General features: G+C 64.4%; 103 protein-coding genes and 2 tRNA genes (2 of these 105 cut by a window edge). 56 read left to right on the top strand and 49 right to left on the bottom strand.

What is annotated here, in order from left to right:
- The 3 genes in view from gltB to KK137_RS14020 are tightly spaced (at most 24 nt apart) and all read left to right on the top strand, a layout consistent with a single transcriptional unit that may run on beyond the window.
- Nucleotides 1-4,040: the 3' portion of a glutamate synthase large subunit gene (gene gltB, locus KK137_RS14030; RefSeq protein WP_214537160.1), read on the top strand. It extends 619 nt beyond the left edge of the window; only the last 4,040 of its 4,659 coding nucleotides appear in the window; its start codon lies off the left edge, out of view; the stop codon is at nt 4,038-4,040.
- A 12-nt stretch (nt 4,041-4,052) separates the two neighbouring features.
- Nucleotides 4,053-5,489 (top strand): glutamate synthase subunit beta, encoded by a 1,437-nt coding sequence (locus tag KK137_RS14025; RefSeq protein WP_214537159.1) that lies wholly within the window; start codon nt 4,053-4,055, stop codon nt 5,487-5,489.
- A gap of 24 nt (nt 5,490-5,513) precedes the next feature.
- Nucleotides 5,514-5,876 carry a GFA family protein gene (locus tag KK137_RS14020; protein ID WP_214537158.1) on the top strand — a complete coding sequence of 121 codons (363 nt, stop codon included), beginning with the start codon at nt 5,514-5,516 and terminating at the stop codon, nt 5,874-5,876.
- Nucleotides 5,877-5,886: 10 nt separating this feature from the next.
- On the opposite strand, the gene KK137_RS16675 is transcribed toward KK137_RS14020, so the two are convergent.
- The gene (locus tag KK137_RS16675; protein WP_214537157.1) at nt 5,887-6,330 is read right to left on the bottom strand and encodes a MarR family winged helix-turn-helix transcriptional regulator; all 444 of its coding nucleotides are present in this window, start codon (nt 6,328-6,330) and stop codon (nt 5,887-5,889) included.
- 65 nt (nt 6,331-6,395) lie between these two features.
- Here KK137_RS16675 and KK137_RS14010 point away from each other — a divergent pair, with 65 nt between their 5' ends.
- The gene (locus KK137_RS14010; RefSeq protein ID WP_214537156.1) at nt 6,396-7,313 is read left to right on the top strand and encodes a TauD/TfdA dioxygenase family protein; all 918 of its coding nucleotides are present in this window, start codon (nt 6,396-6,398) and stop codon (nt 7,311-7,313) included.
- Between the two features lie 28 nt (nt 7,314-7,341).
- Here KK137_RS14010 and ung read toward each other — a convergent pair whose 3' ends face one another.
- The gene (ung, locus tag KK137_RS14005; protein ID WP_214537155.1) at nt 7,342-8,019 is read right to left on the bottom strand and encodes a uracil-DNA glycosylase; all 678 of its coding nucleotides are present in this window, start codon (nt 8,017-8,019) and stop codon (nt 7,342-7,344) included.
- Between the two features lie 80 nt (nt 8,020-8,099).
- Here ung and KK137_RS14000 point away from each other — a divergent pair, with 80 nt between their 5' ends.
- From KK137_RS14000 to KK137_RS13990, 3 genes are read left to right on the top strand one after another with little or no spacing between them, the layout of a single operon-like run.
- Nucleotides 8,100-8,717, top strand: a complete 618-nt coding sequence (locus KK137_RS14000) for a ribonuclease D (RefSeq protein WP_214537154.1) — start codon at nt 8,100-8,102, stop codon at nt 8,715-8,717.
- Nucleotides 8,718-8,759: 42 nt separating this feature from the next.
- Nucleotides 8,760-9,404, top strand: coding sequence for an LPS export ABC transporter periplasmic protein LptC (locus KK137_RS13995; RefSeq protein ID WP_214537153.1), 645 nt, complete (start codon nt 8,760-8,762; stop codon nt 9,402-9,404).
- Between the two features lie 43 nt (nt 9,405-9,447).
- A complete protein-coding gene (locus KK137_RS13990; protein ID WP_214537152.1) occupies nt 9,448-9,996 on the top strand; it encodes an LptA/OstA family protein in 549 nt (182 codons plus the stop codon).
- 158 nt (nt 9,997-10,154) lie between these two features.
- On the opposite strand, the gene KK137_RS13985 is transcribed toward KK137_RS13990, so the two are convergent.
- The gene (locus tag KK137_RS13985; protein WP_214537151.1) at nt 10,155-10,385 is read right to left on the bottom strand and encodes a hypothetical protein; all 231 of its coding nucleotides are present in this window, start codon (nt 10,383-10,385) and stop codon (nt 10,155-10,157) included.
- 218 nt (nt 10,386-10,603) lie between these two features.
- Between KK137_RS13985 and thrS the strand changes: the two genes are divergently transcribed.
- Complete coding sequence (thrS, locus tag KK137_RS13980; protein ID WP_420829328.1) at nt 10,604-12,589, top strand: threonine--tRNA ligase; 1,986 nt, start codon at nt 10,604-10,606, stop codon at nt 12,587-12,589.
- A 26-nt stretch (nt 12,590-12,615) separates the two neighbouring features.
- On the top strand, nt 12,616-13,026 hold the full coding sequence (locus KK137_RS13975) for an acetyltransferase (RefSeq protein ID WP_338028088.1): 411 nt from the start codon (nt 12,616-12,618) through the stop codon (nt 13,024-13,026).
- 13 nt (nt 13,027-13,039) lie between these two features.
- Here KK137_RS13975 and KK137_RS16780 read toward each other — a convergent pair whose 3' ends face one another.
- From KK137_RS16780 to KK137_RS13965, 3 genes are read right to left on the bottom strand one after another with little or no spacing between them, the layout of a single operon-like run.
- Complete coding sequence (locus tag KK137_RS16780) at nt 13,040-13,162, bottom strand: hypothetical protein (RefSeq protein WP_275950708.1); 123 nt, start codon at nt 13,160-13,162, stop codon at nt 13,040-13,042.
- Between the two features lie 35 nt (nt 13,163-13,197).
- Nucleotides 13,198-14,181: an agmatine deiminase family protein gene (locus KK137_RS13970; protein WP_214537148.1), complete on the bottom strand. Its 984-nt coding sequence runs from the start codon at nt 14,179-14,181 to the stop codon at nt 13,198-13,200.
- Between the two features lie 4 nt (nt 14,182-14,185).
- Nucleotides 14,186-15,853, bottom strand: coding sequence for a M28 family peptidase (locus tag KK137_RS13965; RefSeq protein ID WP_214537147.1), 1,668 nt, complete (start codon nt 15,851-15,853; stop codon nt 14,186-14,188).
- 101 nt (nt 15,854-15,954) lie between these two features.
- On the opposite strand from KK137_RS13965, the gene glnE reads away from it, so the two are divergent.
- The 4 genes from glnE to KK137_RS13945 all read left to right on the top strand — a co-directional run bounded on the left by glnE (nt 15,955) and on the right by KK137_RS13945 (nt 20,704).
- The gene (glnE, locus tag KK137_RS13960) at nt 15,955-18,624 is read left to right on the top strand and encodes a bifunctional [glutamate--ammonia ligase]-adenylyl-L-tyrosine phosphorylase/[glutamate--ammonia-ligase] adenylyltransferase (RefSeq protein WP_214537146.1); all 2,670 of its coding nucleotides are present in this window, start codon (nt 15,955-15,957) and stop codon (nt 18,622-18,624) included.
- Nucleotides 18,621-19,094, top strand: a complete 474-nt coding sequence (locus KK137_RS13955) for a peroxiredoxin (RefSeq protein ID WP_214537145.1) — start codon at nt 18,621-18,623, stop codon at nt 19,092-19,094. Before glnE ends, KK137_RS13955 begins: the two co-directional genes overlap by 4 nt.
- A complete protein-coding gene (locus KK137_RS13950; RefSeq protein ID WP_214537144.1) occupies nt 19,091-19,879 on the top strand; it encodes a ferritin-like domain-containing protein in 789 nt (262 codons plus the stop codon). The genes KK137_RS13955 and KK137_RS13950 overlap by 4 nt, the downstream gene beginning before the upstream one ends.
- A gap of 180 nt (nt 19,880-20,059) precedes the next feature.
- Nucleotides 20,060-20,704 (top strand): M23 family metallopeptidase, encoded by a 645-nt coding sequence (locus tag KK137_RS13945; protein ID WP_250893860.1) that lies wholly within the window; start codon nt 20,060-20,062, stop codon nt 20,702-20,704.
- A 301-nt stretch (nt 20,705-21,005) separates the two neighbouring features.
- Here the strand turns inward: KK137_RS13945 and KK137_RS13940 are convergent, their stop codons facing one another.
- The gene (locus KK137_RS13940) at nt 21,006-21,881 is read right to left on the bottom strand and encodes a UTP--glucose-1-phosphate uridylyltransferase (protein ID WP_214537142.1); all 876 of its coding nucleotides are present in this window, start codon (nt 21,879-21,881) and stop codon (nt 21,006-21,008) included.
- 139 nt (nt 21,882-22,020) lie between these two features.
- Between KK137_RS13940 and KK137_RS13935 the strand changes: the two genes are divergently transcribed.
- Nucleotides 22,021-22,263, top strand: a complete 243-nt coding sequence (locus tag KK137_RS13935; RefSeq protein ID WP_214537141.1) for a hypothetical protein — start codon at nt 22,021-22,023, stop codon at nt 22,261-22,263.
- On the opposite strand, the gene KK137_RS13930 is transcribed toward KK137_RS13935, so the two are convergent.
- The 3 genes from KK137_RS13930 to KK137_RS13920 all read right to left on the bottom strand — a co-directional run bounded on the left by KK137_RS13930 (nt 22,257) and on the right by KK137_RS13920 (nt 24,112).
- The gene (locus KK137_RS13930) at nt 22,257-22,511 is read right to left on the bottom strand and encodes a ribbon-helix-helix domain-containing protein (RefSeq protein WP_214537140.1); all 255 of its coding nucleotides are present in this window, start codon (nt 22,509-22,511) and stop codon (nt 22,257-22,259) included. The genes KK137_RS13935 and KK137_RS13930 overlap by 7 nt on opposite strands.
- Before the next feature lie 4 nt (nt 22,512-22,515).
- Nucleotides 22,516-23,238, bottom strand: a complete 723-nt coding sequence (gene phbB, locus KK137_RS13925; RefSeq protein ID WP_214537139.1) for an acetoacetyl-CoA reductase — start codon at nt 23,236-23,238, stop codon at nt 22,516-22,518.
- Nucleotides 23,239-23,347: 109 nt separating this feature from the next.
- Nucleotides 23,348-24,112: a hypothetical protein gene (locus KK137_RS13920; RefSeq protein ID WP_214537138.1), complete on the bottom strand. Its 765-nt coding sequence runs from the start codon at nt 24,110-24,112 to the stop codon at nt 23,348-23,350.
- Nucleotides 24,113-24,537: 425 nt separating this feature from the next.
- On the opposite strand from KK137_RS13920, the gene KK137_RS13915 reads away from it, so the two are divergent.
- From KK137_RS13915 to KK137_RS13875, 9 genes are all read left to right on the top strand, one after another.
- Nucleotides 24,538-24,936, top strand: coding sequence for a DUF3576 domain-containing protein (locus KK137_RS13915; protein ID WP_250893978.1), 399 nt, complete (start codon nt 24,538-24,540; stop codon nt 24,934-24,936).
- A 35-nt stretch (nt 24,937-24,971) separates the two neighbouring features.
- Nucleotides 24,972-27,497 carry a leucine--tRNA ligase gene (gene leuS, locus KK137_RS13910; protein ID WP_214537136.1) on the top strand — a complete coding sequence of 842 codons (2,526 nt, stop codon included), beginning with the start codon at nt 24,972-24,974 and terminating at the stop codon, nt 27,495-27,497.
- The gene (gene lptE, locus KK137_RS13905; RefSeq protein WP_214537135.1) at nt 27,494-27,997 is read left to right on the top strand and encodes an LPS assembly lipoprotein LptE; all 504 of its coding nucleotides are present in this window, start codon (nt 27,494-27,496) and stop codon (nt 27,995-27,997) included. The genes leuS and lptE overlap by 4 nt, the downstream gene beginning before the upstream one ends.
- On the top strand, nt 27,994-29,040 hold the full coding sequence (gene holA, locus KK137_RS13900; RefSeq protein WP_214537134.1) for a DNA polymerase III subunit delta: 1,047 nt from the start codon (nt 27,994-27,996) through the stop codon (nt 29,038-29,040). The genes lptE and holA overlap by 4 nt, the downstream gene beginning before the upstream one ends.
- A gap of 52 nt (nt 29,041-29,092) precedes the next feature.
- The gene (locus KK137_RS13895; protein ID WP_214537133.1) at nt 29,093-29,824 is read left to right on the top strand and encodes an alpha/beta hydrolase; all 732 of its coding nucleotides are present in this window, start codon (nt 29,093-29,095) and stop codon (nt 29,822-29,824) included.
- A gap of 10 nt (nt 29,825-29,834) precedes the next feature.
- Nucleotides 29,835-30,671 (top strand): tetratricopeptide repeat protein, encoded by an 837-nt coding sequence (locus KK137_RS13890; protein WP_214537132.1) that lies wholly within the window; start codon nt 29,835-29,837, stop codon nt 30,669-30,671.
- A complete protein-coding gene (locus KK137_RS13885; protein ID WP_214537131.1) occupies nt 30,668-31,651 on the top strand; it encodes an LLM class flavin-dependent oxidoreductase in 984 nt (327 codons plus the stop codon). The genes KK137_RS13890 and KK137_RS13885 overlap by 4 nt, the downstream gene beginning before the upstream one ends.
- 90 nt (nt 31,652-31,741) lie before the next feature.
- Nucleotides 31,742-36,454 (top strand): NAD-glutamate dehydrogenase, encoded by a 4,713-nt coding sequence (locus tag KK137_RS13880; RefSeq protein WP_214537130.1) that lies wholly within the window; start codon nt 31,742-31,744, stop codon nt 36,452-36,454.
- 3 nt (nt 36,455-36,457) lie between these two features.
- Complete coding sequence (locus KK137_RS13875) at nt 36,458-37,681, top strand: NAD(P)/FAD-dependent oxidoreductase (RefSeq protein ID WP_214537129.1); 1,224 nt, start codon at nt 36,458-36,460, stop codon at nt 37,679-37,681.
- Here the strand turns inward: KK137_RS13875 and queG are convergent.
- Nucleotides 37,665-38,738, bottom strand: coding sequence for a tRNA epoxyqueuosine(34) reductase QueG (gene queG, locus KK137_RS13870; protein WP_214537128.1), 1,074 nt, complete (start codon nt 38,736-38,738; stop codon nt 37,665-37,667). The genes KK137_RS13875 and queG overlap by 17 nt on opposite strands.
- A gap of 59 nt (nt 38,739-38,797) precedes the next feature.
- Between queG and KK137_RS13865 the strand changes: the two genes are divergently transcribed.
- Genes KK137_RS13865 through msrB form a run of 3 tightly spaced genes read left to right on the top strand, consistent with a single transcriptional unit; the run spans nt 38,798 to nt 41,556 of the window.
- Nucleotides 38,798-39,769 (top strand): ABC transporter ATP-binding protein, encoded by a 972-nt coding sequence (locus tag KK137_RS13865; protein WP_338028087.1) that lies wholly within the window; start codon nt 38,798-38,800, stop codon nt 39,767-39,769.
- The gene (locus KK137_RS13860; RefSeq protein WP_214537126.1) at nt 39,766-41,058 is read left to right on the top strand and encodes an ABC transporter permease; all 1,293 of its coding nucleotides are present in this window, start codon (nt 39,766-39,768) and stop codon (nt 41,056-41,058) included. Before KK137_RS13865 ends, KK137_RS13860 begins: the two co-directional genes overlap by 4 nt.
- 9 nt (nt 41,059-41,067) lie before the next feature.
- Complete coding sequence (gene msrB / locus KK137_RS13855) at nt 41,068-41,556, top strand: peptide-methionine (R)-S-oxide reductase MsrB (RefSeq protein ID WP_214537125.1); 489 nt, start codon at nt 41,068-41,070, stop codon at nt 41,554-41,556.
- Here msrB and KK137_RS13850 read toward each other — a convergent pair.
- The 9 genes from KK137_RS13850 to KK137_RS13810 all read right to left on the bottom strand — a co-directional run bounded on the left by KK137_RS13850 (nt 41,553) and on the right by KK137_RS13810 (nt 50,490).
- The gene (locus tag KK137_RS13850) at nt 41,553-43,286 is read right to left on the bottom strand and encodes a hypothetical protein (RefSeq protein WP_214537124.1); all 1,734 of its coding nucleotides are present in this window, start codon (nt 43,284-43,286) and stop codon (nt 41,553-41,555) included. The two genes, msrB and KK137_RS13850, sit on opposite strands and share 4 nt — an antisense overlap.
- 24 nt (nt 43,287-43,310) lie before the next feature.
- On the bottom strand, nt 43,311-43,727 hold the full coding sequence (locus KK137_RS13845; protein WP_214537123.1) for a GtrA family protein: 417 nt from the start codon (nt 43,725-43,727) through the stop codon (nt 43,311-43,313).
- 8 nt (nt 43,728-43,735) lie between these two features.
- The gene (locus KK137_RS13840) at nt 43,736-45,328 is read right to left on the bottom strand and encodes an NAD(P)/FAD-dependent oxidoreductase (protein ID WP_214537122.1); all 1,593 of its coding nucleotides are present in this window, start codon (nt 45,326-45,328) and stop codon (nt 43,736-43,738) included.
- Nucleotides 45,329-45,417: 89 nt separating this feature from the next.
- Entirely contained in the window at nt 45,418-46,056 is a 639-nt protein-coding gene (locus KK137_RS13835; protein ID WP_214537121.1) for a PilZ domain-containing protein, read from the bottom strand.
- A gap of 283 nt (nt 46,057-46,339) precedes the next feature.
- Nucleotides 46,340-46,424: transfer RNA gene (locus KK137_RS13830), tRNA-Leu, on the bottom strand.
- A 34-nt stretch (nt 46,425-46,458) separates the two neighbouring features.
- Nucleotides 46,459-47,580, bottom strand: a complete 1,122-nt coding sequence (locus KK137_RS13825) for a cobalamin-independent methionine synthase II family protein (protein WP_214537120.1) — start codon at nt 47,578-47,580, stop codon at nt 46,459-46,461.
- On the bottom strand, nt 47,577-48,614 hold the full coding sequence (locus KK137_RS13820) for a uroporphyrinogen decarboxylase family protein (RefSeq protein WP_214537119.1): 1,038 nt from the start codon (nt 48,612-48,614) through the stop codon (nt 47,577-47,579). Before KK137_RS13820 ends, KK137_RS13825 begins: the two co-directional genes overlap by 4 nt.
- Nucleotides 48,615-48,720: 106 nt before the next feature.
- The gene (locus tag KK137_RS13815; RefSeq protein WP_214537118.1) at nt 48,721-49,263 is read right to left on the bottom strand and encodes a VOC family protein; all 543 of its coding nucleotides are present in this window, start codon (nt 49,261-49,263) and stop codon (nt 48,721-48,723) included.
- Nucleotides 49,264-49,365: 102 nt separating this feature from the next.
- Nucleotides 49,366-50,490 carry a CaiB/BaiF CoA transferase family protein gene (locus KK137_RS13810; RefSeq protein WP_214537117.1) on the bottom strand — a complete coding sequence of 375 codons (1,125 nt, stop codon included), beginning with the start codon at nt 50,488-50,490 and terminating at the stop codon, nt 49,366-49,368.
- 67 nt (nt 50,491-50,557) lie between these two features.
- On the opposite strand from KK137_RS13810, the gene KK137_RS13805 reads away from it, so the two are divergent.
- The 6 genes from KK137_RS13805 to KK137_RS13780 all read left to right on the top strand — a co-directional run bounded on the left by KK137_RS13805 (nt 50,558) and on the right by KK137_RS13780 (nt 56,893).
- The gene (locus tag KK137_RS13805) at nt 50,558-51,349 is read left to right on the top strand and encodes a citryl-CoA lyase (RefSeq protein WP_214537116.1); all 792 of its coding nucleotides are present in this window, start codon (nt 50,558-50,560) and stop codon (nt 51,347-51,349) included.
- A 94-nt stretch (nt 51,350-51,443) separates the two neighbouring features.
- A complete protein-coding gene (locus tag KK137_RS13800) occupies nt 51,444-53,117 on the top strand; it encodes a GMC family oxidoreductase (RefSeq protein ID WP_214537115.1) in 1,674 nt (557 codons plus the stop codon).
- 9 nt (nt 53,118-53,126) lie between these two features.
- Complete coding sequence (locus tag KK137_RS13795; RefSeq protein ID WP_214537114.1) at nt 53,127-54,020, top strand: MBL fold metallo-hydrolase; 894 nt, start codon at nt 53,127-53,129, stop codon at nt 54,018-54,020.
- On the top strand, nt 54,017-55,198 hold the full coding sequence (locus KK137_RS16845) for a cytochrome P450 (protein WP_214537113.1): 1,182 nt from the start codon (nt 54,017-54,019) through the stop codon (nt 55,196-55,198). Before KK137_RS13795 ends, KK137_RS16845 begins: the two co-directional genes overlap by 4 nt.
- Nucleotides 55,199-55,205: 7 nt before the next feature.
- On the top strand, nt 55,206-56,015 hold the full coding sequence (locus KK137_RS13785; RefSeq protein WP_214537112.1) for an N-acyl homoserine lactonase family protein: 810 nt from the start codon (nt 55,206-55,208) through the stop codon (nt 56,013-56,015).
- Nucleotides 56,012-56,893, top strand: a complete 882-nt coding sequence (locus KK137_RS13780; protein WP_214537111.1) for an NAD(P)-dependent oxidoreductase — start codon at nt 56,012-56,014, stop codon at nt 56,891-56,893. The genes KK137_RS13785 and KK137_RS13780 overlap by 4 nt, the downstream gene beginning before the upstream one ends.
- A 57-nt stretch (nt 56,894-56,950) precedes the next feature.
- Here KK137_RS13780 and KK137_RS13775 read toward each other — a convergent pair whose 3' ends face one another.
- From KK137_RS13775 to KK137_RS13730, 10 genes are all read right to left on the bottom strand, one after another.
- On the bottom strand, nt 56,951-58,507 hold the full coding sequence (locus KK137_RS13775) for a PAS domain-containing sensor histidine kinase (RefSeq protein WP_214537110.1): 1,557 nt from the start codon (nt 58,505-58,507) through the stop codon (nt 56,951-56,953).
- A gap of 140 nt (nt 58,508-58,647) precedes the next feature.
- Nucleotides 58,648-59,439: an SDR family NAD(P)-dependent oxidoreductase gene (locus KK137_RS13770; RefSeq protein WP_214537109.1), complete on the bottom strand. Its 792-nt coding sequence runs from the start codon at nt 59,437-59,439 to the stop codon at nt 58,648-58,650.
- 162 nt (nt 59,440-59,601) lie between these two features.
- The gene (locus KK137_RS13765) at nt 59,602-59,811 is read right to left on the bottom strand and encodes a hypothetical protein (protein ID WP_214537108.1); all 210 of its coding nucleotides are present in this window, start codon (nt 59,809-59,811) and stop codon (nt 59,602-59,604) included.
- Entirely contained in the window at nt 59,808-61,385 is a 1,578-nt protein-coding gene (locus KK137_RS13760; RefSeq protein WP_214537107.1) for a phytoene desaturase family protein, read from the bottom strand. Before KK137_RS13760 ends, KK137_RS13765 begins: the two co-directional genes overlap by 4 nt.
- Before the next feature lie 9 nt (nt 61,386-61,394).
- A complete protein-coding gene (locus tag KK137_RS13755; RefSeq protein WP_214537106.1) occupies nt 61,395-62,540 on the bottom strand; it encodes a serine hydrolase domain-containing protein in 1,146 nt (381 codons plus the stop codon).
- 139 nt (nt 62,541-62,679) lie between these two features.
- Entirely contained in the window at nt 62,680-63,435 is a 756-nt protein-coding gene (locus KK137_RS13750) for an SDR family NAD(P)-dependent oxidoreductase (protein ID WP_214537105.1), read from the bottom strand.
- Between the two features lie 3 nt (nt 63,436-63,438).
- The gene (locus KK137_RS13745) at nt 63,439-63,852 is read right to left on the bottom strand and encodes a nuclear transport factor 2 family protein (protein WP_214537104.1); all 414 of its coding nucleotides are present in this window, start codon (nt 63,850-63,852) and stop codon (nt 63,439-63,441) included.
- Nucleotides 63,849-64,325 carry a nuclear transport factor 2 family protein gene (locus KK137_RS13740; protein WP_214537103.1) on the bottom strand — a complete coding sequence of 159 codons (477 nt, stop codon included), beginning with the start codon at nt 64,323-64,325 and terminating at the stop codon, nt 63,849-63,851. Before KK137_RS13740 ends, KK137_RS13745 begins: the two co-directional genes overlap by 4 nt.
- A complete protein-coding gene (locus KK137_RS13735; RefSeq protein ID WP_214537102.1) occupies nt 64,325-64,723 on the bottom strand; it encodes a carboxymuconolactone decarboxylase family protein in 399 nt (132 codons plus the stop codon). The genes KK137_RS13740 and KK137_RS13735 overlap by 1 nt, the downstream gene beginning before the upstream one ends.
- A 13-nt stretch (nt 64,724-64,736) precedes the next feature.
- Nucleotides 64,737-65,966 (bottom strand): serine hydrolase domain-containing protein, encoded by a 1,230-nt coding sequence (locus KK137_RS13730; RefSeq protein WP_214537101.1) that lies wholly within the window; start codon nt 65,964-65,966, stop codon nt 64,737-64,739.
- A gap of 48 nt (nt 65,967-66,014) precedes the next feature.
- Between KK137_RS13730 and KK137_RS13725 the strand changes: the two genes are divergently transcribed.
- The gene (locus KK137_RS13725; protein ID WP_338028086.1) at nt 66,015-67,262 is read left to right on the top strand and encodes an FAD-dependent oxidoreductase; all 1,248 of its coding nucleotides are present in this window, start codon (nt 66,015-66,017) and stop codon (nt 67,260-67,262) included.
- A gap of 26 nt (nt 67,263-67,288) precedes the next feature.
- Here the strand turns inward: KK137_RS13725 and KK137_RS13720 are convergent, their stop codons facing one another.
- On the bottom strand, nt 67,289-68,104 hold the full coding sequence (locus KK137_RS13720) for a CmcJ/NvfI family oxidoreductase (protein ID WP_214537099.1): 816 nt from the start codon (nt 68,102-68,104) through the stop codon (nt 67,289-67,291).
- Between the two features lie 93 nt (nt 68,105-68,197).
- Here KK137_RS13720 and KK137_RS13715 point away from each other — a divergent pair, with 93 nt between their 5' ends.
- Complete coding sequence (locus KK137_RS13715; RefSeq protein WP_214537098.1) at nt 68,198-69,508, top strand: MFS transporter; 1,311 nt, start codon at nt 68,198-68,200, stop codon at nt 69,506-69,508.
- 4 nt (nt 69,509-69,512) lie between these two features.
- Here KK137_RS13715 and KK137_RS13710 read toward each other — a convergent pair whose 3' ends face one another.
- The 4 genes from KK137_RS13710 to KK137_RS13695 form a co-directional block, all read right to left on the bottom strand.
- Nucleotides 69,513-69,941 carry a DUF6636 domain-containing protein gene (locus KK137_RS13710; protein WP_214537097.1) on the bottom strand — a complete coding sequence of 143 codons (429 nt, stop codon included), beginning with the start codon at nt 69,939-69,941 and terminating at the stop codon, nt 69,513-69,515.
- Nucleotides 69,942-69,971: 30 nt separating this feature from the next.
- Complete coding sequence (locus KK137_RS13705; protein ID WP_214537096.1) at nt 69,972-70,760, bottom strand: alpha/beta fold hydrolase; 789 nt, start codon at nt 70,758-70,760, stop codon at nt 69,972-69,974.
- Nucleotides 70,761-70,827: 67 nt separating this feature from the next.
- Entirely contained in the window at nt 70,828-72,036 is a 1,209-nt protein-coding gene (locus tag KK137_RS13700; protein WP_214537095.1) for an FAD-dependent oxidoreductase, read from the bottom strand.
- Entirely contained in the window at nt 72,033-73,283 is a 1,251-nt protein-coding gene (locus tag KK137_RS13695) for an MFS transporter (protein ID WP_214537094.1), read from the bottom strand. The genes KK137_RS13700 and KK137_RS13695 overlap by 4 nt, the downstream gene beginning before the upstream one ends.
- A 379-nt stretch (nt 73,284-73,662) precedes the next feature.
- On the opposite strand from KK137_RS13695, the gene KK137_RS13690 reads away from it, so the two are divergent.
- Nucleotides 73,663-76,257, top strand: a complete 2,595-nt coding sequence (locus tag KK137_RS13690) for a TonB-dependent receptor (protein WP_214537093.1) — start codon at nt 73,663-73,665, stop codon at nt 76,255-76,257.
- Between the two features lie 135 nt (nt 76,258-76,392).
- On the opposite strand, the gene KK137_RS13685 is transcribed toward KK137_RS13690, so the two are convergent.
- Nucleotides 76,393-76,674: an integration host factor subunit beta gene (locus tag KK137_RS13685; protein ID WP_055924420.1), complete on the bottom strand. Its 282-nt coding sequence runs from the start codon at nt 76,672-76,674 to the stop codon at nt 76,393-76,395.
- 177 nt (nt 76,675-76,851) lie between these two features.
- Entirely contained in the window at nt 76,852-77,190 is a 339-nt protein-coding gene (locus KK137_RS13680; RefSeq protein WP_214537092.1) for a GntR family transcriptional regulator, read from the bottom strand.
- A 132-nt stretch (nt 77,191-77,322) separates the two neighbouring features.
- On the opposite strand from KK137_RS13680, the gene KK137_RS13675 reads away from it, so the two are divergent.
- Complete coding sequence (locus tag KK137_RS13675) at nt 77,323-79,098, top strand: peptide MFS transporter (protein WP_214537091.1); 1,776 nt, start codon at nt 77,323-77,325, stop codon at nt 79,096-79,098.
- A 43-nt stretch (nt 79,099-79,141) separates the two neighbouring features.
- Here KK137_RS13675 and dxs read toward each other — a convergent pair whose 3' ends face one another.
- The 6 genes from dxs to rpe form a co-directional block, all read right to left on the bottom strand.
- The gene (gene dxs / locus KK137_RS13670) at nt 79,142-81,064 is read right to left on the bottom strand and encodes a 1-deoxy-D-xylulose-5-phosphate synthase (RefSeq protein ID WP_214537090.1); all 1,923 of its coding nucleotides are present in this window, start codon (nt 81,062-81,064) and stop codon (nt 79,142-79,144) included.
- Between the two features lie 123 nt (nt 81,065-81,187).
- The gene (locus KK137_RS13665) at nt 81,188-81,649 is read right to left on the bottom strand and encodes a Fur family transcriptional regulator (protein WP_214537089.1); all 462 of its coding nucleotides are present in this window, start codon (nt 81,647-81,649) and stop codon (nt 81,188-81,190) included.
- A gap of 35 nt (nt 81,650-81,684) precedes the next feature.
- Nucleotides 81,685-82,347 (bottom strand): peptide-methionine (S)-S-oxide reductase MsrA, encoded by a 663-nt coding sequence (msrA, locus tag KK137_RS13660; protein ID WP_214537088.1) that lies wholly within the window; start codon nt 82,345-82,347, stop codon nt 81,685-81,687.
- Nucleotides 82,348-82,584: 237 nt separating this feature from the next.
- The gene (gene purH, locus KK137_RS13655) at nt 82,585-84,174 is read right to left on the bottom strand and encodes a bifunctional phosphoribosylaminoimidazolecarboxamide formyltransferase/IMP cyclohydrolase (protein WP_214537087.1); all 1,590 of its coding nucleotides are present in this window, start codon (nt 84,172-84,174) and stop codon (nt 82,585-82,587) included.
- A 60-nt stretch (nt 84,175-84,234) separates the two neighbouring features.
- Complete coding sequence (locus tag KK137_RS13650; RefSeq protein WP_214537534.1) at nt 84,235-86,058, bottom strand: heparinase II/III family protein; 1,824 nt, start codon at nt 86,056-86,058, stop codon at nt 84,235-84,237.
- 68 nt (nt 86,059-86,126) lie between these two features.
- Nucleotides 86,127-86,789 (bottom strand): ribulose-phosphate 3-epimerase, encoded by a 663-nt coding sequence (rpe, locus tag KK137_RS13645; protein WP_214537086.1) that lies wholly within the window; start codon nt 86,787-86,789, stop codon nt 86,127-86,129.
- A 353-nt stretch (nt 86,790-87,142) separates the two neighbouring features.
- Here rpe and KK137_RS13640 point away from each other — a divergent pair, with 353 nt between their 5' ends.
- A complete protein-coding gene (locus KK137_RS13640; RefSeq protein ID WP_214537085.1) occupies nt 87,143-87,655 on the top strand; it encodes a DUF2141 domain-containing protein in 513 nt (170 codons plus the stop codon).
- A gap of 8 nt (nt 87,656-87,663) precedes the next feature.
- Here the strand turns inward: KK137_RS13640 and KK137_RS13635 are convergent, their stop codons facing one another.
- Entirely contained in the window at nt 87,664-88,572 is a 909-nt protein-coding gene (locus tag KK137_RS13635; RefSeq protein WP_214537084.1) for a hypothetical protein, read from the bottom strand.
- On the bottom strand, nt 88,569-89,594 hold the full coding sequence (locus tag KK137_RS13630) for a diacylglycerol/lipid kinase family protein (RefSeq protein WP_214537083.1): 1,026 nt from the start codon (nt 89,592-89,594) through the stop codon (nt 88,569-88,571). The genes KK137_RS13635 and KK137_RS13630 overlap by 4 nt, the downstream gene beginning before the upstream one ends.
- A 206-nt stretch (nt 89,595-89,800) precedes the next feature.
- On the opposite strand from KK137_RS13630, the gene KK137_RS13625 reads away from it, so the two are divergent.
- Both KK137_RS13625 and KK137_RS13620 read left to right on the top strand, forming a co-directional pair.
- Nucleotides 89,801-91,009: a M20 metallopeptidase family protein gene (locus KK137_RS13625; protein WP_214537082.1), complete on the top strand. Its 1,209-nt coding sequence runs from the start codon at nt 89,801-89,803 to the stop codon at nt 91,007-91,009.
- Nucleotides 91,010-91,091: 82 nt separating this feature from the next.
- Nucleotides 91,092-91,168 (top strand) — tRNA-Arg (locus tag KK137_RS13620).
- Here the strand turns inward: KK137_RS13620 and KK137_RS13615 are convergent.
- Together KK137_RS13615 and KK137_RS13610 are read right to left on the bottom strand one after the other, a co-directional pair.
- Nucleotides 91,139-91,315 (bottom strand): hypothetical protein, encoded by a 177-nt coding sequence (locus tag KK137_RS13615; RefSeq protein WP_214537081.1) that lies wholly within the window; start codon nt 91,313-91,315, stop codon nt 91,139-91,141. The two genes, KK137_RS13620 and KK137_RS13615, sit on opposite strands and share 30 nt — an antisense overlap.
- A gap of 149 nt (nt 91,316-91,464) precedes the next feature.
- On the bottom strand, nt 91,465-92,100 hold the full coding sequence (locus tag KK137_RS13610; protein ID WP_420829327.1) for a helix-turn-helix domain-containing protein: 636 nt from the start codon (nt 92,098-92,100) through the stop codon (nt 91,465-91,467).
- Nucleotides 92,101-92,220: 120 nt separating this feature from the next.
- On the opposite strand from KK137_RS13610, the gene KK137_RS13605 reads away from it, so the two are divergent.
- From KK137_RS13605 to KK137_RS13560, 10 genes are all read left to right on the top strand, one after another.
- The gene (locus KK137_RS13605; RefSeq protein ID WP_214537080.1) at nt 92,221-94,206 is read left to right on the top strand and encodes a serine hydrolase domain-containing protein; all 1,986 of its coding nucleotides are present in this window, start codon (nt 92,221-92,223) and stop codon (nt 94,204-94,206) included.
- A 3-nt stretch (nt 94,207-94,209) separates the two neighbouring features.
- The gene (locus tag KK137_RS13600; protein WP_214537079.1) at nt 94,210-95,220 is read left to right on the top strand and encodes a dipeptide epimerase; all 1,011 of its coding nucleotides are present in this window, start codon (nt 94,210-94,212) and stop codon (nt 95,218-95,220) included.
- Between the two features lie 128 nt (nt 95,221-95,348).
- Nucleotides 95,349-97,580 carry a TonB-dependent receptor gene (locus KK137_RS13595; RefSeq protein WP_214537078.1) on the top strand — a complete coding sequence of 744 codons (2,232 nt, stop codon included), beginning with the start codon at nt 95,349-95,351 and terminating at the stop codon, nt 97,578-97,580.
- A complete protein-coding gene (locus KK137_RS13590) occupies nt 97,577-98,638 on the top strand; it encodes an N-acetyltransferase DgcN family protein (protein ID WP_250893858.1) in 1,062 nt (353 codons plus the stop codon). The genes KK137_RS13595 and KK137_RS13590 overlap by 4 nt, the downstream gene beginning before the upstream one ends.
- A gap of 1 nt (nt 98,639) precedes the next feature.
- The gene (locus KK137_RS13585; RefSeq protein ID WP_214537077.1) at nt 98,640-99,782 is read left to right on the top strand and encodes a YkvI family membrane protein; all 1,143 of its coding nucleotides are present in this window, start codon (nt 98,640-98,642) and stop codon (nt 99,780-99,782) included.
- Nucleotides 99,763-101,355: a serine hydrolase gene (locus tag KK137_RS13580; protein ID WP_214537076.1), complete on the top strand. Its 1,593-nt coding sequence runs from the start codon at nt 99,763-99,765 to the stop codon at nt 101,353-101,355. Before KK137_RS13585 ends, KK137_RS13580 begins: the two co-directional genes overlap by 20 nt.
- Nucleotides 101,352-102,548 carry a dipeptidase gene (locus KK137_RS13575; protein ID WP_214537075.1) on the top strand — a complete coding sequence of 399 codons (1,197 nt, stop codon included), beginning with the start codon at nt 101,352-101,354 and terminating at the stop codon, nt 102,546-102,548. The genes KK137_RS13580 and KK137_RS13575 overlap by 4 nt, the downstream gene beginning before the upstream one ends.
- Before the next feature lie 15 nt (nt 102,549-102,563).
- Entirely contained in the window at nt 102,564-103,031 is a 468-nt protein-coding gene (locus KK137_RS13570; protein ID WP_214537074.1) for an Lrp/AsnC family transcriptional regulator, read from the top strand.
- 150 nt (nt 103,032-103,181) lie between these two features.
- Nucleotides 103,182-104,243, top strand: coding sequence for a Glu/Leu/Phe/Val family dehydrogenase (locus tag KK137_RS13565; RefSeq protein ID WP_214537073.1), 1,062 nt, complete (start codon nt 103,182-103,184; stop codon nt 104,241-104,243).
- On the top strand, nt 104,240-104,473 hold the full coding sequence (locus KK137_RS13560; protein ID WP_214537072.1) for a hypothetical protein: 234 nt from the start codon (nt 104,240-104,242) through the stop codon (nt 104,471-104,473). The genes KK137_RS13565 and KK137_RS13560 overlap by 4 nt, the downstream gene beginning before the upstream one ends.
- A 96-nt stretch (nt 104,474-104,569) precedes the next feature.
- Here KK137_RS13560 and KK137_RS13555 read toward each other — a convergent pair whose 3' ends face one another.
- Nucleotides 104,570-105,019 (bottom strand): hypothetical protein, encoded by a 450-nt coding sequence (locus tag KK137_RS13555; protein WP_214537071.1) that lies wholly within the window; start codon nt 105,017-105,019, stop codon nt 104,570-104,572.
- 527 nt (nt 105,020-105,546) lie between these two features.
- Here KK137_RS13555 and KK137_RS13550 point away from each other — a divergent pair.
- From KK137_RS13550 to KK137_RS13535, 4 genes are read left to right on the top strand one after another with little or no spacing between them, the layout of a single operon-like run.
- Nucleotides 105,547-108,015, top strand: coding sequence for a TonB-dependent receptor (locus tag KK137_RS13550; RefSeq protein WP_214537070.1), 2,469 nt, complete (start codon nt 105,547-105,549; stop codon nt 108,013-108,015).
- 28 nt (nt 108,016-108,043) lie between these two features.
- Entirely contained in the window at nt 108,044-108,952 is a 909-nt protein-coding gene (locus tag KK137_RS13545) for a VOC family protein (RefSeq protein WP_214537069.1), read from the top strand.
- 27 nt (nt 108,953-108,979) lie between these two features.
- Complete coding sequence (locus tag KK137_RS13540; protein ID WP_214537068.1) at nt 108,980-110,098, top strand: FAD-dependent oxidoreductase; 1,119 nt, start codon at nt 108,980-108,982, stop codon at nt 110,096-110,098.
- A gap of 8 nt (nt 110,099-110,106) precedes the next feature.
- On the top strand, nt 110,107-111,069 hold the full coding sequence (locus tag KK137_RS13535) for a fumarylacetoacetate hydrolase family protein (protein WP_214537067.1): 963 nt from the start codon (nt 110,107-110,109) through the stop codon (nt 111,067-111,069).
- On the opposite strand, the gene KK137_RS13530 is transcribed toward KK137_RS13535, so the two are convergent.
- Nucleotides 111,066-111,728 (bottom strand): TetR/AcrR family transcriptional regulator, encoded by a 663-nt coding sequence (locus KK137_RS13530; RefSeq protein WP_214537066.1) that lies wholly within the window; start codon nt 111,726-111,728, stop codon nt 111,066-111,068. The genes KK137_RS13535 and KK137_RS13530 overlap by 4 nt on opposite strands.
- Nucleotides 111,729-111,838: 110 nt before the next feature.
- Here KK137_RS13530 and KK137_RS13525 point away from each other — a divergent pair, with 110 nt between their 5' ends.
- The 3 genes in view from KK137_RS13525 to KK137_RS13515 are tightly spaced (each overlapping or abutting the next) and all read left to right on the top strand, a layout consistent with a single transcriptional unit that may run on beyond the window.
- A complete protein-coding gene (locus KK137_RS13525) occupies nt 111,839-112,822 on the top strand; it encodes an MBL fold metallo-hydrolase (protein WP_214537065.1) in 984 nt (327 codons plus the stop codon).
- The gene (locus tag KK137_RS13520) at nt 112,812-114,101 is read left to right on the top strand and encodes a fumarylacetoacetate hydrolase family protein (protein ID WP_214537064.1); all 1,290 of its coding nucleotides are present in this window, start codon (nt 112,812-112,814) and stop codon (nt 114,099-114,101) included. The genes KK137_RS13525 and KK137_RS13520 overlap by 11 nt, the downstream gene beginning before the upstream one ends.
- A protein-coding gene (locus KK137_RS13515; protein WP_214537063.1) for an amidohydrolase family protein crosses the window boundary here: on the top strand, nt 114,098-114,173 show its 5' portion. It continues 980 nt past the right edge of the window; only the first 76 of its 1,056 coding nucleotides appear in the window; the start codon lies at nt 114,098-114,100; its stop codon lies off the right edge, out of view. The genes KK137_RS13520 and KK137_RS13515 overlap by 4 nt, the downstream gene beginning before the upstream one ends.

Here is a 114,173-nt window from a genome sequence, read left to right as displayed (position 1 = left end):
AGGGCCTCCTGCTGGCGAACCAGGTCGGCAGCTTCTACGACGACCTGCGCGATCCGCTGTGCACCAGCGCGCTTGGCCTCGTCCACCAGCGCTTCTCGACCAACACCTTCCCGAGCTGGAAGCTGGCGCACCCGTACCGCTTCATGGCGCATAACGGGGAGATCAACACGGTTCGCGGCAACGTGAACTGGATGAACGCCCGTCGCCGCACGATGGAATCGCCGCTGCTCGGCGCCGACCTCGACAAGCTCTGGCCGATCATTCCGCACGGTCAGTCCGACACGGCGTGCCTCGACAATGCGCTCGAGCTGCTGCTGCTCGGCGGTTACAGCCTCAGCCATGCGATGATGATGCTCGTCCCTGAAGCCTGGGCCGGCAATCCGCAGATGGATCCGGCGCGCCGCGCGTTCTACGAATATCACGCCGCCCTGATGGAGCCGTGGGACGGCCCGGCAGCGGTCGCCTTCACCGACGGCCGCCAGATCGGCGCCACGCTCGACCGCAACGGCCTGCGTCCGGCACGCTTCTCGATCACTCGTGACGACATCGTCTGCCTCGCTTCGGAAAGCGGCGTGCTGCCCTTCCGCGAGGAGGACATCGTCCGCAAGTGGCGCCTGCAGCCGGGCAAGATGCTGCTGATCGACTTCGAGCAGGGCCGCATCGTCGAGGACGAAGAGCTCAAGGCGGACCTGGCCAGGGCCAAGCCCTACCAGCGCTGGCTCGACCAGGCGCAGTACAAGCTCAAGGATCTCGAAGCGATCGAGAGCGACAAGGAAGCTGTGCGCGAGGAAGTAACCAGCTTGCGAGCCCAGGAACTTCTTAGGCGCCAGCAGGCCTTCGGCTACACGCAAGAGGACATCACCAAGTTCCTCGAACCGATGGCCTCGCAGGCCGACGATCCCCTCGGCTCGATGGGCACCGACACGCCAATCGCGGTGCTGAGCCGCCGTCCGCGCCTGCTCTACGATTACTTCAAGCAGAACTTCGCCCAGGTCACCAACCCGCCGATCGACCCGATCCGCGAGGAACTGGTGATGAGCCTGACCTCGATGATCGGCCCGCGCCCGAACCTGCTGGGTCAGGAAGCCGGCACGCACAAGCGTCTCGAAGTCGATCAGCCGATCCTGACCAACACCGATCTCGAGAAGATCCGCTCGGTCGAGAAGGTGCTCGACGGCGCGTTCCGGACCGAGACGATCGACATCACCTGGGATGCCACCACCGGGGCCGACGGCCTCGAGATGGCGCTGAAGGAAATGTGCTGGGCCGCAACAGAGGCCGTGCTGCAGGACCGGAACATCCTGATCCTGTCCGACCGTGGGCAAGGTCCGGGCCGCATCCCGATCCCGGCGCTGCTCGCCACCGCGGCAGTCCACCACCACCTCGTCCGCCAGGGCCTGCGCATGCAGACCGGCCTTGTGGTCGAGACCGGCGAAGCGCGTGAAGTGCATCACTTCTGCGTCCTGGCCGGCTACGGCGCGGAAGCGGTCAACCCGTACCTTGCGTTCGAAACGCTTGAGCAGATTCGCCAGGAAAAGCTGCCCGAGCTCGAGCCGCAGCAGGTTCGGAAGAACTACGTCAAGGCCATCGGCAAGGGCATCTTCAAGGTCATGTCCAAGATGGGCATCTCGACCTACCAGTCCTATTGCGGCGCGCAGATCTTCGACGCGGTCGGCCTGTCGAGCGCGTTCATCGACAAGTACTTCACTGGCACCGCGACGACGATCGAAGGCATCGGCCTCCAGCAAGCGGCCGAGGAAGCGGTGCGCCGCCACCAGGCCGCCTATGGCGACAACCCGATCTACGAAAAGATGCTCGACGTCGGCGGCATTTACCAGCAGCGCCTGCGCGGGGAAGATCACGCCTGGACGGCGAGCTCGGTCGCCAGCCTGCAGCACGCGGTGCGGGGCAACGACTTCAAGAACTACGAAGAGTTCGCCAAGTCGATCAACGAGCAGTCCGAACGCCTGCTGACGATCCGCGGCCTGATGGAGCTGAAGAAGGCCGATAAGCCGCTCGACATCTCCGAGGTCGAATCCGCCGAAGACATCGTCAAGCGCTTCGCCACCGGCGCGATGAGCTACGGATCGATCAGCTGGGAAGCGCACACCACGCTTGCCATCGCCATGAACCGCATTGGCGGCAAGTCGAACACCGGCGAAGGCGGGGAAGATCCGAAGCGCTTCAAGCCGCTTGGCAACGGCGACACCATGCGCTCGGCGATCAAGCAGGTCGCTTCGGGCCGCTTCGGCGTCACCACCGAGTACCTCGTCAACGCCGACGACATCCAGATCAAGATGGCCCAGGGCGCCAAGCCCGGCGAGGGCGGTCAGCTGCCCGGCCACAAGGTCGACAAGATCATCGGCAAGACCCGTCACTCGACGCCGGGCGTCGGCCTGATCAGCCCGCCGCCGCACCACGACATCTATTCGATCGAAGACCTCGCGCAGCTTATTCACGACCTCAAGAACGTGAACCCGGCCTCGCGCGTGTCGGTCAAACTGGTGTCCGAAGTCGGCGTCGGCACGGTCGCTGCGGGCGTATCCAAGGCGCGCGCCGACCACGTGACGATCTCTGGCTACGAAGGCGGCACCGGCGCTTCGCCGCTAACCAGCCTGACGCACGCGGGCAGCCCGTGGGAGATCGGCCTTGCCGAGACCCAGCAGACCCTGCTGCTCAACGATCTGCGCAGCCGCATCGCGGTGCAGGTCGACGGGGGCCTTCGCACCGGTCGCGACGTCGCCATCGGCGCGTTGCTTGGCGCGGACGAGTTCGGCTTCGCCACCGCCCCGTTGATCGCCGCCGGTTGCATCATGATGCGCAAGTGCCACCTCAACACTTGCCCGGTCGGCGTCGCCACGCAGAACCCGGTTCTGCGCGCTCGCTTCACCGGCCAGCCCGAGCACGTGATCAACTACTTCTTCTTCGTCGCCGAAGAGCTGCGCCAGATCATGGCCGAGATGGGCTTCCGCACCGTCCAGGAAATGATCGGCCGGGTCGACCGGATCGACATGAACAAGGCGATCCGCCACTGGAAGGCCGACGGCGTCGATCTCTCGCGCCTGCTGCACCAGGTGCCGCCGGCTGAAGGTCACTCGCTCTACCAGACCGGCACGCAGGACCATGGCCTCGACGCCGCGCTCGACAACGAGCTGATCGCGGCCTCGCGTTCGGCGATCGACAACGGCGAGACCGTCGTCCTCGAGCGCAAGGTCCGCAACGTCAACCGTACCGTCGGGACGATGCTTTCCGGCGAGATTGCCCGCAAGCACGGACACGGTGGCCTCAAGCCCGATCAACTGCGCATCGCCTTCACCGGGGTCGCGGGGCAGAGCTTCGCCGCCTGGCTGGTCCACGGCGTCACGCTCGACCTGGTCGGCGATGCCAACGACTACGTCGGCAAGGGCCTGTCGGGCGGCCGCGTGATCGTGCGCCAGCCGGCCCATGTCGACCGCGATCCGAAGGACAACATCATCGTCGGCAACACCGTGCTCTACGGTGCGATCGCGGGCGAGGCCTATTTCAACGGTGTCGCGGGTGAACGTTTCGCAGTGCGTAACTCGGGCGCCGTCGCGGTGGTCGAGGGCACCGGGGACCACGGCTGCGAATACATGACCGGCGGCGTGGTGGCCGTGCTCGGCCGTACCGGGCGCAACTTCGCCGCGGGCATGTCGGGCGGCATTGCCTACGTCTATGACGAGGATGGCAGCTTCAAGGATCGCTGCAACCTCGCCATGGTCGACCTCGTGACCATCGACCCCAACGTCAGCGATGACGAAGGCACAGGCCTGCCGCAACAGCGCGCCAGCCATGTCGATGACGCGGGCATGGGCGACATGCTGCGCCACGATGCGGAGCGGCTGCGGATCCTGGTGGAGCGGCACAAGCTCCACACCGGTTCGAAGCGGGCCGCGGCGCTGCTCGATGATTGGGACAACGCGCTTTCGAAGTTCGTCAAGGTCATGCCGCGCGATTACGCGCTCGCCTTGAAGCAGCTCGAAGCCGAGCGCGAAGAAGCCGCCACGGTCGCGGCTGAGTAAGGGTTACACGACATGGGTAAGGTAACAGGCTTCCTCGAAGTCGAGCGGCAGGATCGTGGCTACGCGGATCCGAAGGAACGGATCGGCCACTATCGCGAGTTCGTCGTCCCCCACAGCGAAGAGGGCATCAAGAACCAGGCAGCGCGCTGCATGGATTGCGGGATTCCCTACTGTCACAACGGCTGTCCGGTGAACAACATGATCCCGGACTGGAATCATCTGGTCTACGAGAGCGACTGGCGCGAGGCGCTGGACAACCTGCATTCGACCAACAACTTCCCGGAATTCACCGGCCGCGTCTGCCCCGCTCCGTGCGAGGCGAGCTGCACGCTGAACATCATCGACCAGCCGGTGACCATCAAGTCGATCGAGTGTGCCATCGTCGATCGCGGGTGGAAGGAAGGCTGGATCGAGCCGCAAGTGCCCGCGCACAAGACCGGCAAGAGCGTTGCGGTGATCGGCTCCGGCCCCGCTGGCCTCGCTGCGGCTCAGCAACTTGCTCGCGCGGGCCACTCGGTGACGGTGTTCGAGAAGGCCGACCGCGTGGGCGGCCTGCTCCGCTACGGCATTCCCGACTTCAAGATGGAAAAGCACCTCATCAACCGGCGCGCCGTGCAGATGGAAGCCGAGGGTGTGACCTTCAAGACCAGCACCGAAGTGGGCGTCGACGTCTCGATGAAGTCGCTGCGCGAGAACTTCGACGCTGTGGTCCTGGCGGGCGGCGCTGAGGAAGCGCGGCCGCTGACCATTCCAGGCGCCGAGCTGCCGGGCGTGCGCCTGGCGATGGAGTTCCTGACGCAGCAGAACAAGCGCAACGCCGGCGACGCCGAAGAACGCGCAGCCCCGCGTGGCACGCTCGTCGCTACCGGCAAGGACGTGATCGTGATCGGCGGTGGCGACACCGGCTCCGACTGCGTCGGCACTTCGAACCGCCAGGGTGCCAAGAGCGTGACCCAGATCGAGATCATGCCCAAGCCGCCCGAAAAGGAAAACAAGCAGCTGACCTGGCCCGATTGGCCCATGAAGCTGCGCACCTCTTCAAGCCACGAGGAAGGCGTCGATCGCGATTGGTCGGTCCTGACCAAGGAAGTGGTGGGCGAGAACGGCCAGGTCACCGGCCTCAAGTGCGCCCGCTGCGAGTGGGTCGACGGGCAGATGAGGGAAGTTCCGAACAGCGAGTTCGTGATCAAGGCGGATCTGATCTTCCTGGCGATGGGCTTCCTCGGCCCCAAGAAGCCGGGCATGATCGCCCAGTCGGGCGTCAAGCTGACCGAGCGTGGCAATGTCGATGCCAACGTGATCGACTACGCCACTTCGGAAGACAACGTCTTTGCTTGCGGCGACATGCGCAGGGGCCAGTCGCTGATCGTCTGGGCCATCCGCGAGGGCCGCCAGTGCGCCCGCGCGGTGGACGAAGCGCTGATGGGCGTGAGCCAACTTCCGCGCTGAGAATAGGGCGGGAGGTCAGACCAAATGAGCTCCCGCCAGGCAGCCCGCTACGAAGGAAGCTGCCACTGCGGCGCAGTGCGCTTTGCCGTAACCACGGACTTCCCCGAGCTGACCACTTGTGACTGCTCGATCTGCAGCCGCAAGAATGCGCTGATGGTGGCGGTCCACGAGGATCACTTCGAGCTGCTCGCGGGTGAAGGTGCGTTGCGCGAATACCGCTTCCACACCGGAGTCGCCCGCCACTTCTTTTGCGGCACTTGCGGCATCTATCCCTTTCACCGGAAACGCATGTTGCCCGATCACTACGGGATCAACGTGTTCTGCCTCGACGGTTTCGATCCGTCGGGAATCCCGGTTCGCGAGACGCATGGCACCCAGTTGCCCTGACGGGGCGACGTCAGCCCTCCAACGCCTCGATCGCCCGGTCCAGTAAGGCCAAAAGCGTCGCCAGGTCGCGCACGCCAAGGGCGGCTCGAATCTGCCCCTCCGCGGCATCCACCTCGGCAAACAACGCCTGCATCGTCCGCTCGCCCTCGGCCGTGACCGAGACCTGATAGCGTCGCCGGTCGTTCGCCACGCGCCCGCGCTCGACCAGCCCGCGCGTCTCTAGCTGGTCGACGATCCCGACCAGCGCAGACTTGTTGAGGCCCGACCGTTTGGCCAAGGCGCTCTGCGAACTACCCGGATTGGCGGCGATCAGGGCTAGAACCGTGAGCGAACCGGTCGGCAATCGATAAGGCGCGGAAACCGCTATCGAGCGCGCCGACAAGGCGTTGCGCAACAGCCGCACGCGCGGCCCGACCGATCCTTCGAGGATTCCCCAATCGAGAGCCTTTCCCACACCTGACGATGTCGTCCGTAGCGGTTCCTTTTGCAACAGTTGTTCCAATCAACTATTTAGCGCGCATGGACGTATCCCCGCTGCACCCCCTCTTCGCGGCTGAGCTCACGGGCGCCGACCTTACCCGCGAGCCCGATGCCGAGCTGGTCGAAACCGTCGAAGCGGCGATGGCGCAATATGGAGTGCTGGTGATACGCGATGCGCGGATTACCGATGAGCAGCACAAGCGCTTCAGCCGCGCTTTCGGTCCGCTCGAGATTCCCAGCCGCATACCCGGAGCGGCGCGACCGCAAGGCAAGCGGGCGATCGACCTAGAGCTGTTCTACGCCGGCAACATCGACAAGGACGGCGAAATCATCGCCTACGGGACAGAGGGCTACAAGCTGGCCCAGGGTGCCGAACGGTTTCACACCGACAGTTCGTTCCACGCCATGCCGACCAAGTGGTCGCTGCTGCTCGGCCACGAAACCCCGCCACCTGAAGCTGGGGGCGATACGATGTTCGCCGATGCCCGCGCTGCCTATGACGACTTGCCCGGCAGTACGAAGGGTCAGATCGAGGATCTCATCGGCATCCACGATTTCTGGGAGGGACGGCGCCGTGCGGGCCTGAAGGGCGAGATCACGCCCGAGATGCGCAAGATAATCCCCTTCCCACGGGTCGATCATCCCCTCGTTCGTCAGATGCAGAGCGGCCGCAAGGCGCTCTATGTCGGCGGCCACTGCATCGGGGTGATCGGCCTGGACGAGACGTTGGGGGAGACGCTGGTGGAACACCTCTATACCCACGCGACGCAGGACAAGTTCGTGTTTCGCCACCACTGGCGCCAATACGACCTGGTGATCTGGGACAACCGCTGCACGATGCACGCCGCGACGCCGCTGTTGTCGAACGAGTACCGCCGCGACATGCGCCGCACGACCGTCAACGAGAGCGGGCCGGAGATGTCGGCTTACGAGTGGATGGGACTGGCCGAGGCCTAGATCCGCCCCGAGACAAGCCGGTGTGCCTTCACCACGCGATCGCGCCCCGCCCCTGCGCTTCCAGAAAGGCATTGGCCTGGCTGAACGGCTTGGAACCGAAAAATCCGCCATGCGCGGAGAGCGGGCTGGGGTGCGGCGACGTCAGTACCAGATGCCGCGTCCCTGCCCCCAGTTCGGGTACCCGAGCGGCCTTTTTCCTTGCGTGGTTGCCCCAGAGGATGAACACACTGGGCGCCTCCTGCCGTGCGACCGCGGCTACCGCCGCATCGGTTATCGCGTCCCAGCCCTTCCCCGCGTGGCTCCCGGCCTGGCCCGCCTCCACTGTCAGCGAATTGTTGAGCAGCAGCACACCTTGTTTAGCCCAATGTTCAAGATTCCCGCTCGAACGCCGGGCAACGCCAAGGTCGCTCTCCAGCTCTTTGTAGATGTTCACCAGCGAAGGCGGCACCTGCACGCCCTCGGGCACCGAGAACGACAGGCCATGCGCTTGTCCGGGCCCGTGATAGGGATCCTGCCCCAGGATCACGACCCGCACCTCGTCGAGCGGCGTCAGCTCCAGCGCGCGCAGACGCAGGCCGCGTGGGGGATAGACCGCCTTGCCGTTCGCCTCTTCCTGCTTGAGCCAGCCACCCAGCCGCCGCGCCTCCGGGGTCTGCAGCACGGCTTCCAGCGCCGGGCGCCAGCTTTCGGGGACAATCTCGCTCATGCTCGCGAAACTAGGTGCCGGGGACGCGGGCGGCCAGCACCTCTTTCCCTCTATCCCCAATCCGCCTAAGGCTGCCCGGAATGGCAATCTATTTTCACGAAGAAGACCTCCCCGAAGGCGTCCTCGCGCCCGGGCCGGTCGCGGTCGACACCGAAACGATGGGTCTGATCACCCCGCGTGACAGGTTGTGCCTGGTGCAGATCAGCGACGGGCAGGGTGACGAACATCTCGTCCGCTTTGCCGTGGGCAGCGCTTACGAGGCGCCGAACCTCAAGGCCGTGCTGGCCGATCCGGCCCGGGTGAAGCTCTATCACTTCGCGCGTTTCGACCTGGCGGCGATCGAGCATTACCTTGGCGTCATGGCCGCCCCGGTGTTTTGCACCAAGATCGCCAGCAAGTTGACGCGGACCTATACCGACCGTCACGGGCTGAAGGACCTTGTGCGTGAGTTGCTCGGCGAAGAAATCTCCAAGCAGCAGCAGTCGAGCGACTGGGGCGCCCCGGTCCTCAACGACGCGCAGCGAGAATATGCCGCCTCGGACGTGCGTTACCTCCACCGCATGGTGGAGATCTTCCAGCAGCGTCTGGCCCGCGAGGGCCGCACCGAAGTGGCCCAGGCCTGTTTCGACTTCCTGCCGACGCGCGTCCGGCTGGATCTCTCCGGCTGGGCCGACAAGGACATTTTCACTCACGACTGAGTTTACGGCCTGACCGGGCCAGAGGTTTACCGGCAAGGAGCGATGAGCCAGCAAGCCGACACTATCAGGGACCGGCGCCGGGCGTTTGCCGCACCGGGCGGTTCGTTCGACCGGACGATCCGGTTGCTGGCGGTTGGCCTGCCTGCGCTGGTGGGTGTCGTGGCCGCCTTCATGCTGATCACGCCGCTCGGTCCGCGCGGGGAGGTCAGCTTCATGCTGGATCGCAACAAGGCCGACATTGCGGAGGACCGCCTGCGCGTCGACAACGCGATGTATCGTGGGCGAGACAACAAGGATCGCCCCTTCACGCTCCAGGCCGGGGAGGCGGTGCAGCGCAGCGCGGCCGACCCCGTCGTCCAGCTTTCGAACCTGACCGCGAAGATGCAGCTCACGGGTGGCCCGGCGCTGCTCGTCGCCCCGGCGGGTCGCTATTACATCGAGGACCAGCGGGTGGCGATCGACGGCGTGGTGCGCTTCAACGCCGCGGATGGCTACAACATGGTCATGCGCAACGTCTCGATCGACTTGCCCAACCGCACGGTCCAGGGAGCCGGTGGAATCCAAGGTTCGGTTCCGGCAGGGACATTTTCGGCCGACCGGCTGGAAGCCAACCTCGAAGAACGGGTGGTCGCGCTCGACGGGAACGCCAGACTGCGGATGGTGCCCGGTCAGATGAGGATGCCGTGACCATGGCCTTGCATGAACCCGCCGCCCGCGTAAGGACTGCACGATGACCGTCAGCAATCGTTCGCTCTCCAGTCTCGCCGCGCGCTCGTTTGCCGGCGCCTTTGCCGCGGCAGCCCTCGTCGCGCTGTGCTTTTCTTCGCTGGCGGGGGCCCAGGGAATTGCGGGGTTCAATTCGAACCAGCCGGTCAACTATGCGGCCGACAGGATCGAGCTGCAGGGCCGGCAAAGCCGGGTCATCCTGTCGGGCAATGTCGTTATCACGCAGGGCGACCTGAAGCTGACCGCGGCGCGCACTACGGTTGCCTACACCAACGAGGAATCGCTGCAGATCCAGCGCATCGACGCGACCGGTGGCGTAACGGTGACGCGCGGTGACGAGACCGCCAAGGGGGCGGCGGGCGTCTACGACTTCAACCAGCGCGTCATCATTCTGTCCGGCGGGGTTTCGCTCCGGCGCGGCACCGACACACTCAATGGCGGGCGTCTGGTCATCGATCTCGACAGCGGCCTCTCCACCGTCGACGGTGGAGCCGGACCCCGAGGCACGCAGAGCGGCCGGGTTTCGGGGACGTTCTCAGTTCCAAGCAAGTAGTCAATCCTCCCCGAGCTCGTCTCGCGGCGGTGGCGCGCACCGGAGGCGTGGCGGAGGGGCAAGCGGGCCAGCGCAACAACCCCTCCCGCACCGGTCGCGACAAAAAAAAGGCCCGCGTTTCGGCGGGCCTCTCCAAATTCGAATTCGCTCAGCCAGCGTTACGGGCTGACCGGATCCTTGCTGCCGTCGGTCAGAAGCACGATCAGCAGTGCGGTCACGCCGAGCGCTGCGAACACGATCCACAGATTGCTCACGCCACTGACCGCTTCGTTTTCCGAGCTGACCGAGCTCGAACGCTCGACGCTCGCCGGAGCGGCACTGGCCGCGATCGGCTGGGCAATTGCAAGGCTGGCCACCGCGATGGACGCCAGAGCGTTCTTGATCTTCATTTTGAGACTCCCCTAACTTGCGGCTCGGGATTTACCGGAAAAGGTTCGGGATTCAACTGCCTTGTTCTCAATCAGTCGCCGAGTTTTAAGTTTTTGCGGGGGTGTTGCAAACAAGCATTGCCCCTGCGAAGCCTCATTAGAACCGCGCGATCTTTCGGAGCGCTCTCGCTTGTGCCATGGCGCTTCGCGCAAGGCCTTACGGATTCAGATTGAACAAAATGCTCCAGATTAGTTTGCCGGATGGTTCAGTGCGCGAAGTTGCGCCGGGCTCGACGCCCGCGGATATCGCCGCGTCCATCGGACCCGGTCTCGCGAAGGCGGCGCTGGCCGCCCGCGTCAATGGCGAGCTGCGCGATCTCGCGCGGCCGTTCGATGGCAATGCCGAACTCGCGCTGGTCACCGCTCGGGACGAAGCCGATGCGCTGGAACTGGCACGGCACGATTACGCCCACGTCCTGGCAGAAGCGGTGCAGGCGCTATGGCCCGACACGCAGATCACCTTCGGCCCGGCGACCGAGGACGGCTTCTACTATGACTTTGCGCCCGGTGCGCGCGGGCCGTTCACCGACGAAGACCTGCCCACGATCGAAGCCAAGATGCGCGAAATCATCGCGGCGGACAAACCGCTGACGCGCGAAGTCTGGACGCGCGACCAACTGATCGCCTGGTTCAAGGACCACGGCGAAAGCTTCAAGGCCGAATGGGCGGCCGAGCTTCCGGCGGACGAGGAACTGACGATCTATCGCTCGGGAAGCGACTGGCTCGACATGTGCCGCGGGCCGCACTTGCCGACGACGGGGAAACTCGATCCGCAGGCTTTCAAGCTGACGCGCGTGTCGGGCGCCTATTGGCGCGGCGATCAGAAGAACGCGATGCTGAGCCGCATCTACGGCACCGGCTGGCTCAACAAGAAGCAGCTGTCGGAACACCTCGTGCGGCTGGAGGAAGCCGCCAAGCGCGACCACCGCAAGCTGGGCCAGGAGATGGACCTGTTCCACCTGCAGCAGGAAGCGCACGGCTCGGTCTTCTGGCACCCCAAGGGGTACCTGATCTGGCGCGAGCTCGAGGCCTATATGCGCCGGGCGATCGACGGCGCGGGCTATCGGGAGGTCAAGACCCCGCAAGTCATGGACGCCCGCCAGTGGGAACAGTCCGGCCACTGGGGCAAATATCGCGAAAACATGTTCGTCATCCCCGACGAAATCCCCAACGTCGAGGACGAAGGGCCGCTGGTGTCGGAAGCCGCCGACTGGATGGCGCTCAAGCCGATGAACTGCCCGGCGCACATCCTGATCTTCAAGCAGGGCATCAAGTCCTATCGCGACTTGCCGCTTCGCCTCTACGAGAACGGCTGCTGCCACCGCAACGAGCCGCACGGCGCGCTGCATGGACTGATGCGCGTGCGCCAGTTCACGCAGGACGATGCGCACATCTTCTGCCGTGAGGATCAGATCGTCGAGGAAGTGCGCAAGTTCTGCGCGCTGGCCGACCGGATCTACCGGGACTTCGGTTTCACCTACCACATCAAGCTCGCTCTCCGGCCGGACAAGCGCTTCGGCACCGAGGAGATGTGGGACCTGGCCGAGGCCGAGCTGCGGGCCGCCGTGGTCGCAGCCGGACTCAACACCGACGAATACGGCTGGGAAGAGCTGCCGGGCGAAGGGGCGTTCTATGCGCCCAAGCTCGAATGGCACCTGACCGACGCCATTGGCCGGACCTGGCAGGTCGGGACGATCCAGTCCGACCGCGTGCTGCCTGATCGCCTCGATGCCAGCTACATCGCCGAAGACGGTGAGAGGCACCGCCCGGTCATGCTCCATCGCGCGATCTTCGGCTCTTACGAGCGTTTCATCGGCATCCTGATCGAACACTTCGCCGGCAAGGTTCCGGTCTGGCTGGCGCCGGTCCAGGCGGTCGTGGCGACGATTGTTTCCGACGCCGACGGCTATGCGACCGAAGCCGCCGCCAAGCTCCGTGCGGCGGGCATCCGCGTCGAGACCGACCTGCGCAACGAGAAGATCAACTACAAGGTGCGCGAACACTCGGTGCACAAGGTTCCGCACCTGCTGGTCGTCGGCAAGCGCGAAGCGGAAGAGGGCACCGTCGCCCTGCGCACCCTGGGCGAGGAGCGGCAGCGCGTCCTGACGCTCGACGAAGCGATCACTCTGTTGAAGGCCGAGGCGACGCCGCCCGACTTGCGGTGACAATACGCTTCGGAGTTCCTGCCGATGTGTCGCGCGCGCTGGAGATCTGGCGCGATGCGACCGACGCCACGCATGACTTTCTGACGCCCGAGCATCGTATCGAGATCGACGCGATGGTCGCCGGCTGGTTGCCGGAAGCCGAGCTATGGCTGGCGCTGGACGAGAGCGAACACACTGTCGGGTTCCTGGCCATGGACGGCGACATGATCGACGCGCTGTTTGTCGACCCGGCATTCCACGGGCGGGGTTATGGCACGAAGTTGGTCAACCACGCCTTGACGCTCGCCCCGAATGCCCTGGTCGATGCCAACGAGCAGGCCTCGAATGCGCTGCCGTTCTACGAATCGCTAGGTTTTGTGCGCACGGGAGGTTCGGCGACAGACTCGCAAGGACGCCCCTATCCGCTGGTTTACCTGGCCTACGCCGGAAAGCGCTAGGCCGGCCGGACCCTTAGAAGGGCAGCACTGGTCCCGCGAAGATCAGCGCGGCGGCGCTCGCCAGCACGATCACGACCCGCGCGATGTCTTCGCGTTGGCGCGTGGCGGACACAGCCAGGGCGATAGCTTTGCTCATGCCCGGCAGTGTCGCGCTGGGAACTTAAGAACGCGTTAAATCGAAGCGGGCGCGTGCTGGCTGGCGCAGTGGAAGCTGCCTCCGCCGGTGAGCACGGCTTCGGCCGGCAGCCCGACCACGGCCCTTCCCGGGAACAGGTCGCCGATCGCCTCAAGGGCGGCATCATCGTGATACGAACCGTAAGTCGGCACCACCACCACCTGGTTGCAGATCGCGAAGTTCATGTAGCTCGCCGGCTCGACAATGCCGGCCTCGTCCATCCGTCCGGGCGAAGGCACGTCGCGCACTTGCAGCCCGAACTCGCGCGCCCGCGCCCGGGCATCGGCATAGACCGCGACGTTGGGATCGTCGGTCCCGCTCGGTACCGGGATCGCCACCACGCCCGGGGCGACGAAGCGCGCGAGGTTGTCGACGTGGCCGTCGGTATGGTCGCCCAGCAATCCGTCACCGAGCCACAGGACCCGGTCGAAGCCGAGGTCGCGTTGCAGGCGCATCTCGATCTCGGCCTTGGTCAGCTGCGGATTGCGGTTGGGGTTGAGCAGGCACTGCTCGGTAGTCACGACCAGGCCGGTGCCGTCGGTATCGATCGCCCCGCCTTCGAGGATCCAATCGGCCATCGTCGCCGGCAGGCTTCCGGCTTCGGCCATTGTCACGCCGATGTCCTGGTCGCCATCTAGGACGAACTTGCCACCCCAGCCGTTGAAGCCGAACCGCTGACCGAAACGGCGCCCCTTGCCATCGAAAATCACCAGCGGCCCGGAATCGCGGATCCAGATGTCACCATAGGCGTGCCGTTCGCACAGCACGCTCGCGCTCACCAGCTCGCGCGCCCGCGCTTCGTTGGCGGCATCGCGCACGACCAGCCGCACTTTCTGCCCGGTTTCCGCCACGGCGTTGGCGAATGCCGCCATCTGCTCTTGCGCGGGGATCAAGTCCTGTTCCCACAGCGAACCGTCGGCCGGAAAGCCGATCCAGATCCAGTCCTGCTGGGCCCACTCGGCGGGCATGTACACGGTCATGGCCTCAACAGCCTCCTTCGGGTTTGCAGCTCTCGTCGCGAATGCGCCGGAATTCGTCGCCGGGGAGCCAGTTGGGCCACTTGTCGTCTTCGGCCAGCGTCCTTCCGAGGCGGTAGAACAGCTGTAAGTCCTGCACCACTCCTCCCCAGTTCCAGTTGGGATCGTACTCGTCGTCGGGCATGTGATAGGCGCGCTCGCGATAGTTGGCCTCGAACGCCCGGCCCGCCTCTCGGCCACCTTCGACCAGGTCCTGCCCGCTCTTGACGTAGAACATCGGCACCCCGCGCTTGGCCAGGCTGAAGTGGTCGGAGCGGTAGTAATAACCGGCCTGCGGCGAGGCGTCGGGTGTGGCCACGCGGCCCAGGTCCGCGAGTGCGATCTTGAGGTAGTCGTCAAGTTCGCTCTTCCCGCCGCCAATCACGCTGACGTCCCGCGCCGGACCGGCGAGGGAAAGCGCGTCCATGTTGAGGCCACCGACGATGTGGTCGAGCGGGACGGTGGGGTTGTCAGCGAAATACTCGGAGCCGAGCAGGCCCGATTCCTCGGCTGTCACCGCGACGAACAGCAGCGACCTGTCGGCGGGGCCGGCCTTGGCATGGGCTTCGCCGAGAGCGACGAGCGCCGCGGTGCCGGTGGCGTTGTCGATCGCGCCGTTGCAGATATCGTCACCCGCGGCGTTCGGCGTGCAGCGGCCCAGGTGATCCCAGTGCGCGGTGTGCAGCACATATTCGTCTGGACGGCTCTTGCCCGGCAGCATGGCGACGACATTCTTCGAATCGAACCGGCGGATCGCGTTGTCGAACCCGGTCGAGGCCGTGAGCCCGAGCGGCACCGCCGTGAAGCCGGGCTTGCCGGCCGCGGCGATCAGCTCGTCGAGGTTCTTTCCCGCCATCTGCGCGATCTCGCGTGCGACCGGCAGCTGCACCCAGCCGTTGACCTGCGTCTGGTCGGCCCCACCATCCTTGCGCACCGCATGAGCCTGCGGGCCGGTCCACGAGCTTTCGACTGTGCCCCAGCCATAGGCGGCGGGGAAAGTGTCGTGCACGATGATCGCTGCGGCCGCACCCTGACGCGCGGCTTCCTCGAACTTGTAGGTCCAGCGTCCGTAATAGGTCATGGCCCGGCCATTGAACGGGCCTTCGAGCCCTTCTTCCTTGTAGTCCGCGTCGTTGATCAGGATCAGCGCGGTCTTCCCGTGCATGTCGATCCCGGCATAGTCGTTCCAGCCCTTCTCCGGCGCATTGATGCCGTAGCCGACGAACACGATTTCGCTCGGCGCCAGATCGGTCCGCGGCTGCTCGCGGTAAGTGACGCCGACCCAGTCCGTGGCGAAGGTGTAGTCCTTGCTCGCGCCCTTGCCCGCTATCGTCAGCGGCTTGAAGTGGCTGGCGGTGATCTCGACAAGCGGCACCTCCTGCACCCAGCTGCCGTTGTTGCCCGGCTTGAGGCCGGCCTTGGTGAACTGCTCGATCAGGTAAGCGACCGTCTTCTCCTCGCCGGGAGTGCCGGGGGCGCGGCCCTCGAACTCGTCGAGCGAAAGGACGCGAGTGCCCTCCTTGACCGTGGCTTCGGGGATCTGCCCCGCGGCCACCTTGGGAACGCCTCCACCTGCTGCCACCGCGCTGGCGGCGGCGGCGAGAGAAAGAACACTTGCGCTGACAATCTTGAGCATGCGTACGACCTCGCTGGCTAAGCTAGTGCCTTTGGCAAAGCCTCCGGTCCGCCGCAACCAATGTCCTTGCCCTTGTTGCCTCGCCCATGCAGTCAGGCCCGATGAGTAACGCATGGCAGAAAGCAATCGAACGGGCGCAGGCGCATTCCCCTTTTCTCAATCTCGCCCTTGGCCGGCAACCTGAACTCACCGCCATTCTCGAGCGGGGGGATGGCGAGGCCGCGATAGCTGCGGCGCGGCGGGCAGGCGATGGCGCGCCCGATGTAGCGGTGGCGCTACGTCAGGAGCGACTCGCGCTCGCGGCCACGGTCGCGATCGCCGACCTGGCCGGCGCGTTTCCGCTGACCCGCGTGATGACCGAACTCAGCGGTTTCGCCGACTATGCCCTCGATCGAGCGATCACGGCTGCGATCGAGCGCCGGGTCCCCGATGCCGAGCCGCGCGGTTTTTCGGCCATCGCCCTAGGCAAGCAGGGGGCGGGCGAACTCAACTACAGTTCCGACATAGATCCGATCCTGCTCTACGACCCGCAGACGCTGCCCCGCCTGGAGCGTGACGAACCGGGCGAGGCCGCACAGCGTTATGCCCGGACCATTGTGGAAACGCTTAGCCGCCAGACGGGCGACGGCTACGTCATGCGCGTCGACTTGCGCCTGCGTCCGGCTTCCGAGGTCAGCCCGCTGGCGATCCCGTTCAACGGCGCGCTCAGTCACTACGAAAGCTCAGCCCTCGCCTGGGAGCGCGCTGCCTTCATCCGCGCCCGAGCGTCGAGCGGCGACATCGCAGCGGGCGAAGAGTTCCTCGCCGCGCTTCGCCCGTTCATCTGGCGCCGTAGCCTCGACTTCATGGCGATCGAGGAAATCCGCCGCCTCACAGCTCGCATTCGCCAGGCCTTTGGTGGCCCGCGCGAGCCGGCGCCGGGCTTCGACATCAAGCGAGGACGCGGCGGGATTCGCGAGGTCGAATTCTTCGCCCAGACGCATCAGCTGATCTACGGGGGCCGCACGCCGTCACTGCGCCTTCGAGGCACCCGGGCCGCGCTCGATGCCTTGGCGAATGAGGGCATCATCGAGGAGAGCGACGCCCGCGTGCTCGGCGAGTCCTACGATCGAATGCGGGTGATCGAACACCGCCTGCAGATGGTCGACGACCGGCAGACCCATTCGCTGCCGACCGACGAGGCCGCGCTCGACAATGTCGCCCGGCTTGATGGCCTGGCGAACGGAGCGGAGCTGATCGAGGAGCTGCGCGGGATCTGCGCACAAGTCGCCGAGCGCTACGACCGCCTGCTGGGCGAGGGCGAGCAGCCAGCGAGCGCGTCACGCGCCACCATCGATCCTGAGGTGCGGGAGCGGCTCCAGGAACGCGCGGCGCACTGGCGCGAGACGATCCGCAGCCTCCGCGGTGCGGAATCGCGCGCGGCCTTCGACGTCATCCTGCCCGACCTGATCGACGCGCTGGCTCAGGCGCCGGACCCCGATCACGCCCTGACCCGCTGGGAAAGCCTCATCGGACGCCTGCCAAGCGCGGTGAACCTGTTTCGCCTGTTCGAGCAACGGCCGGGCCTGCTCGCGCTGGTACTGCGGATTCTGACGCTGGCCCGCCCCATGGCCGACGAGCTGGCGCGCCGGCCTGAACTGCTCGATCGCCTGATCGACAGCAGCGCATTCGACTTGCCCGGCTCGATCCAGGATCTTGCCGACCGGATGCAGGCGACTGATGCCGGTGACGACTACGAGCGGCAACTCGACCGGATCCGCCAGATCGTGGGTGAGGAGCGCTTCGCCCTAGGCGTGCAACTGATCGAGGCCCAGCACGATCCGATGGCCATCGCCGCGGGCCTGTCGCGCGTCGCCGAGGCGGCGCTGGCGACTGCGGCCGATGCGGCGAAGGCAGAGTTCGAACGGGTGCACGGACGCGTTCCCGGGGACGACATCCTGGTGCTGGGTCTCGGCCGGCTCGGGGGCGGGGCGCTTACCCACGCCTCCGATCTCGACATCGTCTATCTGTTCACCGGAGAGATCGGCCTGGAATCGGACGGCAAGCGCCCGCTCACTGCCTCGCTCTATTTCAACCGGCTGGCGCAGCGCGTCACCGGGGCGTTGAGCGTCGCCACCGCCGAAGGGGCGCTCTACGAAGTCGACACCCGCCTGCGGCCGCAGGGCAACCAGGGTCCGATTGCGGTCAGCCTCGACAGCTTCGAGCGTTACCAGCGCGAGGACGCCTGGACCTGGGAGCATATGGCGCTGTGCCGCGCCCGTCCGGTCTATGGTCCAGAGGCTGCGCGCGAACGTTTGGGTTCGATCGTGCGCAACGTTCTCGAAACTTCGCGCGATCCGGCGAAACTGCATACCGACGTGCTGGCGATGCGCGCCGACATCGCCTCGCACAAGCCGCCCGCCGGTCCCCTGGATGCGAAGCTCCATCGCGGCGGACTGGTCGACTGCGAGTTCATCGTCCACTTCCTTCAGCTGCGCGAACGCCGCGCCTTCAACCCCAAGCTCATGGAGGCGATCGCCGAACTGGTTGATGCGGGCTTTCTGCCATCCGAGTTTGCCGCCTATTTCGCCCTGCAGGCGCGCCTGTTGGTCGCGGCGCGCTTGCTTGCGCCGGACTGCCTTGAGCCACCTGCGCAAGCCCAGGCGGTTCTGGCAGCGGCCTGCGAGCAACCGGATTACGCGCACCTCTTGCAAGCGCTGTCCGCCTCGCGCCATGGCATTGCCGCAACTTGGGCCGATCTGTTCGGCGAGGAATTGGAGATCGAACCATGAGCGACGCACCTGGCATTGGCGACCTTGTCCCCGACATCGCGCTAGAACGACCCGACGGCACCACCGTTCGCCCTTCGGATTTTCGGGGCCAAAAGCTCGTGGTGTTCTTTTACCCCAAGGACAACACCCCCGGCTGCACGGTGGAGAACAAGGACTTTTCCGAGCTGCAACCGCAGTTCGAGGCGGCCGGCACCGCCTTGCTGGGAGTGAGCAAGGATCCGCCCGCAAAGCATGTGAAGTTCACCGAAAAGCACGGACTGACCGCGCCCCTCGCCACCGACCCCGCAACCGGAGGCCTGTCCGACGCGCTGGGCATCTGGGGCGAAAAAAGCCTCTACGGCCGGCTGTTCATGGGCATGAAGCGGACCACTTACCTGATCGACACCGAAGGACGGATCGCGCGGGTGTGGCCCAAGGTGAAGGTCAAGGGCCACGCCGCCGAGGTGCTGGAGGCGGCCAAGGCGCTGTGACGTCTGTCGCCGAAGCGATCCGCCAGGCCCTGTCGCTTGGCAACCCACGGGAGAAGGTGAAGGCGACCCGCGCCCTTGCCCGCGCCTGGCGGCGAGGCGATCTCGCGTGGGATTTCGCCGCGGCAATGCCCGAGCGACCCGCAGCCGTGCCGGGCCTGGAGCTTCTTCTGCCCAAGCACATGCCCAAGCGGCGGAAGGGTGGCTCGCAGCGGGCGGCGATCGCGCTGTGGCATTCGTTGGCGCATATCGAATTCGTCGCAATCGACCTCGCGCTCGACATGGCCGGCCGCTTCGGCGGCGAGATGGATCGGGACTTCGTGGGAGACTTCATCGCCGTCGCGGCCGACGAAGCCATGCACTTCACGCTCATCGAACGGAAGCTGCGCAGCTTGGGCGCACACTACGGCTCGCACCCGGCTCACGATGGGCTGTGGCAGGCTGCGCATGAAACGAGGCATGACGTCGCCGCACGACTCGCAGTCGTTCCGATGGTGCTCGAAGCGCGCGGTCTAGACGTCACTCCGGCGATGCGGGAACGACTTCTGGAACAAGGCGATAGTGGCGGCGCGCGGATTCTTCAGCGAATCCTTGACGACGAGATTCGGCACGTCGCGGCCGGGGCAAGGCACTTCAAATCCCACTGCCAAAGGCGCGGCAATGCGCCGGAATCCCACTGGAAATCGTTAGTGAATCATTACTTCAGAGGGTCCCTGAAGCCTCCATTCAACGACTCAGCGCGTCTTGCAGCCGGTCTACCGCGCGAATTCTACGCTGGTGTTGCCTAGTTAACTTTCTCGCCCGTAGACCCTACGCATCGAGACGGCGGGGGGTTCCGACCATCTCAAAATAATTCAGTCCGGACCGGACATGAGCGCAATAACAACAGTGCGCCAGCCGATTGGTCCGAAACGAAAGTCGCCGGTCTTGCGCAAGCTGGACCGGTTTGGATGGGGAAAAACGGTCGCATGTTTTTCAAGCTCGGATCAGTCCTTGGCCTTGCCCTCGCCCTCGTGGCGAATCCGGCGCAGGCCAACGAAACGGCTGCGGCAACGCAGATTACGGGCGCAGTTGATGCCCAGAACGCAGCCACCGGAACCGGCGACCGCGAATTTGCTGAACTCTTTGCCAGCTGGCGTTCGATGGACACTACCGGAATCGCTACGGCTCCGCGCACCAAGGTGGCGATCCCGTCGATGATGCCGGTCCAGGGCGTCACCATGACCAGCGACTATGGCATGCGCATTCACCCCGTGCTCGGCGGCCGCCGCAATCACAAGGGCATCGATCTTGCCGGCCCGATGGGCACGCCGGTCTATGCGACCGCCGATGGCGTCGTTTCCCGTGCAGAGCGCTTCAGCAGCTACGGCAACTACATCCAGATCGAACATGGCGGTGAGCTTCAGACCCGCTATGCCCACCTTTCCGGCTACGCGGTTGCCGCCGGGGAGCAGGTGACCAAGGGTCAGCTCATCGGGTACATCGGCACCACGGGCCGCTCGACCGGCCCGCACCTGCACTATGAAGTCCGGGTCTCGGGCGAAGCCGTCGACCCGCGCCCTTACATGCTGGCGCAAGTTCCCGCGGGCCAGGGTGGCCAGGGCGGCGAATAAGATCCCAGCTTCGAAAGAAGATTGAAGAAGGCGCCATCCGGCGCCTTTTTTGATGTTCGGCGAAGCTGTCGAGACGGTGTGGGCAACTTTGTCGGCCCGCGTCTCCGCGATTTTGGGTTGCGCAAAGGCGCTAGGGTGCAAAGATCAAACGCCGCCGGCGACCGGCCCCACTCAAGCGGGCAACGTGGATGCAGCAGGTTGCCGTGCCCGCGAGCATACCAAAATCGGTGTGTTGTTGAGTGAGCTGTTAGCGCCCTTGCGTGAGATGCTCCCCCGCACGCACTCTCGACCCTGCGGGAGGTTACCGAGCGAGCAGGCGCTCCGCCATCTGCCGCACTTCGGCGCCGATATCTTCGCGCCCTAGCGACAGTGCCAGCGTGGCCTCGACAAACCCGGTCTTGCTGCCACAGTCGTAGCGATCACCGCCAAAGGTAACCGCGTGGAAGGGCTGCTGGCCGATCATCCGGGACATGGCATCGGTCAGCTGGATCTCTCCACCGGCGCCCTTCTCCTGGTTTTCGAGAGTGCGCATGACTTCCGGCTGCAAGATGTAGCGCCCGGAGATGATCTTGTTCGAAGGCGCCTGGTCGACCGGCGGCTTCTCCACCAGGCCGAGCACTTCGGTCAGGGCACCATGGCTCGCTCCGGGTGCGATGACGCCGTAGCTCGACACTTCTTCCCGCGGCACTTCGAGGACCGAAATCAGGTTCCCGCCCACTTCCTCATAGGCTTCGACCATCTGCGCCATACAGCCCGGCTTCCCGACCATCAGTTCATCGGGCAGGAGGATCGCAAACGGCTCGTCCCCGACGATTGATCGGGCGCACCAGATCGCGTGGCCCAGGCCGAGCGGGACCTGCTGGCGCACCGTCACCAGATTACCGGGGGTGAAACGCGTGGAATCGAGCGCCGAAAGGTCCTTGCCCCGCTCCCCCATCGTGGTCTCGAGTTCGTAGGCAATGTCGAAATGTTCGACCAACGCCGTCTTGCCGCGTCCGGTGACGAAGATCATCTGTTCGATCCCCGCCTCGCGCGCTTCGTCCACCGCGTATTGGATCAGCGGCCTGTCGACGATCGGCAGCAGTTCTTTGGGAATTGCCTTGGTCGCGGGCAGGAATCGGGTTCCAAGGCCAGCGACGGGGAACACCGCCTTGCGGATGGGTTTGCGGTTGCTCACTGTGCCCCTCACTATGAAGCGTTCGCCATTGCGGTCAACCCAGTTGGGCGGGCCATGAGACTAGACGAGACTGGCATAAGATTCGGTGAACCTTCCCCTGTTTTGCGCGTTGGGCGGGAGCAGAAAGGATGGTTGCATCATGGGACTTTTCAGGTTGGCCGCTCTCGGAGCCCTGGGCTTCATCGGTTACAAGTACATGGAAAAATCGAAGAATAACGGTCGCGCCGCGTTCGCCAACGATCATCCGGCCGACGACAATTTTGCCCAAGTACGCGATGCCGGGCCGGACGCCATGGGAGACAAGCCGCGTCGCGAATGGACGACTGCCGACCAGGCGAGCGATGAAAGCTTCCCGGCAAGCGATCCGCCGGGCACTTATTGATCTTGGCGCGCGGCGGAACGGCGCAGGTCGGCGACCAACCAGATCCGGATGGCCCCGGCCAAGCCTGGCGGTACATCGACCGCGATCCGTTCCGCATCGATACGAGCGACGAGGGCGTTGACAGGAACGCCCTCTCGCTCGGCAGCTGCTTTTAGCAAGGACCAGAAATAGGGCTCGAGACTGATCGACGTCTTATGTCCGGCGATCTCGACCGAGCGTTTGACCGGGGGATGGTAGGGTATCGGCACCGGCTCAATACATGTGCTGACCGCCGTTAACCGACATCGTCGATCCTGTGATGAAGCCGGCATCCTCCGACGAAAGGAAGGCAACCGCGCGAGCGATTTCCTCCGCGTGGCCAAGGCGGCCCACCGGGATGCGGGCGACAATCTTCTCAAGCACGGCTTCCGGAACGGCGGCTACCATTTCAGTATCGATATAGCCCGGAGCGATCGCGTTGACGGTGACGCCGAACCGCGCCCCTTCCTGTGCCAGGGCCTTGGTGAAGCCGTGGATGCCGCTTTTCGCCGCCGCGTAATTGACCTGGCCATATTGCCCGGCCTGCCCGTTGATCGACCCGATGTTGACGATCCGGCCCCAACTGCGGTCCTTCATGCCCGGAAAACAGGCCTTGGCCATGTTGAAACATCCGCCAAGGTTGATCCGCATCACGTCATACCAGTCCTGAAAGCTCATTTTCAGGAGGGTTCCATCGCGCGTGATGCCGGCGTTGTTGACGAGCACATCGATCGGGCCGACCTCCTGCTCGACCCGCTTGCAGCCTTCGAGCACTTCTTCATGTTCGCCTACGTCCCAGCGGTAGGCGGGTATGCCCGTCTCGTCGGTGAAGGCCCGCGCCTTTTCCTCATTGCCTGCATAGTTTGCGACGACGGTGAGGCCTTCAGCCTTCAGCGCCTCGCAGATCGCCCTGCCAATTCCGCGAGTTCCACCGGTAACGATTGCAACGCGTGCCATGTCCGCTCCCTTGCCTGCTGGATTCTCCAGACCTTAAGCCAGGGCAAACGAGGCGCAAGGAAAACCCCGCCGAAGCGGGGTTTTGCCACGCGCTACTTCTTGAATGGGCTTAGAACCGGAACTGCGTTCCGACGTAAACCGCCTGATTGTCCTTCGCGGGGGCATCAGCCACCGGCGCGAGGCGATCACGTTCCTGCGAGTACCGCACACCGGCGGTCACATCCAGGTTCCGCGTCAGGCGATAACCGGCCCCGATATCCACCATCTGGTCCGCCCGCGAATCGATCGTCCGGGGCGCTGAACCAGCCTTGGCTTGCTGTTCAAGCTCGACACGCGGAGCAAAGCGGCTCTGCTCCACCTTCTCGGTCGCCGCAGGCTTCATCTCGACCAGGTCAGGAATGCTGGCGTCCGAGAGCGTGTTCGAAATGCGAGCCGGCTCCGGCTTGGCGAAATTCTGGTATCCGCGCGAGATGCCGAGATTGTAACGCGTCGGCGCGATCCGGACACCTGCCTCGCCAGCAACCTGGTCCAGCGCCGCGGCAATTGCACCGCGGACCGAAATCGCCCGGGCTTCATCCGGGTTCACGCGCACGGCGACCGTTACCGAACGACTGCCGCGTTCGGCCACGCCGGCTGGTGTGAATCTCATCAGCCGCGCGTCGCCATCGGTGTGCTTGGCCACGAAGGCCGCGAGCTGAGGATCAACAGAGGCCGGGGTGAGGGTAACGAAGCTACCGCCCCGGACGAGACGAGCATCATTGTCGAGCGCACCGAGCGCGAGCCCGGCCGTCGGCAACCCGGCACACACTAGCACGCCCGTAGCAGCAATCGCTGCCCAGCGGCTCCGTCTGCGAGTGGCCATCTTCTTCGACACGGATTCCTGCCCCGTTTTCCCTGTTAACTCTTAACACCAGGACACCTGAATGGTGCCTGACATTTGCGTGCGAGCAACCGGTAGACTCGGTCGCGACTCGCCTTCAATTGACAAATCTAGGCCACACGCCGCCGGTTTGCCAGCAAGAGCAATCCCTTGGCGCCGCTTTTCGCTGAGTGTTGCAGAGGCTCAACAATAGCTTAACGCAGGCGCCGAGGATTAAGCTCGCGTTCACGGGCCGAGTCCTTGTTCAGGAGACATGCGTGGCACCTTGCCGCTCGCCCATCACGGGCTATAGAGCGCACTCGGATCACGCGGGCCCGTAGTTGGATTTAGGACCGAGAATGGCATTGCAGACCACCACCGTCACACCTTTTCGCCGGGATCTTGTCCAGGCTTGCGTTCGCGGCCTGACGCTCGGCGCAATGGCGCTCGGCCTGGCGGCCTGCGGCATGACGCAGCAGAAGCCCAAGGCCGACCTCGCGGCTTCGCAAGTCACTTATATCGGGGTGAATTCCTATCTCTGGCGCGCCAGCCTGGAGACGCTGTCGTTCATGCCGCTGACGCAGGCCGACAGCTCCGGCGGCGTGATCGTGACGGACTGGTATTCCAATCCGCAAGATCCGAACGAGCGTGTGAAGGTCTCGGTCTCGATCCTCGACCAGGACCTCCGCGCCGACGCGCTGCGCATCGCCGCGAGCCGCCAGGTCATGCAGGGCGGAAACTGGGTCGAAGCGCCCGTGCAGGCCGCGACCGTGCAAAAGCTCGAGGACATCATCCTGACCAAGGCACGCGACTTGCGTCGCGCCGCATCGGCGGGATGAGCGCCTGATTCCCGGACAACTTTAGGAACCACACCATGACCGAGCAGCGCTTCGATCCGTCGCAAGCCGACGGACGGTGGCAGCGTGCGTGGGACGAAGCGCGCTGCTTCGAGGCCGACAGCGACAGCAACCGGCCCAAGAGCTACGTGCTGGAGATGTTCCCCTATCCATCGGGGCGCATCCACATCGGGCACGTGCGCAATTACACGATGGGTGACGTGCTCGCCCGCTACAAGCGCATGACCGGACACGAGGTCCTGCACCCGATGGGCTGGGACGCGTTCGGCATGCCGGCCGAAAACGCCGCCATGGAGCAGGGCGTGCATCCGGCCGGGTGGACCTACCAGAACATCGCCACGATGAAGGCGCAGCTCAAGCGCCTCGGATTCGCGCTCGACTGGAGCCGCGAGATCGCGACATGCGACCCGTCCTATTATGGGCACGAGCAGGCGTTGTTCCTCGACATGTACGAGGCGGGCCTCGTCTACCGCCGCCAGAGCGCGGTGAACTGGGACCCGGTCGACCAGACCGTGCTCGCGAACGAGCAAGTGGTGGATGGCCGCGGCTGGCGCTCCGGCGCGCTTGTCGAGAAGCGCCAGCTCAACCAGTGGTTTCTCAAGATCACGCAGTTCGCGCAGGACTTGCTGGGCGGCCTCGGCACGCTCGAGGACTGGCCGGAAAAGGTCCGGCTGATGCAGGAAAACTGGATCGGCAAGAGCGAAGGCCTGCAGTTCCGCTTCGACCTGACCAACGGCGATACGCTCGACGTCTACACGACCCGGCCCGACACGATCTTTGGCGCCAGCTTCGTCGCTGTCGCGCCCGATCACCCGCTCGCGGAAGCCGTGGCGCAGGTGAATTGCGACGCCGCCAAGTTTATCGAAAAATGCCGCGCCGGCGGGACCACCGCCGCTGAGCTGGAAACCGCTGAAAAGCTGGGCTTCGATACCGGCATCGGCGCGGTCCATCCGTTCGATCCGGACAAGCGCCTGCCGGTCTACATCGCCAACTTCGTGCTGATGGACTACGGCACGGGCGCCATCATGGCCGTGCCGGGCCACGACCAGCGGGACTTCGAGTTCGCGACCAAGTACGGCCTGCCGATCGTTCGCGTGGTCGCCGCCTCCGCCGAACAGGCCGATGCGCCGCTGACCGAGGCCGAAGCCGGCGACGGCGTGCTGGTCCATTCGGCCATCCTTGACGGGATGACCGTGCCCGAGGCCAAGCGAGCTGTGATCGCGGCGGCGGAATCCCAAGGCTGGGGCGAGGGCAAGACCGTGTGGCGCCTGCGCGATTGGGGCGTTTCGCGCCAGCGCTACTGGGGTACGCCGATCCCGTTCATCCACTGCGGCGAGTGCGGCGTGGTTCCCGTCCCGAAGGAGCAACTCCCCGTCACTCTGCCCGAGGATGTCGATTTCTCGATTCCCGGCAACCCGCTGGTGCGGCACCCGACCTGGAAGCACGTCGACTGCCCCAAGTGCGGCGGCGCGGCGGAGCGCGAGACCGATACGCTCGACACGTTCGTCAACAGTTCCTGGTATTTCCTGCGCTTCGCCAGCCAGCCGGCCGACCGTCCGTTCGACCGCGACGAGGTCGCCAAGTGGCTGCCCGTCGACCAGTACATCGGCGGTATCGAGCACGCGATCCTGCACTTGCTCTACGCCCGCTTCTGGACTCGCGCGCTCAAGCACATCGGCAAGATCGACGTGGCCGAACCGTTCCGCAGCCTGTTCACCCAGGGCATGGTGACGCACGAAACTTACGAGCGGAAGAACCCGGAAAACGGCCAGCCGGTCTACTTCGGTCCTGGCGAGATCGAACGCAGCGCCGAGGGCGCCGTGCTCAAGGCCGATGGCGACCCCGTCACGATCGGCCGCGTCATCAAGATGTCCAAGTCGAAGAAGAACGTGGTCGACCCGGACGACATGGTCGAACGCTACGGCGCCGACGCGGTGCGCTGGTTCATGCTCTCCGACAGCCCGCCCGAGCGGGATCTGCCGTGGTCGGAAAGCGGCATCGAAGGCTGCGGCCGGTTCGTGCAGCGCCTTTGGCGTCTGTTCAGCCAGTACGACGACGCCGCCACCGGTGAAGACCGGGCGCTGCAGCGCAAGCAGCACCAGACCATCGCCGCAGCGGCCGAGGACATTGAAGCGCTCGCCTTCAACAAGGCGGTGGCGCGGGTCTACGAGTTCACCTCAGCCGTCGAAAAGGCGCCGCCTTCCGCCACGCGCAGCGAGAGCATCGCGACCCTGATGCTGCTGGCCTCACCGATGATGCCGCACCTGTCCGAGGAAGCCTGGCACAACGCCGGGTTCGACGGGCTCGTGTCCGAAGCCGAGTGGCCACCGGTCGATCCCGCCCTATTGATCGAGGACGAAGTCACCATCGCCGTCCAGGTGAAAGGCAAGCTGCGCGACACGCTGACCGTGGCCAAGGGCCTGCCTCAAGTGGAAGTCGAGGCGCTTGCGCTAGCGAGCGAGAAGGTCCAGCGTGCCCTCGATGGAGCAGAGGTCCGCAAGGTGATCGTGGTGCCCGACAGGCTGGTGAACATCGTCGCATGACGCGCACTGCCTCCTTGCTGGCGCCGCTCGCGCTGCTCGGAGCGCTCGGCGGCTGCGGCCTGCAGCCGATGTACGCGGGCGGTGGTAGCGGTGCGGTCGCGCAAGGCCTGGCAGCGGTCGAAGTCGCTCCGATCGAAGGCCGCGCGGGCTGGCTCGTTCGCAACGCGCTGAAGGACAGGCTGGCGCAAAGTGGCGGCACGGCCACGCCGCGCTATCGGCTCGATGTCCTGCTCGACGACCAACTCGAAAGCCTCGGCCTGCTGACCGACGAGACCGTTTCGCGCGAACGCCGGACCCTGCGCGCCCGCTATCAGCTGGTCGACCTGTCGAACGGCACGATCCTGCTCGATGCCACGGCGGGTTCGGATGCCGGTATCGACGTCGTTTCCTCGGAATTCGCGACGATTGCCGCGGAACAGACCGCGCTCGAGAACCTTGCCGTCGAGGTCTCCGACCGGATCATGATCCGCGTTACGCTCGCCCTTCGTTCGCAATCGTGAAGGCCACCCAGCGCGACTTCAATGCCGTCGCGCCGCGGGCCGCCCAGCAGGCGAAGATCGCCTTCTTCTGTGGTCCCGACGAAGCCGGCGCTGCCGCGGCCGCCGCCCGCCTGATCGCCATGCTGCCCGATCCCGGAGAACGGATCGAACTGTCAGGCGGGGAGCTGAAATCCGACCCTGTCCGTCTTGGCGACGAAGCCCGATCGAACTCCCTCTTCGCGGGGACCCGTCACATCCTGGTCAGAGCCAGCGGAGACGAAGCCCACGACGCGGTGAAAACCTGGCTTGAGGTGATTGACGGAGGGGAAGGCGAGGGTGCCTGCCCGGTCCTGATCGTCGCGACCGGCGCCACCGACAAGTCGCGCACCGCCAAGCTCCTCGAAGGGCGCGGCGACAGCCTGGTGGCGATGTTCCATCCGCCGGACCTCAAGTCGGTCACCGAGGAAGTGCGGCGCATGGCCGATGCGGCCGGCCTCAGGCTCGGCGGCGATCTTGCCGAGCGCATCGCACGGGCGGCCGGGCTCGACGTGCGGCTCGCCCAATCGGAGGTCACCAAGCTCGCGCTCTACCTCGACGCTTCGGCGCAGGCGCCTCGCCAGGCCAGCGAAGAAGCGCTCGACGCAATCGGGGCGAAGACAGAGGAAGACGGCTTCATGCCGCTGGTCAATGCGGTGCTGTCCGGTGAGGTAAATCGCCTTCCGGCCGAACTGCGGCGAATGCACGAGCTGTCGCTCAACCCGGTGGCCGTACTGCTCGCCCTCGAACGCCGAGCCGCGCAACTGGCGCAGCTTACCGCCAGGCTCGGACCGAATGGCAGGATCAAGGACTTGCTCGAGGCGGAGCAAAAGGCTCGACGGGTGTTCTGGCGCGACGCACGCGATCTCGGAACCCAGATGCAGCGCTGGAACGCCCGGCGCCTCAATCGCCTGGTGCAGCGGCTCGCCGCACTCCACCGCGCGCTGCTGTCGAACAGCCAGGCGGCAGAGCTAATGTTGGCCCAGGAACTGACCGAGATCGCCCGTTATGCGGCCCCGCGACGGTAGGGGCGGGAGCCAAGCCTTGCCGATCGCCAGCTTCGACTCCATCTGAGCAGCGATGCCTGAGACCCGTTTCCATGAGATGCCCGATGGCAGGCGGATTGCCTTCCGCCACTCGCCCGGCACAGGTCCGGCAATAGTGTTCCTGCCGGGGTATATGTCCGACATGGCCGGCAGCAAGGCGACCGCGCTATCGGCCTGGGCGCAAGCCGAAGGGCGCGAATGCCTGTTGCTCGACTATTCCGGCTGCGGCGAAAGCGAAGGCGACTTCGCCGAGGGAACCCTGGCCCGCTGGACCGAAGAGGCACTCTCGCTGATCGCGGCCGAAGTGCAGGGCGAAGTCGTGCTCGTGGGATCGTCGATGGGGGGCTGGCTGATGCTGTTGGCGGCCCGCGAACTGGGTGGCAAGGTTGCCGGCCTCGTCGGCATCGCGTCGGCCCCGGATTTCACCGCCTGGGGCTATGATGAAGACCAGAAGACGCGGCTGGCGAACGGCGAGACGCTGTTGACCGAAAACGCCTACGGCTATGACCCGACCCCGACACATGCGGGCTTCTGGAGGGACGGGCAGGACTGTCGTCAGCTGGAGAGCGAGATCGCTATCGATTGTCCGGTGCGGCTGCTCCATGGGCAGGACGACACCGACGTACCTCCGGAGATTTCTCTGCGCCTGGCGGCGGCTTTGCGTTCACAGGATGTGCAGGTCACTCTGGTCAAGGGAGGCGACCATCGCCTTTCGCGCGACAGCGACATCGCCTTGCTCCTGCGCACCGTCGCCGCGCTAGCATGAGACCCTTTCGATGATCACCGCCCTTCTCTCCGCTTCGCTGCTCACCCTGGCTCAGGCGGCCGCCGAGGCACCCGGCCCGCCGGTACCGCGCACTTTGGCCGAAGATCGGCTTATCGTGTGCCTGGACAAGGCGCGCCAAGACCCGACGACCGCTATCGTGGAGGCCAGCCAGTGGTCCGAACAGACCAGCGGCGCCGACCGGTCGTACCCGCAGCATTGCCTGGGCATGGCCTATACCTCGCTGCTGCGATGGGAAGCGGCGGAGCAGGCGTTCCTTGCCGCACGCGAGGCGCTTGGCCAGGGCGATCCTTACCGCCGGGCCCAGCTCGCCGCGATGGCGGGCAATGCCGCCCTCGCCCAGGAGCGCGGCGCCGCCGCCCTTACGCACCTCAACCTCGCGGCGAGCGATGCCGAAGCCTCCGGCGATGCCGGTTTGAGGGCCGTGGTCGAGATCGACAGGGCTCGGGCCCAGGTCCTGCTTGGACAAGACGCCGAGGCCGAAGCTACGCTTACCAGCGCGCGGACTTTCGACCCGCAGAGCCCTTATGCGTGGTTGCTTTCTGCGACCCTCGCGCGCCGACAGAACAAGCTCGACCAGGCGCAGAGCTATATCGAAACCGCCGCAAAGCTCTCTCCCGGCTATCCGGAGATCGGCCTCGAAGCCGGTGTCATCGCCATACTAGGTGGACGCGAGGACGCGGCGCGGGCAAGCTGGCAATCGGTCGTCGACCTGGCTCCGAACAGCGAGGAAGCGATTACCGCCAGGGGCTATCTTGCCCAGCTAAGCGAGCCCGCCGCAGCCCAGCCCAATGACGCTCCGCCAAGTGAGGAGGAACCGTCCGAATGATCCCCCTTTCGGTCCTCGATCTCGTTCCGATCCGCGAAGGCGGCACCCTGCACGAGGCGCTGGAGGACGCCGGCAAGCTCGCGGCGACCGCTGAGCAAGCCGGATACAAGAGGTTCTGGGTGGCCGAACACCACGCCACCCCGGGTGTCGCCGGCGGAGCCGCCGCGGTCGTACTCGCCCACATCGGTCATTCGACGTCGACCATCAGGATCGGTTCGGGTGGGATCATGCTGCCCAACCACAACCCGTTCGTGATCGCCGAACAGTTCGGCACGCTCGATGGCCTGTTCCCCGGTCGCGTGGACCTGGGGCTGGGCCGGGCGCCTGGAGCAGCGGGAATCGTGGCACAGGCCCTGCGCAAGAATCTCCACCAGGCAGCCGAGTACTTTCCGCAAGATGTGGTCGAGCTGCGGGCCATGCTGACCGGCGATCTCGACCTGCCGATCGTTGCCACCCCCGGGCTGGGTGCCAAAGTCGAACTGTGGATGCTGGGGTCGAGCCTGTTCGGCGCCCAGCTCGCTGCGCGGCTCGGCATGCCCTATGCCTTTGCCAGCCACTTTGCGCCGGACCATCTCGATGCCGCGCTGATAGCCTATCGTAGCCAGTTCCGCCCCTCGGCCTATCTCGACAAGCCGCACGCCATGGCGGCCATGACGGTAATCGCCGCGGAAACCGACGAGGAAGCGGAGCTTCTGGCCTCGTCGCAGGACCAGTCGTTTGTCCGGCTGCGTTCCGGCGACCCGGGCAAGCTGCCGCCCCCGATACCGGGCTATCGCGAGACCCTGCCCGATAACGCCCGCGCCATGCTCGAACACCTCGGCCAGGCCCGCGCGGTCGGATCGGTTGCCACCGTCCGTGAACGGATCGGCCGGTTCATCGAACGGACGCAGGCCGACGAGCTGATCGTCTCGGGCGCCACATATGATCCCGAGGCGCGCCGCCGATCGCTGGCGCTCACGATGGAGGCAATTTCTTCGTAGGGACGGCCGTGGCGCCACTCGGCGCGAGAAGTCGGAACGACCGCACGGCCGCCTCGTTTGTCTGGTTTGTGGAGGCGGGAGAGAGTGAATATGGCCACCGCGCGGCGCCAAGCCGATGGGTTCAAGCAATTGTCGGCTGGAGACGCGAAGCTGGCCAAGGTCTTGCGCGAGCGCATCGCGGCATCCCGACTGCCGGGCGAAACCGAACTCGGCGCGGCCCATCTCGACGAAGCGGCCGCGTTTCTGCTCGAAACCGCCCGCCTGCGTAAGCGCGGAGAGGCCGCGATCGCGGTCCGCTCGGGGCTTGGCGACCGACGCGTCACCCGCATCGCCATCGTCAACAAGGACATGCCCTTCCTGGTCGATTCGATTGCCGCGACGATTGCCGCGCTCGGGCTGCCGATCGACGTGCTTGCCCACCCCGTGCTTCCCGCACGCCGCGACGAGAAGGGCAAGCTGGTCGCCCTGCCCGAAGGGGAGGCGAGCGGCGAGAAGCTGGAATCGATGATCTACCTCGAGACCGCGCGGATCGACGCCATCCAGCGGCGCACACTCGAACAGGAGCTCGCGGCTACCCTGGCCGACGTCCGGGTAGCGGTGTCCGACTGGCCGGCGATGCGCGAACGGCTCGGCCGGGACGCCGACAAGGTACCCGATACCGAGCGGCAGGAGCTGCTGCGCTGGTTCGGCGACGGCATGCTGACGCTGCTGGGCCACGTGACGATCAAGCGCGACGGCTCGAAGTCCGAAGCTCTCGGCATTTGCAAGAAGAGCGCCAAGGCCCTGCTCAGCGAGGAAGGCTACAAGCTCGCCTTTGCGTGGTTCGAAAAGCCCACCAACCAGCAACGAGCACCGTTAATCATCAAGGCCAACACCTACTCGCACGTCCATCGCCGGGTCCCGCTCGACGTGTTCATCGTGCCCGTGATCGAAAGCGGAAAGATTACCGCCCTCTCGGTCCACGCCGGGATCTGGACCAGTGCCGCGCTAGGGACGCCTCCGGCACAAGTGCCCGAGTTGCGCCGCCAGCTGGCCGACCTGATGGAAAAATTCGGCTTCCAGGACGGCAGCCACGACGCCAAGGCCCTGGTCCACGCGCTGACAGTGCTGCCGCACGACATCGCGATCGGCTTCGAAGACGAAGATCTGGCGCGTGTGGCGACCACCATGATGGCCCTGGCCGACCGTCCGCGGGCCCGCGCGGCCATGGTCATGGCCCCCCTCCATCGCCACCTGTTCGGCTTCGTCTGGCTCCCGCGCGATCTGCTTTCGACTTCGACGCGGCTCAAGATCCAGGCGATGATCGAGGATTCGACCGGGGCCGACACGCTCGACTGGAGCTTGCTGGTCGAAGGCGGCAACCTCGCCATGCTGCGCTACGTCCTGGATTTTCGCGGACGCGGGCGCGAGCCTGACATGGACCTGGTCGACCGGCGGCTGCAGGAACTCCTGCGGGGCTGGGGCGAGGCAGTCGAAGCCGCGCTTGCCGTCGACGAGGAACCCTCGCGCGCCGCCGCGCTTGCCTCCCGTTACGCCGAGGCCTTCCCGCTCGCTTACCGAACCGATTACGGACCCGCCGAGGCCGCGCGGGATATCACGCGGATGCGGGCGCTCGCGAGCGCGGAGGCGGAGCGCCCGCTTCACCGCGATGCCCGGCTCTACCGGTTGGAGAACGACCCGGCCGATCAACTGCGGATGAAGCTCTACCAGCTCGGCGGCTCGGTCGCGCTGTCGGACGCCGTGCCCGCGCTGGAGAACTTCGGCTTCCGGGTTCTCGCGGAACGTCCCACCTCGATTGCCGGAGCCGAACCCGGCTCGATCCACGATTTCCTGCTGGGTCTCGCGCATGGAGACGAGGCTGCGCCGCTGCTCGATCGCGCGCCGCGCATCGAAGCCGCGATCTGCGCGGTGCTCAACGCCCGGGCCGAGGACGACGTGTTCAACCGCCTGGTTGTGAGCCCGGGGCTGGAGGCGCAAGAGGCCGACTGGCTGCGCGCGCTCTATCGCTACCTCCGGCAAGTCAACATCGCCTTCACCATCTACACGGTGGTCGACGCGTTACGCCGCGCGCCCACCGTCACTCGCGCGCTGATAGAGCTGTTCCGCGTCCGCCACGATCCGGGTTTCAAGGGTGATCGCGAGGCCGCTACCCGGCAGGCCGAGGAACAGATCCGTACGGGGCTTGCCGGCGTTGCCGCGATCAACGACGACCGCCTGCTGCGGCTCTACTGGGCCTTGGCCGGAGCCATCCTGCGGACCAACGCCTTTGCCCCTTCCGGCGCCGAGGCACTGGCTTTCAAGCTCGATTCCTCGCTGGTTCCGAACCTGCCCAAGCCGGTGCCCTGGCGCGAGATCTTCGTCTATTCGCGCCGCGTCGAGGGCATCCACTTGCGCGCGGGCCCGGTCGCTCGCGGGGGCCTTCGCTGGTCCGACAGGCGCGACGATTTCCGCACCGAGGTCCTCGGGCTGATGAAGGCGCAGCGGGTCAAGAACGCGGTGATTGTGCCGACCGGGGCCAAGGGTGGCTTCTATCCCAAGCGCTTGCCCGACCCGGCGATCGACCGCGACGCCTGGGCCACCGAAGGGCGCGAGAGTTACAAGCTCTTCGTCCGCACCCTGCTGTCGATCACCGACAACATCGTCGGCAGCAAGGTGGTGCATCCCAAGCATGTGGTGATCCATGATGGCGATGATCCCTACTTCGTGGTCGCCGCGGACAAGGGCACGGCGACCTTCTCCGACACCGCCAACGCCATCGCCGCCGAGTTCGATTTCTGGCTCGGCGACGCATTCGCGAGCGGCGGTTCGAAGGGTTACGACCACAAAGCCATGGGTATTACCGCCCGCGGCGCCTGGATCTCGGTCCAGCGGCATTTCCTCGAGATGGGCATCGACGTCCAGACCGTGCCGGTCCGAGTGGTCGGCTGCGGTGACATGTCAGGTGACGTGTTCGGCAATGGCATGATGCTGTCGAAGGCGATCAAGCTTGTCGCCGCGTTCGACCACCGCCACGTGTTCATCGACCCCAACCCCGATCCGGCTACGAGCTGGGCCGAGCGCAAGCGGTTGTTCGAGCTCCCTCGGTCGAGCTGGGCGGATTATTCCGAAAAGCTGATCAGCAAGGGCGGCGGTGTCTTCCCGCGTACGCTCAAGCGCATTCCGCTGTCCCCGGAAGCCCGCGCCGTGTTGGCCGTCGAAGCGGAAGAGCTCGACCCCGAAAGCCTGATCAGCGCGATCCTCAAGGCCCCGGTGGATTTGCTGTGGTTCGGCGGAATCGGGACTTATCTCAAGGCCAGCACCGAAGCGCATGCGCAAGTGGGCGATCCGGCGAACGACGGCTTGCGCGTGAACGGCGACGAGGTTCGGGCCAAAGTCGTCGGCGAAGGCGCCAACCTGGGCGTCACGCAGGCCGGAAGGATCGAGTTCGCTCTCCATGGCGGACGCATCAATACCGACTTCATCGACAATTCCGCCGGGGTCGATTGCTCCGACAACGAGGTCAACATCAAGATCGCGCTCGAAGCGGCCAAGCGCGGCGGCAAGCTGTCCGAAACGCGCCGGGTAGAAGTGCTTGAGGCGATGACGGATGAAGTCGCCGCGTTGGTGCTCGAAGACAACCGGATGCAGGCACTCGCCCTGTCGATTGCTCAAGCCGGTGGTGCCAAGGCTGTGGCCTCGCAGACTCGGCTGATCGAGTTCCTCGAAGACGCGGGCGAACTCGACCGCAAGACCGAGGGGCTGGCGGACAGCCAGGCGCTGGTGCGCCGGGCGGTGGACGGACAGGGCCTGACCCGGCCCGAACTCGCCGTCCTGCTCTCAAACGCCAAACTGCTGCTGCAATCCGCCATCGAGGCGAGCGACATCGCTTCCGACAAGGCGGCGGAACCGTTGTTGTTCGACGACTTCCCGGAGTCGATGAGAGCGCCCTTCCGCAAGTTCATCCTGGCCCATCGGCTACGGAACGAGATCGTGGCGACCGTTATCGCCAACGCCCTCGTCAATCGCATGGGCCTGATCCATCCCTTCGAGCTCGCCGAAGAGGAAGGCGCAGGGCTCGACCAGATTGCCGCAGCCTTCGTTTCGGCTTGCGCGTTGCTGGGGATGGACGCGATCTGGGCGGCGATCGACGAGGGCAAAATGCCTGAAGGCGCCCGGCTTCTGCTGTTCGAAAGATCCGCGTCCGCGTTGCGCGGACATATGGCCGACTTGCTGCGCGCGGGCGGGGCCATGCAGCCGCCCTCGGACCTGATCGGCGCCGTTTCGCGCGAAGTGGCCGAGCTGGTCGATCACGTCGACGACCTGCTGGCCCGCGAGGCGCGCGAGCATGCTGAAGCCATCGCTACCGAGCTGGAAGAAGCCGGCGCACCACCGGCGCTTGCGCTCAAGGTCGCCAACCTGTTCGCGGTCGACGGCACGATCGGCCTGGCGCAACTGTCGCGCGACACGCGCATCGCCCCGGTCCCGCTGACCCAGGCCTTCATCGCGCTGGGCGAGACTTTGGGCCTCGACTGGGCCCAGTCGAAAGCCTCGGTGATGAATCCCTCCGATCCGTGGGAGCGACTGCTGGTCGCCGGGCTGGCGCGCGATTTCCAGCAGATGCGGTTCGAGTTCCTCCGCCAACTCGCTACCAGCAAACGCGGCAAAACCGATCCCAAGGGCCAGATTGGCGAATGGGCAGCCGAGCGCGCGCCCGCGATCCAGCAGTTCCGCTCGATGATCGCGCGGGCCCGTAGCGCGACGCCGCTTGCCCCCGCGATGCTGGCACAGATTGCCAGCCAGGCGAGAAACCTGTTGAACCGCTAAGGTATGAGCGAATCAGATATCGTAATCGTCGGCACCGGGCACGGCGGCGCGCAGGCGGCCATTGCCTTGCGCCAGCATGGCTTTGCCGGTTCCATCCTGATGATCGGCCGCGATGGGGAGCCGCCTTACGAGCGGCCACCTCTCTCGAAGGACTATCTCTACGGGGAAAAGCCGTTCGAACGGATCATGATCCGCCCCGCGCCGTTCTGGGACGAACGGCAGGTCGGCCTGCTGCTGGAAACCAGCGTGTCCAGGATCGATCCCGCCGCAAAGACGCTGACTGTCTCGGGCGGCGGGACGATAAGGTACGGCACGTTGATCTGGGCCGGGGGCGGCGATCCGCGTCGGCTGTCGTGCCCCGGCGCTCAGCTCCCCGGGGTGCACGTGATCCGCGACAAGCTCGACACCGACCGCATCCGCGCCGAGCTTGCTTCGGGTGCCAGACGTGCGGTGGTGATCGGCGGAGGCTATATCGGACTTGAAGCCGCCGCCGCGCTGACCAAGCTGGGCTGCGATGTCACGGTGGTAGAGAAGGAAGACCGCCTGCTCTCGCGCGTTGCCGGGGAGGATCTCTCGCGCTTCTACGAAGCCGAGCATCGCGCGCAGGGAGTCGACTTCCGCCTCGGCGCCGAGGTCGAGGCCATCGAGGGCGAGGAGAAAGTCACCGGCGTCCGCCTGACCGATGGTGAGACCCTTCCCTGCGATCTCGTCATTGTCGGCATCGGCATCGTCCCGTCGGTGGGACCGTTGATCGCCGCGGGAGCAGCGGGTGCCAACGGAGTCGACGTCGATCCGTATTGCCGCACCAGTCTGCCCGATATCTACGCCATCGGAGACTGCGCGGCGCACGTGAACGCCTTTGCCGACGGGGCGGTCATCCGGCTGGAGAGCGTGCAGAACGCCAACGACATGGCCAACACGGCCGCACGATCCATCTGCGGCGACAGGCAGCCTTACGAGGCTGTCCCGTGGTTCTGGTCCAACCAGTACGATCTCAGGTTGCAGACCATCGGCGTGAACATCGGCCATGACGCCACGGTGCTGCGGGGTGACCCATCCAGCCGCAGCTTCTCGGTCGTCTACCTCAAGGGCGGACGAGTGATCGCGCTCGACTGCATCAACCGCACGAAGGACTACGCCCAGGGCCGCAAGCTGGTGGAAGCGCGCGCGGTGATCGCGCCCGAGGTGTTGCTCGACACGGAGATCCAGCTCAAGGAGCTTTTGTAAGCTGCTCAAGCGCCCAGGCGGCCGCTTCGGCGACCACCGCGTCTGGGTCGCTCAGCAGCGGGTAGACCGCCCCCAACAGCTCCCGGTTTCCGCTATTGCCCGCCGCGATCAGGCAGTTGCGCACGAACCGGTCGCGTCCGATGCGCTTGATTGGCGAGCCCGAAAACAGCTTGCGGAAACCCGCGTCGTCGAGGGTCAGCAATTCGTCCAGCCGCGGCGCCATCAGTTCGGCGCGGGGCAGGAAAGCCTGGTGCCGTGACGCCGCGACCGCGAACTTGTTCCACGGACACACCGCCAGACAATCGTCGCAGCCATAGATGCGGTTGCCCATCGCCGCCCGGAACTCCTCAGGAATGGGTCCGCGATGCTCGATCGTGAGATACGAAATGCACCGCCGCGCATCGAGCCGGTACGGCGCGGGAAAGGCGCTCGTCGGGCAGGCATCGAGGCAGGCATGGCACGAGCCGCAGTTCGTTTCGTGCGGAGCGTCGGGCGCGAACGGTAGTGTCGAATAGATCGCTCCAAGGAAAAGCCAGCTACCATGCTCGCGGCTGACGAGGTTGGTGTGCTTGCCCTGCCAGCCGATCCCCGCCGCCTCACCCAGCGGCTTCTCCATCACCGGCGCTGTATCGACGAAGACTTTAAGCGCCGCATCGAGCCCAAGCTTGCCCGTCTCCGCCGTCATCCACCGCGCGAGCGCCTTGAGTGCGCTCTTCATGACGTCATGATAATCGCGCCCCTGAGCATAGACCGAGATGCGGGCGCGCTCAGGATCGCCTTCCAGCGCCAGCGGATCGTGCGCGGGGGCGTAGCTCATGCCGAGAGCGATCACACTGCGCGCCTCGGGCCACATCGATTGCGGACCGCGGCGGACCTCGGCGCGCGCCTCCATCCACTCCATCTCGCCATGCATGCCCGCGTCGAGCCATTCGCGCAGCCGTTCGCTGCGCAGCGGATCGTCCGCCGCGGGCGCGAACCCCACGCTCGCAAAGCCAAGCGAGCGCGCCTGCTGAACCAGCCGCGTTTTCAGATCGTCGAGGGCGATGGCCTCAACCACGATTCCGGTTGCTCCTGTTAACCTGAGCCGCGTATCTCGACCGAAGGAGGGGGATGCAAGTGAACATTGCGTTGGAACCTGGGGTGCATCGATCGGCGCCCGCACTGGCCATCGAGGCGCGCGGACTGGTGAAGCGGTTCGACGGCACGCTGGCCGTCGACGGCGTCGACCTCGCCGTGCCCGAAGGCGCGATCTACGGCATCCTCGGCCCCAACGGCGCGGGCAAGACCACGACGCTGCGCATGCTGCTTGGGATTATCGACCCAGATGCGGGCGAGCGACGTATTCTCGGCCATTCGAACCCGCAGGATGTCGCCCGCCAGATCGGCTATCTGCCCGAAGAGCGCGGGCTTTACCCGACGATGAAGGCCTTCGAGGCGATCGCCTTCATGGGCGCGCTGCGCGGCCTCCCGCTCGCAGAAGGGCGCCGGCGCGGACGCGAGCTCATGGAGCAGAACGGCCTCGGTCACGCGGTCGAGCGGCAGATCCGCCAGCTCTCGAAGGGCATGGCCCAGCAAGTCCAGCTGCTCGGCACCCTGGTCCACTCGCCGCGGCTGGTCGTGCTCGACGAACCGTTCTCCGGGCTGGACGCGATCAACCAGGGCAAGCTCGAGCTGCTGATCCGCAACCTCGCCGCCAATGGCGCCACGGTAATCTTCTCAACCCACGTCATCGCCCATGCCGAGCGTCTTTGCGAAGGCGTGGCGATCATCGCCGGCGGCAAGGTGCCTTATGCCGGGTCCGTCGACCACGCGCGCGATCGTATTCCGGCGCAAGTACGGCTGGAAACCCTCAACGCCGACGGGCCGTGGCGTGCCGCTCTCCCGGCCCAGGCCCGCCGCGAAGGCAATTTCTGGTACTTCCCCCTGCCCGATAGCGGCGTCGAGCCCCTCCTGCGCGCGCTGATTGAAGGCAACGCCGGGATCCAGTCGCTCTCGATCGAACGCGCCGGACTGCACGACGCTTTCGTGGCCATAGCCGGCGAAGCCGCCGCCAGAGCCCTCAACGCGGAGCCGGAGACCGTCCAATGACCCCGGTTGCGAACACCGCGTGCCGGCTTTCGCTGCTCCAGGCCGCCTGGGTCGTGGCGCGCCGCGATTTCATGACCATCCTCTTCAGCAGGAGCTTCGTCTTCTTCCTGCTAGGCCCGTTGTTCCCGCTGGTCGTCGGCAGTCTCGCCGGGGGCATCGGCCAAAGGGTGGAGAGCGAGGCCGCGCGACCCGTCATCGGCATCGCCATGACGGCCGCCGATACCGAAGCCATCCTCGCCGCGCGTCAATCGCTGGCGAAGGAGCTGGGTCCGGCGCTGCCGGATATGGTGGTCTCCAAGCGTCTGGACCCAGGAGAAATCTTTGACGCCCAGGCCCTGCTCGCGCGGCGCGAGGGCAACCTCGCCGCTGTCCTGACGGGCACACCGGCCGACCCGGAACTCGTCGCCACGCCCGAACGGTTGCAGTGGTGGACGGGGCCCGTCTCGCTGATCGCCGGGGCGGCGCTGCGGGATACGCCTGCCGTCTATCCCGAAGTCCGCACTCAGGTCGTCGCCGTGACCGGGGCCAGCGAGCAACGGGGACGCCTCCGGACGGCGCAGGCGGGCCAGCTTATGCTGTTTTTGCTGATCATCCTGCTGGCGGGCATGGTGCTCTCCAACCTGGTCGAAGAAAAGGCGAACAAGGTCATCGAAATCCTGGCCGCCGCCATACCGATGGATGCCGTGTTCCTGGGCAAGCTGTTCGCCATGCTGGCGGTCTCTCTGGTCGGCATCGCCGTGTGGGCGACGGTCATCGGAGCGGTGGTCGGGCTGTCGGGTTTCGAGGGCCTGATGGGCAACGCGATCGACCTCAGCAGCCTGCCCGAGCCGGGAGTGGGTTGGCCGTTGTTCTTCGCGCTGGGCATCGCCTACTTTGCCATGGGCTACCTGCTGCTCGGCTCCGTGTTCCTCGCTATCGGCTCGCTCGCCAACACCGTGCGCGAAGTCCAGACGCTGTCGATGCCGGTCACTATGATGCAGGTCCTGCTGTTCCTGTTCGCGAGCCTGGCGGTGGGATCTTCGGGTCAGCCGATCGAGTGGGCGGCCATCGCTTTTCCCTTCAGCTCGCCCTTCGCCATGTTCGCCAGAGCGGCGCAGTACGAATCGCTTTGGCCGCACGTCCTGGCTCTGGGATGGCAGGTCGCCTGGGTCGCCATCACCATTCGGCTCGGGGCCGCCTTGTTCCGCAAACGAGTGATGAAATCCGGCAGCCAAGGGGCTAAACGGAACCGCAACCTTCGCACGCTCGTTGCTTCGGCATTCAGCAAGGGTTCGAAGAATGCTCTGTAGGAGGGACGCATGACACACCCGACCAGCCGCCGTAACGCGATCGCCTGGCTGGCTGCCGGCATTGCCCTGCCGGTGCTGGCTTCCTGTGGCGGCGCTGCCGAAGCCAAGACCTTCAAGGTCAACCTGACCGACGCCGAATGGAAACGCCGCCTCAGTCCGGCCGCCTACCAGGTGCTACGGCACGAGGACACCGAACGGGCGGGCAGCTCTCCGCTCGATCATGAGAAGCGCAAGGGCACTTTCCTCTGTGCCGGTTGCGCCAATGAACTCTACGCAAGCAGCACGAAATTCAACAGCGGCACCGGTTGGCCGAGCTTCTACCAGCCGCTTCCCGGCGCCGTGGGTACCTCGACCGATTACAAGCTCGGCTATCCGCGTACGGAAGTGCATTGCGCCGATTGCGGTGGGCACCTGGGCCATGTCTTCAAGGACGGTCCGCCGCCCACCGGCCTGCGCTATTGCATGAACGGGCTGGCGATGAAGTTCCGCCCGGCCTAGCGGCTCCGGACTCGCCAGAGCTGCCACTCGGGCGATTTGTCGAGCGGCACACGCTCAAGCCAGTCGGGGGCCTGTCCTTTTACCAGCTTGGCGGCGAGACCTTTTGGCGCGGTCGTGGCGCGAAGCTCGATCTCCTTCAGGTCCGTGCAGAGCAACAGGTATTCGACGCTATGCGCCCGGACGATTTCGCGCGCCTCGGCAGGTGGGGCCATGAAGGCCTCGATCACATCGTGCATGGCCTGGGCTGCCCGATGGTGTGAGGTAGCCACAACGCTGTGGTGGGTCTGTTCGAGCAAGGCCGGACCGAGATCCAGCGGCGCAAGCACAGTGGCCGGAGGCAGGTTGCGCAGCGGATCGAGCGGTTCGTTAGGGTCGCAAACGCGTTTGTCCGACAGCTCGTCTTCTCCCGCTGCGGCCGCTTGCGGCATCCAGTTCTGGGCGGCGGCGAACGGGACTGACGGGACCAGCAGACAAGTGATCACCATGGCCACGCCGGCCTTGCGCAACGGGCCCTCTACCTTGCCCAGGGTGTCGAGCAGGCGGCCGGTCAGCCAGCCGAGCGGCACAGCCGAAAGCGCGCCAACGAAAGCCAACGAGCGCAGGACCAGCAAGCCAGAGAGGAACGCAGCCCCGGCGATAACAAGGTATTCGAACCACCAGCGGCGCTCCATGCCGCGGCGGTGGAAGACCAGCCAGACAAGCGTCGCGAGGGCGGCCAGGCCTTGCGCGACCGGTGGTATCCAGACAATCGCGTCGGCCTGCCAGGCGGGTTGGCCCTCGCGTATGTAGAGATACCAATATTCGCGCACCAGCGGGTCGAGGTTGCCGAACGGGCCCGCCAGGCATTGGGGAGAGGTTCCAAGGTAGAGAGCGGCTCCCGCCAGCGCCGGAACTCCCAACATGACTACCAGCAGCGGCCGGGACTGCGGATTGATCCAGGCGGCCAGTCCCGCGCCTGCCGCCGCGAGCGCGAACAGGCCCAAAAGCGGAGGCGTGACCGCGTCGCAATGGAGAGCCAGGTCGCCAAGCCCGCGAGTGGTCACGAACAGGACCCCGGTCGAGAGGGCAAGCGAGCCGAGGAAAACGGTCAGCGCCGCCTTCTCCCTGGGGTTGCTCAACCAGCGCAAGGCGAACACCGCACCGAAGGCGGCGGTGACCGGCAGAACCTCGAGCGAGATGGAAAGTCCCGCGGCAAGGGCAATGCCCGAGAGCGCCGGACCGCGGGCGCTACGCCCGGGAACAAGCCCGGTCAGCGCCAACATGACGCTGAAGACCTGCCAACCATGGTGGTCGATCCGCATGGGTTGAACCTGCGTAAGCAGGAACATCGATGTCCCGGCGCAAAGACAGGCGAGCGTTACGTCGCGCGCATCGAGGAAGCGCGAACCGGTCTTGGCGATAGCAAAGAGAATCGCGCCGAGCGTAATCAAGGGGACGGCGACCAGCGCGACCTGCTCGGCAAGGCCGCTACCGATCAAGGGGGCCAGGCTCCCCATCACCAGGGCCAGGGGCAGATCGACGAGTCGCGACCAGTGCATCAGTGTGCCGGCCGGCGGATCGATCCGATACTGGTGGAGATCGAACCAGCCCTGGCCCGACAGCAAGTCACGGACCTGGACGAGCCGCAGAACGTCGTCAGGATCGGGGAAGTGCCGTTCGACAATCCCGCTCCAGCCGCGCGCGAGCAGGATTGCGGCAACGGCCACCCAGACCAGGAATACCCGGGTCAATGGTGCGCGTAACCACGGCATAGTTTACTCTGCCAACTCGCGGCGGAACACCAATTTGCTTCGCAACAACCAGGTTGCCACGAAGCTGATTACGATCGCCCCCATCTTGGCCAGCCGCGGATCCATGCCCGCGTTGTGCCCGGCGAAAACGATCCCCGTGGTGAGGCCAAGCCCGAGGAGCGCCGAGCCGACGAACAGGACCTTCTGTCGCGTCCGCGCCCCGCCGGCCTCAGCCACGGTATCGGCAAAAACCGCACGGCTAGACATCAGCCAATGGGCTGCGATGCCGGCGCCATAGCTGGCTGCCGAAGCCGCAGCCGGCCAGGCTCCGAGCGCCAGCAGAGCCAGGAACGCCGCCATGTCGACGGCGAGCGCGCCGACGCTGGCGAGCAGGTAGCGGACCAGCCTCAGATCGGCGACACGGGCGATGATCGCGACCATCACCCGACTCAAGCGACCTTGCGGCGGTCGTCGACAATTCGCTGCGGCACCTCGCGGACAGATGCCAGAGCCGCCGCCTGGTCTTCGGTGACAGGCCCGCGTGACGACGATTCGGGAAGCACTTTCTGCGCCCCTTCGTCCCCGGCCTCGTGATACTCGGCGTCCTCGTTCACGCACCAGGTGTCGTAGATTCGCTGCCCGGCGAGAATGTTCTCTGCCGTGAGCATGGCGGTCATCATCGCATGATCCTGGTTATTGTACCGGTGCATGCCATTGCGGCCCACGAGATGCAGGGTGGGGTGTTTTTCTTCCAGCTCTGTCCGCATGGCGTCGACGTTGGCGGCATAAGTTTCGTCGTAGACCGGGTAAGCCTTTTCCTGGCGGACGACGGCGCCCCCGATTACCTTTTCAGGCGCAACCAAGCCAAGGATAGCCATCTCTCTCTTGGCCAGTTCGACGAGCTTTGCATCGCTCATAGACCACAGGCCGTCGCCTTCGAAACAGAAGTATTCGAGCCCGACGCAGGCAACGCTTTCGTCCGGCACCATTTCGGGCGACCAGGAACGGAAGTTCTGCACCCGGCCGACCTGCACCTTACTGTCGTGAATGTAGATCCAGTTGTCGGGAAACAGATCGTCCGAGCGGATCATCAGCGCCACGGTCAGGAAGTCGCGGTACTTGAGGTTGCTCGCCTTGATCGTGCTTTCCGGCAGCGGATGGAGCCGCGCCGCCAGCTCGCGCATGGGCGCGGAACTGATGGCGTGCGCAGCGCGAATCACAAGCTCGCCTTGGGGGCCATTAGCCGTAAGACGCCAGCCGCCGTCTCCGTCACTATGCAGCTGCTTGAGCGCGTGGCCCATGAAAACGCGTCCGCCACGCTCCTCGATACGATCGCGGGCAGCATCCCACATCATGCCGGGGCCGAGACGCGGGTAGCGAAAGGTCTCCAGCAGCGTCTTGACCGCCTGCCCGTCGTTCGGGCGCTTGTTGAGGCCGAGCGAGCGCTTGAGCCCGTCGGTGACGGCTCCCCACAGGCTGAGGCCCTTGATACGCTGAGCAGCCCAGTCGGCGCTCATCTGGTCGCAAGGCATGCCCCAGACCTTCTCGGTGTAGGTCTTGAAGAAGATCGAATAGAGTTTCTTGCCGAACTGGTTGCTGGTCCAGTCCTCGAAGCTCCTCACGTCCTTGATCGGATAGAGCTTGGCCCAGCCATAGCTGAGCATGCAGGCTGTCGAGCGCAGCACGCCGAGGTTGCGCAAGGCCTCGAACGCACGCAGCGGGTAGGAGTAGAACTTGCCCTCGTAATAGATGCGGCTCATGCGCGGGCGCTGGATGAAATCGTCCGGCAGGATCTCGTTCCAGAGGTCCACCACCGCCTGACTCTTGGAGAAGAACCGGTGACCGCCGATGTCGAAGCGGTAACCTTCGTGTTCGACAGTGCGGCTGATGCCGCCGACGTAAGTCGCGTCCTTCTCGATTATCGCGACCGACTTGCCCGCCTTGGACAGCAGGTAGCCCGCAGTGAGGCCGGCTGGACCGGCCCCCACGATAACCACGTCGACCTCAATTTCACTACCCGCGGGTACGCCTGAATCGCTCATCAATTCCCCCGGTCTCTCGTTTCACCGGGAGTGAAGGAAATTGGTTATGAGACGGTTAACGGATGTCCTGCGGAGCCCACTCGCAGGGCCTAGTCGCGCGGCCCCTGGTTCCGCTGCACATCGAAGGCGATGCGTGCGAGTTCCTCGAACTGCAGGTTGTTTTCGAAACTCAGCCCGTAAGTCTCGCCCCGCCGCCAACGGACCTTGGCGGCCAGCTCCGGAAGTCCATCAGCCTCGATCCGGATGCGCTGGACCAGCGAGAGTCGCTCCGCAGTGACGATCCTGCCGCCTTGCTGGGACAAGTTGCACAGCTTGGCGTAAACCTCCCGTTCGCCGAACCGTACCACGCAGGGTAGGTTGAGATTAACGCGCACCGCCCGCTTGGCGAAGCGACTCGGGGATTCGACGATGCGTTCGAGATCGGCGGGATTCTCGAAACGGAAGCCGGCCTTGCCGTCTTCCTCCCACACCCGCAGCAGCGGATAGCGATCGCCATTCTGCAACTCGAGCGTCAGCGGAACTTCGGCCGGGAGCGGATGGAACAGGCGAACGCTGACCCCGCCCTCGGACGCATCGCGCACGACGCACAAGTATTCGCCTTCGGAGCTGACGAGCTTCGCCGAACGAATGAGCAGCCGCAAACGCGGAGCCCCGCGCTGCTCGGGAACCTCGGCCGCTGTCTCTTCAGTGACGGAAGCGATCGCTTCCTTTCGAACGGCCTCGTGCATGTGCGCTCCCAAGGTACCGGGACCCGACGGCTCCGCCTCGATCCATGGCTCTGATTTGGCGGAATTTAACGGCATGGGAGTTTCCGAATGGCTAACGCGTTCTGGGGTCTGGCTCGACCCATACCTTGCTGGAAGCAAAGCCTTTCTTGGGGCGCCACTAAGGACAACTGCGGATGGGTCCCGAAACGAATCGGTTCGCCAGGCCGACCGGCCGCCCGAGCTTAGGCGAAGAAAACCAAGGTCGCGGGTGCGACCGCTCGGCACCTGTCGGGAAACAGCAAAATGGTGCGGGTGGCCGGACTCGAACCGGCACGAGCAAAGCTCAGGGGATTTTAAGTCCCCGGCGTCTACCATTCCGCCACACCCGCAATCGAAAGACCGACTAGCGGGCGCGAGCGGTTCTTACCAGTAGCGCTTGCTCGCGATCGCAGCGCCTTCCGCCAACGCCGCCAGCTTGGCCCAGACGACCTCCGCATCGAGATTGCCGCTGCCGGCGTGGACGGAGAAGCCGCAGTCGACCCCCGCCACGACCCTCTCGCGCCCGAGCACGTCGGCGTAACGGCCGATACGCTGGGCGATCAGCTCCGGATGCTCGACGTAAGGGGACTGTGGCTCGATCATGCCCGGACACAGCACTTTGCCTTCGGGCAACGGATGCGCCTCGAAATAGGCGAACTCATGCGCATGACGCGGATTGGCGCCTTCGAGCAGTACCGTCTGCGGCTTCGCGCTCCACACGATGTCCGCGATATCGGCGAGATCTACGTCGCAGGTGTGCGGGCCCGGGTAGTTGCCCCAGCACAAGTGCATGCGAAGCTGCTCGGCCGGTATGTTGCGCAGCGCGTGGTTGAGCGCTGCAACGTTCATGCCGATTCGCTTGCGGAACTCCTCTGTCGACAGCGCCGTGAATTGCACGTGGCGGCCCATGGCGAGATCGGGGCAGTCGACCTGTAGGGTGATGCCTGCAGCGGCGATGGTTTCGTATTCGTGGCGCAGCCCCTCGGCCAGGGCGAAGACGTATTCCTCGTCGCTGGCGTAGAACTGGTTGGGGAAGAACAGCGCGGTTACGCCCGGAGACGCAGCAGACATGAAAGTCTCGTGCCCTCCGGCGAGCCGGTTGAGCCGTTCCGCATCCTCGCGCGGGGCATCCATGTCGATGACTTCGATGGCGGATGTGCAGGCCGGAGCGCTGCGCCGGGCACGCCCGGTGTCACCGAACACCTTGGCCTTGGCGCCTGGGAACTGCTCCAGGTCTTCGAACTCGTAGCTGCCCGCCTCGCCGCCGAAGCCTGATAGCCGGTGCTTGATGTAGGTGGCATAGCTCGGCTTCGACATCTCGCCATCGCCGATCACGCTGATCCGGGCCTGCTTCTGCCGCTCGACGACGTAGGCCGTCGCCCGCTCAATTGCCTCGTCGAGAACGGCTTCCTCGATGGCCTCACCCCCTTCGCGGGCGAAGATCAGGTCGAGCAGATAATCCGGCCGCGGCAGGCTGCCGGTGTGGGTGGTCTTGAAACCGCTCACGCCAGCTCTTCGCGCACGATGCGAGCACCGTCGGCCATGGCCTTCATCTTGCCGAAGGCAACCTCGCGTGGAAGGTACTTTAGGCCGCAGTCCGGCGCGACGATGATCTTTTCCGTCGCCACATGCGGCAAGGCCCGGCGGATGCGCCCGGCCACGATCTCCGGCGTCTCCACTTCGTGTGAGGACAGGTCGAGTACGCCAAGGATGATCGTCTTGCCCGGCAAGGTCTCGAGCACGGAGGTGTCGAGGTTCGACTGGGCGGTCTCGATCGAGATTTGCTTCACCCCGCTGCCACTAAGCTCAGGCAAGAAGCTGTATCCCTCGGGCCGCTCGTGGATCAGGTGCGCGTAACCGAAGCAGATGTGCAGCGCCGTGGTGCCTTCGACGCCTTCCAGAGCGCGGGCGAGTGCCTTGAGCCCGAACTGGCGGGCCTTCTCCGGCCGAGCCTGCATGTAGGGCTCGTCCAGTTGCACAACGTCCGCTCCGGCGGCGAACAAGTCCTTGATCTCCTCGTTGACAGCCCCCGCATACGCCAGCGCCAAAGCCTCGGGATCGCCGTAGTAATCGTCCTGCGCCTGTTGGCTCATCGTGAACGGACCCGGCACGGTGATCTTGATCTTCTTGTCCGCGCTGGCGTGCTCCCGCAGGAACTGCACGTCGCGCACTTGCACCGCGTGGCGACGCTTGATGTCGCCGATAACCCGCGGCACGGGGACCGGCTCCCCGCTGCGGTCGAGGGCCGTGCCGTGGTTATCCATATCAACGCCGTCGAGCGCGGTGGCGAAGCGGTTTGAGTATGATTCTCGCCGCATCTCGCCATCGGTGATGATGTCGAGGCCGGCCCGCTCCTGCTCGGCAATCGCCATGATCGTGGCGTCGTCCCACGCCTGGTCGAGCCATTGCTCGGGTATCCGCCACAGCTCCTTCTGCCGGGTGCGTGGCGGAAAGCGTCCCGCCAGCTTTTCGCGGTCGATGAGCCACTCGGGCTGGGCATAGGAGCCGACCAGCGAGGTCGGAAACAGGGGAAGCGACATTCGAAGTCCTCTCTCTTCGCCAACGCGAGAACGGCCCCGCAGCAATCCAGGGTGGGCTCGCCACCTCTGGATCGCGTCGTTGGCGATGCTGTTCTTGTTCTGAGGGTTAGGCCGCTTCTTCGTGGCGGAATTCGTTGTTGGTCGAATGGTCGCCGCCCAGCCAGCGCTTGAGCTCTGCATGGGCAATCGAGCGGCGGTATTCATCGCCCTCTTCCGCACGCGGATCGTCGCAGGTGAATTCCACCGTCATGCCGTTGGGATCGACCACGTAGACCGAACGGCAATAGCCATGCTCGAGAGTGTAGGTGTTGGGCGGTTGAATGCCCGCCTTCTGGATCCGCTCCTCGAGCGCGGCCTGGGTGTCCTTATCGACGTTGAGCGCAAGGTGGATGAACGGCGTCGCTGGAATCTCCGGCCCGAACAGCGCCTGGTCCTCGGGGTCGGCGAACTGGAAGAACGCCAGCGCGCCGCCATCGCCGATACCGAAGAAGCAGTGGCAATAGGTGCGGTCCTTGCCAAACAGGAAGTCCTTCTCGCACCAGGTGGCGGTGAGCGGCAGGCCGAGCACGTCCTCATAGAAGGCGCGCGTCGCTTCGAGGTCCTTGGTCACATAGGCCGTATGGTGCAGCCGGCTCGGCAACTTGGTCATCTCTGTTCTCCCGTCGCGGCGAGTCTTTCTCGCCTGCTTTGTTGGCAATCTAACAAACCCTCGCGCGGGCGCAATTCATTCAGACGCCTGGTGCCGCGGGTACTAGGTCCTGCCCAAGACGTCCCCGTTGTTCGCGCCCAATTCCGGCGGCGGGGTGACGCTGCCTTCGATCTCGCCATCAAAACGGATCGGGAAGCGGATCGTGCGAAACTTGCCCCGTGCCCCTTCGCCCTCGACCACCAGTTTGTGGTGCTGCGCCAACTCGCCTTCGACCACCTCTTTCGAGGAATAGACCGGCGAATGCGGCACCTCGAGAGCGGCTAGCCGCTCCTCCCACCACTGCCGAGGTTGCTGCGCGAAGATCGGGGCGAGGAAGGCGACGACCTTCTCATAGTTAGCGATCCGCGCCGGACGGCTTTCGAATTCGGGCCGCTGGAGCATGTCCGGCTGGCCGACGGCTTCGGCGAGGTTCTCCCAGAACTTGGGCGGGCTGGACATGTGCAGCGCGATCCAACCGCCGTCGGCGCACTGGAACACGTAGCTTTGCGAAACGTGGGGCCGCGACCACGGGCCCATGACCTCGTCGACCGAAAGGTAGTGCGTAAAATCGTCGAGGTTGAAGTGGCTCATCGCCTCGAACATCGAGGTTTCGACCAGCCGCCCCCTGCCGGTCTTTTCCCGCTCATAGAGCGCCGCGAGGACACCGTAAGCCGCGTAGAAGCCCGTCACTGCGTCCCCGATCGCCGGACCCACGACGCGCGGATTGGCCGGGTTGACCAGCAGTCGCAGGAAGCCGGTGCTGGCTTGCGACACGGTGTCGAATGCCGGGCGGTCCTTCCACGGGCCGTCATTGCCGAAGCCGGAGATGCCGCAATAGATCAGCCGCGGGTTAAGCGCCTGCAGGCGTTCGGGCCCGACACCGAGCCGCTCGGCCACGCCGGGACGGAAGTTCTGGATGAAGACGTCGGCGGTCAGGACCAGCTTGTCGAACGCGGCGAGGTCTGCGGCCTCCTTGGTGTTGAGTTCGATCGACTTCTTGTTGCGGTTGTAGGTCTGGTAATGCGGCGAATAGAGGTCGCCCTTGAAGGCGCGGAACGGATCGCCGGTGCCGGGCATCTCGACTTTGATCACCTCCGCGCCAAGGTCCGCCAGCAGCATGCCTGCCGCGGGGCCAGTGATGAAAGTGCCCATGTCGAGCACTCTGACGCCTGCGAGCGGTCTCGCCATTCCTCTCTCCCTTTAAGCCGTGCCGAGGCTATAGGTCGGGGCGAACGCTATCGGCAAGGAGAGAGCCATGCGCATCGGCAAGCAGGACGCGCCCTATACCGCCATCTGCACCTCTGACGAGGACAGCATCACCGTGCGCGGCCGCGATCTGGTGGGCGAGATCATCGGCAAGATGGATTTCACCAGCTACTTCTGGTTCCTCGTCACCGGGCAGGAGCCGAACGAGGACCAGGTGTTCTTCGCCAACGCCATCCTCTGTTCGCTGGCCGAGCACGGCCTCGTGCCAAGCGTGGTCGCCGCCCGCATGACTTACGCCGCCGCGCCCGAAGCGCTGCAAGGCGCGGTCGCCGCCGGTCTGCTCGGCTGTGGCAGCGTGGTTCTGGGGAGCGCGGAAGTCGCCGGCCAGTTCTACGGCGAATGCGTCGCTGACATGCGCGAGAACGGCGGCACCGCCGAGGACGCCGCCAAGCGCGGCATCGCCCGCCTTCGCGCCGAGAAGAAGCCGATCCCCGGCTTCGGCCACCCCCAGCACGCCAACGGAGACCCTCGCGCCAACCTCTTGCTCAAGCTTGCCCGTGAACACGGCGTCGGGGGCCCGCACGTGGCCATGCTCTACGCCATCCGCGACGCGCTGCCCGGCGCGATCGGTCGTAGCCTGCCGATCAACGTCAACGGCCCGATCCCGGCGATCCTGCTCGATCTGGGCTGGCCAGTGACCGCCCTCAAGGGCATCGGCCTGCTGTGCCGCACGGCGAGCCTCATCGGGCATCTCACTGAGGAGGCCGAGCGCTCGATCGGGTTCATCATGTCGGGAGCAGCAGCGGCGGCGATCGATTACGATGGGCCGAAATCGCAGTAACCCGTCCCTTTTGGCTGGCGCTGGATTTACAATTGCCAACCCGCGCTCGGCACGCTCAAACTAGCCGCAAAAGAGAACGGGAGAGAGCGCCGTAATGAGCGCAGCGGAATTCGATTACATCGTGGTCGGCGCGGGGTCCTCCGGCGCCGCGTTGGCGGCGCGCCTGGGGGAGGCAGCTGACCGCACCACTTGCGTGATAGAGGCCGGTGGCCAGGACACGCACCCCTTCATCCATATCCCGAGCTTTGTTGCCGCCGCGATCGGGCGCGAGGCGACCAACTGGCGGTTCAAGACCGTGCCGCAGCCCGGCATGGCCGGGCGCGAGATTCCGGTGCCGCGGGGAAAAGTCCTGGGCGGATCGGGCTCGATCAACGGCATGGTCTATTTCCGCGGCCATCCGACCGACTACGACGACTGGTCCGACGCCGGGGCGACCGGCTGGTCCTACGCCGAAGTGCTGCCTTACTTCACCCGCACCGAGAACAACGAGAACTACCCCGAGAGCGTGTTCCACGGCCATGGGGGACCGATCAACGTCAAACATGTCGATGGGCCCAACGCGCTCAACTTCGCCTTCATGGACGCGCTCGCTTCACTGCAATTCCCGGCCTGCCCGGATTTCAACGGAGCCAACCCCGAAGGCTACGGCCGCCGCCAGGGCTTGCTGCGCGATGGGCAGCGCGAAAGCACCGCCAAGAACATGCTCCGCCCCGCGCTCGCCCGCGGCAATATCCATGTCCAGACCGATGCCCAGGTCAGGCGGGTACTGGTCGAGAGCGGCCGCGCCATCGGCGTCGAGCTGACCGACGGACGAGTGATCAGGGCACGGCACGAGGTGATCCTCTCCGCCGGCACCGTCCAGACGCCGCAGATCCTGATGCTCTCCGGCATCGGCCCGGCGGCGCATCTCAAGAGCATGGGCATCGAAGTCGTGCTCGACCTGCCGGGAGTGGGCGAGAACTACCACGACCACCCGGCGAGCCCGATGCACATGGAGACCGCCGACACCACCAGCTACGGCCTTTCGTGGCGGGTCCTGCCGCGAGATGCCTGGCATCTGGCGCAGTACCTGCTGACCCGCACCGGCCCGCTCGCGGGCAACGTGTTCGAGAGCGTGGCCTTCCTGCGCACCGACCCGGGCCTCGACAGACCGGACGTGCAGTTCGTGTTCCAACCGGCCAAGCGGCTGACCAATCCCAAGATCCCCTTCCCACTCGGCCATGGCTACGCGATCAGCCCCGTTGCGCTCTATCCCAAGAGCCGCGGCACCGTGCGTCTCGCCAGCGCCGATCCCACCGCCGCACCGGTGATCGACCCGCACCTGCTCGAGCACCCTGACGACATCAAACCGCTGATCCGCGCGCTCAGGATCGCTCGTGCCGCGTTCGCGAGCGAACCCTTCGCCGAATACCAAGGCACCGAAGTCGCGCCCGGTCCCGGGGTCACGACCGACGAACAGTTCGACAAGTACATCCGCGAAACAGGGTACACCGTGCACCACCCGGTCGGCACTTGCCGCATGGGCAGCGACGCCGGCGCGGTGGTCGATCCGCAGCTTCGGCTCACCGGTATCAAGGGCCTGCGCGTGGCCGATGCCTCGGTTATGCCCAGCGTCATCGGCGGCAACACCAACGCCCCCTGCGTGATGATCGGAGAGCGCGCGGCGGACTTCGTGCTCGGCAAGAAGCCGCTGCCCGCCGCCGAACTGCCGCCGGAGAGCGTGGCAAGGTATAAGCCTGCAAGAAAGAGCCGCCAAAAGGCGGCCTGAGGAGAGAGAATGGCCAAGGAGCACATGAAGTCCTGGCACGTCGGCGACGTCACCGTGACGCGCATTGTCGAGCTGTGGGACTTCCAGGACAACATCAACATGACGATGCCCGAGGCGACAGCGGAGGAAGTCATCGCGATGGAGTGGCTGCATCCGCACTACGCGACGCCCGATGGGCGCCAGCGGATGAACTTCCAGGGTTTCGTGGTGCAGGCACCGGGTCGGGTCATCGTGGTCGATTCCTGCATCGGCGCCGGACGTCAGCGCGACTTCGACGTGTTCTGCGATTTGCCGGAGGGGTTCCTCGAGGACCTTGAGAGCCTCGGCATCAGCCGCCAAGATGTCGATACGGTCATGTGCACGCACCTGCACTTCGACCATGTCGGCTGGAACACCTACAAGGACCCCACGACGGGCGAGTTCAAGCCGACCTTCCCCAACGCCCGCTACCTGTTCGGCAAGACCGAATACGAAGCGTGGCAGACCACCATCCGCAATGACGGGCACCACACCGACACCCACCTGGTGGAGTGCGTCGATCCCATCGTGGAACTGGGCCTTGCGGACTTCATCGAAGCCGACCACGAGATCGCTCCGGGTATTCGCTGCGAGCCGAGCCACGGCCACACGCCCGGCCATGTTCACGTGCGCATCAGCTCGAACGGAGAGGATGCGGTCATCACCGGCGACCTCATGCACCACCCGATGCAATGCGCGATGCCGCATCGGCCCGCGACCTTCGACATGGACAAGGAGTCGGGCCGAAGGACGCGCATGGGCTTCGTCCAGAAATACGCCGACAGCGGCGTGCTGGTGATCGGCGCTCACTTCGCCGAGCCCACGGCGGGGCACATCAACACGCACGGCGAAGGTGACGTGCGCTTCGACGGGCTCCGCCTGTGAGCAAGCCGATCCCCGAGTACGAGCTCGACATCTTCACACCCGAGGCGGTGATCGACGCGCGCGCGGTGGACGATGCGCTGCGCGAGTTCGCCCCGGTCGTTCGGCTGGCGGACGGGACGCACATGCTCGGCAGGCATGAGCATGTCGCGGCCGGACTGCTCGACTGGAAAGCCTTCTCCAGCGCCAGCCGCCCGTGGCATGACCCGAACAGCCCTCGTCCCGAAATCCTGCTCACCGACGATCCGCCGCGCCACACTCAGGTGCGCAAGGTCATCGCCGATGCTCTCAGCCCCCGCGCGCTCGAACGCGTGAAGGGCATTTTCGAAGCTCGCGCCAAGGACCTGCTCGCGCGTCTGCGCGAACGCGAGGGTGAGCCTGTGGATGCCGTGGGCGAAGTGACCCAGGCCTATGTGTTCCAGGTCCTGCCCGACATCCTCGGCCTGCCCGAGGAAGGCCGCGAGCACATGCACGGCTTTTCCGAAATGGTCTGGGCGACGATGGGACCGCCGGGCGCCCTTTTCGACCAGGCGATGCAGCATGACTATTCGGCGGTGATCCAGTGGCTGGAGACGCAATGCGAGCGCTCGGCGCTCGATCCCGAGGGCATCGGCGAGACAATCTACGCCGCGTCCGACGCCGGTCAGGTGACGCTGGCGGAAGCCAAGCTGCTGCTGCAGACCGTACTCAGCGCCGGAGCCGATACGACCTTCATCACCATGGCTAACGCCCTGAGAGCCTGGGCCCTTTTCCCGGATGAATACGTAAAACTACGTAGTGATCCGAGAAAGGTTCGCGCGGCCTTTGATGAATCGCTTCGTTGGGACAGTCCGAGCCGCATGGCGGGGCGCATCACGACGCGCGATGTCGAGGTCGACGATTACGTCATCCCGGCCGGGACGCGCTGCGGACTGATGTTTGCCGCGGCCAATCGTGACCCGCGATTCTGGGACGATCCGCTCGCGTACAGATTCGATCGCGACAATAAGCACTCGCTCGGCTGGGGCTATGGCGTCCATGGCTGCGTCGGGCGCACACTGGCGCAGATGGAGGCGGCCGCGCTGCTGGGCGAAATCGTCGCGCAAGTGGAGAGCATCGAGATCGCCGGGGACTACGAGCCCTGGATGACCACTGTCGGCCACGGACCGATCCGCCAGCCAGTCAAACTCAAGTTCACTTGAGTTAACCATGGCAGCCCTCGTCACCCGGATCGATGCTATTCGTTATGCGAGGCACGAACGCACGGCCGTTAACAATTTCGTCCGGCCAGTGGACGATCACGATGTTTCCATGCCGCTCGACTACTTCATCTGGGCGATCCACCGGGACGGGCATGCCCCGGTGATAGTCGATACCGGCTTCGGCGAGTCGGCGGCCGTCGCCCGTGGGCGGATTATTACCCGGCCGGTCATCGAAGGCCTGCGCGACGCAGGGATCGACCACCTGTCGGTCGAGGACGTGATCCTGACCCACCTGCACTACGACCACGCAGGATCGCTCAATACCTTTCCCAATGCGCGGTTTCACGTTCAGGATGCGGAACTGGCCTTCGCCACCAGCCGTCATGTCTGCGACCGCGAGGTGCGGGCGCCGTTCGATGGCGAGCCGGTGGCCCAGCTGATCCGCAAGCTCTACAACGATCACGTGGTATTCCACGACGGGGATGAAGAGTTCGCTCCGGGCATCAGGCTCCACCTCTGCAACGGGCATACGGCGGGTCTGCAATTGGTCGGGTGCGACACTGCGCGCGGCAGAGTCATTCTGGCCAGTGATGCCGCCCACCTTTATTCCAATATCACCCGCCACAATCCCTTCCCCATTTTCGTCAACGAAGCGGACTATTTGCAATCGCAACAGCGAGCGCTCGATCTGGCGGGCGGATCGCTCGATCACCTGATCCCCGGGCACGATCCGCTGGTGCTGAAGTGCTACCCGTCCGAAAACGACATTGCCCGCGTTGACCTCGCCCCGATCATGCCGATAGCGCAAGCTCTATGACGACGATCGGATTCCTCGGGCTTGGGCGCATGGGTGCGCCGATGGCGGCCAACCTTCTCGGGCAGGGCGAGACCCTGCTGGTGCACGACATCTCGCCTGCCGCGGTCGAAGGCCTGGTGGCCAAAGGTGCCGAAGCGGCGGGATCGGCGGCCGCGCTGGGCGAACGGTGCGAAATCGTGTTCACCAGCCTGCCGACCCCGAACATCGTGCGCCAAGCGATCGCAGAGGTAATTTCGGGCGGATCCCCACGGATCGTCTGCGACCTGTCGACCTCGGGCCCCAAGCTCGCGCAGGACTTGCACGAGATCTTGGCCGCCCGGGGCATCGCCAGCTTCGACGCGCCCGTCTCGGGCGGCATCCGGGGCGCGGAGCAGGCTACGCTCGCAATCATGGTCGGCGGCCCCGAGGCGCTCTGGCCGCACGTCGAACCGCTTCTTCAACGCATCGGGCGCCCGTTCTTCATGGGCGAAACTCCCGGCGCAGGCCAGGTGGCCAAGCTTGCCAACAACCTCCTCAGCCTCGCCGCCATCGCCACCACCGCCGAGGCGATGACACTGGCGATCAAGGCTGGGCTCGACCCGGCACGAATGATCGAAGTGCTCAACGCCGGCACCGGAGCTAACTCGGCCACGCGCGACAAATGGCCCCGCGCCGTCCTGCCCCGCACCTTCGACTTCGGTTTCTCAGCCCAGCTCAGCCTCAAGGATACTCGCCTCGCCCTAGAGGAAGCCGAGGCCATGGGCGTGCCGCTTCCAACCGGCGAGCGCCTGGCGGCCCTGCTCGACCGGGTGCTCGCCACTTACGGCGACGATGCCGACTTCACCGCGATGGCCAAGGTGGTCGAGGCTGACGCCGGCCTCGATCCGGAGCGGCGATGAGGGCAATGCCGAAGCGGAGGCGGCCGGAGGCGAGCCCCTGACCAGGACGTAAACGGTCTAGTGTGAAGAGGCTGCCCGCAGCATTGGCGAGGTCCGGCCGAGCGGTAACGCTTCGTGGATGTGAAGCCCCACCTGCATCCCGGTCGGAATGCGCGCGATGAGAGTCGTGCCTCCCGGGTCGCCGGTAATCACCACGCTGCCCCCGAGCCGGGCCATGCGTTCGCGCATGCCCGGTAACCCCACGCCGAGAATCCGGTCCGACGCGGAATCGTCGAAGCCGATGCCGTCGTCCTTCACGGTCAGGAAGATCACGCCATCACGCACCTCGAGTGCGACGCGGACTTTGCGGGCCTGGGCATGGCGATAGACGTTCGTCAGAGCTTCCTGACACACTCGGAACAGGTGCACCGCGGTATCGTCATCGATCATGCTCGCGTCGGGTGAGATCAGCACATCCACCTTGAGGCCCGCGCGCTTGCCGAACCCGTTGGCGAAGTTCTCCAGCGCCTCGGCCAGGCCATGGCTCCGTAGCAGGGGCGGGTGGAGCAGGTAGGACAGCACGCGAATTTCACGTTGGGCCTCGTTCAGCGAGGACGACGCATCCTCAATGACCGCCATCAGGCCGGCGTAAGTTTTCGAACATTGGATCGCCGTCGCCGGCAATGACTTGGCGTTGCGGAGCGCCAGTACCGCGGCAGTCAGGTGCTGTCCCGTCGAATCGTGCAGTTCTTCAGCGATGCGCCTGCGTTCGTCGATCTGTAACGTCAGCATTCGCGTCGAGAGATCGCGCACCTCCTGCTCGATGCGGTCATGCTCGGTAACGTCCTCCGAGATGCCGAGCACCAGCTTTACCTTGCCGTCGGTATTGCGGCTGAACACCGTCTCCCGGTTCTCGAACCGGCGGTATTCGCCCTCTACCGAGAGAATGCGGTAACTGATCATCGACACTTCGCCGTCATCCAGCGCGGCGAGATCGCCCCAATGCGCCCTCGCGCGCGGCCGGTCCTCCGGATGGAAGTACTGGTCGACCGCGTCACTACCTGCCTCTTCGGCTTTCCGGCGCCAATCCTCCCGGATATGGTCGCCGCTGCCGCCGATGAAGCTGATCGATTTGGTATCGAGATCGAGCAAATAGATCGAAGATGGCAGCGCCATGCCAAGCGTCCGCAGCATCGCCGCGTTGTGCTGGGCATTTTCGATCAGGATCGTCTCATGCGTGACATCGCGCGTGAAGCCGATCACGAATTTTACGGGACCCGAATGGCGGACCACCGGCGAAAGGCTGGTCTTGAAGGAAAGGTGCGATCCGTCCGGAGCCTCGATCGTCCGATGATAAGAGAGCGGCCGGCCCGTTTCGACGCAACGGCGAAGATTGTTGGTCAGGCAATCGGCAATGTCGGGCGGCAGGCAGTCCTCGACCCTCGCGCCGCGAATTTCCGATAGGGGCTTGCCCGCAATCCTTTCGAGGAAGTCGTTGGCATCCTCGAACCGGAAGCCACCGTCATCACCCACGCGAATGACGTAAGCCGCCATTTCGGGACTGCCGGTGACGACTTCGTAGAACTCACCGAACGTGAGCGGCGCCTCTTCAGTCGCGAATGCCTTACCCGACATGTGCGCTCTCGATCCCCATCTGAACCGGCCAGTAAGTGCAGACATAACACAATCTGCGCCAGCGGGCATACCGGCTATGTATTACTATGAGTAACGAGAGTCACGCACATCGGCTCGATTCATTTTTTGACCTGCTCGATTCAGATGTCATTGCGAATCGTGGCCAATGCGCCGCCGTCGATTTCCCATTTGGCTCCGTTGACGTAGCTCGCCTCGTCCGAAAGCAGGAAGCTCACCACATCGCCGACTTCGCGGGGTTGACCGACGCGGTTGAGAGTGGCGACCTGGCCGAGCTTGTCCATGCCCGCCTGGACATCGCCGTCGAACATCTGCTCAAGCATGCCGACGAGCAACGGAGTCTCGATCACGCCGGGCATGACGCAGTTCACTCGCACGCCCTTCTGGGCCACTTCACTCGCCGCCGTGCGCGTCAGGCCCACGGCTCCGTGCTTGGCGGCGTTGTAGGCACAGGCGCCCGCAAGGCCGCGTTCCGAACCGATCGAGGCGGTGTTGACCACCGCGCCCTTCCCGGCGGCCACCATGTGCGGGATCACGAACCGCAGGCCGAGGAACATCGAGCGCAAGTTCACCCTGATGATCTTGTCGAACATGGCGATGTCGTATTCGTGCGTCGGGGCGAGATCGCCTTCGATGCCGGCGTTGTTGAAGAAGCCATCTACGCGGCCGAACGCCTCCATCGCCGCCTTGGCATAGCCCGCGACCGAGTTCTCGTCGGCGCAGTCGGCGACATAACCGATAGCATCGTAGCCCGCCGTGCGGAGCTTGTCGGTGCAAAGCTCCAGCCGGTCGGCGGCGATATCGACCAGCATGACTCGCGCGCCTTCACGGGCGAGGATCTCGCTGGTGGCGAAGCCGATCGATCCGGCGGCGCCGGTCACCAGCATGGTCTTGCCGTCGTGGCGTTTGGTCATGGCACTTTTCTCCCGGCGTTAGTGAGGTCGCGTGGCGTTCCAGGGGTTGCGCGGCACCACCCTATCCCCCGTTCGTGGTGAGCTTGTCGAACCCCGTCAGCGCAGCGCTCGCGCCCTTCGACAGGCTCGGGACGAACGGAGAAGGGGTGCCGTGGTCTCCCCTCACACCGACTTCCGAAACGGTAGCGTGAGGATGAACAGCATCAGCTTGGGCGTAAGCAGCTTCAGCGCCGCTCGCGCTTGCTCGGGCGTCAGCGTGGCACTCATCGGCATCGTGCCGAAGACTTTGCCCTTGAGCACCAGGTCATCGCCCTTCCGCTCGATCACGGAGACCTGCATCAGCTCGCTCTTGTCGGCCGAGTAGATCTTCATGCGACCGCGATCCTGTCGAACTCGACCCCGATGTCCTCGGCCATGACCATCGCTGTGGCACGGCCGGCGCCGAATACCCCGCCCCCGGGGTGCTGGAACGGGCCCACGAGGTAGAGCCGCTCGACCCCAGGCACGCGGTACTGGCCGAGTTCCGGCGTCGGCCGGTGGCTGCCCGACTGGTATGTGGTTGTGGCAATGCCGTGGAGATCGCCGCGGAAGAAGCTCGGGCTGGTGCGCTCCATGTCGACCGGCGAGTCGCAATGGTAATCGAGCACCACCTCGGGCACGTTTTCGATGAAGTCGCCCATCCGCGAGATGAGCTTGTCGGCGAACTCGCGCTTTGACTCGTCCCAGCTACGGCCGTCCTTGCGATCGTACGGCACATAGTCCCACGCATGGAAGATCGCCTTGCCCTCTGGCGCGCGGCTCGGATCGTGCTGGGTCAGCTGGCCTACGCCGACCAGCGGAGTGGGCGAGAAATTGCCGTAGCGCAGCTCGTCGAAAGCGCGGCGCATGTCTTCGTATTCGGCGGGCATCAGCTCGTACATCACCGCCGAGAGGTCGCCGCCTTGAGCCGTCTTGGCCTTGAATTTGAGCGGCGCGTCGAGCGCGGCGTGAACCGTGAAGCAGGCGGCCTCGGTAATGTGCGTGCGCAGGGCGTTCTTCGCCACCGTTGACGGGAGGGCCGGGACCATTTCCGGCAGGTGATGCGGATGGATCGCGCCGATGATCCCCTCGCTCGCCGAGAGCCGCTCGCCGTTGTCGAGCACCACGCCGATGGCGCGGGTGCCGTCGGTGACGACTTCGCGCACCTGGGCGTTGTTTCGCACCGCGCCGCCGTGATCTTCGATGCAACGGATCAAGGCATTGGTCAGGCTGCCCGAACCGCCGACCGGCACACCAAAACCGAACTTCTCGAGAAACCCGAGAAAAACATAGGCGCCGATCCCGGTCGCCTTCTCGTCCGGGCTGACGAGGTTCTCTCCCGCCACCCGGCCGAAGTGGGCCTTGACCTTGTCATGCTCGAACAGCTCGCCCATCAGGTCGAAGGTGCTCATGCCCATTGTGCGCATGATCTCGCGCCCCTCGGCGCTCTGGTCCATCATCGCGGTCTGCGCGCCGACCGGCATCGGCGGGGAATAGAGCCCCGCCTGGATCATCGGCAGCCACTCGGCCGCCTGGCGGCTCATGGCGAGGAAGGTCTCGGCGTCTTTGGCGCTAAATTTGCGGATCGCTTCGGCCGACTTGGCCGGGTCGCGGTAGAGCGGCAGGGTGGTGCCGTCTTCCCAAAGGCTCATCATCGGCACTTCGGGGAACACGTACTGCAGCCCGTACTTGCGCTTGAGGCCGAGCTCGTCGTTGAGCAGCAGCGGATTGCCCTGGATGAAGATGTGGCTCATCGAATGCTGGTCGTGCCGGAAGCCCGGCTGCGTCAGCTCGCGGGTTACGACGCCGCCACCGAACCACTCGTTGCGTTCGAGCACGAGCACTTTCTTGCCCGCCACCGCCAGATAGGCCGCGGCGACCAGGCCGTTGTGGCCCGAACCGATGGCAATGATGTCCGCGTCAGCCATGTATTTCCCTTAGATCATTGCCGACAGAGCGAGGTCGGACAGTTTCTGGCAGCGTTCGATATTGGCGGCCTGGGTCATTACCCCGGCGCTGCAGAGCGCGAACGAGACATCGCGCACAGGGTCGACCCAGAATAGGGTGCTGCCCGCGCCGTAGTTGCCGTGCGTCTGCGGGCTCGCGAGCGTGCCGAACAGGTGGTGGAATACTCCCGTGCCCCGCACCTGAAAGCCAAGGCCCTGGTTGGCCGGAGGGATTTCCCATCCGGCGTTCTCGGCCACGCGCTTGTAAAGCTCGTTGGGCATGGTGCCGGTATGGACCTGGCGCGCCAGCTGGAGCGTAGCGGGTGAGAGGATGCGCACGCCGTCGAGCTCGCCTTCGCGGCGGAGCATTTCGGCGAAGCGGTAGAGGTCGCTAGAGGTCGAGGCGCAGCCGACATGCGGGGCTTCCACGTCGGGATCCTCGAACAGCGCGTGGTCGCCAGGCAGGTTGCGGCTGAGGTGTTGGATCGGCACCGTCCCGCGCATGTCGGGTCGCACGTGGCGGTCCTTGAGGTCAGGTCGAAGGCCCATCGAGGTGCTGTCCATCCGCAGCGGGGCGAACAGGTCCTCGTGCAGCAGGGTCTGATAGTTGCGCCCCTTGGGATCGGTCCGCACCAGCGCCGTGCCCATCAGCACGTGATTGACCAGCGGCGAGTAATCGCAGCGCGAACCCGGCGGGACTTCACCCTGCACGTTCTCGATCGAGGCTTCGAACAAGTCCTGCAGCCGGTCGAGGTACATACCCGGCTTGGGCGACCACACGCCTGGCATCCCCGCGGTGTGGGTCAGCAGGTGGTAGAATGTCGCGTCCTCGCGCGGGGCGCCGGTGAACTCGGGCAGCACGTCCTTCACCTTGGTCGTGAGCGCGAAGCGGCCCTCTTCGATCGCCTTGAGGATCAGGGCGTTGGTGAAGGCCTTGGTGACTGAGAAGATCGAGAAGACGTTGTCATAGTGGAGCGGCCGTTCGCCCGCGCCGTCCTGTGCCCCCAGCGCCTCGGCAAAGACCACTTCGCCGCCGCGCCCGACGGTGAGCACGGCACCGAAGTAGTCCCCGCGGGCGATGTCGGCGAGGATGACCTCGCGCAGCTTGTCGAGCCGTTTGTGCCAGATTTCCGCCATCACTCCCCTCCCGCTTGCAGGAGGGGCCGGGGGTGGGTGTGTCGAGTTAGACGCAACGACCGCCGCGCCAGGCCCACCCCTAGCCCCTCCCGCAAGCGGAAGGGGGACCACGTTGCGTATTTCCGCTTACTCATCCTGATCATCCCGCCGCGATGATGCCGCCGTCGATGGCGAGCATCGCTCCATTGATAAACGCCGCCTCGTCGCTGAGAAGGAACGCCGCGGCCTGGGCGACATCCTCCGGCGTGCCGTTGCGGCGGAGCGGGATGTTCTTGGCCCGCTGCTCGTATTGCTCGGCCGTCACGAAGCCTTCGGTCGCGGGCGTGGGCACGCTGCCCGGCGCGATGGCGTTCACGCGAATGCCGCGCGGACCGAGTTCCCCGGCCAGCACCTTGGTCAATCCGGCAATGCCCGCCTTGATCGTCGTATAGGCTCCGGTGCCGGGCCGCCCGCGATAAGCGACCGGGGAGGAGTAGTTGAGGATGTTCCCAGGCTGGTCTTCGTCGCGATAGGCGAGGAACGCCTGCACGCCCCAGAACACGCTCTTGAGGCCCGCAGAGAGCATGCGGTCGAGCGTTTCCTCGGTCACCTGCTCGATCGGCTCGTAAACGAGCACGCTGGCGTTGTTCACCACCGCCCGCAGAGGCGCGGCCGCGTCATACCGAAAGGCTTCGGCGACGCTAAAGAACTGGCTCCGATCCCCGAGATCCCCGCCATAGGGATGCGCCTGGCCGCCCGCCGCGCGAATGGCCTCCACCACCTGATGCGCGCTATCCTGGTTGATGTCGGCGACGCCGACAATCGCGCCTTCTGATGCGAGGTGCCTGGCGATCCCCTCGCCCAGCCCGCGCCCGGCGCCCGAGATCAGGATCGGTTGGCCGTCAAAGCGCGCCACGGCTCAGCCCATCCCGAACAATTTGGCCGTGTAGTGGCTGTCCATATATTCGCGCATGGCGTCGATCTTGCCGTTCGAAACCTCGAACACCCAGCAATAATCGTTCTCGTAGATCAGCCCGTCGAGCGTCTTGCCGGTCGAGAAGCTCTCGACGCAGACCCAGGGGCCGGCAGAGAACATGTTCTGTACGTGGACCTTGGGATCGCCTGGCTCGAACATCCCCCGTACCGGGGCGAGGAACTTGTCGATGATATCCATGCCGATGTGCTTGCCGGCCCCGGCGATGTCCTTGACCTTGGGTTCCCACACCGAATGCTCGTGATAGAACTTGCGAAGCTCTTCGAGATCGCCCGAGGACAGCACCTCGAAGAAATCGAGCACGAGCTGCTCGTTGGCGTTGGCGGCTTGAACGCTCATATCACTCCTCTCGCTTCGTCGGTGGGAGCCGGGATGTTGGGCATCGGACCGCCCTGGTGCAGCACCACCCGGCCATAGCGGCTCTTGAACTGCCAGCCTTCGCTGGTCTTGACGTAGTGATCCTCGAACCCGCCGACATAGAGCGCGCCCGCCGGCTGCGGCGGCACGGTCGAGGCATGGCTCGAGAGCATGGCGAGGTAGTTGGTTCCGCGCGCTTCGGTCTCGCTTACCACTTCGACCAGCACGTTGGTGACAATGTGCCGCACCAGGATTGGGGGGCGGTCGCGGAAGATCGCCTGCACCCGGTCACGGCCGAAGAACGGATGGTCAGGCTGGAAGGGGCGAGCAAATTCGCAGTCGTGCGTGAACAGGGCCGCCAGCGCCGCATGGTCGCCGTTATCGGCATACTTGGCGAACAGCAGCGGCAGGCGGCCGCATTCGCGCTCGATCAGGAGCTGGGCGATCTCGTCCATCAGTCGAGCTTTTCTTGCGCTTCGTTGTCGATCTCGGCGAAAGCCTCGTTGGCGAGGCGGAAGCTGTCCACCGTCGCGGGGATGCCGCCATAGATGCCGACTTGCAGCAGCACTTCGCGGATTTCCTCGCGGGTCAGGCCATTGTTGAGCGCGCCTCGAATATGGGCCTTGAGCTCGTTATGCCGGTTGAGCACGGCAATCATCGCGAGGTTGATCAGGCTGCGGTCGCGCTTCTCAAGGCCTTCACGCCCCCAGCACCAGCCCCAGCAATACGTCGTGACCAGCTCCTGCAGCGGATCGTTGAACGGGCCCGACTTCGCCAGCGCGCGATCGACATAGGCATCGCCGAGCACCTCGCGGCGGATCTTCATGCCCTTGTCATAGAGTTCCTTGTCCATTGTCGTTCCTTGGTCAGAGTACCGAGTAAGCGGCATCGATCAGCCGCCGTGCGCGCGGGCCATTGGTGCCCACTGCGTGCATCTGGTTGCAGCAGTAAGAAAAGCCGAGCTTCGCATCAGGATCGCCGAAACCGATCGAACCGCCGAGGCCGTGATGGCCGAAGCTGCGCGGGTTCGGCCCCATGTAGACCGCTTCCGGAGTGTTCAGCAGCACACCCATCGCCTGGTGATAGGGCCTCTCCTGCAACAGCTCGATTTGGTTGTGCTGTTCGGTGATCATGCGTTCGAGCTGCTCCCTGGAAAGCAGCGAGACGCCATCCACCTCACCCACGACCGCGCCGTAGATGCGCGCCACGCCTCGAGCATTGCCGTGACCGGAACCGCTGGCGATTTCGCAGGTGCGCCAGATCGGCGAATTCATCGTCGTATGCCACGGCTCATGCGGGTTTTGCAGAAAGGCGAAGCTGCGCAGCACGACGCCATCCTGCCAGCCTTCGGGCGTGGACGGCTTGGCCGGTACGCTCTGGTCCTTGGCCGCGAACAGGCGCGCGCCGGTGTTGGGCAGCACTTCGGCGACATGCGCCTGCTGCTGCTCGTCCATGCCGCCGATGTAGTATTCGGCATGGAGCGGCCGGGTCACGTTCTCCTTGAGGAACGGACCGACTGTTTCCCCGGTCACCCGGCGCATGATCTCCCCCAGCAGGAAACCTTGGTTGTGCACGTGATAGGCCGCGCGGGTCCCCGGCTGCCACAGCGGCTCCTGCACCTCTAGCGCGCGGATATAGGCCGGGTAATCGAAGAACCCGCCCGGATACATCGTGTCGTTGGTCAGCACCGGAATAGCCGCGGTGTGATCGAGCACCATGCGCACGGTGATGTGCTCTTTCCCCGCCTGGGCGAACTCCGGCCAATAATGGGCGATACGCTCGTCCGGATCCACGAGGCCGCGATCGATCAGCATATTGAAGCAGATGCCGGTCACGCCCTTGGCGACGCTCATCATGCAGACGGTCGAATGCTCGTCCCATTCCTCCGACTGGTCGGCGCGAGCCCAGCCGCCCCACAGGTCGACCACGGTTTCCCCGTCGAGTACGACCGAGGTGCCGGCACCGAGTTCTTCCTCAACGCGGAAGTTCTCGAGGAAGGCGTCGACCACAGGGCGGAAGCGCACGTCATACCGGCCGCGCAGCCGAAATTCGGCGCCGCGCGCCTCGACGGTTTCGTTCAGGTCTAGCAGCGCCATGTCCTCTCCGGCGTTCTTATTGACTTAGTCCTAAGCCAGCTTGGGCAGTTGCGGAAGGGGCTTGGCAGTGCCGATTGCAACGCGCATCGTGCCGGAAGTGGAGAGAACCTCATGAAGGACGTCATAGTCGTTGGCGGCGGACCGACCGGCTTCATCACGGCGCTGGGCCTGGCGCAGGCCGGTGCGGAGGTCCTGCTGATCGAGGCGGGCGATGCTGTGATCGATAGCCCGCGCGCGGCGGTTTACCACTGGTCGACGCTCGAAGGGCTGGAACGGCTTGGCATTCGCGAAGAAGCCGAACGGACAGGCTTTCCCAAGCAGGACTACCTATGGCTGGTGCGCCAGACCGGAGAGCGGATCGCCTACGATCTCTCGGTACTGAAAAATACGACCCAGTTTCCCTATAACATTCACCTCGGGCAGGATCGGCTGGCCGAGATCGCGCGAGATCGCCTGGAGGCGCTGCCGAATGCCGAAGTGCGTTTCGGTACGCGAATGGAACGACTGGCGCAGGACGCCGGGGGCGTAACGCTGACGACCGACCGGGTCGAAGAGCTACGCGCCCGTTGGGTCGTGGGGGCCGACGGGGCGGGCAGCGAGGTTCGTCACCAACTGGGTCTCGCCTTCGAAGGGTTTACCTGGCCCGAGCGCTTCGTCGCGACCAATGTCTATCATGACTTCGAAAGCGCCGATTACGGCCTCTCGACCATGGTCATCGACGACAAGTGGGGCGCCGTGATCGTCAAGATTGCCCGCGACGGACTGTGGCGCTGCACCTACATGGAAGACGCGTCGCTGCCCGAGGACAGCTTCCTCGACCGCGTGCCCGCGGCCTACGAACACCTCTTGGCGGGCAATGGCGGCTACAAGCTCGACCGGGCCGCGCCTTACAAGATGCACCAGCGCTGCGCGGAGACCTTTCGCAAAGGCCGTGTGATGTTGGCAGGCGATGCAGCGCACGTGACGAACCCGACCGGAGGGTTCGGGCTGACGACCGGCCTCTTCGACGCTTTCTCGCTCTGGCCGACGCTGGCGGCCGTGGTGCTGGACGAGGCCGATCCGATGCTGCTCAATCGCTGGGCAGACGACCGGCGGCGGGTCTATCTTGAACGCACTTCACCTCAGGCGACCGCTTACAAGCGCTTCGTGTTCCACGCGAACGGCGGTGGGGTGGAGCTGGAGATGGCACTCAAGGGAATGCGGGCGATGTCGCGCGATCCCGATGTGCGACTGCAGCGATTGATGTTCACCAAGGGACTGGAGACAGCGAGTCCGGTGGAAGGTGCGCTGGCTTAGGGCTCCCTCCGCTTGCGGGAAGGGGACTATCCGGCGAGAAAGGCAATCGTCCGCAGCTCGATGCTCTGCCTCGGCGCGGCATCGGGCGGTGTGTTCGGATCCTCGAACGCGCTGTGGGCGCTGAACTGCGTCGCTGCGGGATCGCTGTCGAACAGCTTGAAGACCAGGGCTTCCCACGGCTGCATATGCGGCACCCAGTACCAGCGATGGGCCGGATTGAAGGCCAGGTTGAAGCCCCAGAGCGAATGCCGGTTGAAATCGCCCAGGCCGCCGACGACTTCGCTGTCGAACAGGTCCTCGCGGCTGACGGTGCTGGCGTCGCACACCGCCAGCGGTGCGCTTTCCACCATGACGATCGGGCGCCAGATGTTGATCAGCATGTGCCGCCCCTCCAGCCGCCGTGCGGCCTCGTCAGCCGGAAGCAGGTCGCTGGTGAAATCGGCCACCGTCCGTGCTCCGTAGTCGACGTGCGCGCCGTGGGCTGGCTGGTTGTGGCCGTGCGCGCCCCCGGCGTTAGTGCGGATCATCGGGCCGAAGCTGACGACTTTGTCCGCTCCGGTCAGGCGCTGGACCAGGGCTTCGGTCTCGCGACAATAACGGGCGAGCTCCCCCTTGTCGGTGAACTCGGTCACGCGGGTCGGCTCGTCCGCCAGCACGAAGCCGTTACGGTCGAACGAGAGCTGGTTCCGGATTGGGCGCACGTCGTGAATCGTCACTTCGTGTTCGTCGACCGGCCAATAGCTCTTCGAGCGGTCGCCGGCGTGGAACGTGGCCTTCTCACCCCGGACGACATACTTCATCGTGGTGCGGACGTCGCAGACGACCTGGTCGGCCTCGTTCACGCGATGCTCTCCTCGCTTACCCTTTGACGGGGCTTGCCAGCCGACATAGCCTGCCTGCCAAGCCGCCGTCGAGCGGCATGGGAGGATTATCGAATGGTCGCAACGACCGATCCGCGCACGGTTATGCGCGAGCGTGCGATGAACCTGCAGCAGTACGGCGTCATCGGCCTTTGCGTCCTGATCAACATGATCGACGGCTACGACATCCTGGCCCTGGCACAGGCGGGATCGGCGCTGAAACGCGAATGGGGCTTGAGCGATGCGGCGCTCGGCACGTTGCTATCGATGAACCTCGTCGGCATGGCGCTCGGCGCGCTCGGGGTATCGCCGGTGGCCGATCAGTTCGGGCGGCGACCTGCGATCCTCACTTGCCTCGTCTTCATGAGCATCGGCATGGCGCTCGCCGCCGTCTCGACCGACTTTTACGGCATGGCCGCGGCGCGGATCATCACTGGAATCGGCATCGGCGGCATGACCGCCACCGCCGGCATGCTCGCCCTCGAATACGCGAGTCAGAAGCGGCGCGAGTTCGCCGCCAGCGCAGTCGCCGCGGCCTATCCGGTGGGCACAATAATCGGCGCCTATGTCGCGGTCGCGGTGCTCGATTCCTACGGCTGGCGCGGGATCTTCTGGGTCGGCGCGGGCCTGTCGGCGACGTTGCTGCCGATCGCCTTCCTGTGGTTGCCTGAATCGCTCGACTTCCTGCTGATCCGCCAGCCCAAGCGCGCTCTCGAAACCACCAACCGCATCTTACGCCGTGTCTCGGTGCCCGAGATATCCGAACTGCCGCCCAAGCCAGATGGTACGGGTCCGTCGGTCATTCACGAGATCCGCCAGCCGTTCCATGTGCGCGAGTTGCTCAAGCTGTTCCTCGCCCACGCGCTCAACATGTTCACCTGGTACTTCATCATCAACTGGGGCCCACCGCTGGTGGCCGAGGCGGGCGCCTCCGACGAACTCGGTGCGTTCTATTCCTCGTGGGTCAGCTACGGCGGGATCGTCGGCGGGCTGACTGCCGGGTATCTGTGCGGCACGATCGGGGTGAAGCGGATGATGTGGTTCACCATGGTGAGCCTCGCATTGCTGGTCGCGCTGTTCGGCCAGTTCGTAGGCAATCCGACCGCGCTGATGATCCTCGCCCCGTTGATCGGCGCGGCCCTGTTCGGTTCGGCCACGGCCAACTGGCTGACCATCGCCTATGCCTTCCCGCCGCAGCTCAGGGCGACAGGCCTCGGCCTCGGCACGACGGCCGGGCGCATCGGTTCAGTCTTCGGCCCGATCGTGGGTGGAACGCTGCTCGACAGCGGGATGACCGTCGCGGCGGTTTGTGCGGCCATGGCCGTGCCGGCGGTGCTCTCCGCGATCACCTTCAGCCAGGCGCGACGCATGGAGCCGGGGCGCTGACCCCCTAGAACACGTCCTGTCGCGCGCGAGACAAGGCAAAGCCGGCGCCCCGCTCGTTTCGGCACCGCAGGTCCTCGCGGCTCGACAGGCAAGTGAACCCGCCGCGCGACCACGTTTCGCCATAGGCGATCACGCGCGGATTCGGCACCGCAATGGTATCGCCATGACAGATCCGCTCGCCGCGCCGGGATTCCGCTGCGATCTCGAACGCGTTGCCCCAGTCCAGCTCGCAGTCCTCGGGCCGCGCTGGAGGCGTATTGCTTACCTCCTCGATTTCGCAGCGGAGCGACGGACTTTCCCCCTCGGTCTTATAATAGAGGCACTGGATATTCCCCGATGGCGTGGAAAAGCTCTCTTCCCCCGCCGGAACCCGAGCGGCACCGGGCGGCACGATCAGCAGCGACGCCAGCACCGCGCCCACCTTCGCCCACACCGGCCCGGATCCTGAGGAGGAACTCGTCGCCTATCCCTTCAAGAAACTGCGCAGCGCCTCGACGGCAGCCGGGAATTCGTCGAGCAGCAGGTGGGAGCCGCCGGGGATGATCTCCAGCTCGGCATGCGGAAGCACCGCCTCCCACTCGGGAACGTAACCCAGGGGGACGATCCGGTCGTTCTCGCCCCACAGCAGCAAGGTCGGACGGTCGAAACCCTTGAGGCCCTCGCGCAGGGCCCGGTCGGTCAACGACAAGTCCTCGCGCGAGGCGAATGCGGCGGCGGATTCGCGAGCACGCAGGGCGGCCCATTCGGGTGAAGGGTCGGCCGGCCAGAACGGCGCTACCCACGCAGGATCGGCCACGAACATCGCAGGGATATCCTGCGGCGCGACCTTCGAGAAGTCGGGGATCGAGGCGCGATCGGACTTGAGCCCGGCGGGCGAAACCAACGCCAGCTTCTCGACATCGAGCGGATTGGCCGCCGCATAGCGCGCCGCCATGTGCCCGCCCATCGACGCCCCGCAGAGATGGAAGGTGTCGAGCCCAAGCGCCGGGAACAGCATCTCGTAATGCGCGACATAGTCACCCATCCCTCCCAGCTCGGCATCGCCGCTTTCGCCGAAATTGGGATGATAAGGGCAGAACACGCGAAACTCGCCGGCCAGCGGACGGACCCATTCGAAGCCGTGGAACGTGCCGCCGCCGTGGAAGTAGACCAGCGGCTCTCCCTGACCGATCGCATAAGTGACCGTCTCGACCCCGTCGATGCGGTGAACGATGCGGTCGAACCCGTCCGTGCTGTAGGCCCACTTGCTCATGCGATCTCCCGTGCGCGATAGTGCGGGCGCGGCGCTACCATGCGGGCGGAGATGCGCAAGGGCACCCTCACGCGGCCAGCGGCCCGACCGGCATCGCCGCGCCCTTGATCAGTTCGGCCAGCGAGGAGGCGCGTACTTCCGCGCCGCCCTTGTCCGCCTGGGCGAACATCTCCGCCTTGTCCTGCTGCCGCCGCGCCGGGTCGCTTTCGGACAACAGGCGCTTGAAGTTGGTAGACATGGGCGAGGTCACCTCGAGGAACACCCGCCGCCTCTCCGCGGAATAGAAGTCGAGCACGCCTTCGTTCGCCCGGCCGGCGATTACCGCGCCCAGGGTGTCCGACAGCGTGTCGGCGTCGATCACCCCACCGGTGAGGCCCAGGCCACCGCAAGGGTTGCAAGCGTGGGCGGCGTCGCCCGCAAGCAGGACCCGCTCGACCCGGAAGCTCGGGGCACAACGCTGATGGACGCGGTAGGGCGAGAAGTTGTCGATCCGGTAGGGCACCGAAGGATCGGGCAGGATCGCGGCGAACCGTTCGGGCAAGCGCTCGAGGATCGAAGCCTCGCTCAGCTCCGCATCTTCGCCATAAGTCAGGCGCCAGAGGTTTTCGCGACCCAGGCGACCGATCACCGCCCAGTTGACCGGATCGACGACCATGTTGGCGTTGCAGAATCCGAAGTCGAGGAAAGGGTATTCGATATTGGTCGCCACGAACCGGTCGGGCCAGGTGAAGCCTTCGAAGGGCAGGCCCGCAAGCTTGCGCACCGTCGAGCGGGCGCCGTCGGTGCCGATAATCCAGTCGGCCTCGAACGTGACCTCGCCATCCTCGGTATCGACGAGCACGCGAGCCTTGCGGCCGTCCTGCCCCAGCGCTTTTACCGTGTGGTTCCAGAGGACTTCGGTGTTGGGCAGCAGCGCCAGATGCCTCATCACCAGTTCGGCCAGGATGTGCTGACCAAAATGCAGGTTGTGATCGAACTCCTGCCCAGGCTCGAGCGCATCGCGCATGTCCGACGACATGACCTCGCCCGTCTCCAGCCAGTGCATTTTGAACTCGGTAGAGGTCAGACCGATCTCGTGAGCCTCGTCGGAGAGGCCGAGCTTCTTGAGTATGGATATCGTGGTGTGAAAGTAGACCGCCGCGCGTGGCGAGCGGACGACTTCGGGCTCGCTGTCCAGCACGGTGACTTCAACGCCCTGCCGGGCCAGGCCGAGCGCTGTCAGGAGCCCGACCGGCCCCGCGCCCACCACAATAATCTGACGACTCACCACACTCATGCAACAACTCCTGCCGGCGCGCGCCGGGCCAGTACGCGCGGGTTTGTCTCGACCACAAAAAGCGCTGTCAGACCAGCGGCGAGCGCCAGCCCGCCCTGGATATAAAGCGCGACGTCGAGGCCGAAGCTATCGGCCAGGCGTCCCGCTATCGGCGGTCCGAACACGCCGCCCGTCAACTCGCCGATCATGACCACCAGGCCCATGGCCGTGGCCGCCCGCGCTCTCCCGATCGTTTCGGCCGGGATCACGCCCATGAACAGCGGAAAGGTGCCCAGCCCCATCCAGCTCACGAAGATCAGAGCCGTGAGCGCAGGAACCGGTCCCTGGAACCACAGCAGCGCCGCCGGAGCGAGCGCCATCAGGAAGGCGAACACGATAAGCGGCAGCTTGCGTCCGATCCGGTCTGAAAGCGCCGTCACCAGCACGCCGCCGATCGCCGGACAGAAGCCGACCATGGTCATGACATTGGCCCGGGTCAGCGGATCGTATCCGCGCGGACCGTCCAGATAGAGCGGCATGAAGATCGAACCGATTACTACCGAGCCGACCGCAAAGCAGCTGATCAGCCCGCAAAGCCACATGTTGCGTTCGGCCAGCATCGCCCAGGGTGAGAGCGCGACCTTCGCCGCGGCGGGGTCGGCAGGTGGCTGCTCCGGCTCCTGGATCAGGCGCCAGATTAGCAGCGCCAGGATCAGGCCGGGAATGCCGGAGATGAAGAAGGCCATGCGCCAGTCGCTCGCCTCGGCGATGCGGATGAGGATGAAGGGCGCGAGCGCGGTACCGATGATCGAACCGAACACGTTCTGCACGATCCCCGCATTGAGCCCGCGGCGGCTTTCGGCCGAGGCGGCGACCATGATCGCCAGGCAGATCGGCAGGAACGGGCCCTCTGCCGCGCCCATGACGATCCGTGTCGCCAGGAGCGTGCCAAAGCTCCAAGCGATGCCCGACAGGACTGAGCAGAAAGAGAACAGCACAAGGGCGCCGATCAGGAACGGCTTCCGGCGGCCGATGGAGTCTGACCATCGGCCCACGAGATAGGCGCCGAGCGCCCAGGTGGCGGACAATCCGGAGCCCAGCCATCCGACTTGTTCGTTGCTGAGCCCCAGTTCGGCCTGCACTTCCGGCCCAAGGAAAGTCAGGGCCATCCTGTCGAAATAGGCAAAGCCATACGCCAGCCCGAGCAGCAGCAGGACGCGCAGCTCGTATCCTCGAAGTCCTGATTGCGGCGGCGCGGCCGTTGCCATCTCATTCCCCCAAACCGGTTTTCTTTATGGAAGACAGCGTATGTTCGCGATCGAGGCCCGTCTAGAGCCCTCCATCCCGAGAAGCGTTGCTAGAACGCACCAAGCAAGATTCAGACTACTTAGCAGTCGAACTGTGTTGCTTGATTGCGACACCGGCCAGCATTCGGATCAACCATTGTGCATAGCGCTCTATTTTGCGGGATTCAGTTCCGCTATTACAACTAGCGGGAGAGGGAGTGGGTCGCACCGGTCCTTCACAAAAAGGAACACGGTCACTTCCTGACCAATTCGTATTCGCAGCGTTCCCAACAAGGGGCTGATGCGGGATTCGGGATAGAGCGAGGAACGCACGAACGTTCCCGCTAAGGGAGGATGCCTGATGAGATTCAAAACGCTTGGCGTTGTGTCGTCGCTGGCGATAGTTGCCGGCCTGGCCACGCCCGTTTTCGCCCAAGACAACGCGGCTCAGCCTGCCGCTCAACCTGCTGCTACAGAGAGCGAAGACGGGCGCACCAACGTCATCACCGTGACTGCGCAGTTCCGTGAGCAGAATTTGCAGGACACGCCGATCGCGATCACCGCGGTCAATTCCGAGATGCTGGACGCGCGTGGGCAGACGAACATCGCCCAAGTTGCGGCGCAGGCGCCGAACGTCTCCCTGACACCGCAGCCCCAAAACGGCGGCACCGGTCTGATCGCCTTTATTCGTGGCGTCGGCCAGACCGACTTCAACTACGCACTCGACCCTGGCGTCGGCCTCTACGTCGATGACGTCTATATCCCGACCCTGTCGAGTTCGCTGCTCGAACTGATGGATGTAGAGCGTATCGAAATCTTGCGCGGCCCGCAGGGTACGCTGGCCGGCAAGAACTCCATCGGTGGTGCGATCAAACTGTTCAGCGAAAAGCCGAGCGGTGACGGCTCCGGCTCGCTTCAAGTCACCTACGGCTCGTATAACCGCATCGACGTTCGCGGCATGGCCGATTTCAAGGTCAACGATCAGGTCGCCGTTCGCGCGTCGGGGATTTTCAAGGGCCGTGACGGGTATGTCGACCTGCTCGACTATGGCGTGGCTCATCCCAACGAAAACGTGCCGGCGAACAACGCCCGCGGTGCCTACCCGGTCGTCGGAACGCAAGGCGGCCAGTCTATCGGCGCCGGACGCATCATGCTCCGTTGGGAGCCCAGCAGCACCGTCGAAGTCAACCTGTCTGCCGACTATACTCGTGAGCGGTCGGAACCGCAGCCTACTGTACTGATCGCGGCGGGCAAACCGCAGAACGCCAGCAATCCGGTGTTCAACCCTTCGCTTGCACCCGGTGATGCGAACGCCGGACTAGCGCAAGGCGTGGGCCCGGGGCAGCCAGCCTGGTTGCCTGGCAAGGACGGGACTGCGATCCCCTATGACTGTCGCTTCGTGCCAGCAGGGCAGTACAGCTGCGATAACCTCAGCTCGAGCATTTACGACGGTGACCCGCGTTACATCTCGTACGCCAACTTCCTTGATGGCACGGCGCCTACCTCGCAAGCGCCCTTCAAACCTTACTCCGCGCTCCAGAACCAGGACTTCAACGGCTGGGGCCTCATGGGCAACGTTTCGTGGGATATCACCGACAACCTCGAGCTTTACTGGGTTGGCTCGTGGCGCGAATACACCACCAAGTTCGGCCAGGACCAGGACGCGTCGCCCGTGCCGGTCGCGCAGCTAGACAACCGCTTGGACCACCGCGCGTGGAGCCAAGAACTTCGTCTCAACGGCGAATTCGGTGACGGGCTGGTCGAATACACCGTCGGCGGGTTTTATATGGATCAGGAGGGCAGCTATACCGCCCGCGTCGATCTGAACTATGCCGGCATCGACTTCCTGCATGGCCCCGACACCACGCCTTCGACCTCGAAGGCGCTGTTTGCCAACGCCATTGTGCATCCGGTCGAGAACTGGTCGATCACAGGCGGCCTGCGCCGTTCGTGGGACGAGAAGACCTACACTTACTTCCGGCGCAATCCGGACGGCACCATCCCGGGGCCGTGCGAATTCTTCACCGGCGCCGCCCCTCCGGGCACCGCCGGTCCGACTGGGATTGGCAATAGCCCGAACTGCCTGCTCAACGGCATTTTCGACTTGGCGGGCGAATTCAAGGGCTCGCGGTGGGACTGGCGCATCGCCACCGATTACCGCTTCTCGGACGAGTTCCTGGCCTATGCCTCCATCGCCACCGGCTACAAGGGCGGCGGCGTGAACCCGCGTCCGTTCTTCGGCCCGTCCGCCGGCGAATGCGACGCCCCCGGCTATGTAGCTCCCAACCCATGCAATCAGATTAAGCCGTTCAACCCGGAAACCCTCATCACTTACGAGTTGGGGTTCAAGAGCGACTTCTTCGACCGGCGCGTTCGGCTGAACGGCGCGGTGTTCTATAACGACTACCAGGACATCATTCTCATCCTCTCGGCTTGTCCGTCGTCGCCGTGCCTTCGCCCGACCAATGTCGGCGAGGCCACTGTGAAGGGGTTCGAACTGGAGACGACGATCTATCCGATCGACAACCTCTCGATCGACGGGTCGCTGAGCTATATCGACGTCAACTATGACAAAGCTTCTGTTGCCGCGGCAGGCCTGACCGGCAACGAGACGTTCCCTTACACGCCCGACTGGACTTATAGCTTCGGGGTCCAATATGACGCGGACGTAGGGCCGGGCACGACTCACTTTCGGTTCGATGGAGCGTATCGTTCGGAGGTTTTCACCGAAACGACGAACACTTCGTGGAGCCGCATGCCAGGCCGTTTCCTGGCAAACGCGCGGATCTGGTACACCACCGAGGATCAAGACTGGGAAGTCGGTCTCGAGGTGCAGAACCTGTTCGACAAGTATTACTTCCTCAGCGTGAGCGACATCACCAAGTCGCTCGGCTCGGTGACCGGCGTCCCGGGATTGCCGCGCACTTGGGCCGTGTCGGTAAAACGCAACTTCTGACCTAATCCGCTTCGGCGGGAAGGGGAGAGGGGCGCGGATCTTCGGGTCCGCGCCCTTTCTATTGGAGCCTCAAGCAGCGCAAAAGAAAACGGCCCGCAAGCGCGGGCCGTGATCTTGGTCGATCAGCGAGATGGCTCAATCGGTATTGAGCCGTTCGCGCATCTCCTTGCCCGGCTTGAAGTAGGGTACCCGCTTCGAAGGTACGTCGACCGGATCACCAGTTCGGGGATTGCGCCCGGTACGGGCATTGCGCAGCCTGGTGGAGAAGGTGCCAAAACCGCGAAGCTCGACACGGCCACCCTCTGCCAGTCGCGCACCAATCTCTTCGAAGAAGATGTCCGCCACTTGCTCGACCTCATCGGGTCGCAAGTCGGGGTTATCAGCCGTCAGTGCTTCCAAAAGCTCCGATCTAATCATGGACTACCCCTTTCACCCGGCCATCGTTATGACGTACCGGTTCCATGTCCGTACCCTTGCGCGTGGAGTACGGCCTATGCGACCCATGCCAATAATTTGACAGACTGCCCGCCCGGAAGCAATCCGGGGGAGTCAAAAAATCACGACATCAACGATTTGCCGCCGGAGGCCGTTCTTTCAGGCTTCGTCCAGCACGTCGGCAAGCTGGATACCAAGCCGGGCCATGCGTTCGCGTATCTGTGGCCATTCGTCTTCAAGGAACTGCGTGCGCTCAGCGGCCCTTAGGTGTGCTGCCGCTCCTTCGCGAACGAACATTCCAACGCCGCGCTGCACACGGACAAGGCCATCTGTCTGAAATTGCTGGTAGGCCTTTGCCACGGTCAGCGGATTGGCGCCCTGTTCCGCAGCAAGCGCGCGAACCGAGGGCAGCATGTCACCTTCGGCATATGTCCCATCGATGATCGCCGCAGCAATCTGATCGCGGAGGCGCAGATATACGGGTCGACTGTCAGCCATGAGTGATGCAGTGCCATAATACAGCGGGTCGCGCAAGGGTTCCGCCGGTTTCCACTGTAACAAAAACGCCTTCACATGACCGAAAGTTGCGCTAGGTTGCGCCCCTTGGAACGGAGAGGAAACACGACGACGATGGCCAGCCAATTTGCCGAAAGTGGTGACGCGCGTGGCACGATCCTTGGGCATCCCAAGGGGCTCTTCATCCTGTTCTTCGCCGAAATGTGGGAGCGCTTTTCCTATTACGGAATGCGCGCCCTGCTGGTGTTCTACCTAACGAAACACTGGCTATTTTCGGATGAGCGATCGAGCGTCGTCTACGGCGCCTATACCGCGCTCGTCTACATCACGCCGGTCATCGGCGGGTATCTGGCCGATCGCTACCTCGGTCAACGAAAGGCGGTGCTATATGGCGCGGTCTTGCTGACGTTCGGCCACTTCCTGATGGGCTTCGAGGGCGCGGGCGGGCAGGACGCCGCCTCGCTCAATGTCTTCTGGCTGGCGCTGGCCTTTATTATCGTCGGATCCGGCTTCCTGAAGGCCAATATCTCGGTGATCGTAGGCCAACTTTATCCCAGAACCGACCTGCGGCGCGACGGCGCCTACACGATCTTCTACATGGGCATCAACCTGGGTGCGGCACTCGGTTCGCTGCTCTGCGGTTATCTCGGCGAAACCTACGGCTGGAGCTACGGCTTTGGAGCAGCGGGCGTGGGCATGTTGCTGGGCCTCGTGGTGTTCGTCTGGGGCAAGCCGCTGCTGATGGGCCGTGGCGAGGCCCCTGATCCCGCGGCTCTCTCCAAGCCAGTGGCAGGTATCAAGCTCGAATGGCTGCTCTATCTGTCCGGCTTGGTCGCGGTGGCGGTATGCTGGTGGTTGGTACAGAACCAGGCGGTGGTAGGCACCTTGCTGGGGATCGGAGGCACCATCCTGATCCTGTACGTGCTGGGCGTTGCCACTTTTGGGTTCGTCTACGGCTCCTATTCTGCGGCGCCGCGCGTGCCCGTGGCGCTATTCGCCCTTGGCGGTCTCGTGGCGATCGCCGCCTTCATTATGATGTTCATCGAAGCGATAACCGCCACGGCCGCGCAGAACCTGGCGCTGGCCGGCTTCGCACTGTCGCTCGTCATCGTGATCTGGCAATCGATCGGCCGCGCGAATCATGATCGCGACCGTATTTTCGCGGCCATGTTCCTAATCATGGGATCAATCCTGTTCTGGGCGCTGTTCGAACAGGCCGGATCCTCGCTGAACCTTCTGACCGATCGCCATGTCGCCCGCGAGGTCCTGGGCTGGAACATTCCTGCCTCGATGTTCCAGTCGCTCAACGCTATTTACATCGTGTTGCTGGCACCGCTGTTCGCGTGGTTGTGGACGGCTCTGGGACGCCGCGGACTGGAACCCTCGGCGCCGGCCAAGTTCGGCCTCGCGTGCGTCCAGCTCGGCGCCGGTTTCCTGGTGTTGGTGGCGGGTGGCTCCAATGGCAACGAGGCTCTGATCCCACTGGTGTTCATCTTCCTCATCTACTTCCTGCACACGACCGGTGAATTGTGCCTCAGCCCAGTCGGCCTCAGCGCGATGAACCGGCTTGCACCGGCGCACATGGCCTCGCTGATCATGGGTACCTGGTTCTTCGCTTCGGCCACGGGCAACTTCACCGCCGGCCTGATTGCGGCCGCGACTGGCTCCGAGAGCGCGAGCGGAGAAGCCGCGGGCAAGCAAACCGTCCTTGATGTCTACAGCACGATTGGCTGGATTGCCGTCGGCGTCGGCGTGGCAATCCTTGTGATTTCGCCGTTAATCAAGAAACTGATGCACCTGAACACCCTGAGTGACGACGGCAGCCTGGCTGGTGAACATCAGGCCGGCGTCGAGGCACAGGAAGCCGGCATTCACCCGGCTACCAGCTAACTAGCGTTGTCGGTGACGACCTGGGGCCGCCAAGCCAGCGGCTCTAGGCCCGGGCTTCTTCCACGCCGCTACTGTTGTGGCGCAGGGCCGACAGCACCGTTTCGACGATATGCGGGGCGTTGAGCCGGGCGTCGTCGTACTGCTTGTCGGGCGAGTCGTGGTCCTGGAACAGATCCGGCAGGCGCATTGTACGGATCTTAAGGCCCGCATCAGTCAGGCCTTCGTCGCTGGCCAGCGTGAGCACATGCGCCCCTAGCCCGCCGATTGACCCTTCCTCGATGGTCACCACCACTTCGTGCGTCGCCATCAGCTTGCGGATGAGCTCGCTATCGAGTGGTTTGGCGAAGCGCAGGTCGGCCACCGTGGTCGAAAGGCCCTTGGCATCGAGTTGATCGGCCGCCTTCAAGGCTTCGGCCAAGCGCGTGCCGAGCGACAGCAGCGCGACCTTGCTGCCGTGGCGGACCACGCGGCCTTTCCCGATCGGCAGAGCCTCGGGAACTTCAGGCAGCGGCACACCTACGCCGTTTCCACGCGGATAGCGGAAGGCGATCGGCCCCTCGTCATAGAGGGCTGCTGTGTGCACCATGTGGACCAGTTCGGCCTCATCCGCCGCGGCCATGACCACGAAGTTGGGCAAAGTGGCGAGGTAGGTCACGTCGAAGCTGCCAGCATGCGTCGCGCCATCGGCGCCGACCAGGCCAGCGCGGTCTATGGCGAAACGGACCGGCAAGTTTTGAATCGCCACGTCGTGCACCACCTGGTCGTAGGCACGCTGCAAGAACGTCGAATAGATTGCGCAGAACGGACGCATGCCTTGCGCCGCCAGCCCGGCGGCAAAAGTCACCGCATGCTGTTCGGCGATGCCGACGTCGAAGCTGCGTTCGGGATAAAGGCTCTCGAACTTGTCGAGCCCGGTCCCGCTGGGCATGGCCGCGGTGATCGCGCAGACGCGGCTGTCGCGCGCCGCTTCTTCGATCAGGGCCTTGGCGAAAACAGAAGTGTAGCTGGGCGGACCGCCCGCGCTCTTGGTCTGTTCTCCGGTCACGACGTCGAACTTCTGCACCCCGTGGTACTTGTCGGCGCTGTTTTCGGCCGGGGCGTAGCCTTTGCCCTTCTGAGTTACGACGTGGATCAAGCACGGCCCTTCGGCGGCGTCTCGCACGTTTTCGAGCACCGGGACGAGCTGGTCGAGGTCATGCCCGTCGATCGGGCCGACGTAGTAGAAACCCAGCTCTTCGAACAAGGTCCCGCCCATGGCCATGCCGCGGGCGTATTCGTCGGTCTTCTTCGCCGCCCGGTGCAGCGGCTCGGGCAGCTTGCGGGCGAAGCGCCGCGCCAGTTCACGCAGCCCGAGGAACTCCGCCGAGGAAACCAGACGCGCGAGGTAGCCCGACAGGCCGCCCACCGGCGGCGCGATCGACATGTCGTTGTCGTTGAGGATGACGACAAGACGATTGCCAGCTGCCTCGGCGTTGTTCATCGCCTCGTAGGCCATGCCGGCACTCATCGCGCCGTCGCCGATCACCGCGATCGCCTTGCCCGGCTCCCCGACCAGCTTGTTGGCAATGGCAAAGCCGAGACCCGCCGAAATCGACGTTGACGAGTGCGCTGCCCCGAACGGATCGTACTCGCTCTCGCTGCGCTTCGTGAAGCCACTGAGGCCGCCACCCTGGCGCAGAGTGCGGATGCGGTCGCGCCGGCCGGTAAGGATCTTGTGCGGATAGGCCTGGTGGCCAACGTCCCAGATCAGCCGGTCGGCGGGCGTGTTGAACACGTAATGGACGGCAACGGTCAGTTCGACGACCCCAAGGCCCGAACCCAAATGGCCGCCGGTGCTACCGACCGCATCGATCATTTCCGCGCGCAATTCGTCTGCCAGTTGGCGCAAATCCTTGCGCTCCAACCGGCGCAAATCTTGGGGCGTGGCGACGCTGTCGAGCAGGGGTGTTTGAGGTAATGAAGTCATCGTTCGGGCGGCACTTACACCTGTGACCTTCGCGTGTCGATGAAAGGCGGGTGAGGTTGTTATGAGGATTCGGTGAAAAGCGCGAGTATCCCGCACTTTTCACTCGAATCAGCGGCTAACGGGCTACCCGGCGCAGTCTTCGCAAATGCCGCGCAGTTCAACGACCGGACGCACATCGGCGAAGCCGGCTTCACGGCCGGCCTGGCGCAAGGCACCGGTGAGGCGATCGTCGTCGAGATGAGTGGCCTGCCCGCAATCGTCACAGATCAGGAAGATGCAGTCATGCCGACACCCCGGGTGGCTGTTGGCAAGATAGGCGTTGGCGCTTTCGACCCGGTTGGCGAGATTGGTGCGCACGAACAGGTCGAGAATGCGATAGACGCTGTTGGCGGCCACGCGCTTGCCCCGGCGCTTCCCGACCGCTTCGGCGATGTCGTAAGCCGAAGCGGGGCGTTCTTGCGCGGCCAGCGCCTCGAATACGTCGGACCGCATTGCGGTCCACTGCTCACCGGCAGCGGTGAGGACGCCTTCCGCCTCTACGACCAGCCGCTCACCCGTATGTTCGTGGTGCTTATGAAGTCCCATCGTTGGAATATAGGGCTAGTGCCGCCGGGCGGCAATCAGCCTGTCTGATACACCGCGCGATAGAGCGAGGGGTACATCGCCTTGAACGCCGCCACCTTGGGTGCGTCGTAACGCACAATGTAACCCTGGTTCGGGTTCTTCTTGGCGAAGTCCTGATGATAGTCCTCTGCCGGATAGAAGGTCTTCGCGTTCTCGATCTGGACCACGATCGGCTTGTCCCACACCCCGCTCGAGCGCATCTGCGCGAGATAGGCGGTGGCCACCTGTCTCTGCTCCGCCGACAGCGGCACGATAGCGGCGCGATACTGCGTGCCGCTGTCGGGGCCCTGACGGTTCTTGAGCGTCGGATCGGCCACGACGGAGAAGAGGATCTGGAGCAGTTGATCGTAACGCACGACCTTGGGGTCGTAAGTCACCTTCACCGACTCCGCATGGCCGGTGCCGCCCGCCGACACGATGTCGTAATGCGCCGTCGCCGCGCTTCCCCCGTGATAGCCGGAGACCGCGCTCGTCACGCCCTTGGTGTGGCTGAAAACCGCTTCGACGCCCCAAAAGCAGCCGCCAGCGAAGATCGCGGTCTTGAGGCCGCTCTCGTTCGCCTCACGTTTGGCGGAAGGGGCGTTGAAGGTGGATTCCGCGGCTACGGCCGAACCGCACCCGGCGAGAGCCAGTGCGCCTGCCACGAGCAAGGCGCGCATGCCGCTCAAACCAGTTGCGGAAGCATGTACACCGCCAGCGCGATCGCGGCGATGCCGAAGCCGGCGAAGAAAGACCGAAATACGTCTGGGGTGAACAAACCCATGGTAAATACCTAAATCTCTATCGAACTGTCTCATCGGCTCTACCTCACAGGTACTTGAGAGACTCTGAACGTGGTTGTTGTCGGGCGTTCATATAGGAATGGCCGCCGCCGTCGCAATCCGCTCTCTCCTCGCTCAGTGTCGAAAGTGGCGCATTCCGGTAAATACCATAGCCAGGCCCGCGGCGTCGGCGGCGGCGATGACGTCCTCGTCGCGCATCGCTCCCCCGGGTTGGATCACCGCGGTGGCTCCGGCCTCGATCGCCGCTTCGAGCCCGTCCGCGAAAGGCAAGAACGCCTCCGATGCCATCGCACTCCCGACCGTGCGCGGCTGCGGCCAGCCGGCCGCCTCAGCCGCCTCGCGGGCCCGGATCGCGGCGATGCGAGCGGAATCACGGCGGTTCATCTGTCCTGCCCCAATTCCCGCCGTCGCGTTGTCCTTGGCGAAGACGATCGCGTTCGACTTCACATGCCGGGCGATGGTCCAGGCAAACAGGCAGTCGGCCAGTTCCTGGTCGGTCGGGACGCGTTTGGTCACAACCTTGAGATCGGGCAGGCCGACCGCGCCGTTATCGCGCGACTGCACCAGCAAGGCCCCGGCGATCGGCTTGACCTGCAATCCGCCGCGGCGCGCGTCCGGCAGATCCTCGAGCAACAGGAGGCGCAAGTTAGGCTTGGCCGCAAATGCCGCGCGCGCCGCCTCGTCCGCGCCGGGCGCGACGACGACTTCGGTAAAGATCTCGGTGATCGCCTGCGCCGTGGGGCCGTCAAGCGGCCGGTTGACCGCAACGATGCCACCGAAGGCAGAGACCGCATCGCATGCCAGCGCGGTGCGGTAAGCCTCCTCCAGCGTCGTCGCCTGGGCCACACCGCACGGATTGGCGTGCTTGACGATGACCACTGCCGGATCCTGATCCTTGAACTCGGCAACGAGTTCCAGGGCCGCGTCGGCGTCGTTGTAATTGTTGTAGCTCAGCTCCTTGCCCTGCACCTGCTCTGCCTGGGCCAGGCCTTTGATGTGCGGCCCAAGCGGCGTGTAGAGCGCCGCCTTCTGATGCGGGTTCTCGCCATAGCGCAGCTCGCCCACCAGGCGGCCATTGACCGCCAGCATCTCGGGGAACAGTCGCTGTTGATCGGCAAAGGCGAACCACTGGCTGATCATCGAATCGTAGGCTGCAGTGGCGGCGAAGGCCTTGGCGGCCATGCGCTTGCGGAAAGCGAGCGTGGTCGCTCCGTCGTTCTCTGCCAGCTCTTCTAGCAGGACCGGATAGTCTTCGGGATCAGTGACGATCGTCACGAAAGCATGGTTCTTCGAGGCTGAGCGGATCATCGCCGGGCCGCCGATATCGATGTTCTCGATGATCTCGTCGCGCCCGGCGCCGCGCATCACCGTCTCTTCGAACGGATAAAGGTTGCTGACCAGCAGATCTATCCCGCCGATCTCATGAGCGTCCATCGCTGCGGCATGCTCCGGGTCGTCGCGCACGGCGAGCAAGCCGCCATGGATCAGCGGATGGAGCGTCTTGACCCGGCCGTCCATCATTTCGGGGAAGCCGGTCACGTCGGACACGTCGCGCACCTGCAATCCTGCGTCCCGCAACGCCCTCGCCGTACCACCGGTCGAGACCAGCTCAACACCGCCCTTGGCGAGGCGCGAGGCGAGCTCGACCACACCGCTTTTGTCGGACACCGAAAGCAGCGCCCGCTTGATCGTCACTTCTGTCATGGGCCGCTACCTAGGGCTTAGCCCGCCGTGTTGGAAGCGCCGTAATGGTCTGGGTGTGAGCTAAGCTCTGATCTTCTTGAGAAGCCAGGAGAAGTTGCCGCCCCCGCGCGAGACCATGCCCTGCATCACCAGCTGCTGCACCGGATGCGGACGACCCTCTCCGTCGACCCACAGGCTTTCGTCGACCTCCAGCGAGCCTTCGCTGGTCACGAACTGCCAATAGCTGCCATCGGGCAGCGCCAGCGTCGCGCCGCGCCCGCTTTCACCCGCGGTGACTTCGACCATCGGGCCAAGATGGAAGCGGAGGGCATAGGGGACCTTGCCCCGCTTGCCCTTCCGGCCGGCCGGTACGAGCAAATCCTCTCCGCGCAGCTCAGTGCCATCGTCGCGCAGAATCAGGATGCGCCGGTGCACCAGGCCCACCCGCGCAACGTACCCGTCGTGACTGGCCTCGAGCCGTGTCGCCGACGCGCCCTTTTCACCAGTCATCGTGCGGCGATCGACTTCGACCTCTGCCACTCCGGCACCGAGTTTTCCGGCGACGACCACAGCCGTCGAGTTGGTGTCGTTCAGCACCAGCGTCGAATGCGCCGCCGTGCCACGCAGGCCTTGCTCGATCCGAACCGGAACCTGTCCTCCGGCGAAGGCGGAGCCACCGCAATTGACGATCAGACGATGCGCGCCGTGAGAAAGCTCGAACGCGAGCGTCGAAGCGCAGCCGTGCTGGGCATGGCGCGGGAGCGGCGGAGGGGCGGCGTCGAACTGCAGGACCGTCTTGCCCGCGACCGCGCGCTGATAGCCCCACTGACGTGAATCGCGCAGCGGACGCGTGCGCACCCCACTTGCGGCGACGAGCGCCGCTACAGTATCGGCGCCGACCGCACCCGAGCCTTGCCAGCAACCGAGGCCGCCATCGCCATGCGTCAGCGACAGCAGGGGCGGCACCAGCATTTGCAGCATCGTTTCGACCGCCTGAGGCGGATCGCAGCGAGTGGCGCGATAGCAAGCTGCCAGTTCGGTCAGCCGGGCGATGGCCTCCATCTGCCCTAGCGGGCTGCGTGAGAGCACGCCGCCATCGGCACCGACCATCTCCCCCATCGCCCGGGCGAGACCGGCTTCACCGAACAGGCGGCGCGGCTTGCCGTCAGGCAAGAGGAGGCCGGCCGCAACGATGGCGCACCACGCCGCCAGTTCGTCCGCCTTGTCGTCGGCCTTGGTGGCGTTACGGTCGAGCCAGCGAGCGGTCTCCTCCATCGAGGCGAGCACTCGCGAGCGCAGGTGCTTGTCGTTACCTCCAAGGATCAGCGGCGCGTGCACAAACCACGCGAGCAAGCGCGTGCCGGCATGGCCAACCCTCCAAGCCGCACCCTTGCCCGGTTTGCCATTAGCATCCAGCCAGGCGAGAAGCACACGCTCGGCCGTTGAAGTGCATTGCTGGCGCGGCGCGCAGGCTTCGAGGTCGCGCAACCAGGTGAAAGCATGGATCGTGCGCTCCAACGGAGGCACGTGCGGGGCGGCGGGCGCGAAGTCGATCTGCGTGATCGGCGACTTGACCCCATAGACCAGGAAATGGCCCGCACGCAGCGCCGTGCCCGCAACGGCATTGCCTTTGAGCGGGCTCTGGACCGTTGCCAACAAGCGGGGTTTCGCTGGCTTGCGGAAGGGTGCAGCCAGCGTCGGTCCGGAAATGCCCAGGCGATAGGCGAACCGTACCAGCCGCTCGCCCATCGTGGTGTCCGGAGGCGTAAAATCGGTCAGGGCAAGCGCCCGGCCAGTCTCAAGCACCTCGGTATCGGTTGCGACCGGCTCGATCGGCTGTGGCGTGACGAGTTCCGAAACGGCAGCGACTGTCGCTTCCTCGCGCTGCTTGAGTGGGATGGCCATGGCGGGCGGAGTTTCGCTATCCGCCGCGCGCGTCCCGGTCACAAAACGATTGCGGGACGCGATTTCCGTCATGCCTGCCCCCTCAAAGCGGCGATATTGGCGGCGTATCGCTCTGGCCCGCCAGCGAAGGTGGCAGAGCCCGCCACCAGCACGTCGGCACCCGCCGCGATGCACAGCGGCGCCGTTTCGCGAGTGACCCCGCCGTCGACCTCCAGCCGGATGTCGCGGCCCGATTTGTCGATCATCTTGCGCACCGCTTCGATCTTGCGCAGCTGGCTCGAGATGAAGCTCTGCCCGCCGAAGCCGGGGTTGACGCTCATGATCAGCACCAGGTCGATCTCGTCGATCAGGTAGTCGAGCATCTTGGCCGGTGTGCCGGGATTGAGCGAAATGCCTGCCTTCTTGCCAAGCGCCTTGATCGCCTGGATCGAGCGATGGACGTGTGGCCCTGCCTCGGGATGGATGGTGATGATATCGGCGCCCGCGGCGGCGAACTGTTCGATCCACATGTCCACGGGAGAGACCATCAGGTGGACGTCGAAGACCTTGCCGCTGTGCGGGCGGAGCGCCTTCACCACGCCGGGACCGATCGTCAGGTTGGGAACGTAGTGGCCGTCCATGACATCGACATGAATCCAGTCGGCCCCCGCTTCGTCGATCGCGCGCACCTCTTCGCCGAGCCGGGCGAAGTCGGCGGAAAGGATCGAAGGCGAGATAAGCGGTTGAACCATGACGCCTTCAATGCCTTAACAGCGCTTCAGGTACCAACAAGGCGTAGGAAGGGGATTTCCACACGGTAAATCCACCCTGGCAGGAAATGAGACGTTTTGGCCCCCGTGAAACTCGGCCGCCATCGACATGCGTGTGTTGACAACTCTTGAAATGGCGGCATTCCACGCCACTCCTTTATCCAAACTCCTGCTTCGTGCGGCGCATGACTGATGGGCTAACTGAAAATTCAGCGCAAATTCACCGCCGCCCTATAGGGACTTGTTCGAAGGATATGTTCGCATCACCACTATGGGCGCGCCTTGCCAATGGCCGCCATTATTAGCACGAAACGAATGGAGCCGACGGACTGGGCATGGTGAAACCAGGCTATATTAATTGCGTGAAAGCGGTGACGTGGGGTCTGAACGGCCTTGCGCTTGCCGGCCTGCTCGTCGCCGCGCCGCTACAGGCGCAATACAAGCAGAAGATCGGGAACGACATGTCACGCTGCCGCGGCGCTGGCCCCGCGGTCAGCGTTCGCGTGACCGGCATCAAGTCCGGCGAAGGAACGGTCCGCGCCCAGATCTATCGCGCGACCAAGCAGGACTGGCTCGAATCCGGCCGTTGGCTCTATCGCATCGAATTGCCGGCCAAGGCCGGATCGATGACTTTCTGTCTGCCCGTGCCGGAGCCCGGGAACTTCGCGGTGGCCGTGCGCCACGACGTGAATAACAACGACAAGACCGACCTGACCCAGGATGGCGGCGGAGCCTCGAACAACCCGGCCTACACCATCTTCAATCTCGGCAAGCCGAGCTACACCAAGACCAGCTTCCCGGTCGGCAAAGAGGTAAAGTCGATCACCATCAACCTGCACTACATGTAAGGCTGCGACTAGCGCCCGGCCTTCCTCTCGCGGCGGCGCGCACGCAGGAGCTGTCGCAGAATTGCGGGGCCGGCGATGAGCGGGTACTTCTCGCGCAAGGGCGTCACTTCGATTGTCTCGCCGGTGTGCCGCTCCACTTTCCAGGCGATGTAGCGCATCCCACCGTCGAAAGTGGTCGAGGCTTTTACCAGCCGGGCGAGGTTGAGCAGCTTGCCCAGCCGCCGCCGCCTCGCCCACCACCGCGCCACCCCCCTACGCCACTCCGCTTCCGGTGTGGGTTCAAGTGTATGACCCGCCTGAACGAAGGGAACCCGGTCCGCCGTCAGCGCCAGGGGCAACAACCCTTCGAAGTGCGCACGATTGGCGGCAATGATCGATTCTTCGCGCCCAGCAGCTTCAACCCTTAGTTCCGCGCGATAGGTCGCGCGGAAAAGCGCTCGCCAATAGTCCTCCTCCACACCCTTGGCCGGTCCTAGAACAACGGCAAGACGCGCGGCGGTCTGCGCGGCGGCACAGAGGGCTGCAGTTACCTCGATCGCCACCTCGGGATCGTTCGCCCATGCCAGCCCGGCCGGCTGCACGAACCGCGCCCAGATCGTCGTATCGAGTTTCTCTCCTCCGGCCGCGACGGCAAAGGTGGCGAGGTTCATTGTCGCGATCTTGGCGCGGAGCGTAAGGCGCTCATGAGGCTTTTCGCGGTAGGACACGCGCGGCCAAATTCCACCTTCCACTTCGCCTGGAAGCAGGACGTAGAAGTCCAGCACCCCTTCAAGGGAACCGGTTCGCAAGTTCGAGCCGTAGAACAGCACAGCCCGCGCACCAGCTTCCTCGCCAATCTGGCGCGCGAACTCTGCGACTGCAGGGGCGAGGGGCCGTTCCAGTGCCGCGCCCAACCGCGCGGCAAGAGCCCCGCTCACGGGACGACGAAGCGCAGCTTGGGCCCGAGCGAAAGCTGGTACCGGCCTCCGGGGAAGGCTTCTCCATCGAGGATGAAGCGGTCCGAGATATCGAGCTGGATCGAGTCCGATTCGACAACGTGATATCCGGCGCGGCGCATCCCTTGGGAAATCTTGCCGCGGAAGATCATTGGCAGGCGCAAAAGCAGGCTGCGGCTGGAACTGTCGAGCAGCGCGGTACGCATGGTCGACGAGTCACCGTTGGGAAACGGCCTCAACCCAACGGGAAACCGGCGAAGAGTGGAAATGAACAGCAGGAAGCGCTCGTCCAGACGGCCGATCCCGCTGTGTTCGACTTCACGGCCTTCGCCATCGAATAGTCGCATCGGGGTGCCGCGCCGCCAGACATTGCCGCCGCTGCCGAAGATCGCCTGCAACAGGCTTCCGACCACCGTAATGCCGACCCCGAGACTGTTGAAAGCGCCGCTCTTGTGCGCCTTCTGGCCCAGCTGGATCGCCGCCGTGTAGGCACCGGCGCCCAGCACGAACCCCTGCACCCGGGCGTTCGCATTGTCTCGCAACGATATGGCCAGAGGTCGGCGTTGCTCGATCCGGCCCGTGTGAATGGCCTCAACCGCTTCAGCCAGCGACCAGTTGAGCGGAAGCCCAAGATCGACCGCCAGGGCGTTGGTCTTGCCGTTGGGAAGCACGATCAGCGGAGGCCAGCTCTCACCGAAAATTCCCGCGCCGCAAGTCAGCACGTCGCGCACCGTGCCGTCTCCGCCAGCCAGCACAATGTAGTCGACCCGGCGTTCGGCAAACTTGCTCAGAATGGCGGGCAAGTCAGCCCGGTCGCCCGGGGACTCCAACAGCAGGGTCGCTTTGGCGGTGTTTTCGACGGGTGCCATCTCGCGATGGCTCCGCGCATTGCGGATCACACCCACGAGGGGAATCTGCCGCGCGGGAGCCGCGACCTGAACCACCGGAGCGGTCGGCTTCACGACTTCCGGCAATCGGTCAAAAAGATGGACAGACCCGTGCATGGCGCCGCCTTAAACCCTTGCTCCGTTAAAATACTACGGTTTTTCGTCAAAATCCAATCGGACTGGGTCCGGAACCCGCACTAGATGGGTACTTCCGGCCCGTCCGCAATGCGCCCGCCCTATTGTTATGCGAGTGGATGACGGCTGAACCGGTAATTCATGTAACCAGTACTGGCCCGATTGCGAAGGGCGGGTTAGACAAGGTCATGCTCGCCGAACACCTCCTCGAACAGGCGCAGTCACTTGCACCGCGCATTGTCGCCCTCCGACGCGCTATCCACGCCGAACCGGAACTCGGATTGGAGACGCCCCTTACTCTGGCCAAGGTCAAAGCTGAGTTGGCGGATGTGCCGCTGACCTGGCACGAGGGCCCGTCCTGCACCGGTGCCGTGGCGATACTCAAGGGTACGGGCCCAGGCCCCGCCGTCCTGCTGCGCGGCGACATGGACGCCTTGCCCATGCCTGAAGAAACCGGGCTCGAATTCGCCTCGACCATACCGGGCCGGATGCACGCGTGCGGTCACGACACTCACACCGCGATGCTCGCCGGCGCCGCCCGCATGCTTGCCGATCGACGCGGGGAATTCGCGGGTGAGGTGCGTTTCATGTTCCAGCCGGGCGAAGAGGGCTATCACGGCGCGCGCTTCATGCTCGCGGACGGGCTCCTCGGCGGCGGCGGCGATATCCCGCTGCCCGATGCGGCCTTCGCCCTCCACATCATGCCGAACTATCGCCACGGCGTCCTCGGAAGCCGCACCGGCGCCCTGCTCGCCGCGGCCGACATGCTGGAGATCGCCGTCACCGGTCGCGGTGGCCATGCTTCGATGCCGCACCAGACTCGCGACCCCGTCCCGGTGGCATGCGAGATCGTCACTGCGATCCAGGCGTTGATCACCCGCCGGTTCAACGCGGCCGAAGCGGTGGTGGTGACCGTGTCGCAGCTCGACGCCGGCAGCGCGCACAATGTCATTCCCGACCAGGCCCTGCTGAAGGGCACGATCCGAACCCTCTCCCCCGAGCGGCGGCAGGAAGTGCGGGACGCCCTTCGCCACCTGGCCCAGCACATTGCCATCGCGCACGAGTGCACCGCCGAGGTGACCGTGACGGAAGGCTTCCCGCCGACCATCAACGACGCGCGCGCCGTTGCGGTGTTCGATGCCGTGGCTAGCGACTTGCCCGGCGGCTGCTTCGAACACCTCGCCAATCCGATCATGGGTGCGGAAGACTTCTCTTACGTGCTGGAGAAGGTCCCCGGCGCCATGGCCTTCCTTGGCGTGGCGGCGGAAGGGTCCGACTGGGCCGGCTGCTGCGGCATCCATTCGACGCGCATGGTGGTCGACGAGACGGCCCTCCCGCGCGGCTCGGCGATTCTGGCCGGATGCGCGCTGCGATTCCTGGATCGCGGGTGGGAATAAACGGCGGAACGCGACGCTGACAGGCGGTCGCGACCGATTATCGCTTGGCGCAATCCAAACGCGTTGCTAACCGCACCCGCAGGCACCCGTAGCTCAGCTGGATAGAGCGCTGCCCTCCGAAGGCAGAGGTCACAGGTTCGAATCCTGTCGGGTGCGCCACTCCTGTATCGAAGTAAGACCGCCATGACATGCCTCGACGCCGGCGAAGACCGCGTGTTCGAGCGCGGCCTTGCTGCCGCGAAGCGTGATGGTCTCTTTGGTAACCTCGAACTCATCCACGATGAGACGCAGGTATCCGCGGCGCAACGCGGGGTCCTCCTGGCGTAGGCCGGGGCGTACGGCCCCAACGTCCGCAATAGGTCGTTAGCGGACAGGCAACCAAGGATGGAGAGCGCGCACATACTGTGAGTGCTCCGCCGTAGAATAGATTGTCAGAACAGGTTCTGGGCAGGTCTTCATTGAGCTCCGGCGCTTTCACCCAGTAGGGACATCAGGTCCTGCGCCAAAGCCTCGTCGTCGGCGGAGCAGACGCCTAGCGTTATCGCTTCCTCGCAGCCCTCGGCAACCAGGTAGGCATGCCCCATCGAGGAATCGATGTAGATCAACTCGCCTTCCTTGATGACCACAGGATCGTAGAACTCGGTGTGCACTTCGATGCTGCCGGTGATGACGTAGACGACCTCTTCCCCTTTGTGCCGCACGAGCTCGCCAAATTCCTCAAGCGACTTGGCGCGGATTTTCGTGATGATCGGAATCATCCGCTTCCGCCTCAACTCGGTGTTGAGATAGTAATAATCGTAGTTCGGCGTCGTGACGCGCACCGCGTCCGACGTTCGTCCGATGCTCCTGCGCCCAGTCACTTGGGCCTCTCGCCCCTCGCTGGGCATCGCAAAAAGCTCTGACATCGGGATCTTCAGCCGTTGGCTAACCTGCTGAAGCTTGTCGTAGCTGAGCGTCAGGCGCCCGTTCTCGACCTTGGAAAGCGTCGAAAAGGGAATTCCCGAGTGCTTGCTCATATCCTTCAATGTCCAACCGAACCGATCGCGCAAGGCACGCATGATCGTGCCGAGATTGGGAGGATTATCGTTCAAGTTGCTTCCTCAGCCCTCATTGACATTTTTCCAATCAGGATATCTAAATCCTGACGGGGAGATTCTTGGCCAGAATATCCGGCGTCGGCCTAGGGCGCAATCGGCTTGGAGGGAAGCTTAGTGCGACAGTTGAAAAAATGGATCGTTCCGCTGCTGCTGCTCGTCGGCGCAGGCGGTGTTCTTGCCCAGGGGCTCGTGCCCGAAGCGATCACGCCCGCGGTTGGTGACAAGGCGCCGGCGCAGGCGGCACCAACGCCGGCCGGGGGCGCCACGCTGACCAAGACCGACGTCGACGCGTGGCTCGATGGGTTCCTGCCCTATGCCCTTGAAAGCGGCGACATCGCCGGCGCCGTGGTGGTCGTGGTCAAGGATGGGCAGGTCCTCACGCAACGCGGGTTCGGCTACGCGGATATCGACAAGCGCATCCCGGTCTCCCCCGAAACGACTTTGTTTCGAACCGGCTCAGTGTCGAAGCTGACCACTTGGACGGCGATCATGCAGCTCGTCGAGCAAGGCAAGCTCGACCTCGACACCGACGTCAACAAGTACCTCGATTTCACCATCCCCGCCTACGAAGGCAAGCCGATCACCTTGCGCAACATAATGACGCACACGGCCGGCTTCCAGGAAACTGTCCGTCGCCTGATCAGCGACAACCCGGAGGACATGGTTTCGCTTGGCGAATACGTGAAGAACGACATTCCGGCGCGCATCTTTCCGCCGGGTGAAGTCCCGGCCTATTCGAACTACGCCACCGCGCTTGCGGGCCGCATTATCGAGCGTGTGTCGGGTCAATCCTACGATGACTATGTCGAGCAGCACATCTTCAAGCCACTGGGTATGACCTACGCGACGTTCCGGCAGCCGGTTCCAGCAAACCTCGCTCCTCACCTGAGCCAGGGCTATGGGCCGGGGCTCAAGAAGCCCGAGAAGTTTGAATACGTCGTGCCGGCGCCTGCGGGCAGCCAAGCCGCCAGCGGGGCCGACATGGCGAAGTTCATGATCGCCCATCTCAACGACGGCGCGGGCCTGATGAAACCCGAAACCGCCAAAACGATGCACGAATTCGAGTTGAATTCGCTGCCCCCGCTGCACGCCATGGCGCTCGGTTTCTACCGCGATGACGTCAATGGGCACCGCGTCCTCGCGCACGGCGGCGATACTGTCTTCATGCACTCCAATCTCGACTTGTTCGTCGATGACAACGTCGGACTATTCATCTCGATGAACAGCGACGGGCAGAATGGATCGCCTCGTTGGCTGCGCGAAGCGCTGCTCGCCCAATTTGCTGACAGGTACTTCCCGCAGGAACTGGCGGGCAAGCCGATCGACGAGAAGACCGCGCGCGAGCACGCCCGGATGTTGGCCGGCACTTATGCCAGCTCGCGCGGGTTCGAGACCAACTTCATGAGCCTGCTTGACCTGGTCGGGCAGGAAAAAGTCGGGGTCGACGAAAAGGGCGGCATCGTCGTCGGCAGCGCTGCGAATGCAGCGGGCCAGCCGCGCAAATGGATCGAGGTCGAGCCGTTCGTCTGGCGCGACCGCGATAGCGGCATGAAGCTCGCGGCCAAGGTGGAGGACGGCAAAGTCACCGAGTGGCGCTTCGACACGATTAGCGCGATCATGAGCTTCCGACGTGTGCCGTGGTACAAGGACACGGCGTGGTTCTTCCCGGTACTGCTGGGGGCGATCGGTGTGCTGTTCCTCTCTGCGGTTGCGTGGCCGGCGGGCGCCATCGCCCGGCGGCGTTACAAGGCCGCCAATCGCTACGAAGGTCGCAGGTTGCGTTCTCAACGTATCCTGCACGGCTCGCAGTGGCTGGTCTTGGCGGTCCTGACCGGCTGGGTGGCCTGGTTCTACCTGGGTCTGAGCAACCTCTCGATGCTTAGTGGTCCGCTGGATCCGCTGCTTTACGCCCTGCAGATTCTTAGCCCGATCGCCCTGTTCGGCTTGCTCATCGGTAGCGGCTGGAACCTGTGGATGGCTCGCAAGGAAAAGCGCGGGTGGTTCGCGCTGCTCTGGGCCGTGCTGGTAGTCCTCTCCGCGGTGGTCCTGCTGTGGATGGCCTTTGCCTTCCACATGTTCAGCTTCGGAACGAACTACTGAGACATGCGGCGTCAGCTGACGTTGCGGGAGGAACGGTTCGCCTTTCGCGAACCGTTCCACATCTCTGGTCACAAGTTCACGGAAACCAAGGTGCTGGTCGCACAGATCGCGGCTGGAGACAGCGTCGGGCTCGGAGAGGGGGCGGGGGTATACTATCTCGGTGACGATCTCGCGCACATGCGCGATCAGGCCGAGAGCGCCCGCGTCGAGCTCGAAGCGGGCGCCGATCGGGCGGAGCTACAGTCCCTGCTTCCACCCGGCGGCGCCCGCAATGCGCTCGATTGCGCCCTATGGGATCTCGAGGCGCGGACGGTCGGCGTGCCGGTGTGGCAGTTGGCAGGTCTCGGCAAGTTCGCCCCCCTGCCGACGACCATGACGATCAGCGCTGATGCTTCGGCGAAAATGGCGGAAGTCGCGGCGGGCCGCTTCGGTAGCTGGCCGATGCTCAAACTCAAGCTCACAGGTGATGTCGAGCTCGATGCCGATCGGGTTCGCGCCGTGCGCCGGGCGCGCCCGGATGCGTGGCTGGGAGTGGATGCCAACCAGGGCTACACCGCAGATAATCTGGGACAATTGGTCGAGGTTCTTCTCGAAGCGAAGGTCGAACTGTTGGAGCAACCGCTCGCCCGGGGAGCGGAACACGACTTGGACGATCTATTCCGGCCCCTGCCTTTCGCGGCCGACGAAAGTGTCTGCACGTTGACCGAAGTTGAGCAGGCGACAGGAAGGTTCGACGCAGTGAACATCAAACTCGACAAGTGTGGAGGCCTGACCGAAGCACTGGCCATTGCGCGCCGATGTCGTGAACTCGGCCTCCAGGTGATGGTCGGGAACATGATGGGGAGCAGCCTGTCGATGGCGCCCTCGCTGGTCGTGGGTCAACTCTGCGATATCGTCGACCTCGATGGCCCCACTTTCCTGGCCTCGGACCGTCCAGGGTCAATCCGATACTTCGATGGAAAGATCGATGCGGGAACTGCTGGATGGGGCCTCCTGGCCACACTCGGAAGATGATTTCCGAAACGGATTGACATAGTCTAATCAGAAAATACGATCCTGTATGGGATCAAGGTAGCTGCATCGGGAAGACTGTTCGGTGGCGCGTTAGGGAGCGTGTCCGCCGAGCCTCAGGGAGGTCATAAATGAAGAAATCTGGTCTTCTCATCGGTAGCGCCGTCCTGGCGCTCGCAACCGGCCTCGCGGCCACCCACGCCTCTGCTCAGGATACTGCGGCAGTGGCAAACGAGGGTGAGACCATCCTGGTAACCGCGCAGAAGCGGTCACAGGAACTGATCGAGGTGCCGCAATCGGTCACCGTCGTATCGGGCTCAACGCTTGAGGAGCAGCACGCCGACAGTTTCTCCGACTACCTGAAACTAGTTCCGGGACTTCAGCTCGACCAGAGCCGCCCTGGGCAGGGTCGCCTGATCCTCCGTGGCGTCAACACCGAGGGCGTCGCCTCGACGATCGGCATCTACATGGACGAAACCCCGTTCGGTTCGAGCAGCGGGCTCGTCAATGGCGCGGTTCTCGCCGCCGACTTCGACACTTTCGATCTCGATCGTATCGAGGTGCTGCGTGGGCCGCAGGGGACCTTCTACGGTGCGAGTTCGCTCAGCGGCGTGCTGAAGTTCGTGACGACCGAGCCTTCGACCAGCGAAACCGTCGTCCGCGGACGGGCGGGCGTTGAACTAACCAAAGGGGGCGCGGCGAGCGGATACGGCAATCTCGTCGTCAACGTGCCGATCTCCAGCATCGCGGCCTTCCGGGCTTCGGGAAGCTATCGAACCATTGGAGGTTTCATCGATTCAGTCGGTGCCGGTGGCTCGGACGTTGAAAAGAACATCGACGGCAGCAAGTCTTTTGGCGGACGGGCCTCGCTGCTGGTCATGCCGAGCGAGGCTATCGATCTGCGCTTCACCGCAGTGATACAGAACATCGACGCCGATGCTCCCTCGCTTGCTGAGAGCGATCCTGAGACGCTCGAAATGCTGCATGGCGGCTACACTCAGTCGCAGTTCATTCCCGGGTTCAGCGACCTTCGCTACCGGGTGTACAATGCCACAGGCAACTTCGACCTCGGCTTCGGCACACTCACTTCGTCGACCAGCTATGGCACCCAAAAGCAGAGCCTGCGGACGGACTACACCTTCGCTCTCTCCCCACTGATCGAGGCGATCACCACCGAGGCCAACGAGTTCTTTCAGGACCAATCGACGGATTCGGAGAAGTTCACCCAGGAGCTGCGTCTTACGGGTGAATCGACGCTCGTCGACTGGCTGGTGGGTCTCTACTACACCGATGAAGACGGCCTGATCGAACAGGACTTCATCGCCTCGACTCCTGGCACGACGACGCCGATCACCGGGTTGCCGACGCTGGGCTACGCCCTGGTCGAGTCCAGCTATCGCGAGGCCGCTGCGTTCGCCAACCTGACCTGGCATGTGGCCGATGGCTTCGACATCGACCTGGGCGGTCGGTACAGCGACAACAAGCAGTCGGCACACCAGGTCACCGACGGTCTGCTCGTCGGCGGTTTCCAGGATCTTCCCGTGTTCGAATCGAAGGAGAACGTGTTCACCTACTCGATCGCGCCGCGTTTCGAGCTCAGCGACAATGCGTCGATCTACGCGCGCGTCGCCAGCGGCTTCCGTCCGGGCGGCCCAAACGTCTTGGCGCCGAACCAGCCCCTCGATCAGGCTACGTACGATTCAGACTCGCTGACCAACTACGAGCTGGGGCTGAAGGCGCAGACGCCGGATCGAAAGTATGGGATCGAAGTCGCTATCTTCCATATCGACTGGAATGATATTCAGCTTCTGGCCGAAAAGGACGGCTTCAACTTCAACGCAAATGGCGGCGGCGCCAAGATCGACGGCCTCGAGTTGACGGCCACTGCAACACCGGCTGCCGACTTCAACCTCTCGCTCAACACCGCTTACACGGATGCCCGGCTTTCAACCGATACGCTGATAGGAGGCCTCGACGGCGACCGGCTTCCGTTCACGCCGAAATTCTCGGCATCGCTGAACGGCGACTACACCGTCATGGTGGGCAACGACGTGGAAGCCTACTTCGGCGGATCGTTGCGGTACCTCTCCGACCAATCGGCGAGCTTTGACGCCGATTATCGTGCGGCGCACGGCGAACAGCGGACGATCGAAGCCTATGCCGTGATCGACCTCAACGCCGGGATAACGATCGATCAGTTCGACATCCAGCTCTACGTCAAGAACCTGACCAGCAGCGCGGGCCGAACCTCGACCACGGGCACGACCGTCTTCGGTGGCTTCCCGCTATTCCCGGATGATGCAATCGGCACCGGTGTAATCCGCCCGCGGACGGTTGGCCTGTCAGTAAGGGCTGAGTTTTGACCCCTGATCCCAAGATAATCAAACCACAGGGAAGCTCGGAGCCGGTCGGCCTCGCGCTTCCCTCGCCATACTTGCTGTTCCTGGGCGACGTCACGACGGCCGCCTATGCAAAGACTGCCTTCGGGTTGCGCGACTGGGCAGGTGACAAGTGCATCGGCGAGTTCGCCTTACCGGGGGCCACCGTAACTACGGGGCTGCCGGCAATGACGCCCGCCGATGCACTTAAGGCCGGGGCAAAATCGCTCGTGATCGGTATCGCCAACGAAGGGGGCAAGATTCCGGCTTCGTGGATTCCGGCGCTTGTCGAAGCGATCGAGATCGGCCTCGACATCGTGAGCGGGATGCATGTGCGGCTGGCGAGCGTCCCGGCCGTGCGCGAGGCGGCGCAACGTTGCGGCCGCGCCCTGATCGACGTGCGAACGCCGCCACCCGGAATCCAAGTGGGTTCTGGGCGCAAACGCAGCGGCAAGCGGCTGCTGACAGTCGGAACCGATTGCGCGCTAGGCAAGAAATACACGGCACTCGCTATTGCATGGGCTCTTCAGGACCGAGGGGTTCCGGCGGATTTTCGCGCAACGGGGCAAACCGGCATCATGATTGCCGGAAGCGGCATGCCGATGGACGCGGTGGTTTCCGATTTCCTGTCGGGCGCAGCGGAGATGATCAGTCCAGCCGCGCCGGCCGACCACTGGGATATAATCGAGGGACAGGGATCGCTTTATCACCCGGGCTTTGCCGGTGTTTCGCTGGGCCTTCTCCATGGTAGCCAGCCCGACGTGTTCGTCGTTTGTCATGATCCGACCCGTACGGAAATTGTTGGCCTTCCGGGCCTTCCCTTGCCCTCGCTCGAGGAGCTCATCGAACTGACCCTGACATTGGGGCATCGGGTCAATCCAGCGATCCGCTGCGGGGGAATTTCGCTGAACACGTCGGCGCTGTCGGAATCAGAGGCGGCGGACGCGATCGCAGACACAAGCGCTGCTATCGGCCTGCCTGCGGCGGATCCGCTGCGCGGCGGGCCCGAGTTCGACCGGCTGGTCGACTCCTGCCTCGCCTGACATGTCCGGCGAAGCCCGAAGCGGGGGTCCAAGCTGGTTCCAGCGCTACCTGCTGCCAGGGCTGGCTTTCAAGGCGCTGGTGATCGGGGGCGGGTACGCCACCGGGCGCGAAATCGCCGAGTTCTTTCTTCCGAGTGGCCCTTGGGGCGGTCTCGCCGCAATCGCCCTCGCGACCCTGCTGTTTAGTGCTGGCTGCGCACTCACGTTCCTGTTCGCGCTGACGACGCGCAGCCTCGAGTACCAGAGCTTCTTCAAGGCGCTGCTGGGGCGCGGCTGGGTCGCATGGGAGATCACCTACATCCTGTTCGTGATCCTGATCCTCGCCGTGTACGGCGCAGCGGCAGGCGAGATAGGTGTGGCGCTGTTCGCCGCGCCGAACCTGGTAGGGACGTTCCTGCTTATGGCCGGCATCGTTCTGGCCGTGATGTACGGCAACAAATCGGTTGAGCGCCTGTTCGAGTGGGTCTCTTACCTCCTTTACGGCGTCTATGCCCTGTTCTTCGTCCTGGCCTTTTCGTCGTTCGGCGGCCGCATCGTCGATGCTTTCAGCGCGCCTTCCCACTCGGGTGGCTGGCCGCTCAGCGGCGCGACCTATTTCAGCTACAACATCATCGGCGCGATCGTGGTGCTGCCGGTGGTGCGGCACCTTACCAGCCGGCGCGATGCGATCATCGCGGGCGCCATCTGCGGCCCGCTGGCGATGCTGCCGGCGCTGCTGTTCTTTACGGCTGCGGTCGCCTTCTATCCGGAGATCATGGATGCGACGCTGCCGTCCGACTTCCTCCTGCAGCGGCTCGGCTCGCCGCTATTCCACTACTTGTTCCAGCTGATGGTCTTCTCGGCGCTGCTGGAAAGCGGGGCGAGCGCCGTCCACGCTTTCAATGAGCGTGTCGATCAAGCCTGGAAGCGTCGGCATGGCGCACCACTGGGTCCGGCCCGACGGACTGTCCTTACGCTCGTGCTGCTGGTGCTGTGCATGTTCCTCGCCAGCGCTGTCGGCCTGGTGGACCTGATCGGCAGTGGTTATCGCGGCTTGGCTTTCATCCTGCTCGCGATCTACGTCCTGCCCCTCGCTACGATCGGGCTAGTTCGCATCCTCAAGAAATCGAACCTCGGAGACAATGATGGTCTGCAAGCGTCCTGACGCGCTGCGCCTGGCGATACCGCTCTTGCTGGCTCTGGTTCCCAGCGTTGCGCTGGCCGATCCGCCCAAGGGCTTCGCCGAGCATGTCGAACAGTTGCGGCTGGACTCGGGCGCGCCCGGCATCGCGATCGCCATCGTCGAGCACGGCCAGACCACGCTGTCGCAAGGGTGGGGTGTTCGTCAGCAAGGCGGATCCGAGAAGGTCGACGAGCGCACGATCTTTCCGACCGGATCGACTGGCAAAGCCTTCACCGTTGCCGCGATCGCCACACTGGTCGACCAGGGTAAGCTCGGCTGGGATGACAAGGTAATCGACCATATCCCGTGGTTCCAGATGTACGACCCTTGGGTCACGCGCGAGATGACGATCCGCGACCTGATGGTCCATCGCAGTGGCCTTGGGCTCGGCGCCGGCGACCTCATGTTCGTGCCGCGCACTTACCTGAGCCGCAAGGAAACGGTCGAGCGCCTGCGCTATATCAAGCCCGCGGCGAGCTTCCGGTCGGCCTATGCCTACGACAACGTTCTCTACGTGGTGCTTGGCCAGCTGATCGAGGAAGTCACCGGTAAGACCTGGGAAGAGTACATGGCTTCCGAAGTGCTTGCGCGGGGCGGCATGACCGACTCCACCGCGACCTACGACGCGCGCTACGCCACCTCCAATCGCGCTCTGCCGCACGGACGCGTCAGCGACGTCATCCGTGGGCTTGGACCCAATAGCGTGCTGGACGAGCGCAACGAACTGGGTCGCAATGCGATGCCGGCGGGGGGGCTGGCGATGAGCGCCAACGACCTTGCGCAATGGCTCAAGATTCAGCTCGGGCACGGCGCGTTGCCGAGTGGCGGGCGCCTATTCAGCGAGGCGGCGGGGCGCGAGATGTGGACCCCGGTGACGATCCAGCCGATCGATGCCTGGCCAGACGATCTGGCTCCGGCGACGCCCCAGTCCAGCGCCTACGCGCTCGGCTGGGACGTCGAGACCTATCGCGGTGCGCGGATGATCTGGCACAGCGGCGGCGTATTCGGTGCGATTGCGGTGGTGGTGCTTCTGCCCGACCAGGATGTCGGCTTCGCGATAGTCATCAACTCGGAGGAAGCGGCGCTGCGACGCGGGCTGATGTACGAGTTGATCGACCATTATCTGGGGCTGCCGGACAACGATTGGTACGCCAAGTGGGACAGGTTCGTCGATGCTCGGCTCGAAGGCGGAAAGGCGGCCCTGGCGCAAATGCAGGACAAGCCGGCGCAAGTTGGCCCGAGCCTGCCGCTTGGGTCCTACGCCGGAACCTACCGCGATCCCTGGTACGGCGATGTCGTGGTCAGCGAGCGCGACGGTGGGCTCTGGATCAATTTCGCCAGCACGCCGCGGATGGAAGGTCGCCTGGCCCATTATCAGTACGACACCTTCAAGACGGAGCTGACCGACAAGGCGGTCGAGAACGCGCTGGTGACCTTCCAACTCGATGCTCACGGCAAGGTTGAGCGAGCAAAGATGGTTGCTGCCTCGCCGCTCGCGGACTTCAGTTACGACTATCAAGACCTCGATCTCACGCCCGTGAAGGATAAGCCATGAGTGTCCGCAAGTTTCTCGCCTTCGCTTCTCTGTTGGCGCTGGCGGCCTGCTCCCGCTCGGAAGAAGCCCCTGCAGATGATCCGGCGGCCGTGCACAAGGGCCTGCTGGTGCTCGATACTCACCTCGACACGCCGCTCAACTTCGAGCGGCCAGGCTGGAGCTTTGCTGACCGGCACACGCTGGCGAATGACCTGGTCCAGCTGGACTTGCCGCGCATGGCGGACGGAAACCTCGATGGCGGGTTTTTCTCGATCTACACCGCGCAGGGCCCACTGACGCCGAAGGGCTACGCCGACGCGCTTGCCTTCGCGCGCAAGCGCTCGGACACGATCGATCGGGTGATCTCAGAGAATTCTGGCGTGATCTCTCCGGCAACTACGGCCGACGATGGCGCGCGGCTGGCAGCGGCTGGCAAGCTTATCGCCTATAAGAGCATGGAAAACAGCTATCCTCTGGGCGAAGATCTGTCGCTCCTCAAGGAGTTCTACGACCGTGGTGTCCGACTGGCGGGCCCGGTGCATTCCCTGAACAACCAGTTCGCTGATTCCTCGGGCGACAAACCCCGTTGGAACGGACTTAGCCCGCTCGGCAGGGAGTGGGTGGCAGAGATGAACCGGCTTGGCATCGTGATCGATGGCAGCCATTCCTCGGACGCGGCGTTCGATCAGATGCTGGAGCTGTCGAAGACTCCGTTGATCCTGTCCCACACCTCGCCGCGCTGGGCGTTCGATCATCCCCGCAATCTCGACGACGAGCGCATCAAGAAGCTCGCGGCGAAGGGCGGGGCGATCTGCATGTCGACCATCTACCTTTCACCGATGAACCTCACGCCGGCACGCGCGAAGCTGTTCGACGAGTACGAGCACATCGCCGACCTCGATCCCAAGGCACAGGCTGAGCTCGTGCAGCAGTGGCGCGAGCTCGATAAGACCGAGAGCATGTGGTCCGCCGACTTCGAGAAGTACATGACGGCGTTGCTGCATGTGATCGAAGTCGCCGGTGTCGATCATGTCTGCTTCGGTGCGGATTGGGATGGTGGTGGCGGGATCAAGGGCATGGAAGACATCAGCGCACTTCCGGTCGTTACGGGCCGGTTGCTGAAAGCCGGTTACTCCCGCGATGACATCAACAAGATGACCGGTGGCAACGTTCTTCGCATCCTGCGCGCCGCGCAGGCGACGGCCGAGATCTGAGCCGGGACGATCGACGTGCCCGAGCCGCTCGATCGCTATGAGAAGCGCATTCTGGAGCTGCTTCAGCAAGACGCCTCGCTTTCGACTGCGGCGATTGCGGAGAAGATCGGCCTGTCCTCGTCGCCCTGTTGGCGTCGGATCGATCGGCTCGAACGGGAGGGCTTCATCAAGCGCAAGGTGGCTCTGGTCGATCGGAAGAAAATCGGACTGAACGCGCAGATTTTCGCGCAGATCAAGCTTAACGCCCACGGCCGTGCCAACCTTGACGAATTCACCGCCGCGATACGGGCCTTTCCGGAAGTCCTCGAATGCTACGTGCTCATGGGATCGGTCGATTTCCTGATCCGCGTGGTTGCGACCGACATCGAGGCTTACGAAAGGTTCTTCTTCGACCGATTGTCGCGTTTGCCCGGCGTGCAGGAGGTCAATTCCACCGTTGCGCTCTCCGAGATCAAGGCGACGACCGAGCTACCTATTCCCTGATTACGCCGCGCGGTCACAGGGGAAGTTTTGACCCGATATCGCGGCAATCGAGGCAAGACTTTGCGACAATCGCGGTCTCGCCCGGCCAGATAGGTCAGCGCCGCCGTGGCGAATTGCGCAAAACCTCCCGAGAACAGGGAGTCTTTGCGCATGTGTGATTTCGTCTCCGCCACACCGCCCGAGAGCGTGCACGTGCTGCACGATCCGTCGAGCGGCCTCGATGGCGTGATCGTGCTCCACTCGACCCGAAGAGGCCCCGCAGCGGGCGGGTGCCGCCTGTGGACCTATTCCAGCGGCGCCGAAGCTGCCAAAGACGCGGTGCGCCTCGCCGAGGGAATGGCCTACAAGAATGCCTTGGCGGACCTTCCGCTTGGGGGCGGCAAGGCCGTGCTCCGCCTGCCACCCACACCTTTCGATCGCCGTCTGCTGTTCAAGGCCTTCGGGCGGGAAGTGGCCAGGCTTGGGGGCAACTACGTTACGGCCGAGGACGTCGGCACCACCGTTTCGGACATGCAGGCAGCCAGCGAGACCTGCCGTCATGTTGCCGGTCTTGGCGCACCCCAAGGCCGCCCAGGCGGAGACCCGTCGCCCTGGACGGCGCTTGGCGTGTTCTTATCGATACAGGAGTCGGCCCGCCGCAAACTCGGCGCCGACCTCAAGGGCATGACGGTGGCCGTCCAGGGGCTCGGAAACGTCGGTTCTCATCTATGCGGCCTGTTGCACGAAGCCGGGGTTAAGTTGGTCGTTGCTGAGCCGCGTTCGCATGTCGCCGCAAAAGTGGCCTGTCGATACGAAGCGACCCTTGTGGGTCTGGATGCGATCCTGGACACCAAGTGCGAGATCTTCGCGCCCTGTGCTCTCGGCGCCGTAATCGACGAACGTGCCGTCATGCGCCTCCGCACCAGGGTCGTGTGCGGCGGGGCCAACAACGTCCTGGCGACTGACGAGGATGGCGATCGGCTGGCGGATCGAGACGTGCTCTATGCGCCCGACTACATCGTGAATGCGGGTGGTATCATCAACGTCGCGGCCGAATACATTGGCTGGAAAATCGAAGAGGCCGAAGCGCGAGTAAGGCAGACCGGCCGGCGCCTCGCTGACCTGCTGGACTTTGCTGAACGAAAGGGGTTGGCGCCTCACCGGGCAGCGAACGGTCTGGCGCGCCAGAGGATAGGGGCACCGCAAATGGGCCGGATGATGGAGGTGGTGTGATCGATCGCGTCAATTTTCGCGTTACGGCGAATTCGTGTTCTGGCCTGCTTTGCAAGATACTGGGCTTGTTCGCGCAGCTGGGCCTTCCGGCTCCGACCTTGCAGGTGAGCCTTGTCGGGGTGTCCATGCGCATCGAACTCAGTCTGGCCAACTTTGGAGATGCGCTCGTTCAGATCGTTGCTCGGAGGATTGCAGGCTTCGTCGGCGTGCAATCGGTGACCGTCATCTGATCCGTGCGCTCTCCGACCCTATGCACAAGTGTCCGCAATGGGTGGTTTCGGGACCTTCCGCTTTAGGCCAGATTTGCCGCGTAGCAGCCATTCCAATCAATTGGCATCGGTCTGAAATTGGGGGGCGAAGCTCTCCCGGGCGCACCACCAAAACGTCAGTCCTCCAATTATCCCTGCCGTCAGAAATGAGGGCAAGAACCTGAGGAACGCCACGAAAAAACTTAGGTGTTCGGGGTCATTTGAGGGCAGGCCCGATCCCGCGACGGTGGCCGCAAAAGCGCACAGCGCTACCGATGTGATGACTGCACTCGCCACGAAGAATGGGGCCGAATGTAGCTGCCAACGCTCGGCTATTTGAAGGGCTGCAAAGAAGGGCAGAAAGGCGCAAAGGCCGGTCAAGACGAAAGCAATTCCCCAGAACACCAAGTAGACTGCGATAAGCTCCGGGGAAAAGTCGCTCGCCGAGCCGATCTGGAATTGAAAGACTGCCGCCATGCTCAGGGAGGCTGCTCCAACAGAAAGCAAGTAGCCGAGAGCTGGCCGCATTTGTCTCATCTCCTCGTCCGATAGACGCCGTACTAGTCGAACACCCGGGCGGGCGTCGATGTCGGCTTGAGGGAACAGTGCACGGACAATCGCGGCGACCGCAAGGGGTCGATAACTGACGGTCCGGTTTGAATTCGAAGAGTGCGAAAGCGGACTTCGGCTTCCAGCCGTCATGGGTCTGAATCGTGGGCATATGGAAGCCTCACGGCGAAATGGGCGCCGTGATGGAGCCACCATGGGCCTCGACGATCGTTTTCGCGACCGACAGCCCGTAGATCCCCATGCCCGTGGCCTCGGTCGTGGCCTAGCAAGTACCGTAAACAGAACGGTGGGGGGCATCGAATTTCGCCGCGCTAAAATCCCGACAAATCAGGTCGTTGTCGACCCTCTCCTGATACTCTCCCGCGACCAAATTGGCCTTCCAGGAAGCCGTTCCCAACGCCTGACGCACAACCTTTCGCGAAAAATTCTTGGCCAAATGAATTTTAATTCCTATAGTCCGGAATATAAGGTTTGGGAGAGCCATTATGTCCGCGAAACTTCTTGTGAGCGCGTCTGTCGGCGCGCTCTGCGTCTTTTTCGCCTCGTCTGCCGCTGTGGCGCAGGAAACTCAGCCAGTGCCCGCCGGCCCGACGCAGGATACGAGCCAAGGCGGAATCACGGACATTATCGTGACCGCACAGCGCGTCGAGGAAAGCGGCCAGAGCATCCCGATCCCGGTCGACATTATCGAACCGGCCGAGCTGGTGCAGCAGAACGTCATCCGCGCCGAGGACCTTTCGCGCCTCACGCCCTCGCTCGCTGCGAATGGCGGGGGTGGGCCGACCACGGTGTTTTTCGTGCGCGGCGTCGGCAATGCGACAGTCAACGGGTATTCCGACCCCGCGATCTCGTTCAACTATGACGGCGTCTACATCGGACGGCCGACCTCGACATCGGGCGTGTTCTACGACCTTCAGCGCGTCGAGGTCCTCAAGGGCCCGCAGGGCACGCTCTATGGCCGCAACGCTACGGGCGGCGCCATCAACGTCATTCCCAACCGTCCCGAGCTTGGGGAGACCTCGGGCAATTTCATGCTCGGCTACGGCAACTACGACTGGCTGACGGGGCAGGCTGCGGTCAACGTCCCTCTGGGCCAGGATGTCGCACTGCGCGCGGCAGGTTCCATCTCTCATCGCGATGCGCTTCAGAGCGACGATACCGGCAACCAGCGCGAGTATGCGGGGCGTCTGCAGGTCTACGCCGAGCCCAACGATCAACTGGACGTGCGCCTTGCGCTAGACTTCTCTCATCAAGGCGGCGCGAGCAGCAGTGGCTACTATCTCGGCGCGGTCAACCCGACATTCGGTCCTACCGGTTTTGCGGGCTACGAATTCGTGCCAACCGGGTTTTCCACGCAGCAGGGACTGTTGGATCCGGCGTCGAATGCGTTGATGGCATCGCGCTTCATCTCCCAGGTCGGACGTGCGGGCGCCGTCGTAGACGGGCAGCCCTTCAACGACAACGACTACTGGGGAGTCACGGCGGAACTCAATTACGAGACGGACGTCGGCACCCTGACCATCCAGCCGGCCTACCGCGAAGCCTCGATCGAGTACGCCTTCAACGGCGTGTTCCGTCAGGGTTTTACCAAGGAGAAGGACAAGCAGGCCAGCGTGGAGGCCCGTTGGGCCAGCGATCTTAGCGACTCCGTCGACTACCTGCTGGGCGCGATCTACTTCGACGAGGATATCGACGCGACCGCACGCTACAACCAGCAGACGCTGGTCCCCTTTCAGGAATTCACAACCGGGACCGAGAGCTTGGCCGGCTTCGGCAAGGTGACCTGGCGGCCGATTGAGCCGCTTAGCCTCACGATGGCGGGCCGTTACACCTCGGACAAGAAGACTTTCGACGGGGTGTCGAACGTCTACATCCTGTTCTGCGGCAACCCCGCGCCGCCGCAGGACTTCTGTCCGACACTGCCGTTCGCGCCGCTCGTCTCGACGGAAGACGAATTCCGTGCCTTCTACACTTCGCTCGGAATCCCGATCACTCCGGTGCCGCTGTTCGTGCTGCCGCCCGTGGCAGGCGGATCGCAAACTGCGCCGTTCGTGCTCTTTTCGCCGATCGTCATCAACGACAGCCTGAAGAACGACAAGTTCACGTACCGGCTGGCAGCGCAATACGACCTGAGCCGTCGCAACATGATCTACGCGAGCTTCGAAACCGGATATCACGCCGGCGGATTCTCGTTCGCCCGCGGCATCTCCACGTATGAGCCGGAAACGATCAAGGCCTTCACGCTGGGTAGCAAGAACCGCTTCCTCGACAATCATCTGCAGGTGAACGTCGAGGCGTTCCTGTGGAAGTACAAAAACCAGCAGTTCAGCCAGTTCGGGTACGACCTCGGGAACCCGCCTTCGACTGTCTTCCTGACGCGAAACATTGGCGACAGCACGATCAAGGGCGTGGATCTCGACCTCGAATACCTGCCGGCCGAGAACACGCAGCTGTCGGCGAATGTCCAATATCTCGACACCAAGTACGACAGCTTCGTCTACTACTCGCCGAACCAGGGACTGCCGCCAAACACGACCTGCCCGTATACGCCCACGACGCAATCGACGCCTGGCGGGACGATCAACGTGTTTGAGATCGATTGCTCGGGCAATGTCGCGTTCAACTCCCCGAAGTGGTCATTCAACCTGAATGGCCAGCAGACCATTCCGATCGGGAACGACTACAAGGCCGTGCTGGTCGCCGGCACGCGTTATCGTTCGTCGAGCTATTCCTCGGCGGACTACCTGCCATACCTCAAGTCCGAGGCGACCTTCGTCAGCTACGCCTCGGTGACATTCGGGCGCGAGGATGACAGCCTTTTCGTCAGCTTCTACATCAACAATATCGAAGACAACCGCCGTCTGATCGGGGGTACAACCAATCCGGCCGGCCTCATAGCGGCCTCCGCGGAACAGCCGCGCACTTACGGCGTCAGGATCGGTGGGCAGTTCTGATGAGACCATCGAAAGGAGTGAGTACCCCATGACCGTGAGCGTAACCGACCTGCATTACGTAGCCCTCGCGGTTCCCGATCTCGCCTCCGAACGCGCGTTCTTCGGCGAGCAGTGGGGCCTGGTCGAAGTCGCGGAGCGGGACGGCAGTGTCTACTTCGCGGCCGAGGGCATGCCGCACCCTTACGTGCTCGTGCTGCGCGAGGATGCCGAGCGCAAGACCGATCTGATCGGTTTTTCGGCTGCTTCGCGCGACGACGTGCTGGCCCTTTTCGAGCAGGTGAAGGCGGCCGGCGCGAAGATCATCTCCGAACCCGCGCCCGCCACCGGTCCAGCGGGCGGCTTCGCGTTCCGCTTCTTTGACCCCGATGGCCGCGCCATGGAGGTGATCTGCGACAGCACGCCTCGCGCGTTCCGCAAGCTCGACAAGGGTGAGGCGATTCCGATCGGCATAAGCCACGTGGTGTTCCATTCGCCAAACCACAAAGGGCTCGCGGAATTCTACGAGAAGGCACTGGGTTTCCGGCTCTCAGACTGGATCGGCGACTTCATGGTCTTCCTGCGCTGTAATTCGGCGCACCACCGCGTCGCGATCCTTCCGGGCCCGCCGGCCCTAAACCACATCGCCTTCGACGTCAGCTCGGTCGACGAACTGATGCGCGGGCTCGCCCGCATGCACGAGAACGGAATCAAGCTTAGCTGGGGGCCGGGTCGGCACACCGCCGGGAACAACACCTTCAGCTATTTCATCACGCCCAACGGCAACGCCGTCGAATACACCTCGGACCTCGAAGAAGTCGATGAGGACACGTGGCAGCCGCAGACCTACCAGCCCGGTCCGAGCACGATCGACCAGTGGGGCACGGGCCGCATCATTACGGGGAGTGTGCCCCATGCGGAGATGACCCCGGACAAGGGCTTGTGGCAGGTCCCGGCCTGATCGCCGGCGCGTGAGAGGACTGAACCAATGATCGACAAGGCCCTTGTGGTCGGCGGTGGCGTCGGCGGAATGAGCGCGGCTCTCGCTCTCGCGCGCCAAGGCGTGGAGGTCGAGCTCGTCGATGCCGACCCGCACTGGCGCGCCTATGGAGCCGGGATCAGCGTGACTGGACTGTCGCTTCGGGCTTTCGACGATCTCGGAATTCTCGATGAAGTACGGGAACGGGGCTTCGTGGGTGGTGGCATCCGCCTGCGGACGGCCGATGGCAGCGTTATCATGGAATCTCCGCCGATTCCCGATGCTGCGCCTCCCGTGGCGCGCAGTGGCGGTATCATGCGCCCCGCCTTGCACGAAATCATGTCACGCAGAGTGCGCGATGCGGGCATTCGCGTGACTCTTGGTGCGGAGATAGCTTCCGTCGAACAGGATGCCGCCGGTGCGCAGGTTGGTTTCCCGGACGGCAGGCGCGAGCGCTACGATCTGGTGGTCGCCGCCGACGGCATCTTCTCACAACTGCGCAGGCACCTGTTTCCTGCCGCGGCGGCACCTCGTTTTACCGGCCAGGGTTGCTGGCGCATCGTCGCGCCGCGCCCGCCGGAGGTGGATCGCCCCGAGATGTTTCTCGGCGGACCGGTTAAACTGGGTTTCAATCCCATCTCCGATGACCGGATGTACGCTTTCATCCTCGAGCACGTACCCGACAACCCATGGTTTGCTCCTGAGGAGCAATTGGACCACGTGGCCAGCCTCTTGGCCCCGTTCGGCGGCTACGTCCCACAAGTCCGCGCCGGCCTTGGAGCGGATTCACTGGTCAATTACCGCCCGCTTGAATGGCTGCTGCTGCCCGCCCCGTGGCATCGCGGCCGCGTCGTCCTCATCGGTGACGCCGTTCATGCAACGACGCCTCACATGGCCTCGGGTGCGGGCATGGCGGTGGAGGACGGGTTGGTCCTGGCCGAAGAAATCGCCCGCCACAACGATCTCGAAACCGCGCTTGCCGCCTTCACCTCACGGCGTTTCGAGCGTGCGCGCATGGTCGTCGAGAACTCGGTTCGCGTCGGGGAGATCGAAATGGCCGGCGGCGACCAGCGCGATGCGAACGCGATGCTCGGCAGCACGATGCAAAAGCTCCACGAGCCTTACTGAGAGGGCGCATGACTTACGGACTGGCCACAGTTTCCTCGAACGGCACCGAACAGGTAGTGCTCGTCTCTGGCGAGCGTTTCGTGCCGCTGTCGCACTGGGGTGAGGAGCGCGACCTGCCGGCGCTGCTGCGCGACTGGCAGGATGTCTCGGCGCAAGTCGGGGCGTGGGCCGCGGACGATGCCGCCTTTGCCGCCAGCGGCGATTTCGCGACCGCGGACGTGCGCATGCCTTACCGGCCCACCCAGGTCTTCTGTACTGGGGCGAACTACAAGAAGCACGTCGTGGGTCTGATCATGGGCGATCCGTCGATGCGAACCAGCGAGCATGACGACGTCGATCCGGCCGAGCTAAAGGCACGGGTCGAGGCGATGATGGATGCTCGCGCCAAAGCCCCGCCATTCGCCTTCCTGAAACTCCCCGCCAGCGTGATCGGCCCGCGCGACGAGGTGATCCTGCCCTACGACGTCGAAAAGCCCGACTGGGAGCTTGAGCTCGGCGTAGTGATTGGCCGCCGCGCCCACCGCGTGAGTGAGGCGGAGGCAATGGAGTACGTCGCCGGCTTCGCCGTGGTCAACGATGTTACCGCGCGCGAGCTTATCTTCCGCCGCGATGGATCGGCGATTGGCGCCGACTGGCTCTCGGGCAAGAGCTTTCCGACCTTTCTGCCCTTCGGACCGATGATCGTGCCGAAAGAGTGTATCGCCGATCCCTATGATCTGGCGATGAAACTGTCAGTCAACGGCAAGGTCTATCAAGACGAGACGACCGCAGATATGATGGCCTCGATCGAGCGGCAGATTGCCTACCTTTCGAGCCGGGTTGTGCTTGAGCCGGGGGACCTGATCTGCACCGGCTCGCCCTATGGCAACGGCTCGGCCTTCGGTGTCTTTCTCAAGCCGGGCGACGTCATGGAAGCGACAATTTCCGGGTTGGGAAATCAGCGCAACCTCTGTGTGGCGGAGAAGGCCTAACGCTTGCGCACGCCATCTGTGATCAGGCGGACGACGAAATCCTCGTAGCTCTTGGCGAGTTCTTCTTTGGTGGTCCCCGATGGAGCCAGCAACTCGATAAGCGGGGCCCCCGACACGAAGAAGTCGCTAATGCCGACTACCGCGAGGTACATGAAGAACGGGTCGAACTCGCGCAACTCGCCCTCGTCGTCGAATTCTAGGATGCGCGCATAGTTCGAGACGGGGCTCCTATTCCATTCGCGCATCTTTTCCCGCACTTCGGGTGACGAGGCGGAATCCAGTTCCTCGATCATAAGGCGCTGCATGTGCTTGGCCGAGCGGGTGAAGCGGAACGTGCCGCGGATCATGTCTTCGAGTAGGGCGAGCGGATCGCCCGGCGGCAGGGGCCGGTTGGACTCCTCGCCGATCTGCTTGGCTACCTCGAACAGCAGGTTCTCGCGGTTGCCGAAGTAATAACGCACCAGGGCAGGATCGGCGTTTGCCTTGCGAGCGATTGCGGTACTTGTCACTTGGGAGGGGGGAAGTTCCTGCAGCAGTGCGCGTGCCGCGTCGATCAAGGCGTCACGCCCCACGCCCGCCTCTGACGCCGTCGGACGGCCCTTGCCCCGCGAGGCGAGCTTTGCCGCTGATTTGCCTGGCTGGCCCTGGCCTTTTCCCATCGGCGCGGTGCTACTCGCTGCGCGGCGCGGCGACAACCATTTCGGCTGGATAGAATATTCTTGTCGACCGGAAATAACTGAGTAGTGTTGCTTCAGGGAGAGAATGCAAGATGGCAAATTGGCCTTTCCGCCAGGGCGTCCACGAGATCGCCAACGGGACTTACGGTTACATCCAGCCCGACGGCACCTGGGGATGGTCGAACGCGGGTCTGGTGACATCGGCAGGTCAGACCCTGCTGATCGATACCTTGATGAGCGTTCCCCTGACGCGCGATATGCTCGCTGCTTTCGCCGGGGTTCCAGGCGGCGAGCGGATCGACATGGTCATGAACACCCACGCCAATCCTGATCACTTCTTCGGCAACGGCGTGGTCGAGGGGGCGGAGATTATCGCAACAGCGAAGACCCGCCACGAGATGGAGGGGTTCAACCCGCAAGCGCTCGCCAATCTTTCGGCCAACTGGGAGACCATGGGCGAAGCCGGCGAATTCCTGTTCGAGACCATGGGCCGCTATTTCGATTTCAGCGGGGTGGATGAACTGGCCCTGCCGACACGCACCTTCGAGAGCGCCATGACGCTCAAGGTTGGGGAGAAGACTGTCGAGCTGACCGATCTGGGTCCGGCTCACACTGAGTCCGACACGATCGCTCATGTGCTCGAGGATCGCACGGTCTTTACCGGCGACCTGATGTTCAACGAAGGGCACCCGATCGTATGGGCCGGGCCGTTCGACAACTGGATCGCGGCCTGCGATCACATCATCGCACTCGATCCCGAGGTCGTCGTGCCGGGGCACGGGCCAATCTGCGATGTCGAGAACGTCCGCACTATGAAAGGCTATTTCGAGCACCTGCGGCGCGAGGCTCGCGGCCGCTTCGAGGCGGGGATGGATTGGCGGGACGCAGCGCGCGACATTCCGATCAAGGAATATGCTGATTGGACCGATAGCGAGCGGGTCGTGGCCAACGTCTTCTCGCTCTACAAAGGCTGGGATCCAAACCTGCCGCATGCCCCGCCGCCAGTCCTGTTCGCGGAGATGAACCGCTACCGCAAGGAACACCACGCCAAGCACGGATGCGGGCATGCCCACTGAACTCAACGCCACGCACGATCCCGCCCGCCGGAGCTGGGTGGAGAGCGCCAACGCCGATGGCACCGACTTTCCGATCCAGAACCTGCCGTTCGGAGTGTTCGACGACGGCAAGGGTGCGCGCGGTGGCGTGGCGCTGGGTGACCAGATCATCGATCTGACCGCGCTTCTCAAAGCGGGCGCGATTTCAGGACCAGCCGCCGAAGCTGCGTGCGGCGACAGCCTGCTTCCGCTGTTCGCCTGCGCGCGCCAGGATGTCTCGGCGCTACGGGCCGCCTTGTCCGACCTCTACCGGATGAACGGAACTGGCGACCGCAGGTCCGCCGAGGCAGCGCTTGTGCCGATGAGCGACGCCAAATTATTGATGCCGGCCAAGCCGACCGCCTTCACCGACTTCTGCACCTCGGCGGATCACATCCTGCGTATGGCTGCCAATGGCGGCCGCTCGCCGATGCCCGCCTGGGCAACCCTTCCGGTCGCGTACAATGGCCGCGCCAGTTCGGTTGCCGTTTCCGGCACGCCGGTAGTGCGGCCTGTCGGTCAGGTCGTGCCGCCCGGCAGCAGTGCGATGGCCGTGGCAGCCGAACCGATGCTCGACTTCGAACTCGAATTCGGCGCCTGGCTAGGAGGCCCCGTCAACGCGCTGGCCGAAACGGTCGACATGGCCCAAGCCGAACAGATCCTGTTCGGCTGCTGCCTCGTCAACGACTGGTCGGCCCGCGCCATCCAGTTCTACGAGATGTTGCTCGGCCCGCACCTGGGCAAGAGCTTTCTGACGACGATCTCTCCCTGGATCGTGACGATGGAGGCACTCGCTCCGTTTCGCGTTGCCGGTCGCGGCCGGACCGGGGAGGAGCCGGAGCTGCCAGCCTATTTGAACGATCCTTTCGATCGTCGGGCAGGCGGCCTAAACGTCCAAATCACAGCCGAGCTCGATACTGGCAACGGACCGTACACGATCGTGCGGACCAATGTGGCCGAGCTGTTCTGGACGCTTGCGCAAATGGTCACTCACCAGGCTTCCGGCGGCGCCCCGCTCGAGGTCGGCGACTTGATCGCGACCGGAACCGTCTCCGGCGCGGCCGACGAGGCGCGAGCTTGCTTGGTCGAAATCACCAAGCTGGGTAAGGAACGCCTTGTTCTGCCCGACGGGACGGAACGCGTCATGCTCGAGGACGGCGATACGCTCACCCTGCGGGCCAAGGCTGTCGCAGAAGGATACGTGCCGATCGGTTTCGGCCCCTGTGCCGGCAAGATCACTCCTGCGAGGACGGCGGCATGAGCGGCAACGTCTTCACCTGCGGCGACCGCAAGCCAATTCCGGTCAAAGCGCGCGGCAAGCATCTCGTCGTCG

It is taken from the genome of Croceibacterium selenioxidans, assembly GCF_018599195.1.
GTDB classification, from domain to species: domain Bacteria; phylum Pseudomonadota; class Alphaproteobacteria; order Sphingomonadales; family Sphingomonadaceae; genus Croceibacterium_A; species Croceibacterium_A selenioxidans.
This window is presented reverse-complemented; position numbering and strand designations above follow the sequence as displayed.

What these genes read in the sequence shown, in the direction of transcription:
- rpe (WP_214537086.1), bottom strand. Translation starts at nt 86,789, where the DNA reads ATGGTTCAACCGCTTATCTCGCCTTCGATCCTTTCCGCCGACTTCGCC.
- KK137_RS13735 (WP_214537102.1), bottom strand. Translation starts at nt 64,723, where the DNA reads ATGGACAAGGAACTCTATGACAAGGGCATGAAGATCCGCCGCGAGGTG.
- glnE (WP_214537146.1), top strand. Translation starts at nt 15,955, where the DNA reads ATGAGTAACGCATGGCAGAAAGCAATCGAACGGGCGCAGGCGCATTCC.
- KK137_RS13845 (WP_214537123.1), bottom strand. Translation starts at nt 43,727, where the DNA reads ATGGTCGCGATCATCGCCCGTGTCGCCGATCTGAGGCTGGTCCGCTAC.
- KK137_RS16780 (WP_275950708.1), bottom strand. Translation starts at nt 13,162, where the DNA reads ATGAGCAAAGCTATCGCCCTGGCTGTGTCCGCCACGCGCCAACGCGAA.
- KK137_RS13945 (WP_250893860.1), top strand. Translation starts at nt 20,060, where the DNA reads ATGTTTTTCAAGCTCGGATCAGTCCTTGGCCTTGCCCTCGCCCTCGTG.
- KK137_RS13875 (WP_214537129.1), top strand. Translation starts at nt 36,458, where the DNA reads ATGAGCGAATCAGATATCGTAATCGTCGGCACCGGGCACGGCGGCGCG.
- purH (WP_214537087.1), bottom strand. Translation starts at nt 84,174, where the DNA reads ATGACAGAAGTGACGATCAAGCGGGCGCTGCTTTCGGTGTCCGACAAA.
- KK137_RS13840 (WP_214537122.1), bottom strand. Translation starts at nt 45,328, where the DNA reads ATGAGCGATTCAGGCGTACCCGCGGGTAGTGAAATTGAGGTCGACGTG.
- KK137_RS13685 (WP_055924420.1), bottom strand. Translation starts at nt 76,674, where the DNA reads ATGATTAGATCGGAGCTTTTGGAAGCACTGACGGCTGATAACCCCGAC.
- KK137_RS13995 (WP_214537153.1), top strand. Translation starts at nt 8,760, where the DNA reads ATGAGCCAGCAAGCCGACACTATCAGGGACCGGCGCCGGGCGTTTGCC.
- KK137_RS14020 (WP_214537158.1), top strand. Translation starts at nt 5,514, where the DNA reads ATGAGCTCCCGCCAGGCAGCCCGCTACGAAGGAAGCTGCCACTGCGGC.
- KK137_RS13630 (WP_214537083.1), bottom strand. Translation starts at nt 89,594, where the DNA reads ATGCACGGGTCTGTCCATCTTTTTGACCGATTGCCGGAAGTCGTGAAG.
- KK137_RS13775 (WP_214537110.1), bottom strand. Translation starts at nt 58,507, where the DNA reads ATGTCGGGTAAGGCATTCGCGACTGAAGAGGCGCCGCTCACGTTCGGT.
- KK137_RS13965 (WP_214537147.1), bottom strand. Translation starts at nt 15,853, where the DNA reads ATGCTCAAGATTGTCAGCGCAAGTGTTCTTTCTCTCGCCGCCGCCGCC.
- KK137_RS13880 (WP_214537130.1), top strand. Translation starts at nt 31,742, where the DNA reads ATGGCCACCGCGCGGCGCCAAGCCGATGGGTTCAAGCAATTGTCGGCT.
- KK137_RS13555 (WP_214537071.1), bottom strand. Translation starts at nt 105,019, where the DNA reads ATGCGGCCAGCTCTCGGCTACTTGCTTTCTGTTGGAGCAGCCTCCCTG.
- KK137_RS13915 (WP_250893978.1), top strand. Translation starts at nt 24,538, where the DNA reads ATGGCGCTCGGCCTGGCGGCCTGCGGCATGACGCAGCAGAAGCCCAAG.
- leuS (WP_214537136.1), top strand. Translation starts at nt 24,972, where the DNA reads ATGACCGAGCAGCGCTTCGATCCGTCGCAAGCCGACGGACGGTGGCAG.
- ung (WP_214537155.1), bottom strand. Translation starts at nt 8,019, where the DNA reads ATGAGCGAGATTGTCCCCGAAAGCTGGCGCCCGGCGCTGGAAGCCGTG.
- KK137_RS13715 (WP_214537098.1), top strand. Translation starts at nt 68,198, where the DNA reads ATGGTCGCAACGACCGATCCGCGCACGGTTATGCGCGAGCGTGCGATG.
- KK137_RS13795 (WP_214537114.1), top strand. Translation starts at nt 53,127, where the DNA reads ATGGCCAAGGAGCACATGAAGTCCTGGCACGTCGGCGACGTCACCGTG.
- KK137_RS13835 (WP_214537121.1), bottom strand. Translation starts at nt 46,056, where the DNA reads ATGCACGAGGCCGTTCGAAAGGAAGCGATCGCTTCCGTCACTGAAGAG.
- KK137_RS13785 (WP_214537112.1), top strand. Translation starts at nt 55,206, where the DNA reads ATGGCAGCCCTCGTCACCCGGATCGATGCTATTCGTTATGCGAGGCAC.
- KK137_RS13985 (WP_214537151.1), bottom strand. Translation starts at nt 10,385, where the DNA reads ATGAAGATCAAGAACGCTCTGGCGTCCATCGCGGTGGCCAGCCTTGCA.
- KK137_RS13755 (WP_214537106.1), bottom strand. Translation starts at nt 62,540, where the DNA reads ATGGCGGAAATCTGGCACAAACGGCTCGACAAGCTGCGCGAGGTCATC.
- KK137_RS13935 (WP_214537141.1), top strand. Translation starts at nt 22,021, where the DNA reads ATGGGACTTTTCAGGTTGGCCGCTCTCGGAGCCCTGGGCTTCATCGGT.
- KK137_RS13800 (WP_214537115.1), top strand. Translation starts at nt 51,444, where the DNA reads ATGAGCGCAGCGGAATTCGATTACATCGTGGTCGGCGCGGGGTCCTCC.
- KK137_RS13525 (WP_214537065.1), top strand. Translation starts at nt 111,839, where the DNA reads ATGGCAAATTGGCCTTTCCGCCAGGGCGTCCACGAGATCGCCAACGGG.
- KK137_RS13760 (WP_214537107.1), bottom strand. Translation starts at nt 61,385, where the DNA reads ATGGCTGACGCGGACATCATTGCCATCGGTTCGGGCCACAACGGCCTG.
- KK137_RS13730 (WP_214537101.1), bottom strand. Translation starts at nt 65,966, where the DNA reads ATGGCGCTGCTAGACCTGAACGAAACCGTCGAGGCGCGCGGCGCCGAA.
- KK137_RS13575 (WP_214537075.1), top strand. Translation starts at nt 101,352, where the DNA reads ATGAGTGTCCGCAAGTTTCTCGCCTTCGCTTCTCTGTTGGCGCTGGCG.
- KK137_RS13860 (WP_214537126.1), top strand. Translation starts at nt 39,766, where the DNA reads ATGACCCCGGTTGCGAACACCGCGTGCCGGCTTTCGCTGCTCCAGGCC.
- KK137_RS13690 (WP_214537093.1), top strand. Translation starts at nt 73,663, where the DNA reads ATGAGATTCAAAACGCTTGGCGTTGTGTCGTCGCTGGCGATAGTTGCC.
- KK137_RS13535 (WP_214537067.1), top strand. Translation starts at nt 110,107, where the DNA reads ATGACTTACGGACTGGCCACAGTTTCCTCGAACGGCACCGAACAGGTA.
- msrA (WP_214537088.1), bottom strand. Translation starts at nt 82,347, where the DNA reads ATGCGCGCCTTGCTCGTGGCAGGCGCACTGGCTCTCGCCGGGTGCGGT.
- KK137_RS14025 (WP_214537159.1), top strand. Translation starts at nt 4,053, where the DNA reads ATGGGTAAGGTAACAGGCTTCCTCGAAGTCGAGCGGCAGGATCGTGGC.
- KK137_RS13580 (WP_214537076.1), top strand. Translation starts at nt 99,763, where the DNA reads ATGGTCTGCAAGCGTCCTGACGCGCTGCGCCTGGCGATACCGCTCTTG.
- KK137_RS13970 (WP_214537148.1), bottom strand. Translation starts at nt 14,181, where the DNA reads ATGACCGTGTACATGCCCGCCGAGTGGGCCCAGCAGGACTGGATCTGG.
- KK137_RS14000 (WP_214537154.1), top strand. Translation starts at nt 8,100, where the DNA reads ATGGCAATCTATTTTCACGAAGAAGACCTCCCCGAAGGCGTCCTCGCG.
- KK137_RS13765 (WP_214537108.1), bottom strand. Translation starts at nt 59,811, where the DNA reads ATGAAGATCTACTCGGCCGACAAGAGCGAGCTGATGCAGGTCTCCGTG.
- KK137_RS13625 (WP_214537082.1), top strand. Translation starts at nt 89,801, where the DNA reads ATGCTCGCCGAACACCTCCTCGAACAGGCGCAGTCACTTGCACCGCGC.
- KK137_RS13745 (WP_214537104.1), bottom strand. Translation starts at nt 63,852, where the DNA reads ATGAGCGTTCAAGCCGCCAACGCCAACGAGCAGCTCGTGCTCGATTTC.
- KK137_RS13740 (WP_214537103.1), bottom strand. Translation starts at nt 64,325, where the DNA reads ATGGACGAGATCGCCCAGCTCCTGATCGAGCGCGAATGCGGCCGCCTG.
- KK137_RS13565 (WP_214537073.1), top strand. Translation starts at nt 103,182, where the DNA reads ATGTGTGATTTCGTCTCCGCCACACCGCCCGAGAGCGTGCACGTGCTG.
- KK137_RS13810 (WP_214537117.1), bottom strand. Translation starts at nt 50,490, where the DNA reads ATGGCGAGACCGCTCGCAGGCGTCAGAGTGCTCGACATGGGCACTTTC.
- KK137_RS13600 (WP_214537079.1), top strand. Translation starts at nt 94,210, where the DNA reads ATGCGGCGTCAGCTGACGTTGCGGGAGGAACGGTTCGCCTTTCGCGAA.
- phbB (WP_214537139.1), bottom strand. Translation starts at nt 23,238, where the DNA reads ATGGCACGCGTTGCAATCGTTACCGGTGGAACTCGCGGAATTGGCAGG.
- KK137_RS13545 (WP_214537069.1), top strand. Translation starts at nt 108,044, where the DNA reads ATGACCGTGAGCGTAACCGACCTGCATTACGTAGCCCTCGCGGTTCCC.
- KK137_RS13595 (WP_214537078.1), top strand. Translation starts at nt 95,349, where the DNA reads ATGAAGAAATCTGGTCTTCTCATCGGTAGCGCCGTCCTGGCGCTCGCA.
- KK137_RS13650 (WP_214537534.1), bottom strand. Translation starts at nt 86,058, where the DNA reads ATGGCCATCCCACTCAAGCAGCGCGAGGAAGCGACAGTCGCTGCCGTT.
- KK137_RS13820 (WP_214537119.1), bottom strand. Translation starts at nt 48,614, where the DNA reads ATGTCGCTTCCCCTGTTTCCGACCTCGCTGGTCGGCTCCTATGCCCAG.
- KK137_RS13770 (WP_214537109.1), bottom strand. Translation starts at nt 59,439, where the DNA reads ATGACCAAACGCCACGACGGCAAGACCATGCTGGTGACCGGCGCCGCC.
- KK137_RS13675 (WP_214537091.1), top strand. Translation starts at nt 77,323, where the DNA reads ATGGCCAGCCAATTTGCCGAAAGTGGTGACGCGCGTGGCACGATCCTT.
- KK137_RS13890 (WP_214537132.1), top strand. Translation starts at nt 29,835, where the DNA reads ATGATCACCGCCCTTCTCTCCGCTTCGCTGCTCACCCTGGCTCAGGCG.
- KK137_RS13955 (WP_214537145.1), top strand. Translation starts at nt 18,621, where the DNA reads ATGAGCGACGCACCTGGCATTGGCGACCTTGTCCCCGACATCGCGCTA.
- msrB (WP_214537125.1), top strand. Translation starts at nt 41,068, where the DNA reads ATGACACACCCGACCAGCCGCCGTAACGCGATCGCCTGGCTGGCTGCC.
- KK137_RS13805 (WP_214537116.1), top strand. Translation starts at nt 50,558, where the DNA reads ATGCGCATCGGCAAGCAGGACGCGCCCTATACCGCCATCTGCACCTCT.
- KK137_RS13665 (WP_214537089.1), bottom strand. Translation starts at nt 81,649, where the DNA reads ATGGGACTTCATAAGCACCACGAACATACGGGTGAGCGGCTGGTCGTA.
- KK137_RS13640 (WP_214537085.1), top strand. Translation starts at nt 87,143, where the DNA reads ATGGTGAAACCAGGCTATATTAATTGCGTGAAAGCGGTGACGTGGGGT.
- KK137_RS13700 (WP_214537095.1), bottom strand. Translation starts at nt 72,036, where the DNA reads ATGAGTGTGGTGAGTCGTCAGATTATTGTGGTGGGCGCGGGGCCGGTC.
- KK137_RS13585 (WP_214537077.1), top strand. Translation starts at nt 98,640, where the DNA reads ATGTCCGGCGAAGCCCGAAGCGGGGGTCCAAGCTGGTTCCAGCGCTAC.
- KK137_RS13895 (WP_214537133.1), top strand. Translation starts at nt 29,093, where the DNA reads ATGCCTGAGACCCGTTTCCATGAGATGCCCGATGGCAGGCGGATTGCC.
- KK137_RS13885 (WP_214537131.1), top strand. Translation starts at nt 30,668, where the DNA reads ATGATCCCCCTTTCGGTCCTCGATCTCGTTCCGATCCGCGAAGGCGGC.
- KK137_RS13550 (WP_214537070.1), top strand. Translation starts at nt 105,547, where the DNA reads ATGTCCGCGAAACTTCTTGTGAGCGCGTCTGTCGGCGCGCTCTGCGTC.
- KK137_RS13815 (WP_214537118.1), bottom strand. Translation starts at nt 49,263, where the DNA reads ATGACCAAGTTGCCGAGCCGGCTGCACCATACGGCCTATGTGACCAAG.
- KK137_RS13530 (WP_214537066.1), bottom strand. Translation starts at nt 111,728, where the DNA reads ATGGGAAAAGGCCAGGGCCAGCCAGGCAAATCAGCGGCAAAGCTCGCC.
- KK137_RS13540 (WP_214537068.1), top strand. Translation starts at nt 108,980, where the DNA reads ATGATCGACAAGGCCCTTGTGGTCGGCGGTGGCGTCGGCGGAATGAGC.
- KK137_RS13520 (WP_214537064.1), top strand. Translation starts at nt 112,812, where the DNA reads ATGCCCACTGAACTCAACGCCACGCACGATCCCGCCCGCCGGAGCTGG.
- KK137_RS13990 (WP_214537152.1), top strand. Translation starts at nt 9,448, where the DNA reads ATGACCGTCAGCAATCGTTCGCTCTCCAGTCTCGCCGCGCGCTCGTTT.
- KK137_RS13705 (WP_214537096.1), bottom strand. Translation starts at nt 70,760, where the DNA reads ATGAGCAAGTGGGCCTACAGCACGGACGGGTTCGACCGCATCGTTCAC.
- KK137_RS13695 (WP_214537094.1), bottom strand. Translation starts at nt 73,283, where the DNA reads ATGGCAACGGCCGCGCCGCCGCAATCAGGACTTCGAGGATACGAGCTG.
- KK137_RS13780 (WP_214537111.1), top strand. Translation starts at nt 56,012, where the DNA reads ATGACGACGATCGGATTCCTCGGGCTTGGGCGCATGGGTGCGCCGATG.
- thrS (WP_420829328.1), top strand. Translation starts at nt 10,604, where the DNA reads ATGCTCCAGATTAGTTTGCCGGATGGTTCAGTGCGCGAAGTTGCGCCG.
- KK137_RS14010 (WP_214537156.1), top strand. Translation starts at nt 6,396, where the DNA reads ATGGACGTATCCCCGCTGCACCCCCTCTTCGCGGCTGAGCTCACGGGC.
- KK137_RS13680 (WP_214537092.1), bottom strand. Translation starts at nt 77,190, where the DNA reads ATGGCTGACAGTCGACCCGTATATCTGCGCCTCCGCGATCAGATTGCT.
- dxs (WP_214537090.1), bottom strand. Translation starts at nt 81,064, where the DNA reads ATGACTTCATTACCTCAAACACCCCTGCTCGACAGCGTCGCCACGCCC.
- lptE (WP_214537135.1), top strand. Translation starts at nt 27,494, where the DNA reads ATGACGCGCACTGCCTCCTTGCTGGCGCCGCTCGCGCTGCTCGGAGCG.